The sequence below is a fragment of the Shinella zoogloeoides genome (assembly GCF_020883495.1).
Taxonomy (GTDB): domain Bacteria; phylum Pseudomonadota; class Alphaproteobacteria; order Rhizobiales; family Rhizobiaceae; genus Shinella; species Shinella zoogloeoides.
Map to the genome: position 1 here is coordinate 3,449,035 of NZ_CP086610.1, position 113,510 is coordinate 3,562,544.

A 113,510-nucleotide genomic window follows, 5' to 3' on the forward strand; every position below is an offset into this window, starting at 1 on the left:
TGCCAGCCCTCGCGCTTGACCTGTTCGGGATCCCGGCGTCGGCCGCCGTAGCCATGGGGATGCCATCTCATGCGACACCTCCCTTCGTCTCGATCGCCCAGAGCAGGATGGCGATGGCGTCGGCCTCGTTGTCGTCGGCCGGGCTGAAGCCGCGGGCGCGGACGGCGGCGACCATGGCGGCCTTGTCGGCATTGCCCTTGCCAGCGGCATGGCGCTTTATCGTGCCGACCGGGACGCCCTCGTAGGGCACGCCGCGCAGCTCGGCCCATGCGGTCAGCGTGGCCATGAGCCCGCCGTAGATGTGGCTGGCGTCGGTGCCTGCGTGGCGGCGGACTTCCTCGAACCAGATCGCGGCGACTGGACCGGACAGCCGGTCGATCTCGGTCAGCCAGTTGGTGAAGCGCAGGTAGCGCATGCCGCCGCCGTCGAAGCGGCCCGGCCGCAGCGAGACGGTCCCGCTGGTGATCAGACCGTCGTGGCCGCGGATCGCCCAGCCGGTCGAGGTGCCGAGGTCGAGCGCGAGGATGCAGCGGTTGCGGGGTGTGTCGAGCGGCAGCGATTCAAACCTTGCGCCGTCGCAATTCGGGATCAGAGTCGGCTGAGCCATGATGGGTCTCCTTTGCCGGTGGCCTGTGGTGGTGGAAGACGACGGCGGTCTGGTGCTTGGCGGTACGGGGCCGCCGTCGTCGGATCGGGAAGCACAACAGACCGTCACGGCGGCGCGCGCGGCTGGCCCGGACGTATGGGAGGAGTGGCCAACCCTGTTGGGTGGCCCTCCCATACGTAGTATGGGGGTTTGACACCTAACTGTTCCGGGGAGGACAAGTGGCTGAAATCATTGCGGAATAAGACTTCACGAAGTCTTCGGGCATGAGTCAGGGACCTAACTCTTATTTGCCCGTAACCCGTTGATTTCATTGAGTGCACAGTTGGCGCTGTCATATGAGTCAGGCCTCACTCATATGAGTGAGGTCGTCTTCGAGCCCCTCCGGGTAGACCCAGACGGCGGGGTTTTCGACCTGCAAGCAGAGCCCGGATTGGGGGCATTTGAAGTGGCTGGGCAGGACCGGACGGGCGGTTGTGGTGACCTCGCCGGTGTCCGGATCGACCTCCTCGACGGGCGCGCCGAACTGCATACCCTCGACGCAGAGGTAGCCGAACCGCGACCGGGTGACGGGGAAGCCGAACCCCGAGGGGTCGCGCAGGAACTTCACGAAGCCCTTGGTCGACAGCACGCTGAGGCGCTCGCGGATGGTATGCTTGCTGCCCAGACCGCCCCGGTTCTCGAAGGTCTCGGCGAACTGCATGGCGGTGTAGAGGCGCTCGCTTGCCGCCTCATCAAGCAACATGCCGAGGATGACATCATGCTTGCGCAGCCGCTCGGCATCGAGTTTGGCGCCGACCTCCTTGCGCACCAGGCGCTCGTTCAACGGGTTCAGTTCGACCCACTCGCCCTTCACCTTGTCGATGAGCTTGCCTGGCAGCGCGGGGCCGTTGCGCAGCTCGATCTCCAGCTTGCGGACGCTGCTGTCCTCGTCTGGCCGGTGCATGAGCAGCCCCGAGGTATAGAAGCCGCGCAGCGCGCTGGCGCCGGAGAGCGCGAGGAAGGGATCGTCCTTGACCTGGTGCTTGGTGGCCTTGCGCGTGTGGTGAGCGAGGATGACGCCCGCATCCGGATTGACCGCCTCGCGCAGGAGCTCCACCCGGTCCTTCAGGAAGAACATCATGGCGGTGTTGTCGTTCTCGCCGCCCCCCTCGGGGCCGCCGTCGAAGAGATTGCGGATCGGGTCGATGACGATGATGTCGGGCGGCGCGTCGGGGAATGCGGCCCTGATCGCCGCGGCCACGCGGGCGATGCCCTCCGCGTCGAGCAGCAGCTTCAGTTTCGGGGTGGCGATGAAGGTGTCGCGCGCGGCGGCGATCACGGCGGCGGGCAGCGCGATCTGCTGCATGCGTTCGCGCAGGTAGTGATACTGGATCTCGGCCTGCAGGTAGAAAACGCGCAGCGGCCGGGGTGGCGTGAAGCCGAGGAACGGCACGCCAGCCGCCATGTGCACGAGCCATGAGATCAGGAAGTCGCTCTTGCCGACCTTCGGCGCGCCCCCCATCACCAGGAGCCCGCCCGGGGTCAGCACCCGGGGGCCGATGATGTCCTCGGGCATCGGGCTCGTGTCGTCGAGGAGCGCGCCAAGGCTGAAGGTCGGCAGCGGGCTGGCCGGGGCACCGACATGGGCCGCGCGCAGGAGCGGCGGGCCGTTGCGCTTCACATGCAGCTCCCAGAGGCGTTCGGACTCGACCATCAGCCGATCGAGCGGCCAGGACGGGCGCAGCATGGCGGCGTTGTAGCCGCAGATCGCCTCCCAGCCCGCGAACGGGTCGAGGCGGCCCTCGTGCACCAGGCGCACGTAGTGGCCGATGGCGGCGCTGGCTCCCTGGAACCGGGACCAGTCGTCGACCGCGCCTTCGCGCACCGGCGTGGTGAGCACCGCGTCGATGCCGGGCTTGGCCGGCGCGGCAACGTCGCTGGCGAAGCCTACGCCCGGCAGCGGCGGCATCTCGGCGACCTTTTCGGCGAAATCGGCAAGATCCACCTCGACGTCACGACTTTCGCGGATCTGCACGAGGCGTTGATGGCCGTGCTTGTGATAGACGGTGCCTGGCACCCGGATCGGCTGGTGCGCCGAGCGGAAATGCGTGTCGCCGCCGACCTTCACCGCGATTTCGCCGCGCAGGCGGCAGAGGGTGGCCAGGTCGTCGCCCTCGGCGGGCTCGGTCAGTTTCCACCAGACATGGAGCTTCGCCGCACCCTCGGGCGTCCGCCCACCGCTCTCGATGATCAGCGTGGGCGTGCCGAGGTGGCGGGTGACATGGTCCAGCTTGGCCGGGATGTCGCCTGCGTCGAGATCGACGACGATGGCCTGCATCTGCAGCACATCGGCGGCGCGGGCCTGACCCTGTTCGGCCACCGTGCCGGGGATGACATAGACGGCGGCGCCCTCGCGGTTCGCCCATGCAGCGAAGGTCGCGAGCTTCTCGGTCGCGGTCTCGTCAGCCGGGATCCAGATGTTGTGGGGCTTGCCGTCCCGGCCCTGACCCTTGTCGACGAAGCCGCGGAGCGGGATCAGCCCCTCGCACCAGCTGAACACGGTATCGAGGAAGACGGCGATCTGCTCGGGGTCGGGGTCGCAGCCGAAGGGGTTCTCGGACGGTGGCCCGTCGTTGAAGTCCATCCACGGGTTGAAGTGCAGGATGCCGTCGTCGCTCATGCGGGAAGCCTCCAGCAGCGCTCGGACCACGGGCAGAAGCGGCATTCGAAGTAGTCGGGCGTGGTGGCGACGCGCGGAAGCAACTCGCCCGCATCGGTCGCCTGCAGGATCCGCACGCCCCGGTCGGACATGCGCTGCGCGAGATCGGCGTCGAAAGGCACCAGCTCATGGTGCATCTCGGCCGTGTCCTTGTTGATCGCGGTAAACACGGCAGGCGCGGCGCTGATGCCGGGCACGCTGGTTTCCATGTAGGCCTGATAGACCGCGATCTGGGCGGCGTAGACCGGCTTCGACTTCGTGACGCCGTCCTTCACGCAGGCGCGCCAGTTCTTGGCGTTCATCGTCTTGCATTCCCAGAGCGCGGGAACGGCGAGCCCGAAGCCCTCAGGGCCCGCGGCGACGATGCCATCGACATGGCCCCGGATGCGCCCGCCCGCGACCGAAAAGCCGAACTGGCCGCCATCGGGCCGGTTGCCCTTCCGGGTGTAGAGATCAAACCCCGCGCCGCGCAGCCAGGCGACGGCCAGATCCTCGAGCGCATGGCCGATGGCGAAGATGCGCAGCGACTGGCCGCTGAAGTCCTGGCCCTCGTCCTTCGGCGTCGCCGTGAACTCGAACTGCAAGGCGCGCTCGCAGGCATGGCCGAGGCGCGAGCCGCCGAGGTAGTCGCGGGGCGGCCGCATGGCCTGATCGGCGGTGAGCGCCTGATCGATGGCGGCGTTGACCCGGTCAGCGAAGCTGGGGCGGCGGTTATAGTCCAGCATGCTGTCCTCCCTCGTAGCTGCGGTGGGCGAGCCCGTGGCAGGTCGAGCAGAGCCATTCGACCGAGAGCGGCGCGTCATAGTCGTGGTGATGCGCTTCGAGGTCGGTCACGCAGCCACATCGCTGACACCAGACCGGCACGACGATCCGACAAGCCTTGACGGCACGCCTGACGATGCTGTGGGCCCGATATTTCTCGGCGTGGCGCAGGCGATAGCGACGCTGCGCCTCCCGATGCTTCTCGGGATTGCGGAAGTTCTGCGCATAGGCACGCTGGTATTCCCGGCGGCAATCCCGGCACCAGGTCTGCCGACCATCGGGACTGAGCCGGCGGCGTCCGAACTCGCAGACGTCCTTCTTGACGCCGCATTTCGTGCAGAGCTTGGTCAAAACGGCACCTCCGGTGTCTGCGCCCGGGCGATGTCGGACATGGCCTCGCGGAAGCCCTCGACGGCCTCCTCGATCAGTGCGCGCACCTGCGCCTCGGTCAGATCCGCAAGCGGAGTGGCCCAGCCGATCTCGTCCATCAGCAGCGCCACGCGCTTCATGGTGGCGGTGATCGCGGCGCGCTCTTCCTCGGTCAGGTCAACCATGGCGAAACGCTCCCTGGCCAAGTGCGTCCAGAAGGACTGGCAGGGCATCGAGCAGAACCAGACCGATGGCCGGGGCCGCCTCATTCGGTGCGGATCGAACCAGCCAAAGCCACGGGTGGGTTGCCGGCAGACAGCACAGAGCGTTCCACGCGGATGCCACAGCCGCCGCCGGTCCTCGGCCGTGATGGGGGTGATGGAGGACATGGGTCATGCCGCCCTCCGTTCGGGCGAGGCCGCCGTGTCGATCAGCTGGCGGATGGCGCGCTTGTTGAAGCCGAAGGTCATCAGCGCGGAGGCGCGGTAGCGCGTCAGGCCGAAGTCATGGCGGCACTCGGGCGGCAGGTATTGCAGCTGCTTCTCGGTCGGCGGCTGGCGCAGCCAGGACCGGGTCTTGAAGGCGCTCTCGTCGGTCTCATGAGTGTTCAGCCAGTCGTCGGCCTGCGCGAGGCAGACGGTGCGCTCACCGACACCCAACAGGTGGGGGCGCTCGCCCTTCGCCCCGCCGATGGCGTACCAGACCCCGCCCAGCCAGAAGATGCCGCCCCAGGCTGCGAAGCCCGTGGCCATCAGCGCGTCGTCCGTGCCGTAAAGGTCGACCCACGCGAAGCTGGACCGCTTCAGCAGGTCGATCTCCGTCATCATGAAGCCCGAGAGCGGCGCGGCGTCCCCGCCTTCGCCCGCATCCAGATCCTCGCGGGGGAACGCCTCACCGCAGAGCGGGCATTCTGTGGCAGCCAGCGGGATCTCCGCCTCGCAGGCAGGACAGGTCTTTGTCGGCGCCTCGCCGGTTTCGGTCTTGCCGTCGAGATCGACATCCTGTTCCAGCGTGCCGTGGATCAGGCTCGAGGTGCCGAAATCCAGCACGACGCAGTCGGTCTTGACGACGCCGGGGTGTTCCTCGGGATCGACGGTGCGCAGCCCGCGCCCGACCATCTGGATCATGGTGGACTTGTAGGAACTGGGCCGCAGCAGCACGACGCAGGAGGTGGGCGGATGGTCCCAGCCCTCGGTCAGCACCGCCACGTTGACCACGACGCGGATGTCCCCCGTGGCGTAGTCGGCGAGGATCGCCTTGCGGGTCTCGGCCGCCAGGTCGCCATGGATCAGCGCGGCGGAAACGCCAGCTGCCCTGAACGCCTCAGTGACGTGTTCGGCGTGCGCGACGGTGGAGCAGAACACCACGGTCTGCCGGTCGCCTGCCTTCTCCTTCCAGTGGCGGATCACCTCGTCGGTGACGGGGGCGCGGTCCATGATGCCCGCCACCTCCGCCATGTCGAAATCCGACATCGTCTTGCGGACCGAGCGGAGCTCGTCCTGCACACCCACGTCGATGACGAAGGTGCGCGGCGGCACCAGGTGGCCCGAGGCGATCAGTTCGCCCAGCCGGACCTGGTCGGCGACATTGTCGAAGACCTCGCGCAGGCCCTTCCTGTCGCCACGGTTCGGCGTCGCCGTGACCCCGAAGATCCGGGCGTCGGGATTGGCCTCGCGCACCCGGTCGATGATGCGGCGATAGCTGTCGGCGACCGCATGGTGCGCCTCATCCACGACCAGCAGGTCGAGGCGCGGCATGTCCGCGAGGTTCGAGGCCCGCGCCAGCGTCGGCACCATGGCGAAGGCGACCTGGCCACCCCAGGACTTCTCCGTGGCGTCGATGACCGATGTGGCGACGCCTGGCACCACGCGCTGGAACTTGGCGCGGTTCTGCGCGGTCAGTTCGTCGCGATGGGCCAGCACGCAGGCCTTGGCGCCGTCGCCGATCATCTCGCCGGTGACCGCCGAGAGCATGATGGTCTTGCCAGCACCCGTGGGCGCCACGCCCAGCGTGTTGCCGCGGGAGGCGAGCGCAGCCACGCTGCGCTCGACGAAGGTCTTCTGGCGGGGGCGCAGGCGCATGGCCGGTCTCCCCCTTACTGCGCCCAGCTCGGCCGACCGGCGGCGCTGGGGGCGGACGCGGGCTGGCTGGGCTGGGTGACCGTGGTGGGCTGCTGCGGGGCGTGGCCCTGCGCCGGGGCGGCGGCGAACTGCGGCGCGACCGTGCCCATCAGCGCGGCGTAGTCGCGATGGTCGGGCGTGACGGCAGCGCGGATCTCGTTCTTGTCCTCGCCGTTGGTGTCAGTGCCGATGTCGATGCGGGCGACGAACTCGACGCCGTCGAGATCGCCGAACCCGTTGATGCGACGGCGCGACTGCGCCTCCGGCGAGTTGTCCTTGTCGGACACGCCGCGCGCCGAGTTGAGGATGCCGCGGATCAGGCCGCGCCCCATGTTCGCCCAGTCAGGGCCCTTCGGGCTGTAGAGGCCGATCAGCGACCAGACCTTGCGCCGGGCATAGGGCCCCTCGAGCACCGTGTATTCGGCGTCGAGATAGACGGCCCCGGTGGCGGCGCGGCGCGCCCAGCCGCCGGTCCAGCCCTGCGAGGGGTCGTCGAAGCCGCCCGGGCGGAGCGTCAGGCGCACCTTGGCGAGCGTGCCCTTCGGGATGACGTTGGTGTTGGATTGGGCGGAGTTGAAGTCGTTCCAGGGTCCGGACATTGCGCGGCTCCTTTCAGTTGGAGGATGGGACGCGCAGCGGCGTCAGAGGAGAAAAGCCACCCCGGCGACCGGATCGGGACACGGGGCATGGCGAGATGCGCTCAGCCATGGTCAGGTGCCTGCGCGGGCGCGGGATCGGTGGGCGTCACCGGCGGCCAGGTCAGGCGTTCGGAGGCTGGCGCCGCGGGACGCTGGATCTTCTCCATCAGCCGGCCGAGATGCGGCGGCTCGACCCTGTCGAGGCGACCGGAGCGGTCCTTGGCCGGATAGCCCCAGGGGTTCAGCGTCTGGCAGACGAAGGCGCGCTGCGGCTGGCCGCCCGGGTCCGGGATGTCGGCCATGGTGATGACCTGGTCGACGATCCCGGGCAGTTCGAGCCCGGTCTTCGAGCCGTCGATCTGCGGCTGGAAGACCTTGCGATTGAAGTCGTCGAGCCGCTCGTCGAGGATGCCCACGAACCAGACATGCTTGCCGCGCGTGTGCTGCAGGTGGGTCAGCCAGCCGATCATCTCGCGGCCATGCAGACCGTAGGCGCCACGGATGTCGGGCTTGCCGGTCTTCTCGGAGAACGCCTCGGGCTGGCCGCGGCACCATTGGAAGCAGAGCCGCCCGGCCACGGTGATCGAGTCGATGAAGACGGTCTCGTACTTCCCGATCACCGCCGGATCGCCGTATCGGCCGCAGACCTCGTCGAAATGCGCCTGGCTGTAGGGCTGGTCCTCGCGCAGCGCCGGGTTCGGCCCGCCGATGAACACCGCGAAGTCGCGGCATTCCTTCCAGGTGCGGGGGCGGAGCGTGTCGATTTCCAGCCCCTCGACCGCCAGATCCCCGGCCTCGAGGTCGAGGAAGAGCGCGGTCGAGGCGTTCAGCGTCCAGAGCAGGCTGGTCTTGCCGATGCCGGACCGGCCGAAGATGACGCCCTTGATGCCCTTGCGTTGCGCGAGCCGTTCGTCGGCGCCGATGATGGGAAGGGCCATCACTGGCCCTCCTTCTTCATCACCGCCGTGGCGGCGCGGTCGGCGCCGATGCACCCCGCCTCGCGGGCGAGCTTGTAGAGGCGCTTCAGCGCGTCGGCGCGGCGGTAGGCGGCCGTGCTCTCACGCTCCGCTTCCACGATCGCGAAGGCGATCTCGTCCACGGTCGCCTCGACGACCGGCAGCGGCTCGCGCGGCTCGTCGCCGGCGCGCTGCGGGAGAGCGATGGTTTCGGGGAGGTCTTCGAGCGCGTAGCTCGCCGCGCGAAGACGGGTGATGTCGTCCGGCTGGTCCGGCATGGCGGTTCTCCGTGAGATGAGGTGATCGAGGAGGCGCATCACGCGGCCTCGCGGACGTCGGGCGCGGGCTCGGCGACGTAGATCGCCAGCAGCGGCGTCCCGTCGGCATGGGCGCCGGCGTCCTCGATCTGATAGTTGCGGTTGGGCTCGCAGACCTCGGTCAGTTCCCAGCGGCGATAGAGCCCCGGAAGACGCCTGAAATCCTCGAGCGACAGATCGGCAGTGCGGTTCATGCGTGTCTGCTTTCGGTTGGAGGGAAGGCGCTCGGGGCGCTCGAATGGGAAAAGCCACCGGCGGGACCGGATCGGGACATCGGTTCAGGGGATTTCCTGGAGGGCGCCGTGCAGCCGGCGCATGGCGCGCTGGTACCGCTTGCGGGCGGCCGCCTCGGTCAGCCCCAGTTCGACGGCGACCTCGGCCTGCGAGAAGCCCTCGATCGACACGCGGATCACCAGGAGGGCGTCGTCGCCGAGCAGCTTCCGCATGGCGCCGTTCAGCTTTGCGTACCCGGCCGCGCCGATCCCGCTTTCGCCGCTGTCCGCCACCTCGTCGGGGTCGGCGCCGCTGGCGAGATATTCGCGCGTCTGGTCGCGCTGGCGCATGCGGATCATGTCGCGCTCGACGTTGCGCAGCACCGTGGCCGCGATCCAGTTGACGCGACCGAGATCGAGGCCGCGGACAGCCTCGGTGGTGCGCGCCAGAACATCGGACGCGATCTCGTCGGCGGTGCCGAGCCTGCGCCAGAGCGACCGGCGGCGGATGGCGTCGAGGCCGGGCCAGAGCGCCAGCAACAGCAGCGTCAGGGCGCAGTTGAACGCGGGACCGTCGCCCTGCGCCGCCCTGACGAGCGCGGAGAGGATCCGGTTCTTCCGGTCCGGATCGCCGGGGGTGCGATGCAGACCGTCCAGCAGGGCCGCCGGATCACGGAACGCCGAAAGGGCGGCCTGTTCACGCCGGACGGCGTCGAAACTGCGCTGGAAGTGAAGGTTGGAGGATGAATGCATGAGGTGATCACGGATCTCGTGCCACGCGAAGGACATTGGACGCCTGCCTTGCGGCCAGGCGTCCGGCGCCTTCTCGTGGCCAGGTCAGGACGTCGCGCGTCTCTGCGATTTCAGGGGATTGGGTGAATGCGCGCGTCAGCGCGCGGGCGCGGTCGCGTTGTTCAGCGTGCCGCAGCCGCGGCAGGTGGCCTGAACCGGGAAGCCCACGAGATACTCGTGCCCCCGCGCGAAGCGCAGGTGCATGCGGCCGTCCCGGCAGACGCCGAGCAGCTTGTCACAGCGCGTGCAGCGCCATTCCGAGTTGTGGTTGGTGGGCTTGGTCTTCGCGGTGCCGGACCAGCTCGTCGGGGCTGCCTGGCGCGAGGGGAAGGGAGTCGGCATGGAAGTGCTCCTCTGATCGATGGAGCACTCCCATTGGCCTGAGGAATCGGAGCCCGTCAGACCCCCCAATCGGAGCCGGATCGGAGCCAGCTGTCAGATTGCGATCTCCCACGGCCCCTTGGCGCCAAGACTTCTCAGAAAGTTCGCCTTCAGCTTGTCCCACAGCGGCTGCTTGAAGATGTTCGACAGGGACTGGTCTTCAGCGATTCCCTTGACAAGATCCTTGGTCGACATCGGCGTCGGGCCGTTGTTGTGGGCATCGACCAGCCGCTGGATGATCTGGATGCGGTTTTCGCCCTTGATGTCGATGGTGCCTTTCCCTGGCACGAAGAGGGTCGCGATATCATCGCCGCTACGGGTGAGTCCGACCGTCATGCCTCCACGGGCCAATATCCGATGTCGCCGGAACACGGACCGGAGCTTGTCTGCGACCAACGCGATTTCGGCTTGCTTGGTGTCGATCTGATCAACAAGTGGCGTCAGAACATTGGCCGCCAGGCACGGTCCAGGAGCGGTGCCGGCCTGCAGAACCAGTCCAATACCGAGGTTGTGGCGCGCCCGAAGTTCCGTATCGACGGCAGACCGGACCCTCTCCCGGTCGAGACCACGCGCAAGGTAGATCGGAACATCGCCGCCATCGATACTGAGCGTTCCAAGGTAGAGGAGATGATCGGTCAGCTTCTCGATGGCGGGCGCATCGAGCGCCTTTTCGAGACTTTCCTTCAGGTGTTGCGCGACCCAGCCGTCACGCACCCGATAGATCCTGTAGCGATCCGGGTTGCCCGCAGACGTCGCCTGTCCCTCAGTGACCTTGAGGTCGGCCACCTTACGGTCTTCTTCCTCCGCATCTCCCTTCTCGATACGAACGACCACTTCGGCTGCCACCGGGCCGACCTCGTCTTCATCGTCGATCAGGTCGTCGCCTTCCCAGCCGGCCGGCACGAGGAAGCCCAGATCGTTCAGCAGGCCAGGATCGACACCGCGAGATTGGAGCCATGCGCCGGTGACCCTGTCAGCTCCGATATCCCATATGGCCAGCAAGGCGGGCATGACAGCCATGCTCTCCTCATCGCCCGGTGCACGGCCATCACGGAGGATGTTCCAGTGTCTGAGCAAGCGATGCCCCAGAACGCGCTCGAAAGGGTCGTCGATGCTGAGAAGGCTGCTCGTGTTGCGGTCGGTGAGCGTGAAGTTGAGGGTTTGCGCCTCATCTCGTCCCGCGCGGAAATACCGGACCGCAATCTCGACGAAGCGGATTGCGAGCGCCCGCTCGAAGATCCTCGGAAGGCCCGGATGGCTGTCGATGATCTCTGAGATGTCCTGGTCGATCGTGGTGGAAAGCGAGAGGCGGTTGGCGAGATTGCCGATGCTGATGTCAGCGCGGATCACCTGCGCGCGGTCGATCACCACGTCGTCAAGTTCCGGCGGTTCAAGATCGAGCCCCTGCAGGAACTGCGAAATGTCGTAGGCCTGAAAGTCGACGGGCTGGTTGGAGTAAGTCTGCTCGAGGGCAGTCTCGATGAAGCGTTCGGCAACTGTGTGCCTGAGCTTTCGGTTGCCTGCGCGGACATGGACCCGCCCAGTCGATGGCGTATAGACGATCATCGCCTCTCCAGGCGGGCGGAAATAGATGCTCGACCGATTGCCATCGTCATCGATCTCCCGAACGCTCGTGGGGGGATCGGGATGGAACAGCAGGTACATCTCCGCCGCCGGTTCATCGCCGTCCTCGGGGATGTCGAACTTGTCGATGCTGTAGCCGTCGCCGCGATCGAGACGCTTGTTGAGGTCGACCAGAAGCTCGTCGAGCAATGCACTGCCGGCGTCGGGGCCCCCATCGACCGAAGGCTCGGCCATGAAGGTCTGGTAGTGCTTGTCGTAGCGCCGGTAGAGACGCAGGTGCAGGCTGTTCTCCGCCGCTTCAAACAAGCCGTGTTCGTTGGCGTAAGCCCACAGGCTTCGCGCGAGCTTGTCCCGCCGGTTCAGAAGTTCCTTGGCGCGCTCGGGTTCGAGCGTGGTCTTGGCGAGACCTTCGAGGACATACTCGCCACGGTCGCTTGCGATTGTGACGATCCGGGCAGCTTCAGCTTCGAGAGGCCCCAGCCGGTCCTTCTTTTCCTGGGGCAGCATATTTCTGGCAACCGACGGACCGTCCGGATTCTCGGGGTCGAACCTGTAGGGCCCAAGCCAGCTCAGCCTCTCGAAAGCCTTGCTCTTGAGGAATCCGGACAGCAGTTCCGGCTCTGCATCGTCGAATAGCCGAGAAAGATTGGGGCAAGTTCTGGCCGGGGCGCGTACCATATAAATCTCCGAAAATACTGAGCTGAACTATAGATCGCGACCGTAGTGCCTAGCTCGGGGCTCGACACCGCGACGTCGCCTCAGGGGGCCGAGTTGACTAACACCACCCTCCCGGGCCGAGAGAATCGTTAGGGCAAGATTCACGCGCGCGTCCTCGATCAGCGCCGAAATACGGGGACCGATCGGGCTTGCTTTGCACGGCATGAACTCACCTCATCGAACAACTGCTCTCGCTTGATTCAACTCCCGATGATCATGGACAAATCCGTGATCGGCAAGCCCTGATGTTCCCTTCCTGTTCGCATTCACTCATCTCGTTCAGCTGAGATGTCCCGTCGGGGGCGGCTGGGTGGCTTTTGATCGGTAACGACACCACCGAACACGGCTGCCGAGACATGAAACGCCCGAACCCGCTCCCTCCCGACCAGATGACCGCCTCCGAGCGCCGCGCCGAACTCTGCGGCCTGCTGGCGCTCGGGCTGGTTCGGCTGCTCGGGCAGGATGGACGCGAAGTATCTGACAATACTGGAGAACGTTGCCTACACTATCCCGACGACCAATGCCGTCATGCAACTCCAACTCACCGGAGAAACGCATGACGAAGCCCGATCCCATCCCCGCGCGCCTGGCCGCGCTGAAGTCCATGTCCGTCACCCAGTTGAAGGCGGAGTGGCAGACGATCTTTGCCACGGCGGCGCCAAACAATAGTCGGGCGTTCCTCGAGAGCCGGTTGGCCTACCGCATCCAGGAACTGACTTATGGCGGTCCTGATCGCGAAACCCGGCGCATGCTGGACCTGCTAGCCGACGAGGTCGGCGGCACCCTGACACGCAAGAGCCAGATCGCCGATCCTCGCAATCCCGTGGTCGGCACGAGGCTGATCCGAGAATGGAACGGGGTAGAGCACACGATCACGGTCTTGCGGGACGGATTCGAGTGGCAAGGGCGACCGTACAAATCCTTGTCCGCGATTGCGCGGGCGATCACCGGGACGCGCTGGAATGGCTACCGCTTCTTCGGGTTGCGCGAACGAAAGCGGGGGAATGATTGATGGATCAGCGTCCAAATCCCGTCCGCCGCCAGCGCTGCGCTATCTACACGCGCAAGTCGTCCGAGGAAGGGCTGGAGCAGGAGTTCAACAGCCTGCACGCCCAACGAGAGGCCTGCGAGGCCTACATCGCCAGCCAACGCTCCGAGGGCTGGGTGCTGGTCCGCGATCAGTATGACGACGGCGGCATCTCGGGCGGGACGCTGGAACGGCCCGGCCTCAAGCAGCTTCTGGCCGACATTGAGGACGGCCTGATCGATGTGGTGGTCGTCTACAAGATCGACCGCCTGTCGAGGTCGCTGATGGACTTCTCGAAGCTGGTCGAGGTCTTCGACCGCAACGGCGTGACTTTCGTGTCGGTCACGCAGTCCTTCAACACCACCACGTCCATGGGGCGCCTGACGCTGAATATCCTGCTCAGCTTCGCGCAGTTCGAGCGCGAGGTCACGGCCGAGCGCATCCGGGACAAGGTCCGCGCCTCCCGCATGAAGGGCATGTGGATGGGCGGCTATGTCCCGCTCGGGTACGATGTGAAGGACCGCAAGCTCGTGGTGAATGAAGACGAGGCTGCCACCGTGCGGGGCATCTTCGAGAGGTTCGTCGAGGTCGGATCAGCGACCGTGCTGGCCCGCGAACTGCGCCGCAAAGGGCTCCGCAACAAGCAGGGCACCTTGGTCGACAAGGGATACCTCTACAGGGTGCTGATGAACCGCGTCTATCGCGGCGAGGCGGTCCACAAGGGCAAGGCCTATCCCGGCGAGCATCAGGCCATCATCGACGAGCAGCTGTGGGATCAGGTCCATGCAATCTTGCGGCAGAATCCGCGAAAGCGCGCCAACAACACCCGCGCGCAGGCGCCAGCGCTGCTCAAGGGGCTGATCTTCACGGCCACGGGCTCCGCCATGACCCCGAGCAGCACGAAGAAGGGCGCGCGGCGATACCGGTACTACGTCTCGATGGACGTCATCAAAAACCGCGAACCCAGCGATGAAGGCATCCCGCGCCGTCTTCCTGCCGACCTCGTGGAAGCGGCCGTGGTGACCGAGTTGCGGCGGGTGATGCGCGCGCCCTCGATCACGGCGCAGGTCATCGCCCACTTGGCGCGCGAGGGTCACGTCTTCGCCGAGGCCGACGTGATCTCCGCGCTGCAGACGTTCGATGACGTCTGGGCCCAGCTGTTCCCTGCGGAGCAGACCCGGATCGTACAGTTGCTGGTGCGCCGGGTCACCGTCACGTCCGAGGGGCTGGTGATCGATGTCCGGACCGACGGCGTCTCGGGCGTCATGCGCGACATGATGGCGCCACGAAAGAAGGTGGCGGCGGAATGATGAAACCCGACGAGTCCATCCAGATCTTCGTGCCGCTCAAGGTTCGCAAGCAGAACGGGCGGCCGAAGATCATGCCGCCCGCCACCTATCTGCCCAGCGAAGACCGAACGCAGGATCCGCATATCCTGCGCGCCATTGGTCGGGCGTGGGGCTGGCGGCGGCGGATGGAGGCTGGCGAATTCAACACGGTCACCGATCTGGCGAAAGCCGTGGGGCTTGCCGAACGCCATGTCAGCCGACAGCTGCGGCTCGCCTATCTCGCGCCAGGTGTCCTCAAGCGACTGGTCTACAAGCGCGAGGTGCCCGCCGTGACCCTGTTGAAACTGACCGACGTCGCGGCCCTGCCATGGCACGAACAGCCGGGGCAGGTGTTCGACTGAGCCTCAGTGAAAGCTCGCCTGAAACGTCGTCGCGGACAGCGAGACATGCGCGTCCAGCGGCGGGTGCAGTTCGAATGCCTTCGGCTCGCGTGAGAAATTCCACAGCCGGAACAGGCGCCATTCCGACCGGCGCTCCTCGGCCACGGCCAGCTCGTTGCGGGTGATGTGGAAGGGCGTGCGCTCCCATCCGTTCGTCGTCTTGACCTCGATCAGCCGCGGGAACCCGTCCGGAGCGAAACTCGCAATGTCGTAGCCCGCGCCGTCGCCATCCTCCTCCGACACCCAGCGCACCTTGCGCGCCAGATCGTCACGTCCTGCCGTCCGCAATGCCGCGCGCTCATGCGCCAACAAATGCTCCTCGCCCGCGCGCCCGAGGGCCCGGTTGCGCTCGTCCCGGCCCGCCACGTCGAACTTGCGGGCGATGTGCAGCATCTGCTCAAGTTCTTGCGGCGGCGGCTGGTTCGACAGCGTCGGCGGCGGACCCACCCAGATCTGCGCCGCCTCGCGCAAACCGCCTGCGGGTTGCAGGCCAGGTTGGCGCCCGAGCCAGGCCGGGTTCAGCGCCAGCCACCGCGCCACGGCATCCACCAAGGTCATCTGGAAGTTGAACGCGGGCTTGTAACCGGGGATCCAGTCCTCGCCGAGCCCCTTCAGCACCGCGCTGATATTCTGGTGCTTGAACTCGACGGACCCCTCGGACCGGTCGTTCAGGAGCGGGAGGAGTGCGCGGCGGTGTTCAGCCTTGCTGTAGCGGCGCCCGGAGATGTCATCGGCCAGCATCGCGAAGTAATCCGCGACGATGAGGTCATTCTCTTCATCCGTCCAGGGCCCGTTCGACATTGCGCCAGGCTATGGGCGCGAAGTCTGTTTGTCATCAGAGACTTCCGGCAGGGATCTTGCTGCTGTCGCCGGCCCATGCACCAGCGCACCGGCCCGGTTGATCGGCCGCCACGGGGCCGTCCTTCTGACCGCCCTGCGCCTTCGTGTCGGTCTCCGTCACCGGATTATCTCGCGAACGGGGCGACCCCATGAACCCGGCAACCCATTGGAAATGCGAGGATGTTTTGCGCCGTCCTGTGGCCGTCGAGGGGCGCTCGAAGAGAGACGCAGGCCATTCGGAGACCCATTCTACGTCAAGCGCCCGGTCTCCGAAGGGCGGACGGCCCTGCCAACGCCCTTTGAAACAAAAAGAAAAAAGGCCCCAATCGGGGCCCTTGGACGGATTCAGCATTTGAGTGTGGCGGAGAGGGTGGGATTCGAACCCACGATACCCTTGCAGGTATGCCGCATTTCGAGTGCGGTGCATTCGACCACTCTGCCACCTCTCCGGATGTCGGTCGGCGCTTGAAGCGCGGGCGGTACATAGCGGGTGTCGGGTGGGGTTGCAAGGGGGTAGAATGCATCTAATTGCAACGGTGACGGAAATCTCCTTGACAGTTTTCATCGCCTCACCTATTGCGCAAGGTGCAGTGGCATAGGTCCTACCTGTGCCGCGACGAAGGTTCTTTGTGTCGTGCCGCCTCGTATTTGCGGGATGTGCCGGCCGGAACCGAACAAACCGGCGGTGCGCCAATGCCTCGCCATTCGTAGCGACTGACAAAAAGACGGCCTTGCCCCAAGGGTAAAGAGCCGGCACGAACATGAAAGGATATAAAATGTTCGCAGTCATCAAGACCGGCGGTAAGCAGTACCGCGTGGCCGCCAACGACGTCCTGACGGTTGAAAAGCTGTCCGGCGAAGCTGGTGCGAAGATCGAATTCACCGAAGTGCTGATGGTCGGCGTCGGCGCCGATGCCACGATCGGTGCGCCCTTCGTCGAAGGCGCCGTCGTGACCGCCGAAGTCGTCGAGCATGGCCGTGGCAAGAAGGTTATCGCCTTCAAGAAGCGCCGCCGCCAGAACTCGAAGCGCTCGCGCGGCCATCGCCAGCACAACACGACTGTCCGTATCGTCGAGATCGCGGCAGCCGGCGGCAAGGCAAAGAAGGCTTCCAAGAAGTCTGAAGCCGAAGCCGTTGCAGCAGCCGAATAATCCGGACAGGTAAAGGAGAACTCCCATGGCACACAAAAAAGCTGGCGGCTCCTCGCGCAACGGTCGCGATTCCCAGTCCAAGCGCCTCGGCGTGAAGAAGTTTGGCGGCGAAGCTGTCCTCGCAGGCAACATTATCGTTCGCCAGCGCGGCACGCAGTGGCATCCCGGCGCCAATGTCGGCCTCGGCAAGGATCACACGATCTTCGCCCTTACGGCTGGCAATGTGAATTTCCGTACGAAGGCCAACGGTCGCGTCTACGTGTCTGTAATGCCGAAAGCGGAAGCAGCGGAATAAGCCGGTAGCGCTCTAAAACAGCCGGCGTCTCATCGACCCGGCTGACGCTACAGGTTTCGGACCTGCAGGAAAAAAGGGAGATGAGGCAAGTCCTTGTCTCCCTTTTTCCGTTCTGGAGGAACGAACCATGCAGACCGAATTGTTGCGGGAAGACCAATCGCGGTCTCCCAAGGAAAGGCTGAGGCCTGAACGGTCGAGGACCGATTGCCCGATCTTGCTGTCGCCGCGGCTCGTCATGAGAGCCCCGCACGAAGACGACATCGACGCCCTTGCCCATCTTGCCAACAACGCCAACATCGCCAACATGGTCGCCCGCATGCCGCACCCGTACACGGTCGCGGATGCCGCCGATTTCGTGCGACGCACACGCGCCGGCACGATTGGCAAGTGCGTCTATGCCATTACGAAAGCCGACAACGGTGCCTTCCTCGGCTGCTGCGGGATCGAACCGCACGAGGACGGACGCACGGTCGAGCTCGGCTACTGGCTGGGCGAACCCTACTGGAACGAGGGCTATGCCACCGAGGCGGCCCATGCGCTGATCGACATGGTCTTCCGCACCCGCGACGTCGAGCAGATCGACGCGCGCTGCCGGGTCATGAACATTCCCTCGCGCCGGGTCATCCAGAAGTGCGGCTTCCAGTTCCAGGCGACCGGCATGGTGCAGAGCCTTGCCGTCGGCGGCATGGTTCCCGTCGAATGGTACCGGCTCGACCGCAAGACCTGGGTTTCGCTGAAGAGCTGGGGAGGCATGCGATGAACGTCATGCAGACCCAGAGGGAACGCGCGCGCGTCACCGGTCCCGGCCCCTGCCCGACCATCAGGACGGCGCGCCTCACCCTGCGCCCGCACCGCATGTCCGATGCGGACGCCATTGCCCAGTCGCTCGGCGATTTCGAGGTCTCGCGCATGCTGGCGCGGGCGCCCGCCCCCTATGACCGGCAGGATGCGGCCGAATGGCTCACGATTGCCACCACCGACCTCAACGAGGACTGGGCCTTCGCCATCACCACCGGCGACGACGTGCATATCGGCTGCGTCGCCTTCGAGTGGCTCGGCGGGGAATGGCGTCTCGGCTACTGGCTGAACCGCTTCTACTGGCGGCGCGGTTACATGACCGAGGCGGTGCATGCGGCAACGGCCCGGTTCCTGACGCGCATGCCCGGCACGGACATCCATTCCGGCGTCTTCGCCGACAACCCGGCTTCGCTCAGGGTTCAGGAGAAGGCGGGTTTTCGCATCACCGGATGCAGCGATCTCTATTGTGTCGCCCGCGGCACGATGGTTCCGCATATCGAGACGCGGCTGGAGCCGGGCGATTTCCGTCCGGCCATGCCGCAGCAGTAACAGGGACGGGGCGGAGCGATCCGCCCCGCTTCCCGTCAGCTCAGTTCGAACCAGACCGGCATATGGTCGGAGCCGAAGGCGGTTTCGTCGACCCAGGCATCCTTCAGCCGCTCCACAAGGCCGTGGCTGAGGAAACAGTAGTCGAGGAACATGCGGTCGGTGTGGTCCGTGGGGTTGATCCAGCTAAAGCTGCCGGCATGGCGCTTGCCGAGGCCGGCGATCGCATCCACCGGGTTGGTGGCGCGGATCTGCCGTCCGTAGAGCGGATCGACACCACCGGCCATCTCGCAATATTCCGGCGATTCCGGCACCATGTTGAAGTCGCCCATCAGCACGTAGTCATCAGGCGCCGGAGGCTCGGCAAGACCGAATTCATGCGCGCCGGAAATCGCGCCGCCCTCGTCGCCGTAAAGCCGGGCGCGGTCCTTGAGATAGCGGATCTGCGCGATGCGCTCGTCGCGGTGAACGTGGTCGAGATGCACGGAATAAACGCGGATCGGCCCGCCGGGCGTTGCGATCACCGCCTCGGTCGCGCCGCGCTGCAGGTTCAGCTTGTCGAGCGTGCGGGTGCGCGGCAGGAGGATCGTGCGGGTCGAGAGGATCGGCCAGCGGGAGAAGATCATGTTGCCGAACTGGAAGCGGCGATTGACCACCCGGCCCTTCTCGATCGCCGAGCCGGCATCGAGGTCGCAGGCCGGGCCGAAGACGGAGTAGTGATTGGCGAGCAGCGTGCGCAGCTCGTCGACCATGTCGACATGGCCATTGCGATGGAAGTTCCGCGTCACTTCCTGCAGGGCGATGATATCGGCGCCGTGGATGCTGGAGGCGATGCGCGGCAGGTCGAAACGATCATCGAGACCGATGCCGTACTGGACGTTGTAGCTGACGAATTTCACGATAGTCTTTGACCTCTGCGGGAAGCGGCTATATCGAAGACGGCAAAATGACCATGACGATCAAAGTAAAGCAAACGGCGAGCCAATGAAGTTCCTGGACGAAGCAAAAGTCTATATCCGCTCCGGCGACGGCGGGGCAGGGGCTGTCTCGTTCCGCCGCGAAAAATTCGTGGAATTCGGCGGCCCGGACGGCGGCGACGGCGGTCGCGGCGGCGACGTGTGGGTCGAGGCCGTCAACGGCCTCAACACGCTGATCGATTTCCGCTACCAACAGCATTTCAAGGCGTCCATCGGCACGCATGGCATGGGCCGCAACCGCACCGGCGCGAATGGCGCGAGCGTGACGCTGAAGGTGCCGGTCGGCACGCAGATCTTCGAGGAAGACAACGAGACGCTGATCATCGACCTGACGGTCGAGGGGCAGCGCTTCAAGCTGGCGGCCGGCGGCAATGGCGGCTTCGGCAACGCGCATTTCAAGTCGGCCACCAACCAGGCGCCGACCTGGGCCAATCCCGGCCTTGCGGGCGATGAGAAGACCATCTGGCTTCGCCTCAAGCTGATCGCCGATGCCGGCCTCGTCGGCCTGCCGAATGCCGGCAAGTCGACCTTCCTTGCGACCTGCACCCGCGCCCGGCCGAAAATCGCTAACTATCCGTTCACGACGCTGCATCCGAACCTCGGCGTCGCGACCATCGACGGCGCGGAATTCATCCTTGCGGACATTCCGGGCCTCATCGAGGGGGCGCATGACGGGATCGGCCTTGGCGACCGCTTCCTCGGCCATGTCGAGCGCACGCGCGTTCTGCTGCATCTCGTCTCCGCGCAGGAGGAGGATGTCGCGAAAGCCTACAAGACGGTGAAGCGCGAGCTGGAAGCCTATGGCGGCGGCATCACCGACAAGCCGGAGATCGTCGCCCTCTCGCAGATCGACGTGCTCGACGAGGAAGAGCTGAAGAAGAAGTCCAAGGCGCTGGCGAAAGCCTGCGGGCAGACGCCGCTGCAGCTTTCCGCGGTCGCCAATGTCGGCATGACGGGCACGCTGCGGGCGCTGCGCGACATCATCGTTCAAGCCAAGAATACCGGATCCGACGACTGAGATGACGAAGAACCGCAAACCGCTCGGAAAATACCGCCGGATTGTGATCAAGATCGGCTCGGCCCTGCTCGTCGACCGGGCGAGCGGCCTGAAGAAGGCATGGCTCGACGCCATGTGCCGGGACATCGCGGCGCTCCGGGCCGGTGGCACGGACGTTCTCGTCGTCTCCTCAGGCGCCATCGCGCTCGGCCGCTCGGTGCTGAAGGTGCCGGCGGGCGCGCTGAAGCTGGAGGAAAGCCAGGCCGCCGCCGCCGTCGGTCAGATCGCGCTTGCCCGCGCCTGGTCGGAAAGCCTTTCGGCGGACGGCATCGTCGCCGGCCAGATTCTGCTCACGCTGGGCGACACGGAAGAGCGCCGCCGCTACCTCAATGCTCGTGCGACGATCAGCCAGCTCCTGAAACTCGGCGCGGTGCCGATCATCAACGAAAACGACACGGTCGCGACAACGGAAATCCGCTACGGCGACAACGACCGCCTCGCCGCCCGCGTCGCCACGATGACGGGCGCGGACCTGCTGGTCCTGCTTTCCGATATCGACGGCCTCTATACGGCCCCGCCGCATCTCGACCCTGAGGCACGCTTCCTCGATACCATTGACGCTATCACACCCGAGATCGAGGCGATGGCGGGCGGTGCGGCTTCGGAACTGTCGCGCGGCGGCATGCGCACCAAGATCGACGCCGGCAAGATCGCGACGGGTGCGGGCTGCGCCATGATCATCGCCTCGGGCAAGGTCGACCATCCGCTGCGCGCCATCGAAGAGGGCGCGCGCTCCTCCTGGTTCGCCCCTTCCGGGTCGCCCGTCACCGCGCGGAAAACCTGGATTGCCGGGCAGTTGCAGCCGGCCGGAAGGCTGGAGATCGATGCCGGTGCGGAAACGGCGCTTTCTGCCGGCAAGAGCCTGCTGCCTGCCGGTGTGCGCGGCGTCTGGGGCTCGTTCTCGCGCGGCGATACGGTTTCGATCTACGGCACGAGCGGCCGCGAGATCGCCCGCGGCCTTGCCGGCTACGATGCCGACGAGGCGCGGCTGATCGTCGGCAAGAAATCGGCGGATATCGCCGCCATTCTCGGTTATGCCGGGCGCGCCGCGATGGTGCACAGGGACGATCTCGTGGTGACCGGGCTGCCCGTCACCACCGAGGCGGGGAGGGACATGAGTCATGCTTGACCAGGTGAAAACCGACATCGACAGCCTGATGGCCGAAATCGGCCGCAACGCCCGCGCCGCCGCCCGCCCACTCGCCATCGCCACGACTGATCAGAAGAACCGCGCGCTCGAAGCCATGGCGGCGGAAATCCTCGCCAACCGCGAGGCGATCCTTGCCGCCAATACCATCGACCTTGCCAATGCGAAGGAAAGCGGCGTCGCCGCCTCCTTCATCGACCGGCTGACGCTGACGGCCGAGCGCATCGAGGGCATTGCCGGCGCGATCCGCGATATCGCCGCGCTCAAGGACCCTGTCGGCGACGTCATCGCCGAATGGGACCGCCCGAACGGCCTGCATATCGAGCGCGTGCGCACGCCGCTCGGCGTCATCGGCGTCATCTACGAGAGCCGGCCGAACGTGACGGCGGATGCCGGCGCGCTGTGCCTGAAGGCCGGCAATGCCGTGATCCTGCGCGGCGGTTCGGACAGCGTGAATTCATCGCAGGCGATCCATTCCTGCCTCGTCGCCGGCCTCAAGGCCGCCGGCCTTCCAGAGCATGCGATCCAATATGTGCCGGTGACGGACCGCGCCGCCGTCGGCGCCATGCTGTCCGGCCTCGGCGGGGCCATCGACGTCATCGTGCCGCGCGGCGGCAAGAGCCTCGTCGCCCGCGTGCAGAGCGAGGCGCGCGTGCCGGTCTTCGCCCATCTCGAAGGCCTCTGCCACATCTATGTCGACAAGTCGGCCGACCTCGACATGGCGAAGCGGGTCGTCGTCAACGCCAAGATGCGCCGTACGGGCGTCTGCGGCTCGATGGAAACGCTGCTGATCGACCGCGCTGTTGCCGATACCCATCTCGCCCCGCTGGTCGAGGGCCTCGTGGCCGCCGGCTGCGAAGTGCGCGCGACGGAGGAAATCCGCGCCCGCATCCTGAACCTCGTTCCCGCAACGGACGCGGACTGGGCAACGGAATATCTCGACGCCATCCTCTCCGTCTCGCTGGTCGACGGCATTTCCGGGGCCATCGAGCATATCAACCGCTGGTCCTCCGCCCATACGGAGGCGGTGATCGCGGAAGATCCCGCCGTCGTCGAGCGCTTCTTCACGGAAATCGATTCGGCGATCCTCCTGCACAACGCCTCCACCCAGTTCGCCGATGGCGGCGAATTCGGCATGGGCGGCGAGATCGGCATCGCCACCGGCAAGATGCATGCGCGCGGCCCTGTCGGCGTCGAGCAGCTCACCTCCTTCAAATACCGGGTGCGCGGCACCGGACAGGTGCGGCCCTGACGTGACGGCGGAGGCGGTGGCAGAGCGCTATCTGAGGATGCCGCATGTCGAAAAGGGCATGAAGGTCGGCCTGTTCGGCGGCTCCTTCAACCCGCCGCATCAGGGCCATGCGCTCGTCGCGGAAATCGCGCTGCGCCGCCTCGGTCTCGACCAGCTCTGGTGGATGGTCACCCCCGGCAATCCCCTGAAGGATCACCGGCAGCTCGCCCCGCTCGCCGAGCGCATCCGTCTCAGCGAAGCAATGGCGCCCGGTCCACGTGTCAAGGTAACGGCCTTCGAGAAGCGGCTCGGCCAGAGCTATACGGCAAGGACGCTGGAGCGGGTGCAGGCGCTGAATAGCGGCGTCCACTTCATCTGGATCATGGGCGCGGACAATCTCGGCACCTTCCATCGCTGGCAGAACTGGCAGAAGATCGCCTGCACCTTCCCCATCGCTGTCATCGACCGGCCCGGCTCGACGCTTGCCTACCTCTCCTCGCGCATGGCGAAAACCTTCGACTATGCGCGCGTCGACGAGGAGGACGCGATGTCGCTGGCGGGCCGCCGCGCGCCCGCCTGGACCTTCATTCACGGGCCGCGCTCGCCGCTTTCCTCCACGGCGCTGCGCGACCAAATGGCCCTGGAAAAAACCATCCATCAGAAGTGACGTCTTGAAACTCATACCCATCGGTGCCTACATTTAGTAGGTGTCGGCGCGGTTTGCCGGTACGGACGTGCTGTTTTGTTATTCGGAAAGGAACGAACCTGACAACAGTGCACGCAAAGGGAAACGTCGTCGGCGTTTTCTCCAGGAGCGCGGGACGGGGCGATGATGCCGCCGACCGGGCCCTTCAACTGGTCCTCGCCAGCCTCGAGGACTCCAAGGCGGAAGATATCGTCACCATCAACATTGCCGGCAAATCGGCGCTGGGCGACTACATGGTGGTCGTGTCCGGACGCTCGAACCGTCATGTCACGGCGATCGCCGATCACCTCATCACCGATCTCAAGGACGAAGGCCTGGGCAATGCCCGCGTCGAGGGCCTTGAGGCGGGCGACTGGGTGCTGATCGACACCGGCGATATCATCATCCATGTGTTCCGGCCGGAAATCCGGGAGTTCTACAACATCGAACGGATGTGGGCGGCTCCCGAGATCGAAGACGGTACGGTACACTAATTCAGAACGCCGGGCGCCTGTCCGGCGAGGAACAACGGTGGCGCGGCTGAGCGCCGCCCGAACGGACAGGGCTTTGGGCGATGCGGGTGGGACTTTTTTCGGTGGGACGGCTGAAGGCCGGCCCTGAGAAGGAACTTGCGGCCCGCTATATCGACCGTTTCGCGAAGGCCGGTCCCGCCATCGGCCTCGAACTCGGCAAGCTTGCCGAAGTCGGCGAAAGCCGGGCCGGCAATGCCGAGACGCGCAAGCGCGAGGAAGCGGCGATGCTGGAAAAGGCGCTGCCCGACGGCGCCGTGCTGATCCTGCTCGACGAGCGCGGCAAATCGCTCGATTCCCCCGCCTTTGCCGATCTTCTCGGCGGCTTCCGCGATTCGGGAAAGCGCGACCTGATGATCGCCATCGGCGGCGCCGACGGACTGGACCCCGCCCTCTACGAGCGGGCAAACGCCACGCTCTGCCTCGGCAAGATGACCTGGCCGCACCAGCTCGTGCGCATCCTGCTCGCCGAACAGCTCTATCGCGCCGTCACCATCCTCTCCGGCCATCCCTACCATCGTAGTTGACGCCACCGCCGCGCAAGCCCTGACGGGCATCATGGCAAAGCCGTATTTTCGGCGCTGTTTCTTGGCGAAATCGGCAAATCAGCATAGAGCGGGCATAACGGACATTCGGGAAGCGATGAGGAAGACGGGCACAGCCAATTCCGGCAAGGGTGTCAGCCGCCTGCTGCGGCCGGCATTGCTGTCTGCCGTCCTGCTGCCGGCGCTCATCTGTCAGCCTCTCCGTGCCGAACCGCAGGGCGCCGCCGCCGCGCTGGAAAAGACCGGGGCATTGCCCAAGGCCGAGCCGGACCCGGCCGCCGCCCTTGCGCTGCGCCGCGACAGCACGCGGCGCGAACTGGAAACGCTCTCCCAGTCCATCACCGTTTCCGACGAGAAGACGAAGCAGCTCGAAGCCGAGATCGCCACGCTGGAAAAGTCGCGGCAGACTCTGCGCGAGGAGATCGTCAAGTCGGCCGCGCTGCGCAAGGAGATGGAAGGCAAAATCCTCGACGGCGAGAAGCGGCTGGAGGGCATGCGCGAGGAGGAGGCGGGCGTGCGCGCCTCGCTGCACGAGCGCCGCGGGCTGCTTGCCGAGGTGCTGGCCGCGCTCCAGCGCATGGGCCGCAACCCGCCGCCGGCCCTGCTGGTGACGCCGGACGATGCGCTCGCCTCCGTGCGCAGCGCCATCCTGCTCGGCGCGGTCGTGCCCGGCATCCGCAAGGAGACGGACGCGCTCATCGACGACCTCTCCGCCCTCATGGACATCAAGAGCGACATCGACCGGGAAAAGACCGAACTGACCGACGCCATGCAGGTGCGCATCGAGGCGGAAAAGCGCGTCGAGCTGCTGGTCGCCGAGAACGAGGCGCTGACACAGACGAACAGCCGCACGCTTGCCGCCGAGCGCCGCCGGGCCGAGGAACTCGCCGCCCGCGCGACAAGCCTCGAAGGCCTGATCGGCAGCCTGGAGCAGGAAATCGGCTCGGTGCGCGACGCCGCCGCGCTGGCCCGCTCCAAGGAAGAGGAGCGGCGCAACCAGAGCGACGCGGAGCGGGAAAAGGCGAGGGCGCTTGCCCGCGAGACGATGCCCGACAAAAACCGCATTGCTCCGGCATATGAATTCCCGGAGCTGCAGGCAAAACTCGATTTTCCCGTGGCGGGCGACGTCCTGCGCCAGTTTGGCGAGGCGGACGGCACCGGCCATGATTCGCAGGGGCTGACGCTGGCCGCCAATCCGGGCGCGCTGGTGACGGCGCCCGCGGACGGTTGGATCGTCTTCGCCGGAACGTTCCGCAGCTATGGACGCATGATCATCCTGAACGCCGGCGAGGGCTACCATCTGGTGCTGGCCGGCATGGACAAGGTGAATGTGCGCGAAGGGCAGTTCGTCGTGGCGGGAGAACCGCTTGCCACGATGGGCGAGAAAAGGGTCGCGAGTGTCAACGCTTTGACGCTGGAAACAGACAAGCCGACACTCTACATTGAATTCCGAAAAAACGGAAAACCGGTTGATTCCCGACCGTGGTGGTCCGCAAAAAATCCTGGAAAGGCACGCAATGATTCGTAGGGCTTCACTTGTTATTGTCGGTGCACTCATGGGTGCCACGGCCATGAGCGTCATCAACACGGTCACGCTGCCCGCCGAAGCCGCCGGCTCGTCGACCTATCGCGAGCTTTCCATCTTCGGCGACGTCTTCGAGCGCGTGCGCGCCCAGTACGTGACGCCGCCCAAGGAAGACCAGCTCATCGAGAACGCCATCAACGGCATGCTCACCTCGCTCGACCCGCATTCGTCCTACATGAATGCGAAGGACGCCGAGGACATGCGCACCCAGACGCGCGGCGAATTCGGCGGCCTCGGCATCGAGGTCACGATGGAAGACGAGCTCGTCAAGGTCATCACCCCGATCGACGACACGCCGGCGGCCCGCGCGGGCGTTCTGGCCGGCGACTTCATCGCGAAGATCGACGGCGTGGACGTGCGCGGCCTGAAGCTGGAAGAAGCGGTCGAAAAGATGCGCGGCGCCGTCAACACGCCGATCAAGCTGACGCTGATCCGCAAGGGCGCCGACAAGCCGATCGAACTGACCGTCGTGCGCGACATCATCGCCGTGAAGGCGGTCAAGTCGCGCGTCGAGGGCGATGTCGGTTATCTGCGCGTCATCTCCTTCACGGACAAGACCTATGACGACCTGGAAGCCGCGATCAACAAGATCAAGGAAGAGGTTCCGGCCGACAAGCTGAAGGGCTACGTGCTGGACCTGCGCCTCAATCCGGGCGGCCTGCTCGACCAGGCGATCAACGTCTCCGACGCCTTCCTGGAGCGCGGCGAGGTCGTCTCGACCCGCGGCCGCGACGAGGAGGACACCCGCCGCTTCAACGCGACGCCGGGCGACATCGTCGACGGCAAGCCGGTTATCGTCATGATCAATGGCGGCTCGGCTTCGGCATCGGAAATCGTCGCCGGCGCGCTGCAGGACCTGCGCCGCGCCACCGTGCTCGGCACGCGTTCCTTCGGCAAGGGTTCCGTGCAGACCATCATTCCGATGGGCGACGCCGGCGCGCTGCGCCTGACGACGGCGCTCTACTACACGCCGTCGGGCAAATCGATCCAGGGCACCGGCATCACGCCGGACATCACGGTCGAGCAGCCGCTGCCGCCCGAGCTTCAGGGCAAGGTCGAAAACGCCAGCGAATCCAGCCTGCGCGGCCATATCCAGGGCCAGAGCGAGACGGACGCCGGCTCGGGCTCCTCGGCCTATGTGCCGCCGGAAGCCAAGGACGACAAGCAGCTCCAGTATGCGCTGGAACTGCTGCGCGGCCAGAAGACCGATCCGGCCTTCCCGGCCAATCCGGAAAAGGCCGAGCTGAAGCAGTAACCCGCCTTCACGAGGCCCGTGACCGCACGGGCCTCGTTTTCCCGCACCTTCCGGCCAGCGCGGACTGACCTTGGGCACAGATATTCACGCACCTCTCGGCCAGAACCGCAAGGCAAGGCCAGGACCCGCGGGACCGTCCCGGTTCTCGCGCGGAACGATCGCGTTCACGCTCGCGGCCATCGGCCTCCTTGGCTTTTCCGGCTGGACGGCGCTGACACCGAGCGGATTGCGCACCGCCTCCCTTCCCATCCCCGCCGAACAAACCGTCGCCGAGGCCAAAGCCGATCAGAAGACGGCCGAGGCCGGCGACGGCGTGCGCCGGGCCAACGGACTTTCCGGCGCCCGCGTCGAGGAAACGCTGACCGAGAACGGCAACGTGGTCCGCAAATATTCGCCCGGCGCCCGCGACGGCGCCGGCCCGCTCATCATCGAGGCGAACCGGATCGGCCAGGACGCCCGCAGCGCCGCCTTCCCGAACGAGGACCTGCTGGAAGAGACGTCGGACGGCAAGATCCCGGTCATCGGTCTCGATGGCACGCGGCCGATGGATCAATATGCCCGGCCCTGGTCCGGCACGCGCGGCACACGCGTCGCCATCGTCCTCGGCGGCCTCGGCCTCAGCCAGACAGGCACGCAGCGGGCGATCCGCGAGCTGCCCGGCGAAGTGACGCTCGCCTTCGCCGCCAGCGGCAACAGCCTGCCGCGCTGGATGCAGGAGGCGCGCCGCGGCGGCCACGAAATCCTGCTGCAGATGCCGCTCGAACCCTTCGACTTTCCGCAGAACGATCCCGGCGCCTTCACGCTGCGCACGGATATGAGCGAGGCGCAGAACCTTGCCGAGCTGCACAGCGCCATGGCGCGGCTCACCAATTATACCGGCATCGTCAACTTCATGGGCGGCCGCTTCCTGTCGAATGCCGATGCGCTGGAGCCGGTCATGCGCGACATTGCCAGCCGCGGCCTTCTCTTCCTCGACGACGGCAGCACGGCGCAGTCGCTCTCCGGCACCCTTGCAGGCGCAATCGAAGCGCCGCACGCCTTCGCCGACCTCCAGCTCGACGCCGATCTTTCCGAGGCGGCGGTGCTGAAGAAACTCGACGAACTGGAACGCATCGCGCGGCGCAACGGCACGGCCATCGGCATCGCCTCGGCCTTCGACGAAAGTGTGGACGCCATCCGCAAATGGTGCGAGGAAGCGGAAACACGCGGCATCGAGATCGTCGGCGTCGCCTCGCTCGCGGCCGTTCCCGCCAGAAAATAGGACACTTCGATGGGCAAGGATAAGGACAAGGTGGTGCGGGCCGAGGATCTGCCCTACCGCCCCTGCGTCGGCATCATGGTGCTGAACGCCGACAACAAGGTCTGGGCCGGCCGGCGCATTCCCGTCGGCAATTCGGAATATGACGGCTCGCCGCAGCTCTGGCAGATGCCGCAGGGCGGCATCGACAAGGGCGAGGACCCGCTGGAAGCCGCCTATCGCGAGCTTTACGAAGAGACCGGCATGAAGAGCGTATCCCTCATCGCGGATGCCGGCCGCTGGATCGACTACGACCTGCCGGCCCATCTCCTCGGCATCGGCCTCAAGGGCAAGTATCGCGGCCAGACCCAGCGCTGGTTCGCCTTCCGCTTCGAAGGCGCGGAAAACGAGATCGCCATCAACCCGCCGCCGGGCGGCCACGAGGCGGAATTCGACGCCTGGGAATGGAAGGCGATGCGCGACCTGCCGGGCCTGATCGTGCCCTTCAAGCGCAAGGTCTACGAGGAGGTCGTCGCGGCCTTCGCGCATCTGGCGCCCTGAAACAAAAAACCCCGGCAAAGCCGGGGTTTTTCGTATCTGCAAAGGCCGAAACTTATTCCGCTTCGTTGGCCGGGGCCGCGTTGAGCTGGCCGTATTTCGCTTCGCCGATCGTGCCGAGCAGTTCGAGCTGGGTTTCGAGGAAGTCGATATGGCCTTCCTCGTCGATCAGCAGCTCCTCGAAGAGCTTCATGCTGACATAGTCACCGGCTTCATAACAGATGTCGCGCGACTTCTTGTAGGCCGCACGGGCGTCGTATTCGCCGGCAAGGTCGGCTTCCAGCACTTCCTTGACGTTCTGGCCGATGCGCATGGGCGCGACGGTCTGAAGGTTCGGGTGGCCTTCGAGGAAGATGATGCGGGCGACCAGCTTGTCGGCGTGCTGCATCTCTTCGATGGACTCGGCGCGCTCCTTCTTGGCGAGAAGCGTGTAACCCCAGTCTTCGAGAAGGCGGTAGTGGAGCCAGTACTGGTTGACAGCACCCAGCTCGAGATAGAGCGCTTCGTTAAGCTGCTCGATGACTTTTTTGTCGCCTTTCAAGGTCCGCTCTCCTGTTTTCTTCATGGAATTGTTTGAGGCGGGTCATGAAATCAAATATCTCGGCATCCGTCGAGTCACGACGGGCGTGATACTGCTCGGTGGTGCGGATGATGATGTCGACGACGTTGGGGAAACAGCCGCAGCAACGGCCGCGCTTCTGCATCGCATGATAGACTTTCGCGGGCACGATGAGCTGCCAACAGTCCTCGTCGAGGAGGCTGTTGACCACGTCAACGATTTCCTTATCGGTGATGAAATTGCAGCTACACACCAGCATTTCGTCTTGCCCGTCATACGCAAAGCACTGAGTTTCCGGGATTAAGCAAAAGGCGACCTTTGTTGTCAAGAATGAACAGGTCAGCCTTCCTGACTCATTCATTTAGACTCGTTCTAATCTTGAATGAATCTGTCGGCTTTTCATAGGGTTACAGTTCGATGACAGGTGCGCCCGGCGCATCGGGTGCGGCAAACTGACCGATCACGATTTGTTGCAAAATACCGGCCCAGACCGGATTGCGCCGCCGCCCCGTTCTTCGCCTGGGCGGGCCGGACGGCTCGAATCGTGCGGCGTCCGCGTCCCGCGCAGGCGCGGCATGCAAATTCGACCCTCGAAAAACGCTGGAAATCGTCTATATGACGGGCAAAGGAGACTCTATGGCCCGTATCGACCAGACCGAGGATTGGCAGACACGCCACGCCCCGACCATCAGCACCTTCGAATCCCTGGCGCTGGAGGCCTATGGCCACCTGCCGGAGGAATTCCGCGCGCTGACGGGCAACCTCATCATCGAGATCGCAGAATTCCCGACCGACGACGTCTTCGAGGACATGGCGCTGGAAACGCCCTTCGACCTGCTCGGTCTCTTCGAGGGCCGCGGTATCAGCGAGCGCTTCACCGTCGAGACCGGCGAGATGCCGAACCGCATCACCCTCTATCGCCGCCCGATCCTCGACTACTGGGCCGAGAACGAGGAAACCCTCGGCGACATCATCACCCACGTCCTCATCCACGAGATCGGCCACCATTTCGGCCTGTCGGACGACGACATGGAGCGCATCGAGGCGAGCGCGGAGATCGCGGCGGGCTGACCCGCCGCGTCCTGTCGGCCTTACTGCTCCGACAGCTTGATATCCGGCGTGTATTCCTTGCCCGGAACGTCCTTCACCACCGCCTGGCCGCACTGCATGATCTTCGCCTCGGCATTGTAGGCATAGGTCGGCGAGCCGTGCAGTTCCCAGCCCTTGTTCAGCGCCAGCGTCACCTTATGGCAGAAGGAGGCGTCGTCGGGGGCGGTGAGGAAGCGATAGACTTTCATGCGTTCTTCTTTCTCTCGTTGATCAGGTCGGCCCGGGCGATGGTGCGGCGGGCCTGGTCGGCATGGAGCTTTTCGACCATGCGGCCGGCGATGCTGACGACCGCCTTGCCGGCATTTTCGGGCGCCTCGAAGGCGGCGACGACGGCGAGCGCTTCGGCAGCCTCGGCTTCCGCCACGCCGTAAGCCTCGTTGGCCGGGGCGATCTGCGCGGGGTGGATCAGCATCTTGCCGTCGAAACCCATCTGGCGGCCCTGCCGGCACTCGGCCGCAAGCCCGTCCGCATCGCCAAAATCGTTGAAGACGGCGTCGATGACGTCCAGCCCCGAGGCCCGCGCCGCGACGACCACCTGCAGCAGCAGCGGCACGAGGAAGGGGCGGCCCGCAATATCGGCGATGCCGGTTTCCGCGCGCAGGTCGTTGAGGCCGACGACGAGGCAATCGAGCCGACCGCCCCGGGTGCGGCCCACCTCGGCGATGGCCGAAAGGTTGAGCAGGCCCGCCGCCGTCTCGATCATCGCCCAGAGGCGCGGCCCGTCGTCGGCGCCGGCCTCGGAGAACCAGTCGGCGACGGTGAGTACGTCCTGCGGCTCGGACACCTTCGGCAGCAGCACCGCATCCGGCATGCAGGCCAGCGCCGTTTCGAGGTCGAGCACGCCGTCCGGCCCGTCGAGCGGGTTGATGCGGATGATATGCTCGCGGCCCGCCGCGCGGTCCAGCGCCCCGAAATGCGCAAGCAGCGCCTCGCGCGCCTCGGCCTTCTTCTCCGGCAGAACGGAGTCCTCCAGGTCGAAGATGATGGCGTCGCAATCGAGCGTCGCCGACTTGGCAAGCGCCCGGGCGTTGACGGCGGGAACGGTCAGCACCGAGCGGCGCAGACGGAGCGGATGGTGGCGGGGCGTTCTGTTCATTCAGCCTTTGTGCCGCGCTTTGCCGCAGGTCGCAAGCGCTACCAAATTCGGCCTTGCAATGAACAAGATCGCCCCCCACATTGCTTGTCAGAGAAAGGGCAAATCAAAATGCAGCGCATCCGCTCCATCGTCTTCACCGTCCTCAGCCTGATGATCGCCGGCGCGACCTTCGTGTTCGCCGCCTCCGTGGGCCTCGCCATCGCCGGCATCGTCGCCGTGCTGATGCTCGGGTCCATGCTTGCCGCCAAGCTCCAGCCGGCCCCGGTGCGTGCGCGCGCCCGCGCCGACCGCAGGGCTCCGGGCCAGCGCGAGCCGCGCATCTGGAACGACGGCCGCGGCACGATCATCGACCTTTGAGGTCGATCCTTCCCGAAGAAGGGACATCCGGGCGCATCGGCGCGCCCGGCATTTGCGTTTGCGGCCCGGCTTTTTAAGAAGATTCTCCTTCAAATCCCGGGAAAACTGCTCTAAACGCTTGCCTTAACCGACATCACCGCATTCGAGGGTTTTCGCATGGACAAGTTCGTCAAGCTGACCGGCGTCGCCGCGCCGCTTCCCGTCGTCAATATCGACACGGACATGATCATTCCGAAGGATTACCTCAAGACGATCAAGCGCACCGGCCTCGGCAAGGGCCTCTTCGCCGAAGCGCGCTACAACGAGGACGGCAGCGTCAACGAGAGCTTCGTGCTGAACAAGCCGGCCTACCAGAACGCCACGATCCTCGTCGCCGGCGACAATTTCGGCTGCGGCTCCTCCCGCGAGCATGCCCCGTGGGCGCTGCTCGACTTCGGCATCCGCTGCGTCATCTCCACCAGCTTCGCCGACATCTTCTACAACAACTGTTTCAAGAACGGCATCCTGCCGATCGTCGTCAGCCAGGAAGACCTGGACAAGCTGATGGACGACGCCAGCCGCGGTTCCAACGCGATCCTGACAGTGGACCTGGAAGCCCAGGAAATCACCGGCCCCGATGGCGGCCGCATCGGCTTCGAGATCGACGCCTTCCGCCGCCACTGCCTGCTGAACGGTCTCGACGATATCGGCCTGACGCTGGAAAAGGCGACCTCCATCGACACGTTCGAGAAGCAGGCCGCGTCCTCGCGTCCCTGGGCGTAAGGCCATGCGCCGGCTGATTTCATCCGGCTCCCCATTCGAAGCGACGGCGGGCTATTCGCGCGCCGTCGTGCAGGGCGACTGGTGCTTCGTTTCCGGCACGACCGGCTACGACTACGCCACCATGACCATGCCCGAAGGCGTCGAGGCGCAGACGCGCAACTGCCTTGCCACCATCGGCAAGGCGCTCGAGGACGCCGGCTTCTCCTTCGCCGACGTGGTGCGCTGCCACTATTATGTGACCGAAGCCGCCTTCGCCGACCGTGTCTTCCCGATCCTCGGCGAGACCTTCGGCGCGATCCGCCCCGCCGCCACCATGGTGGTCTGCGATCTGATCCGGCCGGAAATGCTGATCGAGATCGAAGTCACGGCCTTGCGCCGAAACTGAATCCCGCGCGCAAAATTCTTTCCTTTCGGCGATTTTCCTTGAACGGAAGTTGCGCTAAGAAGCGCGCGACCATTCCGTGACATCAAGGAAAATCCCATGACAGCGCGTAACCTCCTCCTCCTGCCCGGCGACGGCATCGGCCCGGAAGCCATGGCGGAAGTCCGCAAGATCATCGCCTACATGAACGCCGAACTCGGCGCGGGCTTCACGACCGACGAAGGCCTCGTCGGCGGCTCGGCCTATGACGCCCATGGCGTGGCGATCTCGGAAGGCGACATGGAGAAGGCGCTGGCGGCCGACGCCGTGCTCTTCGGCGCCGTCGGCGGCCCGAAGTGGGATGCCGTTCCCTACGAAGTACGCCCGGAAGCCGGCCTGCTGCGCCTGCGCAAGGACTTGAAGCTCTTCGCCAACCTGCGTCCGGCCATCTGCTACCCCGCGCTCGCCAATGCCTCCTCGCTGAAGCCCGAGCTGGTCGAGGGCCTCGACATCCTCATCGTGCGCGAGCTGACGGGCGGCGTCTATTTCGGCGAGCCGAAGGAAATCATCGACCTTGGCAACGGCCAGAAGCGCGGCATCGACACGCAGGTCTACGATACCTACGAGATCGAGCGCATCGCCGGCGTCGCCTTCGAGCTGGCCCGCACGCGCGGTAACCGCGTCTGCTCCATGGAGAAGCGCAACGTCATGAAGTCCGGCGTCCTGTGGAACCAGGTCGTGACGGAAACCCACAAGCGCAGCTATTCCGACGTCCAGCTTGAACACATGCTGGCCGATGCCGGCGGCATGCAGCTCGTGCGCGCCCCCAAGCAGTTCGACGTCATCGTGACGGACAACCTCTTCGGCGACATGCTCTCCGACGTCGCCGCCATGCTGACCGGCTCGCTCGGCATGCTGCCGTCCGCCTCGCTCGGCGCGCCGGATGCCAAGGGCCAGCGCAAGGCGCTCTACGAGCCGGTCCACGGCTCGGCACCGGACATTGCCGGCAAGGGCATCGCCAACCCGATCGCCATGATCGCCTCCTTCGCCATGTGCCTGCGCTACTCGTTCAACATGGTCAAGGAAGCCGACAACCTGGAAAAGGCGATCGCCGACGTGCTCGACAGCGGCATCCGCACCGGCGACATCATGTCGGAAGGCAGCCGCAAGGTCGGCACCACGGAAATGGGCGACGCCATCCTCGCCGCCTTCAAGACGCTCTCGGCCTGAGCCGATCCCACCCTCGAAAGGCTCCCGGCGCGACCGCTCCGGGAGCCTTTTTCGTTTCCCGCCCTTGAAAAGCCGCCCGCCGCCAGCACATGGAGGCAACGCCGCCGTCAAGGGAAGACCATGAACCGATCGCTCGCGACCTCCTCGCTCTGGATCCTCGTCGCCACCGCCGTGCTCGTCGCGGCCCTCATCCCTTTCGATCCCATGCTCTCCGAGCGCGCCCAGGGCCTTCCCGGTGCCGTCGTGGCGTTCAGCGGGCGCATTACCGATTTCGGCACGTTTCGCTGGATGCTCTACGGCTCCGGTCTTGCCGCCATCCTCGCCTATGGGATCGCCCGGGTGAGCCGCCGCGAGACGGTGGCGGGAAAGGCGGGAGCCAGCGGACGGCTGATGCTCTATTTCTTCCTGACCATCGGTACGACGAGCGTCCTCGTCCATGTCCTCAAGCTGCTCGTCGGCCGCGCCCGCCCGGAGCTGTTTGCCGAACTCGGCGCCTACAGCCTGACGCCGTTCGCCTATGACGATCTCTATTCCAGCTTTCCCTCGGGCCATTCGGCGGCGGTCGGTGCGTTCTTCGGCGCGTTTGCCATGCTCGTGCCGCGCCTGCGACCTCTCTTCCTGCTGGGCGCGCTGACCATCGGCGTCTCGCGCGTCATTCTTGGCGCGCATTATCCGAGCGATGTCGCCGCCGGGCTGCTGCTCGGCCTGTGGACGGCCATCGCCGTCGCCTACGCCTTCGCGCGCAAGGACTGGCTTTTCCGTCTCGACGAACGTGGCTGGCCGCTGCCGAAATCGCTTCTGGCAAAACCCCAATGAAAAGCCGGCCCGTGTCGCCACGGGCCGGCTCGCCATGAAAGATCGGAAGGGGGGTGATCAATCCATGGTGTGGATGTCGCGGTCCTTCGTTTCCGGCAGGAAGAGAATGCCGATGACGAGGGTGAGGCCCGCGAAGGCGATCGGATACCAGAGGCCGAAGTAGATATCGCCCCAGGCCGTGTTCATCGCGAGAGCCGCTGCCGGCAGCAGGCCGCCGAACCAGCCGTTGCCGATATGGTAGGGCAGCGACATGCCGGTGTAGCGGATGCGGGTCGGGAACAGCTCCACCAGAAGGGCGGCGATCGGGCCGTAGACCATCGTGACATAGATCACGAGTACGGTCAGGACGGCGATGATCTTGACCCAGTTCACGTTGGCGGGGTCGGCGACCATGGTGAAGGCACCGGCGGCCGGGATCGTGTAGACGGCCATGTCGGCGGCGCTGCCGACTTCCTCGGCCGTCAGCAGCTTGCCGGAGACGAGGTCGGCTGCCGTCACGGTCGTTTTCTCGCCGGCGCGGATGGCGGCGGCATCGAGCTTCAGTTCCGGGTTGGCGGCAACGAAGGCGTCGAGCTTGCTGTCCGGAACCTTGGCGGCACCGCGGACCAGCGGATAGCCGCTGTCGTGAAGCGCAATGTTGATGCCCTTCTTCAAAGCCGCATCGAGTGCCTTCGCCTGATCCGCCGAGGCAATGGCGTCGTAGCTCGTAATGGTCTCGTCGCCGATCTTGACCGTCGCCGCCGTGCCGGGAGCCGCCGTGGTGACGACATCGTAGGGCACGGAGCTGCGGGTCAGGAAGTCGGTCGCGATATCGCACGAGGTGGTGAACTTCGCCGTGCCCGTCGGATTGAACTGGAACTTGCAGTCGCCCGGAGCGACCGTCACGGTCGCGCGGGATGTCTGCTGTGCCAGTGCCAGCGCCGGATTGCCGGCCCAGGTCAGCGCCTTGAACAGCGGGAAGTAGGTGAGTATGGCGAGCAGCAGGCCGGCCATGATGATCGGCTTGCGGCCGATCTTGTCCGACAGCCAGCCGAAGAAGACGAAGAAGCCGGTGCCCAGGATCAGCGAGGCGGCGACCATCAGGTTCGCAGACTGGCTGTCGACCTTCAGCACGCCCGTCAGGAAGAACAGCGCGTAGAACTGGCCGGAATACCAGACGACGGCCTGGCCGACGACGGCGCCGAACAGCGCGAGCAGCGCGATCTTGGCGTTGCGCCACTGGCCGAAGGCTTCCGTCAGCGGGGCCTTGGAACCCTTGCCCTCTTCCTTCATTTTCGCGAAGGCGGGGGATTCATGCATCTTCATGCGGATCCAGACGGAGACGCCGAGAAGCACGACCGAGACGAGGAAGGGAATGCGCCAGCCCCATTCCGCGAAAGCTTCCTTGCCGACGATGAACTGCACCACGAGAATGACCACGAGCGACAGGAACAGGCCAAGCGTCGCCGTCGTCTGGATCCAGGAGGTGAAGTAGCCGCGCTTTCCATCCGGCGCGTGCTCGGCGACATAGGTTGCCGCACCGCCATATTCACCGCCCAGCGCAAGGCCCTGCAGCATGCGCAGCGCGATCAGGATGATGGGAGCTGCGATACCGATGGTGGCCGCACCCGGCAGCAGGCCGACGACGAAGGTCGAGAAGCCCATGATCAGGATGGTGACGAGGAAGGTGTATTTGCGGCCGACGAGGTCGCCGAGGCGGCCGAAGACCAGCGCACCGAACGGGCGCACCAGGAAGCCGGCGGCAAACGCGAGCAGCGCGAAGATATTGCGCGTCGTTTCCGGATACTGGCTGAAGAAGGTGGCGCCGATATAGATCGCCAGCGAACCGTAAAGATAGAAATCGTACCACTCGAAGACGGTGCCGAGCGATGAGGCGAAAATCACCTTCTTCTGCTCGCCCGTCATGGGCGCCGACTTGGCTTTGCCCACGGTCGAAACATTTGCCATTCCATTGTCCTCCACGAAAACGGCGTCAGGGGGGCAACCCGTATGCGGCCCGGTGTTTCTCCCAAAAACGCCGAGCAGGGTGCGCCTTGATGGAAGGATGGCAGAAAACGCCGGGCCGCATCAGCGCTGCTTTGGGCTTATGACTTTGGATGTACGACTTAAGTCGCGGGCGGCCCCAGACGGCCGATCCGTCACGCAAGGCTTGACTCTTCGGCAGATGAGCGTATTCACGTCGCACGCAAAGGAACCGCCATGTACCGCTTTGGACAGTCCATCGCCCGCATGATCGCTCCGGCCTTCAACGCCGGACGGGTCCGCTATTGCGTATCGATTTCCAAAACAACGGCCAAAACGACGACGAAAACCGTCTGACGTCTCTGGCCCACCGCTCTCTCCCCGGTATGGCCGGGGACCGAAACCCGCGTCATGGCCGGCGGGTTTCCCCTCCTGACCCGCGGAGAGACAGAGAAAGAGAGCTTTAGTCATGGGTTTCAAGATCGCAGTCGCCGGCGCGACCGGCAATGTCGGCCGCGAAATGCTGAACATCCTCGTTGAACGCGGCTTCCCGGCCGACGAAGTCGTCGCGCTGGCATCCAGCCGGTCGCAGGGCGTCGAAGTCTCCTTCGGCGACCGGACGCTGAAGGTGCAGAACCTCGAGAACTACGATTTCTCCGACACGGACATCTGCCTGATGTCGGCCGGCGGCACCGTCTCGCAGAAGTATTCGCCGAAGATCGGCGCGCAGGGCTGCGTCGTCATCGACAATTCCTCGGCCTGGCGCTACGACGCCGACGTTCCGCTGATCGTTCCGGAAGTGAACCCGGATGCTATTGCCCAGTTCACCCGCAAGAACATCATCGCCAACCCGAATTGCTCGACCGCCCAGCTCGTCGTCGCGCTGAAGCCGCTGCATGACCGCGCCACCATCAAGCGCGTGGTCGTGTCGACCTACCAGTCCGTTTCCGGCGCCGGCAAGGACGGCATGGACGAACTCTTCAACCAGACCCGCGCCGTCTTCGTCGCCGATCCGGTCGAATCGAAAAAGTTCACCAAGCGCATCGCCTTCAACGTCATCCCGCACATCGACAGCTTCATGGAAGACGGCTACACGAAGGAAGAGTGGAAGGTTCTCGCCGAGACCAAGAAGATGCTCGACCCGAAGATCAAGGTGACCTGCACGGCCGTGCGCGTCCCGGTCTTCATCGGCCATTCCGAATCGGTCAACATCGAGTTCGAGAAGGAAATCACCGCCGACGAGGCGCGCGATATCCTGCGCGAGGCTCCGGGTTGCCAGGTCATCGACAAGCACGAGAACGGCGGCTACATCACCCCCTACGAATCGGCCGGTGAGGACGCCACCTACATCTCGCGCATCCGCGAGGACGCAACGGTCGAGAACGGCCTCAACATGTGGGTCGTTTCCGACAACCTCCGCAAGGGCGCGGCCCTCAACGCCATCCAGATCGCGGAACTGCTCGTCGCCCGCGGCCTGATCAAGGCGAAGAAGCAGGCAGCCTGAGCGGAAATCACGGCCTTGCCGCATTTCGGTGAAAAGTGGCAACGGTCCGTTAACCGACTTTAAATAAAAGTCCCGGTTGTTCCGTTCAAGAACAATCGGGACTTCGCTTTGAGCCGGCACGGCTCACGGCTGTCGCGGTGACAGGAACAGGGGAGCATGCCATGCTCCCGCAGCGGAATTTACGAGAGATCACGGGGTTTTTCATGGGCATGACAAAGAGCGTGGCCAAGGTGCTGGCCGCAATGATCGCCACGGCAGCGGTGCCGGCGGCGGCAGAAGCCGCCAAGTGCGGCAATGACGGAGCCGGTTTCCCGGCCTGGGTGCAAGCATTCAAGGAAGAAGCGGCCGGCCGCGGCATCAGCCGCGCGACGCTCGACAAGGCTTTCGCCAATGTCAGCTATGCCAAGGCCACGATCCGCGCCGACCGCGGCCAGAAGAGCTTCAAGCTCTCGCTCGACCAGTTCATGAAAAAGCGCGGCGGCCAGGCGATCATCAATCGCGGCAAGAGCCTGCGCAAGCAGAACGCGGCCCTCTTCGACCGCATCGAGGCCCGTTACGGCGTGCCGGCCGGCCCGCTGCTCGCCATCTGGGGCATGGAGACCGGCTTCGGCGGCTTCCTCGGCAAGGAGCACACGCTTTCGGCCGTCGCAACGCTCGCCTATGACTGCCGCCGCTCGGACTATTTCACCAACCAGCTCTATGCCGCCCTGCAGCTCGTGCAGAACGGCACGCTCAGCACCACGGCGCGCGGCGCGGCGCATGGCGAGATCGGCCAGACGCAGTTCCTGCCGGTCAACGTGCTGAAATACGGCGTCGACGGTGACGGCAACGGCCGCATCGACCTCGTCGGCTCGAAGGCCGACGCGCTCGCCTCGACGGCGAACTTCCTGCGCGGCCACGGCTGGAGCGCGGGTGCTGGCTATCAGCCGGGCGAGCCGAACTTCGGCGCGCTGCAGGGCTGGAACGCCGCCAGCGTCTACCAGCGCGCCATCGCCATCATCGGCGCGGAAATCGACGGCCGCTGATCCAGCCGCCGCGGATTCGACCTTGCTGACGCCCGGCCCTGCGCCGGGCGTTTTGCATGATGGACGGCAACAAAAAACCCGGCTGCATGAGCCGGGTTTTGATGATCTGCGGTGAAGCGACGGCTCAGAAGCCGTCGTCTTCGTCCTCGTCCGGCGTTGCCGACTTCAGCGACTTGAGCTTGGCGAAGACGGCATCGGCGTCGATTTCCTTCTCTTCCTCGCGGTCGGTGCTGTAGGGCAGCTTTTCCGTTTCCTGCGCCGATTCCAGCGTCGCGCCGAGTTCGGCGGCGGTCGGCAGCGGGCGGCCCTTCGAGGCGCGTTCGACTTCGAGGTCGAGATCGATCTGCGAGCACAGGCCGAGCGTCACCGGATCCATCGGCGTCAGGTTGGCCGAGTTCCAGTGGGTGCGTTCGCGGATCTGCTCGATCGTCGACTTGGTGGTGCCGACGAGACGCGAGATCTGCGCATCCTTGAGTTCGGGATGGTTGCGCACGAGCCAGAGGATGGCGTTCGGGCGATCCTGGCGCTTGGAGACCGGCGTGTAGCGCGGGCCCTTGCGCTTGGATTCCGGCACGCGGACCTTCGGCTCGGAAAGCTTCAGCTTGTGGCCCGGGTTGGATTCGGCGCGGGCGATTTCCTCGCGCGAAAGCTGGCCGGTCGAGATCGGGTCGAGGCCCTTGATGCCCTGCGCCGATTCGCCGTCGGCGATGGCCTTTACCTCGAGCGGGTGCAGTTTGCAGAACGTCGCGATCTGGTCGAACGACAGCGCCGTGTTGTCGACCAGCCAGACCGCGGTCGCCTTGGGCATGAGGAGCTGCTGAGCCATGGATATAATCCTTCTGTCCGTCCGCGCCGGTGTCGCGGGCCGTGGGGTGTAACCACTATTTTCCGGGAATTGCGCCCTCTATAACGCCACCGCCGCAGAAATGCAATTCTTCAAGAGCAAATGACCTTTTGTCTAATTGCCCGACTGCCTTGACCTGTTATGTATGGGCTAGGAGCCGCGGGGGCCGGAGGAGCTCGGCCGCCGTGAATTGCAGTTTAGGGAGGAATCCATGTCCGCAAAGACCTATCCGGTCCTGAAGTCCGCGAAGAACCGCACGCTGATGGACAACGACACCTATCAGAAATGGTATCGCGAAAGCGTCGAGAACCCGGAGCGCTTCTGGGACAAGCACGGCATGCGGATCGACTGGTTCAAGCCCTATACCAAGGTGAAGAACACCTCGTTCACCGGCAAGGTACCGATCAAGTGGTACGAGGACGGCATCACCAACGTCTCCTACAACTGTATCGACCGCCACCTGAAGGCGCATGGTGACGATGTCGCCATCATCTGGGAAGGCGACAACCCCTATATCGACAAGAAGATCACCTATAACGAGCTTTACGAACACGTCTGCCGCATGGCGAACGTGATGAAGAAGCATGGCGTGAAGAAGGGCGACCGCGTCACCATCTACATGCCGATGATCCCGGAAGCGGCCTATGCGATGCTCGCCTGCTCGCGCATCGGCGCCGTGCATTCCGTCGTCTTCGGCGGCTTCTCGCCGGATGCGCTGGCCGGCCGCATCGTCGACTGCGAATCCACCTTCGTCATCACCTGCGACGAGGGCGTGCGCGGCGGCAAGCCGATCCCGCTGAAGGAAAACACCGACACGGCCATCGACATCGCCGCCAAGAACCACGTCATCGTCAACAAGGTGCTGGTCGTGCGCCGCACCGGCGGCAAGATCGGCTGGGCGCCGGGCCGCGACATCTGGCACCACCAGGAAGTGCTGACCGTGCCGCGCGATTGTCCGCCGGCGAAGATGAAGGCCGAAGACCCGCTCTTCATCCTCTACACCTCCGGCTCGACCGGCAAGCCGAAGGGCGTGCTGCACACGACGGGCGGCTATCTCGTCTATGCCTCGATGACGCACAAATACGTCTTCGACTACCAGGACGGCGACGTCTACTGGTGCACGGCGGATGTGGGCTGGGTCACCGGCCATTCCTACATCGTCTACGGCCCGCTGGCGAACCGCGCGACCACGCTGATGTTCGAAGGCATTCCGAACTTCCCCGATGCCGGCCGCTTCTGGGAAGTGGTCGACAAGCACAAGGTCAACATCTTCTACACCGCGCCGACGGCGATCCGCGCGCTGATGGGCGCCGGCGACGAGTTCGTGAAGCGCTCCAGCCGCTCCTCGGTCCGCCTGCTCGGCTCGGTCGGCGAACCGATCAACCCGGAGGCCTGGGAATGGTATTACAACGTGGTCGGCGAAGGCCGCTCGCCGATCGTCGATACCTGGTGGCAGACGGAGACCGGCGCGGCGCTCATCACGCCGCTGCCGGGCGCGACGGACCTGAAGCCCGGCTCCGCCACGCGGCCGTTCTTCGGCGTCCAGCCCCAGCTCGTCGACAACGAGGGCAAGGTGCTGGAGGGCGTCGCCGACGGCAATCTCTGCATCATCGATAGCTGGCCGGGCCAGGCGCGCACGGTCTATGGCGACCACAAGCGCTTCGTCGAAACCTACTTCTCCACCTACAAGGGCAAGTATTTCACCGGCGACGGCTGCCGCCGCGACGAGGACGGCTATTACTGGATCACCGGCCGCGTCGACGACGTGCTCAACATTTCCGGCCACCGCCTCGGCACGGCGGAAATCGAATCGGCGCTCGTCTCGCACCACCTCGTCTCGGAAGCCGCCGTCGTCGGCTATCCGCACAGCCTCAAGGGCCAGGGCATCTACTGCTATGTCTCGCTGATGGCCGGCGAAGAGGGCACGGAGGCGCTGCGCCAGGATCTCGTCAAGCATGTGCGCCGGGAAATCGGCCCCATCGCGACGCCGGACAAGATCCAGTTCGCACCCGGCCTGCCGAAGACCCGCTCGGGCAAGATCATGCGCCGCATCCTGCGCAAGATCGCCGAGGACGATTTCGGCTCGCTCGGCGACACCTCGACGCTGGCCGATCCGGGCGTCGTGGACGATCTCATCGCCAACCGCCAGAACAAGGCCGCCGGCTGACCGGCCCTTCCGGAAAACGCGAAACGGCGGCCAATGGCCGCCGTTTTCATTTCAGGCTGCATGAAACCGGGTGGTCTCAGAAGTCGATCGCCCGGCCCTTGATCTCCCAGTCGCCGAAGCGCGCCGGATCCTCGCCGCCGCGTCCGCCGATCTCCGGCGCACGCTCGACGGGCTGCGCCGCCTTGCGCCGCTCCTCGGCCTCCTGCAGCGCGCGCTGGGCGGCCGGCGAAAGCACCTTGCGGCCATCGGAATGATTGTCGTTGTCGCTTTGCATGAAATTCGGCATCCTTCCCGGATATTGAAGAATTCCTCTCGGCTTACCATCATATAGGGACGTCGGCGCAGCCTGGAAAGCGCTGATTCACGTGAAACGCGCCCTTGAAAACAAGGGCGGAGCAAGCCGGCGGGAAGGCCGGACAGGAGTCGAAGACCCATGAACATCGTTCGCACAGCCATGCTGCTCGCCGTCATGACGGCGCTTTTCATGGGGGTGGGCCTGCTCATCGGCGGCAAGGGCGGCATGATGATCGCGCTGCTCGTCGCGGTCGCCATGAACTTCTTCTCCTACTGGAACTCCGACCGCATGGTGCTGTCCATGTACGGCGCCAAGGAGGTCGACGAGCGCTCGGCGCCGGAATATTACGGCATCGTGCGCGACCTTGCGGCGCGCGCCGGCCTGCCCATGCCGCGCGTCTTCGTCATCAACAGCGACCAGCCGAATGCCTTTGCCACCGGCCGCAACCCGCAGAACGCCGCCGTCGCCGCCTCCACCGGCCTTCTCCAGGCGCTGAGCTACGAGGAAGTGGCGGGCGTGATGGCGCATGAACTCGCCCATATCCAGAACCGCGACACACTGACCATGACGCTGACGGCGACGATTGCCGGCGCGATCTCCATGCTCGCCAACTTCGCCATGTTCTTCGGCGGCGGCCACAACCGCGAGAACAACAACCCGCTCGGCTTCATCGGCGTGCTGATCGCCATGATCGTCGCACCCTTCGCCGCCATGCTGGTGCAGATGGCCATCAGCCGCACGCGCGAATATTCCGCCGACAGGCGCGGCGCGGAAATCTGCGGCAACCCGCTCTGGCTCGCCTCGGCGCTGAAGAAGATCGCCATTGCCGCCGGCCGCATCCCCAACGACGCCGCCGAGCACAACCCGGCGACGGCCCATATGTTCATCATCAATCCGCTCTCGGGCGAGCGCATGGACAACCTGTTCTCCACCCATCCGAACACGGAAAACCGCATCGCCGCGCTGCAGGAAATGGCGCAGGGCATGCAGGCGCGCTCGACGGAACCCGTCCGGGCTGATAATCCGGTGCGCAAATCGCGCTCCGTACCGACGACGGGCTGGGGACGCGGTGGTTCCGAACCACCTAAAGGTCCCTGGTCTTGAACGACGACAGAAGAAGAGCACATCCCAAACGGCACCGCGGCGGCAAAGGCCCGAAACCCGAAGCCGCCGATACCGCGAACCAGCCGGAAAAGCCCGGCCTTCGCGCCCGGCAAGCCGCCGCGAAAATCCTTGCGGCCGTGGTGGACCGCCGCACGCCGCTCGACGGCATGCTGGACCTTGAGAACGGCAACCCCGCCTATCGCCAGCTCAATGACGCCGACCGCGCGCTGGTGCGCGCCATCCTCAACACGGCGCTGCGCCATCTGCCCCGCATCGAGGCGATCCTCGATACGCTGGTCGGCACGCCGCTGCCGGAGGGCGCGCGGGCGCTGCATCATGTGCTGACGGTCGCCGCCGCGCAGATCCTCTATCTCGACGTACCGGACCACTCCGCCGTCGACCTTGCCGTGGAACAGGCCCAGCTCGACCCCCGCAACCGCCGTTTCGCCAGCCTCACCAATGCCGTGCTGCGCCGCCTGTCGCGCGAAAAGGCCTCGCACCTGACGGCGACCCGCACCGTCTCCGTCATTCCGCCGTGGTTCCACGAGCGGCTCATCGCCGTCTACGGCACGGACCATGCGGCCCGTATCGCCGCATCGCTGCTGGAACCCTCCTCTATCGACCTCACCGTCAAATCCGATGCGGAAGGCTGGGCCGCCCGGCTCGGCGGCCTCGTCCTGCCGACCGGCTCCGTGCGCCTTCCCACCGCCTCCGGCGCCATTCCGGCTCTCGAAGGGTTCGAAGCCGGCGAATGGTGGGTGCAGGATGCCGCCGCGAGCCTGCCGGCGAAGCTCTTCGACGACCTTGCCGGCAAGCGGGTCGTCGATCTGTGCGCCGCGCCCGGCGGCAAGACGGCGCAGCTTGCGCTGGCCGGCGGCGACGTGACCGCCCTCGACCAGTCCGCCAACCGCCTGAAGCGGCTTGTCGGCAATCTCGGCCGCCTCAACCTTCCGGTCGCGGTCGTCGAAGCCAACATGGCGGATTACAGGCCGGACGAACTCTTCGACGCCGCCCTTCTCGATGCGCCATGCTCGTCCACCGGCACGATCCGCAAGCACCCGGACGTGCTCTGGACCAAGGGCCCGGAAGACATCGAAAAGCTCGCCCGCCTCCAGGAACGGCTGCTGCGCCATGCGATGACGCTGGTCAAACCGGGTGGGGAACTCGTCTTTTCCAACTGCTCGCTCGATCCGAGTGAGGGCGAGGAGATGGTGTCCCGCGTGCTCGCCGACAATCCCTCCTGGCGGATCGAGCCTGTCGATCCCGCCAACTGGCCGGGGCTGGAGGCCGCGATCACGCCCCGCGGCGAATTCCGCACCACACCCGCCATGCTGCCCGCAACCGCCACGCATGCCGGCGGCGTGGACGGTTTCTATGCGGTGCGGTTGCGCAATGGCGCATGAGGAAAAGACGGCGCGCCACCGTCATCAACAGTCCATAAGCGTCGATGAATTGACGCCGCTTGCCTCCTCGGCCTACCAATAGGCTTGGAGGCATTCTTTAACCATGCAGCTTTCCGACCGGCAGCGGCTTTCCTATCTCTATCTGCGTGAGGGTTGGCGCCGGTTCTCGCGAAGGCTTGCCTTGGGCCGAATCAGCGCCATGCGCTTTTCCGGCGGCACGCCGGAGCGCCTTGTCGTCGCCCCGACGGACCTGCACCCCGCCGATCCCTTCGCCGGCGAAGAAATCGCCGCCGGGCGCTTTCCGCTTGCCGGCCGTGTGCTGGAATGCGACGGCGAATCGCCCTTCGCGCTGGAGCTTCCTTCCGAGGAATTCGCCGTTCGCCTGCATTCCTTCGGCTGGCTGCGCCACATGCGGCTGGTCGATCCCGAAAAGGCGTCGCATACGGCGCGTTTCATCGTCGACGACTGGCTGCAGAGCCATGGCCGCGTCATCGGCGGCCTCGCCTGGCGGCCGGATATCACGGCCAAGCGCATCATCGCATGGCTTTCCCATTCGCCGGTCGTGCTGAAGGACGCCGACTATCCCTTCTACCGGCGCTTCCTGAAGAGCCTCGCCTTCCAGGTGCGTTACCTGCGCCATGTGGCGGACACGACGCGCGACGGCGAGCAGCGGCTGCGCGTGCGCATCGCGCTTTCCATGGCCTCCATCGCCATTCCGTCCTCGCCCTCCAAGATGCGCAAGGCCGCGCGCAATCTGGACGAGGAGCTGGACCGCCAGATCCTGCCCGACGGCGGCCATTGCTCGCGCAACCCCCGCGCGGCGCTGGACCTGCTGCTCGACCTGCTGCCGCTGCGCCAGACCTATGTCAATCTCGGCCACGACATGCCCTCGCAGCTCATTCCCTGCATCGACCGCATCTTCCCGGCGCTGCGCTTCTTCCGCCACCAGGGCGGGGAACTCGCCCTCTTCAACGGCGCGACCTATACGCTGGCCAACGAGCTGATGTCGGTGCTGCGCTACGACGAGACGGGCGGCGCGCCCTTCAAGGCGCTGCCCTCGATCAACTACGACCGGCTCGCCGTGAAGGAGACGGTCGTGCTGATGGATACGGGCGTGCCGAAATCCGTCGACCTGTCCTCGACGGCGGCAGCCGGCACGCTCTCCATCGAGATGTCCTCCGGCAAGAACCGCTTCATCGTCAATTCCGGCCGTCCGCGCTTTGCCGGCGAGGCCATGCGGCAGATGTCGCGCATGACGGCGGCCCATTCGGTCGCGACGCTGAACGACACCTCGTCCTCGCGCATCTCGACCGCCCGTTTCCTCGGCCCCATCGTCATCGGCGGCGTCGGCAAGGTGACCGTCTCGCGCACCGAACGCGATTCCGGCGCCGATGGCATCACGGCCAGCCACGACGGCTACCTGAAACGCTTCGGCCTCCTTTACGAGCGCGATATTCTCGTCGCACCCTCCGGCAGCGAGATCCGCGGCCGCGAACGCTTCCTCAAGCCCGGCAATCCGCATGCGCCGGTCGAGGGCATGGCGGTGGTGCGGTTCCATATCCATCCGGCCATCCAGATCTACCCCGCGACCGAGAACGAGGCCCGGCTCGTCGCGCCCGACGGCGAGGCCTGGGCGCTGACCTGCCTCGATGTGCCGGTGGAGGAGGAAGACGACGTGTTCTTCGCCGACCCTTCCGGCGTGCGCGCTTCCCGGCAACTGACCCTCACAATGCCGCTCGGCACGACGCCGGAAGTGCAGTGGTCGCTGGTGCGGCGGCGCTAGAACATTTCCGGCGCAAGCGCTTCCCTTCCGTGGCCATTGCGCCCTTTCGCGGTTTTCTCCGCGCCATGCCTGTGATAACGGGGCGCATGACCATCCGGCCCTCCTCCCGGGCCTGCCAGAACGGAGCGTCCCCATGGCCGTCATTTCCAAGAAAATTCCCGCCCCCGATCGCGTCGCCGTGCGCACTGCGCTTCTGTCGGTCTCCGACAAGGCCGGCGTCGTCGAGCTTGCCAGGGCGCTTGCCGAAAAGGGCGTGCGCCTGCTTTCGACCGGCGGCACGCACAAGGCGCTGCGCGATGCAGGCCTCGAGGTGACGGACGTTTCGGAAGTAACCGGCTTCCCGGAAATCATGGACGGCCGCGTCAAGACGCTGCACCCTTCCGTTCACGGCGGCCTGCTGGCGATCCGCGACGACGCCGAGCATGTCGAGGCGATGAAGGCGCATGGCATCGGCGCGATCGACCTTGCGGTCATCAACCTCTATCCCTTCGAGGAAGTGCGCGCCAAGGGCGGCGACTATCCGACGACCGTCGAGAATATCGATATCGGCGGCCCGGCGATGATCCGCGCCTCGGCCAAGAACCATGCCTATGTGACCATCGTCACCGACCCAGCCGACTATTCCGCCCTGCTGGAGGAACTGGCCGACGGTTCGACCTCCTACGCCTTCCGCCAGCGCATGGCCGCCAAGGCCTATGCCCGCACCGCGGCCTATGACGCGGCGATCTCCAACTGGTTCGCCGAGGCGCTGGATATCGCGATGCCGCGCCACCGCGTTCTCGGCGGCGTTCTGAAGGAAGAGATGCGCTACGGCGAGAACCCGCACCAGAAGGCGGGCTTCTACGTCACCGGCGAAAACCGCCCCGGCGTCGCCACCGCGACGCTGCTGCAGGGCAAGCAGCTCTCCTATAACAACATCAACGACACGGACGCCGCCTTCGAGCTGGTCGCCGAGTTCCTGCCGGAGAACGGCCCGGCCTGCGCGATCATCAAGCACGCCAATCCCTGCGGCGTCGCCACCGGCAAGACGCTGAAGGACGCCTATGCGCGGGCGCTCGCCTGCGACCCGGTCTCCGCCTTCGGCGGCATCATCGCGCTCAACTCGACGCTGGACGGCGAGACGGCGGAGGAAATCGTAAAACTCTTCACCGAAGTCATCATCGCGCCGGACGCGGACGAGAAGGCCCGCGCCATCATCGCTTCCAAGCCGAACCTGCGCCTGCTGGTGACGGGCGCGCTGCCCGATCCGCGCGTGCCCGGCCTTTCCGCCAAGACCGTTTCCGGCGGCCTGCTGGTGCAGAGCCGCGACAACGGCATGGTCGAGGACCTGGAGCTGAAGGTCGTAACCAAGCGCGCGCCGACGGCGCAGGAGCTTGTGGACATGAAGTTCGCCTTCAAGGTGGCCAAGCACGTCAAGTCGAATGCCGTGGTCTATGCCAAGGACGGCCAGACGGCGGGTATCGGCGCCGGCCAGATGAGCCGCGTCGATTCCGCCCGCATCGCCGGCCTGAAGGCCGAGGAAGCCGCAAGGGCCATGGGCCTTGCCGAACCGCTGACGCGCGGCTCCGCCGTCGCCTCCGAAGCCTTCCTGCCCTTCGCGGACGGCCTCCTCTCGGCGATCGCCGCCGGCGCGACGGCCGTCATCCAGCCGGGCGGCTCGATGCGCGACGCGGAAGTCATCGCCGCGGCAGACGAGGCGGGTGTCGCCATGGTCTTTACCGGCATGCGCCACTTCCGCCACTAAGCCTCGGCTTTACCTAACTGAAACGCCCCGAAAGGGGCGTTTTGCGTTTCAGGCTTCGACTTTGGCGGCCGGGTAGGGCGTGCGCAGCAGAAGCAGGAAGCCGACGACGAGGAAGGCGATCAGCGCCATCATGCCGAGACGGGCGGAACCCGTGGCCGTGGTGATGAGCGCCACCGAGAGCGGGGCGAGGAACGACGTCGCCCGGCCCGAAAGGGCATAGAGGCCGAAATAGCGGCCGGCCTCGTTCGGATGGATGCTTCTTGCGAGATAGGAGCGCGCCGAGGCCTGCACCGGGCCGAAGGCGACGCCGATCAGCAGGCCATAGACGATATAGGCCTTCTCCGCCGCCGTGCCGAAGAGGCCGCCGCTATCGGCGGTGGGCAGGGGGATGAGGCCGAACAACGTGAAGCCGGGGCCGGTCGAAACGATGCCGACGGTGGCGAACGTCAGGCAGACGAGGCTCATGACGACGACGGTCTTCGAACCGAGGCGCTTGTCCAGCCGGCTGGCATAGAGGCAGCCGCCGATGGCGACGACATTGAGGATGATGCCGTAGATGCCGAGTTCGAAGGTCTGCCAGGCGAACATGCCGGCCGCAAACGTGCCGCCGAGCGCGAGCAGGCCGTTGACGCCGTCCTGATAGATCATGCGAGCGACGAGGAAGCGCAGGATGCCCGGCTTGTTCCTCAGGTCGCGCAGCGTCGCGGAAAGATCGGAAAAGCCGGCGCGCACGGCGGCCGCGATGGGCAGGCCCTTGCTCTGGTCCGGCGTGAACAGGAACATCGGCAGGATGAAGACGAAATACCACGCCGCCGAAATCGGCCCGGTGATGCGCGCATCCTCGCCGGTCGCAGGATCGAGGCCGAAGAGCGGCGATATGCCGATGGCGGTCCTGCCCGTTTCGGGATTGGCGGCAAGCAGGGCGACGACGGCGATCAGCACGATCATGCCGCCGAGATAACCGAGGCCCCAGGCGATATTGGAGATACGTCCCGTATCCTCCGGCTTCACCAGCCGGGGCATCATCGAATCGTTGAAGACGATGGAGAATTCCGCCGCGACGGTCGCAAGCACGATCATCGCCATGGCGAAGGGCAGGCTGCTGCCAGGCGCCGCCTGCCAGAGGGCGACGAGCGACAGGATCTTCACCACTGCAAAGCCGGCGATCCAGGGTTTTCGCGCGCCCGAGGCGTCGGCGATGGAGCCCATGATCGGGGCAAGCAGGGCGATGGCGATGCCGGCAATGGTGAGCGTGTAGCTCCAGGCCGCCTGACCCGCTGCGTGATCCTCCGTGAGACGCGAGACGAGATAGGGGCCGAAAATGAAGGTGGTGATAACCGTGAAAAAGGGCTGGGCCGCCCAGTCGAACAGCATCCAGCCCGTTATGCCGAGACGGCTTGTATGTGGCTCCCGGCTTTCCGTGGCGACCGTCATTGCCCCTCCTTGGCTGTGGGGCAACGACCATGCGCCCGTCCGTCCGGCTGATGGAAACATGGCCCCATCAGCCGGCAGCGGACTGTCTCACTTCGCCCTTTCCTGTGCAAGGTCGCTCAGGATGCCGGCGGCGACGCTGACCTTGGCGAGCGTGGCCTCGCCCGTTTCCGTCAACGCCGAGAGGTTCGCCGTCACGCGGGCAAGCCGTTCCTTCTCCGCCTGCTGCCAGGCGGCGAGGGGAGCCTTGTCGCCCTTGTGGCGGATCAGCACGGCGCTGGAAAGGTCGCGGCGGGCATTGGCGATATCGGTGAGGCTGCGCTGGAGGGCGAGGGCCTCGTAGAGATCGCCGGTCGGGATGCGGCCCGCCGCCGAGAGCAGACGGCCGATATTCAGCGCGGAACTGATGCCGGCGAAGGTCTGCGCCGTCTTGCCGAGCGTATCGCCGGTGGCGGCCGCGATCAGCATCACCTCGGGCACGAAGGTGAGCGTGGAGAGCGTGGCGATCTCTTCCGCCAGCTCCGCCGGTACGCCTTCGTCCTCATAGGCATGGGCCTTGCGGCGCGCCTCGTCGGCCGCAGCCTCCGAAACCAGCGTGGCAAGGTTCGGACGAAGCTGCTTCAGCGCCTGCTTCAGCTTGTGAACCGCCTGCTCCAGCGGGCCGGCAACCGCGCCCGTCGTCAAGAGCAGGCCGGTGACGGAAGCGTAGATGCGGCCGATCTCCTCGTAGAGGTCGTTCTGCACCGAGCCGGCAACGACATTGTCCAGCGCATCGACGCCGGCATAGAGCGCGGCAAGGCCGTAGCCGTCACGGGCGATGATCGCCGCCTTCACCGCATCGGCCGGGCCGAAGCCCGTGCCGTCGGTCAGGGTATTGACGAAGGCCGGGCCGCCGCGGTTGATCACCTCGTTGCAAAGGATCGTCGCGATGATCTCGCGGCGCAGGCGATGCGAGCGGATATCGTCCGCATAGGCCTTCTGCATCTTGGCCGGGAAGTAACCCGAAAGCGTCGGCTCGAAATAGGGCTCGTCCGGCAGGTCCGTGTGGATCAGCTCGTCGAACAGCACCAGCTTGGCATAGGAGAGCAGCACGCCGATCTCCGGCCGCGTCAGCGGCTTGCCGGCCTGATAGCGCTCGGCGACCGTGCGGTCGTCGGGCAGGGTCTCGACCTTGCGGTTGAGCTGGCCGGCGGCCTCCAGGCGATCCATCAGGCGCGTCAGCGGCGCGCGGTTGGCCGCGCCCTGCTTTTCCGTCAGCGAGATCGCCAGCGACTGCAGGTAGTTGTTGCGCAGCACGAGATGGGCCACCTCGTCCGTCATCGAGGCGAGCAGCACGTTGCGCTTGGCGCGCGTCAGCCGCTCGTCGCGCATGGCCGAGGCGAGCGCGATCTTGATGTTGACCTCGACGTCCGACGAATTCACGCCGGCCGAGTTGTCGATGGCGTCGGAGTTGCTGCGGCCGCCCTTGAGGCCGAAGGCGATGCGACCGCGCTGGGTGACGCCGAGGTTAGCACCCTCGCCGATGACCTTGGCGCGGACGTCCTCGCCGACGATGCGGATCGGATCGTTGGCACGGTCGCCGACTTCCGCATCCGTCTCGTTCTGGCCGCGGATATAGGTGCCGATGCCGCCGAACCAGAGCAGATCCACAGGGGCCTTGAGGATCGCCGTCATGATCTCGAAGGGCGTCGCCTTGGCCTTGTCGAGGCCGATCACGGCCTGGGCTTCCGGCGTCAGCGTCACAGATTTTTCCGTGCGCGGGATGATCATCGCACCCTTGGAGAGCACAGAGCGGTCATAGTCCTGCCAGCTTGAGCGCGGCAGGTTGAACATGCGGCGGCGCTCGGCGAAGGATGTGTCCGTATCCGGCGAAGGATCGATGAAGATATCGCGGTGGTCGAAGGCCGCGACGAGCTTGATCTTGCGCGACAAGAGCATGCCGTTGCCGAAGACGTCGCCCGACATGTCGCCGACGCCGGCAACGGTGAAGGGCGTCTTCTGGATATCGATATTCATCTCGCGGAAGTGGCGCTTGACGGTTTCCCAGGCGCCGCGGGCGGTGATGCCCATCTTCTTGTGGTCGTAGCCGGCGGAACCGCCCGAGGCGAAGGCGTCGTCCAGCCAGAATCCGGCTTCCTGCGCAAGCCCGTTCGCCGTATCGGAGAAGGTCGCCGTGCCCTTGTCGGCAGCGACGACGAAATAGGGGTCGTCACCGTCGATGCGGACCGTATCGGCCGGCGGCACGACGTCCTGCCCGACGATGTTGTCGGTGACGGAGAGCAGCGTGCGGATATAGGTCTTGTAGGCTTCCGTACCGGCCTTGAAGACGGCATCGCGGCTGCCGCCGGCGGGAAGCTGCTTGGGATAGAAGCCGCCCTTGGCGCCGACCGGCACGATGACCGAGTTCTTCACCTGCTGCGCTTTGACGAGGCCGAGCACTTCCGTGCGGTAATCCTGCGCGCGATCCGACCAGCGAAGGCCGCCGCGGGCGACCTTGCCGAAGCGCAGATGCACGCCTTCCACTTCCGCGCCATAGACGAAGATTTCACGGAAGGGGCGGGGTTCCGGCAGGCCGTCGAGGGCCTTCGGGTCGAGCTTGATCGCCAGCGTGCGGCGCGGCCTGCCGTCCGGGTCGTGCTGGAAATAATTGGTGCGCAGCGTCGCCTCGATGGCGTTGACATAGCGGCGCAGCATCCGGTCCTCGTCGAGGCTCGGCACATTGGCCAGCGCCTCCTCGATGGCGGCGGCGGCCTCCGCGGACTTCTTCTCGCGCTGGCGGTCCGAAAGCTTCGGGTCGAGGCGGGTGTCGAACAGACGGAAGAGGTTCGCCGCAATAGAAGGGTACTTGTTCAGCGTATCGGCGATATAGCCCTGCGAATAGGCGATGCCCGTCTGGCGCAGGTAGCGCGAATAGGTGCGCAGCGCCATGATTTCGCGGGCCGAAAGACCGCCGGTGAGGATCAGGCGGTTCAGCGCGTCGTCGTCCACCTCGCCATGCCAGGCGGCAAGGAAGGCCTCCTCCAGCATCGGGCTGAGCTTGGCGAGGTTGACCTCCTGCCCGTCACGCTGCTTCAGCTCCATGTCATGCAGGATGACGCGGCGCTCGCTGCCGTCGAGGCCAACGAGCGTGAGGTCGTGCGTCTGCTCGCTGACGACATTGAAGCCGAGGTTTTCGAGCAGCGGCACGCGCTGCGACAGCGACACCGGCTCGCCGGCGTGGAAGATCTTCAGCTCGACCGATGTCAGGTCCGTGTTCCACGCCTTGCGATAGAAGGCGATGCGGATCGGGTTTTCCGCCGTTGCGGTGGTGATCAGCGCCAGATCCGCATGGGCCTCGGCCGGAGTGAAGTCCTCCTGATAACCGCGGTCGGTATCGAGGCGCACGCCCTCAGCGTTGCTGAGGGCCTCGAAACGGTCGGTCCAGCGCGTCGCGATCTCGCGCACGGCCTGTTCGAGCTTGGGCTGCGGGATGCGCGGCGTCTTGCCGCCGGAGCGGCCGATGATGAAGTGGACGCGGGCAAGGCCACCCTCCGGGAAAGCCGGATAATAGGCCGACACGCGGCCGTCATAAGCCGACTTCAGATAGTTGCCGATCTTTTCGCGCACATCGGAATCGTACTGTTCGCGCGGAACATAGACGATGACCGAGACGAAACGGTCGAAGCGGTCGATGCGCGGCAGGACGCGGATGCGCGGCCGGTCGGACAACTCGTTGATCTGCTCGCAGAAGGTGGCGAGCAGGTTGGTGTCGATCTGGAAGAGGTCGTCACGCGGATAGGATTCCAGCGTGTTGATCAGCATCTTGCCGGAGTGGCTCTTGGGGTCGTAGCCGAAATGCTCGACCACATGCTCCACCTTGGAGCGCAGCAGCGGAATCTGGCCGGCCGCATGCGTATAGGCGGTGGAGGTGAAGAGACCGACGATGCGCAGCTCGCCGATCACCTTGCCCTTCTCGTCGAAGCGCTTCAGGCCGACATAATCCATATAGGCCCGGCGATGCACGACGGATTTCACATTGGCCTTGGTGACGATGAGGAAATCCGGGCCTTCGAGGAATTCGAGGATTTCCGGCGTCGTCGTCACGGCGTCCTTGCCGAGGCGCAGCACCCGCACATCGGGATCGGAGAGAATGCCGAGGCCTTCGCCGCCCCGTTCCACGCTCGCCGCCTCGCCCTTGCCGGAATAGCTGTATTCCCGCATGCCGAGGAAGGTGAAGTTGTTGCCGCGCAGCCAGTCGAGGAAGGCCAGCGCCTCATCCTTGCCGGGCTTGTCCTTGGCATACCGAGCCATGTCGGCCGTGACGCTGTCCAGCTTTTCCAGCATGGACGGCCAGTCGTCGACGGCAAGATGCACCTGGTTCAGCACATTGCCGATACGCTCGGCAAGCGACGCGGCTTCGGCCGGGCCAAGCTCGGAAAGGTGGATCTCGATATGGCTGACCCGCTGTGCCGGATCGCTTTCCTCTTCCGGCGAGAAAAGCTTCGGCGCCTCGCCCGGCGTCACGACGAGGATTGGGTGGATGGCGAGATGGATATCGCGGTGGGTGCTCGTCACTTCGCCCATCACCGAATCGTAGAGGAACGGCTGGTTGCGGTCGGTGACGGAGAGAACGGAAACCGGCTGGCCCTGCGGCTTCACATCGGCGAGTGTGGTGACGGTGACGCGCGGCGCGCTTCCGTCCCAGGCCTCGATTTCGGCCATGGCATGGGCAGCGGCGGCGGCCAGCATTTCACCGCTATAATGCTCGATATCGTCCTTGCTGGCACGCCCGAAGAGGATATCGGGGTTGAGCGTCCTTGCGCCGAGGGCTGCTGCTGCGGCCTTTGCGGCCTCGATGTGTTTTTCTCGTTTCATATTGGTCCTGGCACCCATGGAATTCTCCCTCGAATCCGATGCCCGGGACGTTAGCAGAAGAAAAAATACAAGCGACGGAATTTGTGCTTTTGCGAGAAAATTCAATCGATTTTGTCCGAAATAGGTCAGTTTTACTGTCGTTTTGATGCGAAAATTGCGTTTTTTCGTCGAAAAGCAGCCAAAAACTTGCTGCATGCGCTCAATCCGCCTTTCCGGCCACAAGGCGAAATGTTGACAGGAATGGACCCCCTTGCCATCACTTCGGCCGAACGAAGGGAGCCGGCTATGAACGAGAGCGGCAAGGGCACGGTCATCGTCATTTCGAGCCATGTGGTGCGCGGCACGGTCGGCAACCGCGCCGCCGTCTTCGCGCTCGAAACGCTCGGCCACCCGGTCTGGGCGCTGCCGACCGTCATCCTTCCCTGGCATCCCGGTCACGGCCGCGCCACGCGCGTCGCCATTTCCAGCGACGATTTCGACGCGATCATCGCCGATCTCATCCGCGCGCCCTGGCGCGGCGAGGTGAAGGCTGTCCTGTCCGGCTATCTCGGCAGCGCCGCGCAAGCTCGCTCCGTCGCAAGGCTCGTCGAGAGCCTGCGCGCGGACAATCCCGACCTTCTCTATATGTGCGACCCGGTCTGCGGAGACGACCGCGGCCTCTACGTGCCGGAAGAGACGGCCGTGGCGATCCGCGACAGCCTGATCCCGCTCGCCTCGATCGCCACACCCAATCGCTTCGAGCTTGCCTGGCTCACGGGGACGGCGCCGGAAACGAACGCGGCGATCATCGATGCGGCGCTCTCGCTCGGCCCGCAGCGCATGCTCGTCACGTCCGCGCTGCCGATGATGGCCGGCAGCACGGGCAATCTCTACCTGTCCGGCCGCAGCGCGCTGCTCGCCGAACACCGGATGGTGCCGAACCCGCCGAACGGAACCGGCGACCTGCTGGCCGCCATCTTCCTCTCCCGGCTGATGGAAAACCTTGACGAGGAGCGGGCATTGTCGACGGCGACCGCCAGCGTCTTCGAGATCGTCGCCCGCACCGCCAAACGCGGCGCCGACGAGCTGACGCTGGAGCAGGACGCTTCCAGCATCTCGACCCCGATGGCCATGGTGAACATGCGGCGCCTCCTGCATCCGGCCCAGACCCGCCGGCCCTGAGGCGGGGATACTGCCCAGATCCGGCCTTGCGCCCCGTGTCCCGGAATGGTTTATGCGGGAAGTCGGGTGGAGCCTCATCCGGCGGATCGCTAGCACAGGGGTATTCCGACACCATGAACCGCTTTCCCGATCGTCTTCTGAATGGCTACCGCAACTTCATGTCCGGCCGCTATGTCGAACAGTCGGCGCGCTACAGGGCATTGGCCGAGACAGGCCAGAAGCCGAAAACGCTCGTGATCGCCTGTTGCGATTCCCGCGCCGCGCCGGAAACCATCTTCGACAGCGGACCGGGCGAACTCTTCGTGGTGCGCAACGTCGCCAATCTGGTGCCGCCCTACGAGCCGGACGGCCAGTTCCACGCCACGTCCGCCGCGCTCGAATTCGCCGTGCAGTCGCTGAAGGTCACCGATATCCTGGTGATGGGCCACGGCCGCTGCGGCGGCATTTCGGCCGCACTCGACCCGGATGCCGAACCGCTTTCGCCCGGTGACTTCATCGGCAAGTGGATGGGCATGTTGAAGCCCGTCGCCGAGCAGATCCAGGGTGCGGAAATCCTCACCCAGGCCGAGCGCCAGCGCGCCCTCGAGCGCGTCTCCATCCGCAATTCCATCACCAATCTCAGGACGTTCCCCTGCGTGCGCATCCTGGAGGAGAAGGGCCGTATCCAGCTACACGGCGCCTGGTTCGACATATCGAGAGGCGAACTCTGGATCATGGACGCCGCGACCGGCGATTTCAAACGCCCGAGCGAATGACGCAAATCCCGGCGTGGAAAACCGCGCCGGGGTTCTCACGATGCGAGGGAAAGATCAGCGCGTGCCGAAAATCGCCGAGCCGACACGCACGCTGGTCGCACCGAAGCCGATGGCGACATCGTAGTCGCCCGACATGCCCATGGAGAGCTTGTCGAGATTGCAGCGCCCGGCAAGCTTGGCGAGCAGCGCGAAATGCGGGCCGGGATTTTCGTCCGCCGGTGGAATGCACATCAGTCCCTCGATGGTAAGGCCCAGCTCTTCCCGGCAGAAGGCGACGAAGGCGACCGTATCGTCCGGCGCGATGCCGGCCTTCTGCGGCTCGAGGCCGGTATTGACCTGGACATAGAGCCGCAGCGCGCGGCCCTGCTTCTTCATCTCGTCGGCAAGCGCCCGGGCGATCTTCTCGCGGTCCACCGTCTCGATGACGTCGAAGAGCGCCACCGCCTCGGCGGCCTTGTTGGACTGCAACGGACCGATCAGATGCAGCTCGATACCGGCCGTCCCCTCGCGCAGCTCCGGCCATTTGCCCTGCGCCTCCTGCACGCGGTTCTCGCCGAAGACGCGCTGTCCCCCCGCAATCGCGGGGCGTATCGCCTCGGCGTCGAAGGTCTTCGACACCGCCACAAGCGTGACCGCTTCCGGCTTGCGGCCGGCCTCGCTCGCGGCCTTGCGCATCCGGCTGCGCACATCTTCGAGACGATCCTGAAGGTCCATGGTCATACTCCATCGGCTGTCGAATGCCGGACCTAGCGAAATCGGCGGCGCTTGCCAAGCGCGCGCGGCGCGGCAAGCCCGCGGCGGGCCGGAAAACTTGACGCTTCGGCGGTTTCATGATGAAGGTCTCGGCACCATATTCGCATGGGCGGACCGCCCGCCAAAACCTCCAAAAGACTTCCGGAACATCAAAGACATGGCCACCGAACGTTACAATCCGCGCGATGCCGAACCCCGCTGGCAGGCAAAATGGAATGAAGACGACGTCTTCCTGACGAAGAACGACGATCCGCGCGAAAAGTACTACGTCCTCGAGATGTTCCCCTATCCGTCGGGCCGCATTCACATGGGCCACGTGCGCAACTACGCCATGGGCGACGTCGTCGCCCGCTACAAGCGCGCGCGCGGCTATAACGTCCTGCATCCGATGGGCTGGGACGCCTTCGGCATGCCCGCCGAAAACGCCGCCATGCAGAACAAGGTACACCCGAAGGGCTGGACCTATGAAAACATCGCAACGATGCGCAAGCAGTTGAAATCCATGGGCCTGTCGCTCGACTGGTCGCGCGAGTTCGCCACCTGTGACGTCGAGTATTACCACCGCCAGCAGCACCTCTTCCTCGACTTCCTGGAAAAGGGCCTCGTCTACCGCAAGCAGTCCAAGGTGAACTGGGACCCGGTCGACCACACGGTTCTCGCCAACGAACAGGTCATCGACGGTCGCGGCTGGCGCTCGGGCGCGCTCGTCGAGCAGCGCGAGCTGACCCAGTGGTTCTTCCGCATCACCGATTTCAGCCAGGATCTGCTCGATTCGCTGGAAACGCTCGACCAGTGGCCGGAAAAGGTCCGGCTGATGCAGAAGAACTGGATCGGCCGCTCGGAAGGCATGCTGGTGCGCTGGGAAGTGGCCGAGGGCGCGGGCCTGACGACCGAAAAGGACGTCACCGTCTATACGACCCGCCCCGACACGCTGTTCGGCGCCTCGTTCCTCGCCATCTCCGCCGATCACCCGCTGGCCCGGGAAGTCTCTGCGAAGAACGCCGAGATCATGGCCTTCTGCGAAGAATGCCGCCGCGCCGGCACCTCGCTCGCCGCGCTCGAAACCGCCGAGAAGAAGGGCATGGACACGGGCATCCGCGTGCGCCATCCCTTCGACCCGAACTGGGAACTGCCGGTCTATGTCGCCAACTTCGTGCTGATGGACTACGGCACGGGCGCCATCTTCGGCTGCCCCTCCGGCGACCAGCGCGACCTGGACTTCGCCCGCAAATACGATCTGCCGGTCGTGCCCGTCGTGATGCCGAAGGACGGCGACGCCGCCACCTTCGCTATCGCGGATGAGGCCTATATCGGCGACGGCGTGATGATCAATTCGCGCTTCCTGGATGGCCTCAGCACCGAAGCCGCCTTCGAGGAAGTCGCAAAGCGCCTCACCACCGCCACGCTGGGCAATGCGCCGGTGGGCGAACGCAAGGTCAACTTCCGCCTGCGCGACTGGGGCATCTCGCGTCAGCGCTACTGGGGCTGCCCGATCCCGGTCATCCATTGCGACGACTGCGGCGTGGTTCCGGTTCCCAAGGCCGATCTGCCGGTCAAGCTGCCCGACGACGTCACCTTCGACAAGCCGGGCAACCCGCTCGACCGTCACCCGACCTGGCGTCACGTCGCCTGCCCGCATTGCGGCAAGGACGCCCGCCGCGAGACGGACACGATGGATACCTTCGTCGACTCGTCCTGGTATTTCGCCCGCTTCACCGCCCCGTGGGAAAACGACCCGACGGACCCGGCCGCAGCCAATGCCTGGCTGCCGGTCGATCAGTATATCGGCGGCATCGAGCATGCGATCCTGCACCTGCTCTATTCGCGCTTCTTCACGCGCGCCATGCAGGTTGCCGGCCATCTCGACCTGAAGGAGCCCTTCAAGGGTCTCTTCACGCAGGGCATGGTGGTGCATGAAACCTATAGCCGCGCCATCGACGGCAAGCGCGAATGGGTGACGCCGGCTGAAATCCGTATCGAGGAGATCGACGGCAAGCGCCGCGCAACCCATCTCGAATCCGGCGAAGAAATCGCCATCGGCTCCATCGAGAAGATGTCGAAGTCGAAGAAGAACGTTGTCGATCCGGACGATATCATCGCCTCCTACGGCGCCGATACCGCCCGCTTCTTCGTGCTCTCCGACTCCCCGCCGGACCGCGACGTCATCTGGTCGGAAGCCGGCGTAGAAGGCGCTCACCGCTTCGTCCAGCGCGTCTGGCGCCTGATCGGCGACGCAGCGCCCGTCCTCAAGGCCGCAGAAGGCCGCCCGGGCACGGACGGCGAGGCGCTCGCCGTCGCGCAGGCCGCGCACAAGACGCTGAAGGCGGTCCAGGGCGATTACGACAAGCTCGCCTTCAACAAGGCCGTCGCGCGCATATACGAATTCGTCAACGCGCTTGCCGCACCGCTGGCCAGCGCCGCAGCCGGCAAGGCCTCGGCCGATCTCGTCTCGGCATTGCGCGAGGCCGTGGCCATCCTGATCCGCATCGTCGCCCCCATGACACCGCATCTTGCGGAAGAATGCTGGCGCGAGATCGGCGGGCAGGGGCTTGTCGCCACCTCCGCCTGGCCGGCCTATGTGGACAGCCTCGTCGCCGAAAACGAGGTCACGCTTCCCGTCCAGATCAACGGCAAGAAGCGGGCGGATTTGACAATCGCCCGCGACGCGGACCAGAGTGCCGTCGAAGCGGCCGTTCTGGCGCTGGAAGCCGTACAGGCGGCGCTCGGCGGCCAGAAGCCCAAGAAGATCATCGTCGTACCGCAGAGGATCGTGAATGTTGTTGTCTGACGGAACCGGCCTCTTTCGGCTCGCCAAGGCGCTTGCCGGCGTTGCACTCATCGGCATGCTGGCCGGATGCCAGGTACGGCCGCTCTATTCCACGCCGAACGGGACGGAAGGCAAGCTCGCCTCCGTCTCCATCTCGGAGGCTGGCGACCGCGTCGAGCAGCAGGTCAGGAACGACCTGATCTTCCTCCTTTCCGGTGGCGCAGGCGAACCGCAGAACGCCGTCTATCATCTGGAAATGGATGTCACGGTCCGAACCGTCGGCGTGCTCAACGACGTGAGAGACGATATCGCCCGTTCCGGCCGTGTCACCGTCACGGCGGACTACAATCTCGCAAGGGCCGATACCGGCGAAACCGTAACCTCCGGCAAGCGTTCGGCCATCGCCATGGTCGATTTCCCGGCTCAGGAATTCGCCAAGCTGCGCGCCATCCGCGATGCGGAAAACCGGGGCGCACGCGAGCTTGCCGAGTTGATCCGCGCCGACATCGCTTCGGCGCTGGCCCGTCGCTGAGCCGGCTATGGCGGAAGTCAAGTCGCACGAGTTCGATGCTTTCGCGAAGCGGAAGCCCTTGCCCGTGCGGCTTTTTCTTATCTACGGCCCGGACCGGGGCCTGGTTTCCGAGCGGGCGGCCACGCTCGCCGCCGCAAGCGGCGTCAATCTCGATGACGCCTTCTCCGTCGTGAAGCTGGACGCCGGCGACATCGGCAGCCAGCCCGGCCGCCTGATCGACGAAATGAATGCCATCGGCCTTTTCGGCGGCGAGCGCCTCGTCTGGATTCGCAATGCCGGCAGCGAGAAGGGGCTTGCCGATGGCCTCGATATCCTCGCCGGTCAGCCCCCTGGTCCTTCCACACTCATCATCGAGGCCGGAGACCTGAAGAAGGGGGCCGCCTTACGCAAGGCGGCCGAATCCGCATCGCAAGCCGTCGCCATCGCCTGCTATGCGGATGACGGGCGCGCCCTTCAGGCGCTGATCGACCAGGAACTCGCCGCGGAAGGACTACGCATTTCGCCGGCCGCTCGTGAACGCCTGATGGAAACCATCGGCGGCGACCGGCTCGCCTCACGCAACGAAGTGCGAAAACTCGCTCTCTATTGCCGCGGCAGGGAGCTGATCGAGGAAGGGGATGTGGAGGAAATCGTCGGCGACGCCAGCGCGATCTCCACGGACGACGCCATCGATGCCATCCTCAAGGGCGACCGCGAGGGCTTTCTCCATGCGATCCAGAAGATCGTGTCCTCCAAGACGCCGGTCTTTCTCGTCCTGCAGGGTTGCCTGCGCCAATTCCAGCTCCTGGAGCTGATGCGGGCGGAAATGGATGAGAAGCGCGCGCCCGCCGCGCAGGCAATGGCGACACTCGGCCGCCATCTGCACTTCCGCCGCAAGCCTATCGTCGAGAATGCCCTGAAAACATGGACGGGTCCCGCACTTCGCCGGGAAGCCCAGCGCCTTCAGGCCGCCATCCTGCAAAGCCGTCAGCGCCCCGCTCTGGAAGATACGATCGCCATGCAGACGATGCTGGCGGCCGTGCTTCAATCCGCAAGGCGCTGAATCCGGCTAAAGAAACTACCGTCGCTCAAGAAGCCGGCAGATTTCTTCCAACTGTTCCAATGTCTTGTAAGCGATGCGGAGATGGCCGCCATTGCCCTTGTGGTTCACGCTGACCTCAAGGCCGAGCACATCCGACAGCGTGCGTTCAAGCGCCAGCGTGTCCGTATCCTTCTCTTCCCTGCGGCCCTGCACGGGCGCCGGTTCACCCTGCGCCTTGATATCGTTCTGCGCGATCCGCTCTGCATCACGAACGGACATGCCCTTGGCAACGATCGTCTTTGCGAGCGCCGTGGGATCGGAGGTCGGGATCAGCGCACGGGCATGGCCGGCGGAGAGCGTGCCGGAGGCCAGCATGTCGCGCACGGGCTCCGGCAGTTTCAGCAGCCGCAGGCTGTTGGCCACATGGCTGCGACTCTTGCCGATGATCTCCCCGAGATCGTTCTGCGTATAGCCGTGGTCGGCGATCAGCAGTTCATAGCCCATCGCCTCTTCCAGCGGGTTGAGGTCGGAGCGCTGCACATTTTCCACGATGGCGATTTCCAGCGCTGTCCGGTCGTCGACATCGCGGATGATCACCGGAATATCAGTCAGGCCGGCAAGCTGCGCCGCCCGCCAGCGGCGCTCGCCGGCAATGATCTCGAAGCGGTTGTCAGCAATGGTCCGCACCACGACCGGCTGGACGATGCCGTGCTGGCGGATCGACGAGGCAAGGTCCTGCAATTCCGATTCGTCGAAATAGCGGCGCGGATTGCGCGGGTTGCGGCCGACGAACTCGATCGGCACCAGCCGATCCGGATTGACCGACGGCTGGCTGCCGACATCGGCGGCCGGGAGCTGGTCCATTTCACCGATCAGCGCGGCAAGGCCGCGGCCGAGGCGCCGTTTGGAATTGTCATCGTTCATCGGCTCTACTCACAGATACTGAATTCAGGCAGCCTTGCGCTGCCTTTCCCGCTGGATCACTTCGGAGGCAAGCTGAAGATAGGCCTGGCTTCCGGCGCATTTGAGATCGTAGAGGATGGCCGGCTTCCCGTAGGAGGGCGCCTCCGAGACGCGCACATTGCGCGGAATGAGCGTGTGATAGACTTTTTCACCCAGATGGGTGCGCACATCGTTCACCACCTGCTGCGCAAGATTATTGCGCGAGTCGAACATGGTCAGAACGATGCCCTGGATATCGAGCCGCGGATTGACCGTGCGGCGCACCTGATCGACCGTCTCCAGCAACTGGCTAAGCCCTTCCAGCGCGAAGAATTCGCACTGTAAGGGCACCAGAACGGAATGGGCGGCGGCAAGCGCGTTCATCGTCAGAAGATTGAACGACGGCGGGCAATCAACCAGCACGTAAGAGTAAGACAGTGCATCCGCAGCAGCGAGGGCGCGCTTCAGGCGGAAGACGCGATCGCTCTGCTGGGCGATTTCCATCTCGATACCGAGCAGGTCCATGGTGGACGGAATGATCGAGAGGTTCGGCACAGCGGTTTCAAGCGCCGTATCGGCAACGCTGTGGCTGCCGATCAGAAGATCGTAGGAGGACAGCTCACGGCTCCGGCGATCGATGCCGAGACCCGTGCTGGCATTGCCCTGCGGATCGAGGTCGACGATGAGTACGCGTTCGCCGATTGCGGCAAGCGCCGTCGCCAGGTTGATGGCCGTCGTCGTCTTGCCGACGCCGCCCTTCTGGTTGGCAATGGTGATGATCCGGTTCTTCTCGCCTATCATGGACGCCGCCAATCACTAAGGTTTTCGCGAAAGATTCGACAATTCGAGCACAACGGAATCCGGCTCGACGATACTGGCATGTTTTACCAGATCGAATCTCCACCGACCAAGCGCTTTATCGATCTCCCGCTGGTAATCCCGGCCTTTGTGCAGGAAAAACCGAAGGTCGGCATTGCGTTCTGCCCAGGGCAGGCCGAACTCCATCAGAAGATCGAGATCCGCCAGGGCACGCGCCGAGATCGCATCGCATCGCTCGATGACCGCCGGAGCTTCTTCGATTCGGATCGCGTGAACCGAAGCACGTGCCCCCGTTTCCAGAATGGCCCGGCGCAGGAAGGCCGCTTTTTTGTTGTTGCTTTCGACCAGATGAACCCAGCCACCTCCGACGCCGGCCAGCAAGACCCCGGTAACGATGCCCGGAAACCCGCCGCCGCTGCCCAGATCGACCCAGTTGCGAGCCTTGGGCTGAAGCGCAAAAATCTGCGCACTGTCGACGATATGTCTGTTCCACGTTTCCGCGAGTGTGGAAGGGGCGACGAGATTGATCGTTTTCGCCCATTTCTGAAAGAGGGCGACGAAGGTGTCGAGCCGATCCAAGGTTTCACGTGAAACATCGAGATGGCTCAACGCACGGGGGAGGGCGTTCATGCGTTTGCGGTCCGCTGTGTCTGGCCGTTGGAAAGGCGCTTGAGATGCGCGAGAAGGAGCGTAAGTGCCGCCGGCGTCATGCCGTCAACACGCGCGGCTTGCGCAAGATTGGATGGGCGGGCGGCCGTCAGCTTCTGACGCAACTCTATGGAGAGGCCCGGTAGCAAACCGAAATCGAAATCGTCGGGAATAAGGCGCTCTTCCTCTCGCCGCGCTTCCGAAATATCCGCCTCCTGCCGGTTCATATAAACCGCATAGCCCGCCTCGATCTCGACTGCCTCCCGGACACGGGGCGAGAAGACGCCAAGCTCTTCGGGCCAGACCTGCACCAGACGAGCATAGTCGATATCGGGATAGGCGAGAAGATCGTAGGCGCTGCGGCGAACGCCGTCCTGGTTGATCCGGATACCGTGCGCTCCCGCCTCGTTCGGAGACAGCTTCAAAGCCTGAAGCCGGTCGCGCGCTGCCTGCATCTCTTCCGACCACACCCTGAATCGATCTCGTCGCCCCGCGGCAACCAAACCGAGCTCAATGCCGAGCGGCGTCAAGCGCACATCCGCATTATCCGCCCGCAGGGACAGCCGATACTCAGCTCTCGACGTGAACATACGATAGGGCTCCGTTACGCCCCGCGAGGTGAGGTCATCGATCATCACGCCGATATAGCTGTCGGTGCGGCTGAAGATGTGCCCCTCACCGTTCCCGGCACGGCGTGCCGCATTCAACCCTGCGACAAGCCCTTGTGCCGCGGCCTCCTCATATCCCGTCGTCCCGTTGATCTGGCCGGCAAGGAAGAGACCGGGCTGTCGCTTTACCTCCAGCGCGGCGGAAAGCTCGCGAGGATCGACATGGTCATACTCGATTGCGTAGCCCGGCTGCAGGATGGAAACCTGTTCCAGCCCGGGTATCGTGCGAATGAACGCGTCCTGTACGTCCGCTGGGAGAGATGTGGAAATACCGTTCGGATAGACCGTATCGTCATCCAGTCCCTCCGGCTCCAGGAAAATCTGGTGCCCGTCCCGCTCACCGAACTTGACGATCTTGTCCTCGATCGATGGGCAGTAACGCGGGCCAACGCCCTCGATCTGCCCCGAATACATGGCGGACTTACCGATATTTTCCTCGATGATACGATGAGTCGCCGGTGTCGTCCGCGTTACCCCGCATTCAATCTGCGGCGTGGTGATCCGATCCGTCATGAAGGAGAAGGGAACAGGTTCGTCATCCGCCGCCTGACGTCCGACAGCCGACCAATCGATCGTGCGGCCGTCGAGTCGGGCAGGGGTGCCCGTCTTCAAACGTCCAAGCCTCAATCCCAGCCGCTCGAAAGTTGCCGACAGCCCCATCGACGGTTCCTCGCCAACGCGGCCCGCCGGAATCTTTTCGTTACCGATATGAATAAGGCCACGCAGGAACGTGCCGGTCGTGATAACAATCGCCCGGCACGCGAGGCGGCGGCCATCCTTCAGAACAATCCCGGCAATCGCATCGTTCTGGAAGGTGATATCGAAGGCATCTCCCTCGACAACATCCAGGTTCGCAATGGCCGCAATCTCGGCTTGCATGGCTTCCCGATAGAGCCGCCTATCAGCCTGGGTGCGCGGTCCACGAACCGCGGGGCCCTTTCGGCGATTGAGCAAACGGAACTGAATGCCGGCGCGGTCGGCAACGCGGCCCATCAAACCATCAAGGGCGTCGACCTCTCGGACGAGGTGCCCCTTACCGAGGCCGCCGATAGCCGGATTGCAAGACATCACGCCAATGGTTGCCGCCTTGTGCGTCACGAGCGCCGTTCGTGCGCCAGTTCGCGCAGCAGCCGCGGCGGCTTCGACGCCTGCATGCCCGCCGCCAACCACAACGACATCGTAATCCATGATATCCGCCATACTCACCTACCTGTTTCACGTGAAACGTTCAAAGCGACTCGCACACGTTGCAATGTTTCACGTGAATCATTTGCCTATGCAAAACTCGGAGAAAATAACGTCAAGAAGATGCTCGACATCAACCCGACCTGTTACCCGGCCCAACGCTTGTCCCGCCAGCCGCAGGTGCTCCGCCTGTATATCCAGTCCCGCCGACTGCGCTTCCAGCGCCGACACGATATGTACGCGCGCAGTTTCAAGATGTAGCGCATGGCGTTGGCGCGTCGGCAGAGCCAGAGCGCTGCCTGACTCCATATCCGGAAGATAACTCGCCACCAGATCGAGGAGCGCAGGGATACCCTCTCCGGTTCTTACGGAAATCATAGCATCCGCCCGCACTTCACGCAAAGCAGGGAGTGCGATATCGGTTTTCGTCTGTACCCGGATAACCGGGCCGGCATAGTCGCCCAGCATCTCCTCCCAATGCGCTGCCGCATCCTCCGACAGCAGCAGAACGAGATGGGCCGTCGCCATGGAGAGCTGGGCCCGACGAATGCCCTCCCGCTCGACAATATCATCGGTCTCGCGCAAACCCGCCGTGTCATAGAGGCGAACAGCGAAGCCGGAAAGGTCCAGATCGACATGAAGGACATCCCGGGTCGTTCCCGGAATATCCGTCACAATCGCAACGTCGCGTCGGGCGAGATGGTTGAGAAGGCTCGATTTACCGGCGTTTGGTGGGCCGGCAATCACGACATGCAGACCGTCGCGCAGGATTTCACCCGCCCGTGCGCCGGAAAGATGGTTAGTAATTTCCTCTTCCAAGGCGCGCATATCGTTCCATATGGAGCCGGCAACGGAACCGGGGACGTCATCCTCATCGGCGAAATCAAGCTCCGCCTCGATCATTGCTCGACCATGCGTCAAACGTTTCGCCCACGAATCGTAAAGTCTGGACAAGCCACCCGATGCCTGTTCCACCGCAAGGCGGCGCTGCATCTCGGTCTCAGCCGCGATAAGATCGGCAAGGCCCTCTACCTCGACGAGGTCCATCCGGCCATTCGTAAAGGCGCGACGTGAAAACTCGCCGGCTTCAGCGACCCGCAAGCCCTCAAACGACGCCAGCGCGGCCAGAACCGCTTTCACCGTCGCGCGGCCGCCATGAATCTGCAGTTCAGCGCAATCTTCACCCGTAAAAGAATGGGGGCCCGGAAAGAACAGGACCAGCCCTTCATCCAGCTTGTCGCCATTGCGCTTCCGAATCGAAAGCAGTGAGGCGCGGCGCGGCGCAGGAACGGAACCGCAGAGTTGTTCAACGGCATTTCGGCTCTCCGGCCCGCTCAGGCGTATCACCGCCACACCGGAGGGCAGGCCACCGCTGGAAAGAGCAAAGATGGTGTCCGTCGCGTTCATTGGATTACCGTTTCGAGGTCGAATCGATAGGGTTTGTTTCGGATTGGAATCAAATCCATTCGCTCAAAAGAAAATGGCCCCGCTGGAAGGCGGGACCATATGTTCGAGCCTATATCAGCAAAACCGATCAGGTGTTCATCGAGTCGAAGAAATCGCCGTTGTTCTTCGTCTGCTTCAGCTTGTCGATCAGGAACTCGATCGCGTCGGTCGTGCCCATCGGGGCAAGGATACGGCGGAGAACGAAGATCTTCTGCAGGTCCTGGCGCGGCACGAGGAGGTCTTCCTTGCGCGTACCAGACTTGAGGATATCCATGGCCGGGAAGATGCGCTTGTCGGCAACCTTGCGGTCCAGCACGATTTCCGAGTTGCCGGTGCCCTTGAATTCTTCGAAGATGACTTCGTCCATGCGGCTGCCGGTATCGATGAGCGCCGTGGCGATGATCGTCAGCGAACCGCCTTCCTCGATATTACGCGCCGCACCGAAGAAGCGCTTCGGGCGCTGCAGGGCGTTGGCGTCGACACCACCGGTGAGGACCTTGCCCGAGGACGGAACGACCGTGTTGTAGGCGCGGCCAAGGCGGGTGATCGAATCGAGCAGGATGACGACGTCCCGGCCGTGCTCGACGAGACGCTTGGCCTTTTCGATGACCATCTCGGCGACCTGCACGTGGCGCGTCGCCGGCTCGTCGAAGGTGGAGGATACCACTTCGCCCTTCACCGAACGCTGCATGTCCGTCACTTCTTCCGGACGCTCGTCGATCAGGAGAACGATGAGATAACATTCCGGGTGGTTCGCCGTGATCGAATGGGCGATGTTCTGCAACAGAACCGTCTTACCCGTGCGCGGCGGTGCGACGATCAGCGCGCGCTGGCCCTTGCCGAGCGGCGCCACCAGATCGAGAACACGCGGCGAAAGATCCTTGGAGGTCGGGATATCCAGTTCCAGCTTGAAGCGCTCGTTCGGGTAGAGCGGCGTCAGGTTGTCGAAATGGACCTTGTGGCGGATTTTTTCCGGGTCGTCGAAATTGATCGTATTGACCTTGAGAAGAGCGAAGTAGCGCTCGCCTTCCTTCGGGCCGCGGATCGGGCCTTCGACCGTATCGCCGGTCTTCAGCGAGAAACGGCGAATCTGCGAAGGCGAGATGTATATATCGTCCGGGCCGGGCAGGTAGTTCGCATTGGCCGAGCGCAGGAAGCCGAAACCGTCCTGCAGCACTTCCACGACGCCCTCGCCGATGATCTCGACATCCTGCGAGGCCAGCATCTTGAGGATGGCAAACATCAGTTCCTGTTTGCGCATCGTGCTCGCGTTCTCGACCTCGAGCGATTCGGCGAAGGCAAGAAGGTCGGTCGGAGTCTTGTTCTTGAGGTCTTGTAGCTTCATTTCGGCCATGAATGGTCCATGCTGGTAATCGTCGGGATGGAAAAAGGCGTGCGGGTCAGGGACGAACTGCGCGGGGATGGGTGCAGCTCACTGAACGAAGACACATGCCACGAAAGATGAGATGGGCGGAAAATAGCGGTTCCCGTGCCGCCTCGCAAGGGGGCCTGCGAATTTCGTCCGTTTTGTCGCGCCGGTCAGAACGGTTTGACGACGACCATGACGACGATAAGGATCATCAAAGCCGCCGGCGCCTCGTTCCAGATGCGCCACTGGCGGCCGGTCCGCAGGTTGCGATCCTCCGCAAAGGCCTGCACGGCGCGGCCGTAAAACTCGTGCACGCCGGACAGCATCAGGACGAAAAGAAGCTTGGCGTGCAGCCATCCGCCCTGAAAACCATAGACGGACCAGGCGAGATAGAGGCCGAGCAGCCAGGAAAGCCCCATGGCCGGCTGCATGATGGTGCGGTAGAGCCGCTGTTCCATCACCTTGAAAGTTTCCGACTGGGCCGAACCGGGCGGCGCGTCCGTGTGGTAGACGAACAGCCGCGGCAGGTAGAGCAGCCCCGCCATCCAGGAGATGACGGCGACGATGTGCAGCGCCTTCACCCAGAGATAGAGATCGTCCGGCGGATAGAGGATCAGCAGGAGGACGACAAACGCGAAGACGGCAAGCGCAATGCCGGCGCGCCGGCGCGCCCTGCGTCCTGCCGTTTCATCCGTCTGCTTTTCGCTCACCGGCTTTCTCCGCGCACGCGCGCCACCAGCCGCGTGACATGCTCGGGATCGGCCTGCGGGGTGATGCCGTGGCCGAGATTGAAGATCAGCGGTCCGTTGCCGAGTGCCTGGAGGATGGCGTCGATCCCCTCATCGAGGGCCGTGCCGCCGGCAACGACCCGCATCGGATCGAGATTGCCCTGCACCGGCCCATCCTTCTGCAGCTCGGCCGCGAAGGACAGCGGAACCGACCAGTCGAGGCCGATGGCATCGGCCCGCGTGTCCTGACGATAGGATTTGAGCTGCAGGCCCGCCCCCTTGGCGAAGGCGATGATCTTCGCCTGCGGGCGGCGTGCCCTCACCGAATCGACGATCCGTCGCACGGGGCGCACGGCATAATCGGCAAATTCCCTCTCACCGAGCACACCCGCCCAGGAATCGAAGATCTGCACCGCATCGGCGCCGGCATCGATCTGCGCCACCAGGTAATCGGCGGAAAGATCGGCAAGCACGTCGAGCAGATGCGTGAAGGCCCGAGGTTCGCGGTAAGCGAACAGCCGGGCGGGGGCCTGGTCCGGCGTTCCATGGCCGGCGATCATATAGGTCGCAACCGTCCACGGCGCCCCGCAGAAGCCGAGCAGCGCCGTTTCCTCGGGAAGGGACTGCCGGATACGGCCGACCGTTTCCATGACCGGCCTGAGATGATCCTGAACGCCATCGCCTTTCAGGGCGAAGATGCCGTCGACATCGATCGGGTCGAGCCGAGGTCCATGCCCCTCCTCGAAGCGGACATTGCGGTGAAGCGCATCGGGAATGACAAGAATATCGGAAAAGAGGATCGCCGCATCGAAGCCATAGCGGCGGATCGGCTGCAAGGTGACCTCGGTCGCCAGTTCCGGCGAATAACACAGGTCGAGAAAACTTCCCGCCGCAGCGCGCGTCGCGCGGTACTCCGGCAGATATCGTCCTGCCTGTCTCATCAGCCAGAGGGGAGGGGGAGAAACCGTCTTGCCATTCAGGACATCGACGATCTTCCGGTTTTTCGCAGCCACCGAGGGGTTCTCCCAATCATGAAATAATCTCTTTTAAAGAGGTTTCTATTTCTTAGAGTCGGTGACTATCAAGGATTAAATCCTCTCCACAGATTGCAGGTCTGCGACAGCCGCGTGTGGACAAGGCACGGACCTGAGGGCAATTTCGGGCCGGAAATGGGGAGAGCGGGATTCTCCGTTTTGAATCAAGCAGATTCCAGCGCCTGAAGGAAGTTGCTGCCTGTGGAAAGGCTGTGGAGCGGCGCGACACTATGCCATCGGCATGAGTCTTATCCACATGCGCGCCGAATCCCTTTCCCGCTGTTTGCCGATTGTGGAAAAACCGGCACTTATCCTCTTGCCTCCGGAGCCCTCCCGCTTTTAGCTCACCGTTGTCCCGGGCGATCAACAGGGGGCGGAGGATATTGTGGAAAGCACCAAAAACTACTTCCATCTGCACCTCATTTCGGACTCGACGGGCGAGACGCTGATCGCGGCGGGTCGCGCGGCGGCGGCGCAGTTCCAGTCCTCCCAGGCGCTGGAACATGTCTATCCGCTCATCCGCAATCGCAAGCAGCTCATGCCCGTGCTCGACGCCATCGACGGCGCGCCGGGTATCGTGCTCTATACGGTGGTCGACCGGGAGCTTTCCGAAATCATCGACCAGCGCTGCCGGGAGATGGGCGTGCCCTGCGTTTCCGTGCTGGAGCCGGTGATCGACCTCTTCCAGTCCTATCTCGGCGCGCCGTCACGCCGCCGGGTGGGCGCGCAGCATGTGATGAATGCGGAATATTTCGCGCGCATCGAGGCGCTCAATTTCACGATGGATCATGACGACGGGCAATTGCCGGCCGATCTCGAGGAGGCCGATGTCATCCTCATCGGCATCAGCCGTACCTCGAAGACACCGACCAGCATCTATCTCGCCAACCGCGGCATCAAGACGGCCAATGTGCCGATCGTGCTTGGCGTGCCGCTGCCGGAGCGTCTGTCGACGGCGATCAGGCCGCTGGTTGTCGGCCTGATCGCGACAACCGACCGGATCGCCCAGGTTCGGCAGAACCGGGTGCTGGGCCAGACGCAGGATTTTCGCGGCGACGACTATATCGACCGCGCGCAGATTTCCGAGGAGCTGAAATATGCCCGCGCCATCTGCGCGCGCCACAACTGGCCGATCATCGATGTCACGCGCCGCTCCATCGAGGAAACGGCTGCCGCCATCGTTGCCCTTCGCCCCAAGCTCCGCTAACCCGGAAGGGTAACGGGAGAATTCCATGACGCCGCTGATCCTTGCCTCGCAAAGCCCCTTCCGCCGCATGCTGATGGAAAATGCCGGTCTGGCGTTCCGGGCGCAGGCCGCGGAAATCGACGAGCGCGCCGCCGAGGCGGCGCTTGCCGAACGCAACCCGACGCCGCAGGACGTGGCGGTAGCGCTCGCCATCGAGAAGGCGCGCGATGTGGCGGGGCGCAATCCCGGCGCGCTCGTCATCGGTTCGGACCAGACGCTTTCCCTCGAAGGTCGCGTGTTCCACAAGCCCGCCGACATGGCGGAAGCGAAGGGGCACCTCACGGCAATGTCGGGGCGGACCCATTCGCTCAATTGCGGCATCGCGCTGCTGCGCGACGGCGAGATTCTATGGAGCCATGTTTCCGTCGCCCATATGACGATGCGTCCCCTGTCGGAAGCCTTTATCGACCGCCATCTCGCGCGGGTCGGCACGCGGGTCCTGGCGAGCGTCGGAGCCTATCAGCTCGAAGGAGAGGGTGTGCAGCTCTTCGAGCGGATCGACGGCGACTACTTCACCATTCTCGGCCTGCCGCTGCTTCCCTTGCTGGCTAAACTTCGCGATCTCGGTGCTATCGATGCGTGATTCACGTGAAACATTCGTCCCCCACGCCTTCGTCACCGGCTATCCGGTCAAGCATTCCCGCTCGCCGCTGATCCACAGCTATTGGCTGGAAACGCTTGGGCTTGAAGGATCTTACACGCGACAGGAGGTCGTGCCGGAAAACTTCGCCGGCTTCATTGCGGGCCTCAAAAGCGGGGAATCCGGCTTCGTAGGGGGCAACATCACGATCCCCCACAAGGAGACGGCGTTCAAGCTGGCCGACCGCCCGGATGCGCTTAGCCAGGAGCTTGGCGCATCGAACACGCTCTGGATGGAAGACGGCCGGCTTCACGCGACGAATACCGACGGCTACGGTTTTCTTGCCAATCTGGATGCGACCGCGCCGGGCTGGGACAAAACGGATCGCGCCGTCATCCTCGGGGCGGGGGGCGCGAGCCGAGCGATCATCCAGGCGGTGCGTGATCGCGGCATCGCGGAAATCCATGTGGTCAACCGCACCGCCGCCCGCGCGCAGGAACTGGCCGACCGTTTCGGGCCGAAGGTGCATGCCCACGCCATGGAGGCGCTGGCGGAGGTTTCGAAAGGGGCGGGGCTTTTCGTCAACACCACCTCGCTCGGCATGGATGGCGAAGCCGCGCCGGACTTCGACTTCTCACCGCTGGCATCCGGCGCGCTGGTGACGGATATCGTCTATGTGCCGCTCGTCACGCCGATCCTGCGTCAGGCGCAGGATCAGGGGTTCGCCATCGCCGATGGACTTGGCATGCTGTTGCATCAGGCCGCGCCCGGTTTCGAGAAATGGTTCGGCAAGCGGCCGGTCGTCGATGCCGAACTTCGCCGGCGGATCCTTGCGGACATGGAGGCGCATTGATGATCGTGCTCGGCCTCACCGGATCGATCGGAACCGGAAAATCTACCACGGCGGCGATGTTCCGAAATCTCGGCGTGCCGGTACACGATGCCGATGCAACGGTGCATGACCTTTATCGCGGCGAAGCCGTCGCGCCCGTCGCGGCGCGCTTTCCCGAAGCGCTTGCGGATGGCGCCATCGACCGCAAGGCGCTTTCGGCAGCGCTCGCCCGCGCGCCGGAGCGGTTCGGCGAGCTGGAGGCGATCATCCATCCGCTCGTGCGGGCGCGGGAAATCGCTTTCGTCAAGGCCGAACGGCAGAAGGGGTCCCCGCTCGTGCTGCTCGACATTCCGCTGCTTTATGAAGCGGGCGGCGAAAGCCGGGTGGACAAGGTGGCGGTGGTCACCTGCGATCCGCAAACCCAGCGCCGGCGCGTGCTGGAGCGGCCCGGCATGACGGAGGAGAAATTCGCCCTCATCCTGTCGCGCCAGATGCCGGATGCGGAAAAGCGGCAACGGGCGGATTTCGTCATCGATACGGGGCGGGGGCTTGAAGCGGCGCGTAAACAGGTGGAAGAGATAATCGCGAAACTGACGGAACGGCGGAACTGATGCGCGAGATCATCTTCGATACGGAAACGACCGGCCTCGACAACAAGCTCGACCGCGTCATCGAAATCGGCGGCGTGGAACTGGAGAACCATTTCCCGACCGGCCGCACGCTCCATATCTTCATCAATCCCGGCGACCGGAAGGTCCATCCGGACGCGCTTGCCGTCCACGGCATCACGGACGAATTCCTGCAGGACAAGAAGCCATTTGCCGACGTCGCGCAGGACATCATCGATTTCTTCGATGGCGCCCGCTGGGTGGCGCATAACGCCAACTTCGACATGGGCTTCATCAATGCCGAATTCGGCCGGCTCGGCCTGCCGCCGGTCGCGCCGGAAAAGGTGACGGATACGCTGGCGCTCGCCCGTCGCAAGCATCCGATGGGACCGAACTCGCTCGATGCGCTCTGCCGTCGCTACGGCATCGACAATTCGCATCGCACCAAGCACGGCGCGCTTCTCGACTCCGAACTGCTGGCCGAGGTCTATATCGAAATGATCGGCGGCCGGCAGGCCGCTTTGGGCCTGGGCACCGCCGAAAGCGGCCGCAAGACGCTGGTCGAGGTGGAGGACGAGGTGATCGAGCCGCTCGGCGCACGGCCGTCGCCGCTTGCCTCCCGCCTTTCCGAAGCGGACCGCGCGGCCCATGCCGCCATGGTGGAGAAGATGGGCGCCAAGGCGATCTGGGCGAAATATAGCGGCTGAATCCGGCTCACTATCCCCTAAGCGCAAAAGAAAACGCCCGGCTACGGATGTAACCGGGCGTTTTTCATTGGGAAGCGGATCGGACCTTAGTTGGCCTGAACCTTCGCCTTGACCTGTTCTTCGGCCATGCGCTGGGCGAACATCTGGGCGAAGTCGATCGGGTCGATCATCAGCGGCGGGAAGCCGCCGTTGCGGGTGGCGTCGGCGATGATCTGGCGGGCGAAGGGGAAGAGCAGGCGCGGGCACTCGATGAAGAGAACCGGCAGCATGTGCTCCTGCGGGAAGCCCGTGATGCGGAAGACGCCGCCATAGGCGAGCTCGGCATTGAAGAGGACCTTGTCGCCATCCTTGGCTTCCGCATTCAGCGAGAGCAGGACGTCGAAGTCCGATTCGGCGAGCGGGTTCGCATTGACATTGACGCTGATATTGATGGCCGGGGCCTTGTCACGGGCCTGCAGCGACCGCGGCGCACCCGGATTTTCGAAGGAGAAGTCCTTCACATACTGCGCCAGGATCGTGAGCGAGGGGCTCGCGGCGTTGGTGTCGGTGACTGCGTCGGTCATGGAAATATCCTCGGGGACTCTGGAAAGTCAGGCCATCTAGCATTTCGGCCGGGGCCTTACAACCCTGGGGCCTTCAGCGCGGACCGTCGCGATGGAAGTCGTTTTCATCGAGATCGATGGTGCGCTGCGCGTCGGTTTGCGGTGCGCCGCCGGGCCGTATGGTGCCCATATCCACCACAACGACGTTGCGGATCAGCCGGTTCCACAGGAAGGCGCGCACGGGCGGAAGAAACAGGGCGAGACCGACGATATCGGTCAGGAAGCCGGGGATGAGAAGCAGGATGCCGGCAACGACGATCATCGCCGCATCGAGCATCTCCTTGCCGGGCGCGCGTCCGTCCTGCCCCGCCTGCCTCAGCCGCATGAGAACGCCGAAGCCCTGCACCCGCATCAGCACGATGCCCACGATGGCGGAGAACACGACGAGGGACAGCGTCGGGAAAAGGCCGATCCGTCGTCCGACAAGGATGAAACAGGCGATTTCCGCCAGCGGCAGAAGAAGAATGAAAAGCGGGATGAGGCGTCTCAGCATGGTTTCCAATGTCGCATAGATTTGGCTGGGTCGATACTGCGGCGCAAGGTTGCATGCGTCTTCGTCGCATTCACGTCATCGCCATTTGAATGATCCGTCTTTGCGGACTATATGGAAAAGGAACAAAAAACAGAAACCGCAGCGGATCGATAATGGGCTCATTCGACTTTGTAACGATTTTCTTCCTCGTGGCTGCGGTGGTCATCTTCCTGCAATTGCGCAGCGTGCTTGGCCGGCGCACCGGCAGCGAGCGTCCGCCCTTCGATCCCTATTCCAAGCGCGAGGGCGCGAGCGAGACTGATTCGGCCGATCGCGGCAAGGTCGTCACGCTGCCGCGCCGAGACGGCACGGACGAGGAGGAGAACCCCTTCGCCTCCATCGACGCTGTCGCCGCTCCGGGCACGCCGCTGAACGAACAGCTTCGCACTGTGGCCAAGGCCGACCCCTCCTTCAACCCGAAGGAATTCGCCAACGGCGCCCGCATGGCTTACGAGATGATCGTCGTCGCCTTTGCCGATGGCGACCGCAAGACGCTGAAGAACCTCCTGTCGCGCGAAGTCTATGAAGGCTTCGACGCCGCCATTTCCGAACGCGAGAGCAAGGGCGAGGTGGTGCGCTCCAGCTTCGTCGGCATCGAGAAGGCCGATATCGTCGGCGCCGAGGTCAAGGACAGCGAAGTCAACATCACGCTGCGCATCGTCAGCCAGTTGATTTCCGCCACCTATGACAAGGCCGGCGCGCTGGTCGACGGCGATGCCGAGACGGTGGCCGAGGTGAACGATCTGTGGACCTTCGCCCGCGACATCCGCTCGCGCGATCCGAACTGGAAGCTGATCGCCACCGAGTCGGAAGGCTGAGCGAGGCCCCCATGGATTACCGTCTGGTTCCGGCCCGGTTTTCGGCGCTTCCCGGCTGGGACGAGGACGATCCCACTCCCCTGATGGCGGCCATGGGCCGCTGTCGCGCGCATATTCGTGATGTCAAACCCTACAAGACAGGCTCGCTCGGCATCACCGCCGGCGAGCTTTTGACGCTTCTGGACGCCGCCGAAGCGGAACGGCCGGAAGGCCCCGCTGCCGTGCGCGCCTTCTTCGAGGCCCATTGCGTGCCCTTCCGTATCGAGAAGGCGGATGGCTCAGCGGGTTTCGTCACCGCCTTCTACGAGCCCGAAGTCGCCGTGAAGGCTGAACCGGACGAGGACTATCGCTACCCCTTCTATCGCCGGCCGGACGATCTGGTCGATATCGACGATGCCAATCGCCCCGCCGGCTTCCCGGAAGGCTATGCCTTCGGCCTCATGAAGGACGGGGCCATCATCGAGCACCCGGACCGCGGCGCGGTTGAACGGGGTTATCTTGCCGGCCGGGGCCTCGAAATCGCCTATGCGCGCTCGAAGGTCGATGTCTTCTTCGCCCATGTCCAGGGCGCGGCGCGGCTCGTCTATCCGGGCGGCGCGCTGAAGCGGATCACCTATGCCGCAAAAACCGGCCATCCCTTCTCGGCCATCGGCAAGCTCCTGATCGACCGCGGCGAGATCGACGCCGCCACCGTCTCCATGGCCTCGATCCGCGACTGGCTCGCCCGCCACGAGGATCAGGTGGACGCGGTGCTCTGGCACAACCGCTCCTTCATCTTCTTCAGGCAAGCGGCCGTGGACGACACCTCGCTCGGCCCCATCGCCGCCGCCAAGGTGCCACTGGTCGCCGGCCGCTCGCTGGCGGTCGACCGGATGATCCACACCTTCGGCCTGCCCTTCTTCATCTCCAGCGATAGCCTCACCCATATGGACGGTGGAAAGCCCTTCGGCCGGCTGATGCTGGCGCTCGATACCGGGACCGCCATCGTCGGCCCGGCGCGCGGCGATATCTTCACCGGCTCGGGCGATGCGGCGGGTGCGCTGGCCGGCCATGTGCGTAATGCCGCGACCTTCCATATCCTCATCCCCCGGGCGGCGGCGGAGCGCTACCTCCATGCCGAAGGATAAGGCGCTCACCAGTGAGGACCGCATTCTCTGGGGCAAGGTGGCGCGCAGCACGCGGGCCATGCCCGGCAAGCTTGATGCCCTGACGGAATTCGAGGCGGTCTTCGCGGAAAAGGTCGAGGAACAGAAGGCGCCGGAACCGGAAGCGAAGAAGGCCAGGGCCGACAAGGCGGCGGAGGGCATTGCGCTCACCATCGGCCGCGGCAAGGAAACCCGCCACCATCCGCTGGAGCGTCCGGTCAAGCGCAAGATCGCCAAGGGCCGGCTTGCCCTCGAGGCGCGCATCGACCTGCACGGCATGATCCAGAGCGAGGCGCACGGCTTCCTGCTCGGCTTCCTCATCAAGGCGCATGAGCGGGGCCTGCGCCATGTGCTCGTCATCACCGGCAAGGGCACCTCGCTCGGCAGCGACGGCGCGCTGAAACGCGCGGTGCCGCTCTGGTTCTCGCTGCCGGAATTCCGGCCGCTGATCTCCTCCTACGAGCCTGCCGCGCGCAACCATGGCGGCGAAGGCGCGCTCTATGTCCGCTTGGCTCGCGCACCGGGGGAGAAACGATGACGACGCCCTTCGGCAAGGCCGTGCGGCACCTGCGCGACCGCAAGGGCGTTTCCCAGAAGGAGATGGCGGTGGCGCTCGGCGTCAGCCCCGCCTATCTCTCGGCGCTGGAACACGGCAAGCGCGGCATGCCGAGCTTCGATTTCCTCCAGCGCGTCGCCGGTTACTTCAACGTCATCTGGGACGAGGCCGAGGAACTCTTCCGCATCGCCCAGATTTCCGACCCCCGCGTGGTGGTGGATACCGCCGGCCTGCCGCCGGAATATACGGCCTTCGCCAACCGGCTTTCGGCGGAAATCGCAAGCCTTCCGCCCGAGACGGTGCGCCGTCTTGCCGGCATCCTCGAAAAAGCGTGCAATAACCGGGTAAAACCCGGTTGATCCCCTGAATTCTGCCGTGTTTGCAGGCTCTCTGATTTGGAACTTGAGGGCAAAATCCCTATATTCGGAGAATCCGGAAAGCCGTGATTCGCCCCGCTTTCCCCGCCTGTCGCGAAAACTCTGGAAAGACTTTTGAATGACTGACACACCCGAGACCGAAAACGGCCCGGCCGAGTATGGCGCAGATTCGATCAAGGTCCTCAAGGGGCTGGACGCGGTGCGCAAGCGCCCCGGCATGTATATCGGCGATACCGACGACGGCTCGGGCCTGCATCACATGGTCTACGAGGTGGTCGACAACGCGATCGACGAGGCGCTGGCCGGCCATGCCGATATCGTGACGGTCACGCTCAATGCGGACGGCTCGGTGACGGTGACGGACAACGGCCGCGGTATCCCGACCGACATTCACAAGGAAGAGGGCGTCTCGGCGGCCGAGGTCATCATGACCCAGCTCCATGCCGGCGGTAAGTTCGACCAGAATTCCTACAAGGTCTCGGGCGGCCTGCATGGCGTGGGCGTCTCGGTGGTGAACGCGCTCTCCGTTTCGCTGAAGCTGAAAATCCGCCGCGCCGGCAGCATCCACGAAATGAGCTTCACCCATGGCGTGGCCGACGGCCCGCTGAAGGTGACGGGCGAGGCCGGCAGCGAGACCGGCACGGAAGTCACCTTCCTGCCTTCGTCGGAAACTTTCTCCAATATCGAGTTCGTCTATTCGACGCTGGAACACCGCCTGCGCGAACTCGCCTTCCTCAATTCGGGCGTGCGCATCCTGCTCACCGACCGTCGCCATTCCGACGTCAAGCAGGACGAGCTGATGTATGAAGGCGGCCTCGAAGCCTTCGTCACCTATCTCGACCGTGCCAAGAAGCCGCTGGTCGACAAGCCGATCGCCATTCGCGGCGAGAAGGACGGTATCACCGTCGAAGTCGCCATGTGGTGGAACGACAGCTACCACGAGAACGTGCTCTGCTTCACCAACAACATCCCGCAGCGCGACGGCGGCACGCATATGGCCGGCTTCCGCGGCGCGCTGACCCGACAGGTCGTCTCCTATGCCGAAAGCTCCGGCATCATGAAGAAGGAGAAGGTGACGCTGACCGGCGACGACTGCCGCGAAGGCCTGACCGCCGTTCTCTCCGTGAAAGTGCCGGACCCGAAATTCTCCTCGCAGACCAAGGACAAGCTGGTTTCTTCCGAAGTCCGCCCGGTCGTCGAAAGCCTCGTCAACGAGGCGCTGAGCACCTGGATGGAAGAACATCCGACCGATGCGAAGACGCTGATCGGCAAGGTGGTCGAAGCCGCCGCCGCCCGCGAGGCCGCCCGCAAGGCGCGCGAGCTGACGCGGCGCAAGGGCGCGCTCGACATTTCCTCGCTGCCCGGCAAGCTCGCCGACTGCTCCGAGCGTGACCCGGCCAAGTCCGAAGTCTTCCTCGTCGAGGGCGATTCGGCCGGCGGCTCGGCCAAGCAGGGCCGTTCGCGCGAGAATCAGGCGATCCTTCCGCTCCGCGGCAAGATCCTCAATGTCGAGCGCGCGCGCTTCGACAAGATGCTCTCCAGCCAGGAAATCGGCACGCTGATCACCGCGCTCGGCACCTCCATCGGCAAGGACGAGTTCAACGCCGACAAGCTGCGTTACCACAAGATCATCATCATGACGGACGCCGACGTCGACGGCGCCCATATCCGCACGCTGCTGCTCACCTTCTTCTTCCGCCAGATGCCGGAACTGATCGAGCGCGGCCATCTCTATATCGCCCAGCCGCCGCTCTATAAGGTGGCGCGCGGCAAATCGAGCCAGTACCTGAAGAACGAAAAGGCGCTGGAAGACTACCTGATCGGCTCGGGCCTCGACGATGCGGCGCTGGAGCTTTCCTCCGGCGAAGTGCGCGTCGGCCAGGACATCCTCGAACTCATTCAGGATGCGCTGCGCCTGCGCACGCTGCTCGACGGCCTGCATTCGCGTTACAACCGCGCCATCGTCGAACAGGCCGCCATTGCCGGCGCGCTCAACCTCGAACTCAGCCACGACCGCGAGGCCTATGCCGCCAAGGCCGTGGAAGTCGCCCACCGTCTCGACCTCATCGCCGAGGAAACGGAACGCGGCTGGGAAGGCTCCGTCGCCTCCGACGGGGGCCTGCGTTTCGAGCGCATGGTGCGCGGCGTCAAGGAATTCGCCCATATCGACATGGCGCTGATCGGCTCGTCCGACGCCCGCCATATCGACCAGCTCTCGGCCCGCCTCAAGGAAACCTACACGGTGCCGCCGGCGCTGCGCCGCAAGGACGGCCAGGTCGAGATTTCCGGCCCGCGCGCCCTGCTGGACGCGATCTTCGCCGCCGGCCGCAAGGGCCTTTCGATGCAGCGCTACAAGGGTCTTGGCGAAATGAACGCCGAGCAGCTCTGGGAAACGACGCTCGACCCGAACGTCCGCTCGCTGCTGCAGGTGAAAGTCACGGATGCGACCGATGCCGATGGCCTCTTCGCCCGCCTGATGGGCGACGAGGTGGAGCCGCGGCGCGACTTCATCCAGGAAAACGCGCTCAGCGTCGCCAACCTCGACATCTGACAGGAAAAGAGCCGCCGAAAGGCGGCTCTTTCATATGCGGGTTCAGGCGATGAAACGCCCTTCGGAAGCGAACTCCGCCACCGGCTTGCGCGTGCTCGGCACTTCGCGCTTCATCAGGTCTTCCGGCAGCGTCTCCTTCGGCGCGATCTTGCCGATGGCGGCCGCCGCCTCCACACGAAAACCGTCCGGAATGCCGAGCACGTCCGTGAGTCTGGCGCGGTCGATGCCGCCCATGCCGTGGGCGTGGTAGCCGGCATGGATCGCCTGAAGGGCGAAATAGGCCCAGGCCGCGCCCGTGTCGAAGGCATGGGTATAGGCGGGGCGCATCTCGCCGTCGGCATTCTTGCGATGGGTCTGCGAGACGATCACCACGAGCACGGAGGCCTTGTCCGCCCAGCGCCGGTTGCCGTCGTCCAGCGCATCATAGATCGCATCGAAGGCGGGGGTGCCGCGATGGCCGTAGATGAAGCGCCAGGGCTGGCCGTTGGCCGCCGAGGGCGCCCAGCGCGCAGCCTCGAACAGCGAGAGCAGCGTCGCCTGCGGCATGGCCTCGCCGGTGAAGGCGCGGGGCGACCACCGGTCGAGGAAGACGGGGGAGATGGCGTGGTCCGCGATGCGGCCGGTGGGATGGGTCATTGCATAGCCTCGAATGTAGATTTAGCGGGCGGAACCTAACCCCATCGGCGCCGTCCGCGAAGTGCTAAAATCGCTTGGCAGTCGATTGTCGAAAGGGTGGCTGAGGCCATATAACGCTTGCAACACGGCGTCATGGCGCCCGGTGGCATCGCGAAAATGGGAGATATCCGATGAGCCTCAAAGACCCGAGCCTGCTGCGTCAGGCAGCCCTTGTTGGCACCCGCTGGATCGAAGCGGACGGCAGCGGCATTGCCGTGAAGAACCCGGCGACGGGCGAGCTGGTCGGCTACGTGCCGAAGCTCGGCGCGAAGGAGACGAAGGAAGCCATCGACGCCGCAGCCGAGGCCCAGAAGGGCTGGGCCGCCCGCACCGCCAAGGAGCGCTCCGGCATTCTGCGCAAGTGGTTCGAGCTGATGATCGAGAACAAGGACGATCTCGGCCGTATCCTCACTATGGAACAGGGCAAACCGCTGGCCGAGGCCACCGGCGAAATCGTCTATGGCGCAAGCTTCGTCGAATGGTTCGCCGAAGAGGCCCGCCGCCTCTACGGCGATATCGTTCCGGGTCACCAGAAGGACAAGCGCATCCTCGTGATGAAGCAGCCGATCGGCGTCGTTGCAGCGATCACGCCCTGGAACTTCCCCAATGCCATGATCACCCGCAAGGCCGGCCCGGCCTTCGCCGCCGGTTGCGCCATGGTGCTGAAGCCCGCCTCGCAGACGCCGTTCTCGGCCATCGCGATTGCAATCCTTGCCGAACGCGCCGGCCTGCCCGCCGGCCTGTTCAGCGTCATCACCGGCTCGGCGCGCGAGATCGGCGCGGAAATGACGGCCAACCCCATCATCCGCAAGCTCACCTTCACCGGCTCGACGGAAATCGGCGCGGAGCTTTACAAGCAGTGCGCCCCGACCATCAAGAAGCTCGGCCTCGAGCTTGGCGGCAATGCGCCCTTCATCGTCTTCGACGATGCGGACCTCGATGCCGCCGTCGAGGGTGCGCTGATCGCCAAGTTCCGCAACAACGGCCAGACCTGCGTCTGCGCCAACCGGCTCTATGTGCAGGATGCCGTCTATGACGCCTTCTCCGCAAAGCTCGCCGCCGCTGTCGGCAAGCTGAAGACCGGCAACGGCTTCGAGGAAGGCGTCGTGCTCGGCCCGCTGATCGACAATGCGGCGCTGGAGAAGGTCGAGGAGCATGTCTCCGACGCTGTGAAGAAGGGCGGCCGGGTCGTGCAGGGCGGCAAGCGCCATGCGCTCGGCGGCACCTTCTACGAGGCGACCGTCATCGCCGATGTCACGCCCGACATGGCGGTGGCGAAGGAGGAGACCTTCGGCCCCGTCGCCCCGCTCTTCCGCTTCACGGATGAGAACGACGTGATCGCTCAGGCGAACGACACCGAGTTCGGCCTTGCCTCCTATTTCTACGCCAAGGACCTGTCGCGCGTCTTCCGCGTGGCCGAGGCGCTGGAATACGGCATGGTCGGCGTCAATACCGGCCTCATCTCGACGGCGGAAGCACCCTTCGGCGGCGTCAAGCTCTCGGGCCTTGGCCGCGAAGGCTCGCGCTACGGCATCGAGGAATTCACCGAGATCAAATATGTCTGCCTCGGCGGCATCGGCTGATCGGCTGTTCTGAAAAGCATCCCGGCCGGGCTTGCCCGGCCGGTTTCCGTTTCTGAGAGGGAAAGATCGTGGCAGCACCGAAAAATGCCTTCAAGGCCGCGCTTCGCGAAGGCCGGTTCCAGCTTGGCCTCTGGGCCGCGCTCGGCAGCGCCTATGCGGCGGAGATTCTCTCGACCAGCGGCTATGACTGGCTGCTGATCGACGGCGAGCACGGTCCGAACGACATGCCGCTGATCAGCGCGCAGGTCGGTGCGCTGCGCCACTCGCCGGCGCATGCCATGGTGCGCCCGCCGATGGGCGAGGCGTGGATATTGAAGCAGCTCCTCGACCAGGGCGCGCAGACTTTCCTCATCCCGATGGTCGAATCGGCTGCGCAGGCCGAGGCGTTGGTGCGCGCCGTCCGCTATCCGCCGCACGGCATTCGCGGTGTCGGCGCGGGCCTCGGCCGGGCGAGCGATTTCAACCGCACGCCCGACTACATCACGACCGCCAACGAGGAGATCTGCCTGATCGTGCAGGTGGAGAACCGCGCGGGCCATGCGGCCATCGACGAGATCGCCGCCGTGGAGGGTGTCGACGGCATCTTCATCGGCCCGTCCGACCTTGCCGCCGATATGGGGCATCTCGGCAATCCCGGCGCGGCGGAGGTGCTGGCCGCGATCACCCATATCTTCGAGCGGACGAAGGCCCATGGCAAGGCGCGGGGCATCATGACCGTCTCGCTGCCGGAAGCCGGCGTCTACCGCGATCTCGGCGCGGATTTCATGGCCATCGGCACCGACGTCAATTGCCTCGTCTCCGCGGTCGGCGATCTGCGCCGGCGCTTCCTCGGGGAAGAAATAGCGGAGAAGCGCGGCGGCGGTTACTGAACCGCGTCGGGACCGTTGATCGACTGCAGCAGCGTTTCGCGCGCCGACTTCAGGTGTTGCCGGCAAGCGGCCTCGATACCGGCCGGATCGCGTGAGCGCAGCGCCGCGATATAGGCGAGATGTTCCTCCAGCGCGCGCGCATTGCGCTGGCGGGCGTTCGTCTTGTTCCACTGGTAGTGATAGTGGAAGACGATGGCGATCACGTCGTAGAAATCGACGACGAAACGGTTCTTCGAGGCACGATGCACCAGGAGGTGGAAGCGCTCGTCGAGTTCGGAGAAATCCACATAGCGGTTCTCGATATCGGCAAGGATATCGTGATGCACGGCCTCGATGGCGTCCAGTTCCCGCCATGCCGGGTGATCCTCGGGCAGATGCGCGAAGGCGGCGGCCGAGCGCAGCTCGAACATCTCGCGCACCTCCGTCAGCTCCAGCGCGAAATCGCGGGTGAAGCCCTTCAGCACCCAATGGCTGTTCGGCCGCTTCTCGATGAGGCCGAACCGGCTGAAGCGGATGAGGAATTCGCGCACGCTCGTCGTGCCGATGCCGATCTCGCGGGCAAGCTCCAGCTCGTTGATCTGCATGCCCGGCTGCGCGCCGCCGTCGAGAATCCGGCGCATGAAGCTGCGCTCGATGATCTCCGAGAGCGAATCCGTCTCCTCCGTCGGAAAGTAATCCGAGGGCACGGGCTTGCGCAGCACGATCTTGCGGCGCTTTTCCCAGGTCAGAAGGCCGATTTCCTCCAGCCGGGTCAGGATCGCGCGCACCGTGGTGCGGCTGACGCCGAGCGTCGCGCCGAGTTCGGGTTCGGACGGCAGGCTCGCCGTCTGTTCCAGCAGCTTCACGCAGCGATTGAAGGCGTCCTTGAAGACGGTATTCTGTTTGGCCATGGGTGCCGCCGGTTCCGGAGTTTCGCGTCCCTTAATGGCTGACCGGGAGAAAGGCCAGATGCCGGTGCTTCCACCGTCCCCTCGTCATATCCCCGTTTCCTCCTCATCGCATATTACCCATTGACGGCGATCTGTCTATTGTCGATAAAAGACAAAAGTGCCGGTGAGAGGACGCCGGCCGGGAGGATATATGCGGACGCGGACCATCGGAAGGACGGGCCTTGCCGTGACCGAATTCAGTTTCGGCACCGCGGCGCTCGGCGGGCTTTACCGGGCCTGCCCGCGCGATGTCGCGATGGCGACGCTGGAGGCGGCCTGGCAGGAAGGGCTGCGCTACTACGATACCGCTCCCTGGTACGGTTTCGGCCTTGCGGAGCGTTATGTCGGCGATTTCCTGCGCGGCAAGACGGAGGAAAACCACGTCCTGTCGACGAAGGTCGGCCGCATCATGATGCCGGTGCCGGACGACCGGGTGCCGGACTACGGCTTCGTCGATCCGCTGCCCTTCGATGCGCGCTACGACTACAGCTATGACGGCATCATGCGCTGCGTCGAGCTGAGCTATGCTCGCCTCGGCCTCAACCGGATCGATATCCTCTATGTCCACGATATCGGCGTCTATACCCACGGCGCGGAACGCAACGCCGTCTATCTGCGCCAGCTCTTCGATTCCGGGCTGAAGGCGCTTTCGGAGCTGAAGTCGTCGGGCGTCGTCAAGGCTTTCGGCCTCGGCGTGAACGAGGTGCCCGTCTGCCTCGAGGTGATGCGCGAGGCCGATCTCGACTGCATCCTGCTGGCGGGGCGCTATTCCCTGCTGGACCGCTCCGCGGTCGCCGAACTCCTGCCGCTCTGCGAGCGGAAAGGCACGTCGCTGGTGGTCGGCGGCGTGTTCAATTCCGGCATCCTGGCGACCGGCCCCGTGGAGGGCGCGCATTTCGACTACATGCCGGCGACGCCGGAGATTGCCGGCAAGGTCGGGGCGATGATGGCGATCGCCGACAAGGCGGACGTGCCGCTCGCCGCACCCGCCCTGCAGTTTCCGCTGCGCAATCCCTCCGTGGCCTCGGTGCTTGTCGGCACGGCCAAGCCGGAGAGCCTGCGGCGCAATATGGCGCTCGCACGCCAGACGCTGCCCGAGGACATATACCCGGCCTTCGAGCCCCATACGCTCGTCGCACCGGCGCTGGGAACCGAGGCGGTCAGACAATAGGATGAGGATCGAAAGACCATGCTGAAGGGAATTCATCCGCTGCTCGGCCCCGACCTCCTGCACACGATCAGGAGCATGGGCCATGGCGACGATATCGTCGTCGCCGACGCCAATTTTCCCGCGAGCTTCCTCGGTCCTATGGTCATCCGGGCGGACGGCGTCGATGCGATCGCCATGACCGAGGCCCTGCTGACGCATATGCCGCTCGATACATTCGTACCCGAGGCGGCCTGGCGCATGGAGGTGGTCGGGGACCCGCAGGCGGTGCCGGACGTCTGCGCGGCGTTTCAGGATGTCGTGCATCGGCTGGCCGGCGATTTCACCGTGCATGCGGTCGAGCGCTTCGCCTTCTACGACATGGCCCGCAAGGCTGCCTGCATCATTGCGACGACCGAATTTCGCCTCTACGGCAATATCATTTTGAAGAAAGGGGTCCTGCGCCCCCACGAGATTTTCCGAGGCTAGCCTTCGGGCCAGCCGCTGCCTTCGGACCGAGATCGCCCGCTTGCCAAGCCATGGCGTCGGGTGTAGCCTGCCCTGAATATGTTTTTTATCTATAAAAGGTCGAGTTGTTCGCTTCCTGCAACGCGATCCCCCAAGGAGGACAGGAAGCACCAGAGAGGAGAAACTTGATGAGCATTGCAAGATCGCTTCTGACCCGCCGCGCCTTTACGGCCCTTGCGGGTGCCGCATTCCTCGCCGTCGCCAGCCCCGTCGCCGCCTTTGCGGAGGGCGTCACCATTCCGATCATCGTCAAGGACACCACGTCCTTCTACTGGCAGATCGTGCTTGCCGGCGCCCGCGCCGCAGGCAAGGATCTCGGCGTGAACGTCCCGGAACTCGGCGCGCAGTCCGAATCCGACATCAACGGCCAGATCAGCATCCTTGAAAACGCCGTTGCGGGCGGCCCTGCCGCCGTCGTCATCTCGCCGACGGAGTTCAAGGCGCTCGGCAAGCCGGTGGACGAGGCGGCCAAGTCCGTTCCGATCATCGGCATCGACTCGGCAGCCGATTCCAAGGCCTTCACCTCGTTCCTGACGACGGACAACGTCCAGGGCGGCCGCATCGCCGCCGATGGCCTTGCCGCCGCCATCAAGGCCGCGACCGGCAAGGAAGAGGGCGAAGTCGCCATCATCACCAGCCTGCCGGGCGTCGGCTCGCTCGACCAGCGCCGTGAAGGCTTCCTCGACCAGGTCAAGACCAAATATCCGGGCCTGAAGGTCGTGGCGGACAAATATGCGGACGGTCAGGCCACCACCGGCCTCAACATGATGACCGACCTCATCACCGCCAATCCGAACCTCGTCGGCGTCTTCGCCTCCAACCTCATCATGGCGCAGGGCGTCGGCCAGGCGATCGCGGAAAACAAGCTCGGCGACAAGATCAAGGTCATCGGCTTCGATAGCGACGAAAAGACCGTCGGCTTCCTCAAGGAAGGCGTGCTGGCCGGCCTCGTCGTGCAGGACCCGTACCGCATGGGCTATGACGGCGTGAAGACGGCGCTCGCCGTCTCCAAGGGCGAGAAGGTCGAGGCCTTCGTCGATACCGGGGCAAACCTCGTGACCAAGGACAACATGGCCGATCCGAAGATCGACGCCCTCCTGAACCCGAAGGTCAACTGACCGGCCGTTTGACCATCTCCCGCCCGGGCCGCATGATCCGGGCGGGAGGCTTTGCGTGCAGTCACGGGAGGGACGAAGGATGAGCAGCCTCGAAGAGCTGAGCCATCGGCATGAAGACAAGGCGAAGCTCGCCGAATCCGATGCGGTGCCGCGCGGCGCGCCGATCCTCGAACTGCGCGGCCTGCAGAAGAAATACGGCCTCGTCGAAGCCCTGAAGCCGGCGACGGTCACGTTTCTGGCCGGGGAAATCCACGCCATCGTCGGCGAGAACGGCGCCGGCAAATCCACCCTGATCAAGCTCCTGACCGGCGTCATTCGTCGCACGGCCGGCGAGGTCTTCTGGTGCGGCAGGCCCGTCCAGCTCGCAACCCCCACCGAAGCCATCTCCCGCGGCATCAATGCCGTGCATCAGGAGGTCGTGCTGTGCCCGCATCTTTCGGTCGCGGCCAACATGTTCCTCGGCGACGAGCTGAACCGCTTCGGCCTGATGCGAAAGAGCGCCATGGAGCGCGCCGCGCAGGCCGTGCTGGACGATCTCGGTTTCCAGCTTCCTGCCGGCGCGCTGCTCGGCAGCCTCACCATCGGCCAGCAGCAGCTCGTCGCCACTGCCAAGGCGGCGATGCGCGGCATCCGCTTCCTCATCTTCGACGAGCCGACCGCCTATCTGACGCGGCAGGAATCCGCCCAGCTCTTCCGGCTCATCCGCCGGCTGCGCGATCAGGGTGTCACCATCGTCTATATCAGCCACCGCATGGAAGAGGTCTTCGAGCTTGCCGACCGGGTCTCGGTGCTGCGCGACGGCACCCATGTCGGCACGCGCCTGATCGGCGAGACCAATGAGAACGAGCTGATCGCCCTGATGATCAACCGCTCGATCGAGCAGATCTACCACAAGGAGGCGGTGCCGCCCGGCGATGTCATCGTCGAGACGCACGGCCTGTCCGGCCCGGGCTTCGAGGATGTGTCGCTGTCGGTGCGCGCCGGCGAGATCGTCGGCCTCTACGGTCTCATCGGTGCCGGCCGCAGCGAATTCGCGCTCGGCCTTTATGGCCGCCAGCCCATTTCCGCCGGTGAAATCCGCTGGGACGGCAAGAAGGTCGTCATTCCCAACGAGCGCGCCGCGATGGATCTCGGCATCGCGCTCGCGCCGGAAAGCCGCCGCGATCAGGGCCTCTGCCTCAACCTGCCCATCGGCCTCAACATCAACCTGCCGGTCTATCGCCGGCTGAGTTCGGGCCTCGTCATCCGCAAGGGCGACGAGGCGGAGAATGCCGACCGGCAGATCCGCGACCTGCGCATCAAGACGCCCTCGCGCCGGGTGCTCGCCTCCGCCATGTCCGGCGGCAACCAGCAGAAGATCGTCATCGGCAAGTGGCTGAGCCACGGCGCGCGCCTCTTCATCTTCGACGAGCCGACGGTCGGCGTCGATGTCGGCACCAAGGCGGAAATCTACCGTCTCTTCGGCGAGCTTCTCAAACAGGGGGCCGGCATCATCCTGATCTCGTCCTACCTGCCGGAAGTCTACGAGCTTTCCGACCGGCTGCACGTCTTCCGCGGCGGCCGTCTGGTCGCCAGCCACAACCATCGGGCAGCCTCGCACGAGGACGTCCTGACCCAGGCCATCGGCATCTGAACCGCCGCTCGAAAAAGGGAGAAGAAACATGAGCGTGGAGACGACGACGGAGAGCGCACCGGCGCCGCGCAAGGGCACGAATATCCTGCTCGGCCTGACGCTGCTGGGCCTCCTTCTGGCGCTGTGGCTGGCTCTCGGCCTGTCGACGGCCGCCTTCTGGACGCCGAACAACATTTCCAACCTGCTGCGTCAGGGGGCGATGACGGCGATCCTCGCGGTCGGCCAGACCTTCGTGATCATCACGGCGGGCATCGACCTTTCCGTCGGGGCCATCGTCGGCTTCACCAGCGTCATCATCGCCTGGCTGCTTCAGGCGGGCGTGCCGCTCTGGGCCTCGATCCTGCTGACGCTGCTGATCGGCGTCGCCATCGGCGCGTTCCATGGCTTCGGCATCGTGCGCATGGGCCTGCCGCCCTTCATCATCACGCTGGCGACGCTCACCTCGCTGCGCGGCATCGGCCTCTTGATCACCAACGGCTCGACCATCTCGATCAGCCACGAAGGCTTCACCAATTTCTCCCGGGCCGACTTCCTCGGCGTGCCGAGCCTCTTCTGGATGGTCATTCTGGTGGCGATCCCCGCTTTCGTCTTCCTGCATCTCTCCCGCTTCGGCCGCTATCTCTTCGCCGTCGGCTCGAATGGCGAGGCGGCGCGCCTTTCCGGCGTCAATGTCAACCGCACCATCTACCTCGCCTATATCCTGTCGGCCACCTGCGCCGCGCTCGTCGGCGTGCTGCTGGCGTCCCGCATCGGCATCGGCAACGCCACGCAGGCGGAAGGCTGGGAGCTTCAGGCCATCGCCTCCTCGGTCATCGGCGGCACCAGCCTTTTCGGCGCGGTCGGTTCGGTGCATGGCCCGCTGCTCGGCGCTTTCATTCTCGCGACCATCAACAACGGTGCGAACCTGCTCAACGTCAATTCGTTCTGGCAGCGCATCATCACCGGCCTGCTGATCATCGTTATCGTCTATTTCGACCAGCTCCGCCGTCGCGGAACCCGCTGAGATGAGGGCCGTCGTCTGCATCGAACCCGGCCGCCTCGAGGCGGTCGAGCGTCCGGCACCGGAAGCGCCGCCGGAGGGCTGGGTGCGCCTTGCCGTCAGCCATGTCGGCATCTGCGGCACGGACTATCATATCTTCGAGGGCAAGCACCCGTTCCTCGAATATCCCCGCATCATGGGCCATGAGGTTTCCGCCACGGTGCTCGATCCGGGCACGAGCGGCTTTCCCGCCGGCGCACCTGTCGTGGTGAACCCCTATATTTCCTGCGGCGCCTGCATCGCTTGCCGCAAGGGCAAGCCGAACTGCTGCACGGCCATCCGCGTGCTCGGCGTCCACACGGACGGGGCCTTCTGCGAGGAAATCCTGCTTCCGGCCGAAAACCTCTACCCCGCCGACGGCCTTTCGCTGGAAGCGGCCGCGACGGTGGAGTTCCTTGCCATCGGTGCCCATGCCGTGCGCCGCTCGCTCGCCCCGGCCGGTTCGCGCGCCCTCGTCATCGGCGCCGGCCCCATCGGTCTCGGCACGGCGCTCTTCTCCCGCATTGCCGGTCATGACGTCACGCTGATGGACACATCCGGCGAACGGCTCGCCATGGCGGCGGAACGTTTCGGCTTCGAAAGCGGCCTTCTCGCCGGCCCGTCCTCGGTGGAGGAGGTTGCCAGGGCCACCAACGGCGATGGCTTCGATGTCGTCTTCGATGCGACGGGCTACGGCAAGTCCATGGAAGCGGCCTTTTCCTATGTCGCCCATGGCGGCGCGCTGGTGCTGGTGAGCGTGGTGAAGGACGAGATCCGCTTCTCCGACCCGGAATTTCACAAGCGCGAAATGATGCTGATCGGCAGCCGTAACGCCACCCGCGTCGACTTCGAACATGTGATGGCAAGCATCCGCGCCGGCCATGTGCCGGTGGAGGCGCTGGTGACCCATCGCACGACGCTCGACCGGGTGCCCATTGACCTTGCCCGCTGGGCGACGGAAAAATCCGGTCTTATCAAGGCCATCGTGCGCGTTGGCGCATAAGGGAAGGACATCTCCATGAGCAATCTTCAGGGCAAGACCGTGCTGGTGACGGCAGCGGGGCAGGGCATCGGACGCGCCTCGGCGCTGGCCTTCCAGAAAGCCGGCGCGACGGTGATCGCCACCGACGTCAATCCCGCGACGCTGGCGAGCCTTGCGGATGAGAGCGGCATCGCTACGCGCATCCTCAACGTGCTCGACGATGCGGCCGTTTCCGCCGTCGTCGCCGATATCGGCCGCATCGACGTGCTCTTCAACTGCGCCGGCGTCGTCCATGGCGGCACCATCCTGGAAATGAAGGAGGACGACCTCGCCTTCGCCTGGAACCTCAACGTGCTCGCTATGGTGCGCACCATCCGCGCCGTGCTGCCGGGCATGCTGGAGCGCGGCGACGGGTCCATCGTCAACATGGCCTCGGTCGCCTCCAGCGTGAAGGGCGTGCCGAACCGCTTCGCCTATACCGTCACCAAGGCCGCCGTCATCGGCCTCACCAAATCGGTCGCCGCCGACTATGTGGCCAAGGGCATCCGCTGCAACGCCATCTGCCCCGGCACCGTGGAAAGCCCCTCGCTGCAGGACCGCATGCGCGCTGGCGGCGATTACGATGCGGCCCGCGCCGCCTTCATCGCCCGCCAACCGATGGGCCGCATCGGTACGCCGGAAGAGGTGGCCGATCTTGCGGTGCACCTTGCCGGCGCCACCTATACGACGGGTCAGGCCTATGTCATCGACGGCGGCTGGACGGGCTGAATCCCGTTCATGCTCGCGAAAGGTTCGCGGGCGTAGGATGCTTTCCGTGGAATGTTGCCACGCAGCGAAAACATGTTAGTGTTTTCGCAACTGCGCAAACCGGGTGACGATGGTGCGGGGTTCCGACCCGCATCCAGAATGGGGTAACGCGTCCGATGTATTATCAGCTCTACGAACTCAACCATGCGATGATGGCGCCCTGGCGGGCTGCCGCGGACCAGATGCGCCTTGCCTTCCGCAATCCGCTCAACCCGCTTTCGCACACCTATTTCGGCCGCTCCATGGCGGCGGGCTTCGAGGTTCTGGAGCGAACCACCCGGCGTTACGGCAAGCCGGAATTCGGCCTGCCCACCACCGTCATCGACGGTCAGGACGTCTCGGTTCACGAGAAGATCGTCTGGCAGCGTCCCTTCTGCAATCTCATTCATTTCGAGCGCTGTCTGCCGGCCGGCCACCGCAAGGATCCGAAGATCCTGATCGTCGCGCCCATGTCCGGCCACTATGCGACGCTGCTGCGCGGCACGGTCGAGGCCCTGCTGCCCCATGCCGAGGTGCACATCACCGACTGGGTGGATGCGCGCATGGTGCCGCTGTCCGAGGGACGCTTCGATCTCGACGACTATATCGATTACGTCATCCAGATGCTTCATGCGCTGGGGCCGGATACCCATGTCATCGCCGTCTGCCAGCCGGCCGTGCCGGTTCTGGCCGCCGTTTCGGTCATGGAAGCCGAGAACGACCCGCTGTCGCCCTCCTCCATGACGCTGATGGGCGGGCCGATCGATACACGCATCAATCCGACGGCGGTCAACAAGCTCGCCAAGGAAAAGCCGATCGAGTGGTTCCGCGACAATGTCATCATGCCGGTGCCGTGGCCGCAGCCGGGCGTGATGCGCGAGGTCTATCCGGGCTTCCTGCAGCTTTCCGGCTTCATGTCGATGAACCTCGACCGCCATGTCATCGCCCACAAGGAGTTCTTCGCCCATCTGGTGAAGAACGACGGGGACGCGGCGGAAAAGCACCGCGACTTCTACGACGAATATCTCGCCGTCATGGACCTGACCGCCGAATTCTACCTCCAGACGGTCGAGACGGTCTTCATGAAGCACGCCCTTCCGAAGGGCGAGATGATGCACCGCACGCGCCCCGTCGACACGACGGCGATCCGCAAGGTGGCGCTGCTGACCGTCGAGGGCGAGAACGACGATATCTCCGGCGTCGGCCAGACCGAGGCGGCGCAGACCATCTGCACCAACATCCCGGACGACATGCGCATGCACTATGTCCAGCCGGATGTCGGCCATTACGGCGTCTTCAACGGCTCGCGCTTCCGCAAGGAGATCGCGCCGCGCATTCTTTCCTTCATGGCCGCCCATGGCAAAGCCGACAAGGCGAAGCCGATGCCGCGTGTCATCAAGGGCGGCAAGGCCGGCGGCGTCTGATTTTTGAGGCTCGTTTCAGGCACTTGTCCGATTCCATCAGGCATCGCCTTGAACGCCATGGGCACGCTGCCCACATCGGATTCACCGGAAACCGGGGTGGTTTCCGCCGATCGTGAGGAAGATTGCACATGAACCAGTCAGCACTGATCCGTCCGGACTGGACGCCTGCGACCATCGCCCTGATGGTGCTCGGCTTCGTGGTGTTCTGGCCGCTCGGCCTTGCCATGCTAGCCTACATCATCTTCGGCGACCGCCTGAGAACCTTCAAGAAAGACGCCAACGACAGCGTGGACGGCATGTTCGCCTCCTGCCGCGGCAAGTTCCGCGGCGGCCGTGGCCATGGCTTCCGCAGCGCCACCGGCAATGTCGCCTTCGACGACTGGCGTGACGCCGAGCTTGCCCGCCTCGACGAGGAGCGCCGAAAGCTCGACGAAATGCGCGAGGAATTCGACGCCTACAGCCGGGAACTGCGCCGCGCCAAGGACCAGGAGGAGTTCGACCGCTTCATGCGCGAACGCCGCGCCAAGGGCCAGAGCGACGTCCCGGGTTTCCCCGCGAACTGAACGGCCTGAACGGATGAACGAAGCGACCGGCGCCCTCAGCGCCGGTTTTTCGTCGAGGCGTTTCAGCAAGCGCCGAATCGGCTATGAAAGGCAGCATGTTTTCCCTGGCTCGCAAGCCCCGCAAGGCCCTGAAGACCCCGCCTCCGCCGGAACGGCGCGAGATCGACGTCAATGGCAAGGCCGTGCCGCTGACCATAAAGCGCGATCTGCGCGCCACGCGCCTGACGTTACGTATCGAGCCCGGCGGCCGGGCGCTACGCATGACGGTGCCGAACGGCATCGCCGAGCGCGACATCCGCGATTTCCTCACCCGTCATCAGGGCTGGCTGATGACGAAGCTCGCCAAATTCCGCTCGACCAACGAACTGGAGGATGGCGGCTATGTCATGATCCGCGGTGTCGCGCATCGCATCGAGGCGACGGGCAGGCTGCGCGGCCTGACCGAGGCCGTCATCGTCGATGACGAAGCCGTGCTGCGTGTCGGCGGCATGGAGGAGAGCATTCCCCGCCGCATCAGCGATTTCCTGAAGAAGGAGGCGCGGCTGGAACTGGACCGCCTCGTTGCCGTCCATGCGGGCCGCATCGGCAAGCGTGTGAAGTCCCTGACCCTGCGCGATACGCGTAGCCGCTGGGGCTCCTGTTCGGCGGATGGCGCTCTGAGTTTCTCCTGGCGCATCGCCATGGCCCCGCCCCATGTCATCGATTATCTCGCCGCCCATGAGGTGGCGCATCTCGCCGAAATGAACCACAGCCCCGCCTTCTGGTCGCTCTGCGCGCAGCTCTGCCCGACGACGGAGGAGGCCAAGCGCTGGCTCAAGCGCAACGGCAGCCTGCTGCACGCCGTCGATTTCGGCTAGATTTCACCGCCGATCGGCCAGCGCCTCGCGGATTTTCCTGTCCGTATTGTACTGTCCCAGCGCATAGACCGCCCAGATGGCGGCCGGCAGCCAGCCGATCAGCGTGACCTGCAGGATGAGGCAGATGATGCCGGCAATCGGGCGTCCGATGGTGAAGAACACCAGAAAGGGCAGGAGGATGGCGATGATGAGCCGCATGGTCGTCTCCGGTCTTGATCTGCCCTCCATATGGGCGCTGTGCCGGCCCATGCAAGGGTGTCGGTTCCGGCCCTCTTGCCGCCGTCTTTCGGCTCGACTCTTCCGGTGATTCGTGCGACTCCCATGCCCCATGACACTCGACATCAAAATCTGCGGACTGAGGACCGAAGAGGCCGTCGACAGGGCGGTTGCGCTCGGCGCGAGCCATATCGGCTTCATCTTCTTTCCCAAAAGCCCGCGCAATATCGAGCCTTCCGATGCCGGCCGTCTGGCGGAGCGGGCGCGCGGCCGCGCGAAGATCGTCGCGGTGACGGTGAATGCCGACAGCGACACGCTCGACGAGATCGTCGACCAGCTTTCGCCCGATATGCTCCAGCTTCACGGCAGCGAAAGCCCGGAGCGGGTCCTGACCGTCAAGGCCGTCTATGGCCTGCCGGTCATCAAGGCCTTTTCCGTGCGCGAGGCGGACGACCTGAAGAAGATAGACCCCTATATCGGCATTGCCGACCGGTTCCTCTTCGATGCCAAGCCACCGGCCGGCTCCGAGCTTCCGGGCGGCAACGGTGTCTCCTTCGACTGGAACCTCATGCATCTGCTTGACGACGGCGTCGATTACATGCTTTCGGGTGGGCTGAACAAGGATAACCTCGCCGAGGCCATCCGGATGACCGGCGCGCCGGGCATCGACGCAAGTTCGGGCGTCGAGAGCGCACCGGGCGTCAAGGACCTCGGCTTGATGGAAGCGTTTTTTGAGGCGGCACGAAAGGCGGAACGCGAGACCGCCGCCGCAGGGAGAGGCAAGTGAACCAGTCACCCAACCTGAATTCGTACCGCGCCGGTCCCGACGAGGACGGCCGTTTCGGCATTTTCGGCGGCCGTTTCGTCGCCGAAACCCTGATGCCGCTGATCCTCGATCTTCAGGAAGAGTGGAACAAGGCCAAGACCGATCCCGCTTTCCAGGCGGAACTGAAGGACCTCGGCGCCCATTATATCGGCCGCCCGAGCCCGCTCTATTATGCCGAGCGCCTGACGCAGCATCTCGGCGGCGCGAAGATCTACTTCAAGCGCGAGGAGCTGAACCACACCGGCTCGCACAAGATCAACAATTGCATCGGCCAGATCCTGCTTGCCAAGCGCATGGGCAAGACGCGCATCATCGCGGAAACCGGCGCCGGCCAGCATGGCGTGGCCTCGGCGACGGTCGCCGCCCGCTTCGGCTTCCCATGCGTCGTCTATATGGGCGCGACGGACGTGGAGCGTCAGGCCCCGAACGTCTTCCGCATGAAGCTGCTCGGCGCGGAAGTCCGCCCCGTCACGGCCGGCAGCGGCACGCTGAAGGACGCGATGAACGAGGCGCTGCGTGACTGGGTCACCAATGTCGACGATACCTATTACCTGATTGGCACCGCCGCCGGCCCGCATCCCTATCCGGAGCTGGTGCGCGATTTCCAGGCCGTCATCGGCGCGGAAGCGCGCGAGCAGATGCTGGCCGCCGAAGGCCGCCTGCCGGACATGGTCGTTGCCGCCGTCGGCGGTGGCTCCAACGCCATCGGCATCTTCCATCCCTTCCTCGACGACAAGAACGTCCAGATCGTTGGCGTCGAAGCCGGCGGCAAGGGCCTCGAGGGCGATGAGCACTGTGCCTCGCTGACGGCCGGCTCGCCGGGCGTGCTGCACGGCAACCGTACCTATCTGCTTCAGGACGCGGACGGCCAGATCAAGGAAGGTCACTCGATCTCCGCCGGCCTCGACTATCCCGGCATCGGCCCGGAACATGCCTGGCTGCACCAGATCGGCCGCGCCGAATATGTTCCGATCATGGATGACGAGGCGCTGGAAGCCTTCCAGCTCCTGACGAAGCTCGAGGGCATCATTCCGGCGCTGGAGCCGAGCCATGCCGTCGCCGAGGTGATCAAGCGCGCGCCGAAGATGGGCAAGGACCAGATCATCCTGATGAACCTCTCCGGCCGCGGCGACAAGGATATCTTCACCGTCGGCAAGATCCTCGGCATGGAGCTCTAAGATGACCGCACGCATGGACAAACGCTTCGCGGATCTCGTCGCCGAAGGCCGCCCGGCCCTCGTGACCTATTTCATGGGCGGCGACCCGGACTATGCCAGTTCGATGGAGATCATGAAGGCGCTGCCGAAGGCCGGCTCCGATGTCATCGAACTCGGCATGCCCTTCTCCGACCCGATGGCCGATGGCCCGGCGATCCAGGTTGCCGGCCAGCGCGCGCTGAAGGGCGGCCAGACGCTCGCCAAGACGCTGCAGATGGCGCGCGACTTCCGCAAGGAAGACGACGCGACGCCGATCGTGCTGATGGGCTACTACAATCCGATCTATATCTACGGCGTCGAACGCTTCCTCGACGAGGCGCTTGCGGCCGGCATCGACGGCCTCATCGTCGTCGACCTGCCGCCGGAAATGGATGACGAGCTGTGCATCCCGGCGCTCGCCCGGAACATCAACTTCATCCGCCTCGCGACCCCGACCACGGACGAGAAGCGTCTTCCGACCGTCCTGAGAAACACGTCGGGCTTCGTCTACTACGTCTCGATGAACGGCATCACCGGTTCGGCCCTGCCCGATCCCTCGCTCATCGGCGGCGCGGTCGGCCGCATAAAGGCCCATACGAAACTGCCCGTCTGCGTCGGCTTCGGCGTCAAGACGGCCGAGCATGCCCGCGCCATCGGCGCATCCGCGGACGGTGTCGTCGTCGGCACCGCCATCGTCAACCAGATCGCCTCCAGCCTCACGGCGGACGGCAAGGCGAGCGCCGCCACCGTCGCCGGTGTCGAGACGCTGGTCAGGAGCCTCGCATCGGGCGTGCGTGCATCGCGCCTTGCGGCGGCAGAGTAAAGTTCCCACATGGGAACCGTTGTAACGGGAGTCTAGACCGTGAACTGGATCACGAATTACGTTCGGCCGAAGATCAACTCGATGCTTGGCCGCCCTGACCGGGATGTACCGGAAAACCTCTGGATCAAGTGCCCGGAAACCGGCGAGATGGTGTTCCATCGCGATCTCGAGGAAAACAAGTGGGTCATCCCGGCTTCGGGCTACCACATGAAGATGCCGGCCAAGGCCCGCCTCAAGGACCTCTTCGACGAGGGCGTCTACGAGTCCCTGCAGCAGCCGAAGGTGGCGCAGGACCCGCTGAAGTTCCGCGATTCTAAGAAGTATACGGACCGCCTGAAGGACAGCCGCGCCAAGACCGAGCTGGAAGACACGATCCTTGCCGGCGTCGGCAAGGTGCGCGGCGTCAAGCTCGTCGCCGTCGTGCATGAATTCGCCTTCATGGCCGGCTCGCTCGGCATTGCCGCCGGCGAGGCGATCATCAAGGCCTTCGAACGCGCCATTGCGGAAAAGTGCCCGCTCGTCATGTTCCCCGCCTCCGGCGGCGCGCGCATGCAGGAAGGCATCCTCTCGCTCATGCAGCTTCCGCGCACCACGGTCGCCGTGGAAATGCTGAAGGAAGCGGGCCTGCCCTATATCGTCGTGCTCACCAACCCGACGACGGGCGGCGTGACGGCTTCCTACGCCATGCTGGGCGATATCCACCTTGCCGAGCCGGGTGCGGAAATCTGCTTCGCCGGCAAGCGCGTCATCGAACAGACCATCCGCGAGAGGCTGCCCGAGGGCTTCCAGACCTCGGAATACCTGCTCGATCACGGCATGGTCGACATGGTCGTCAAGCGCCATGACATTCCCGAAACGCTGGCCCGCCTTCTGAAGATCCTGATGAAGAAGCCGGCGGCTTCCGCGAACGGCGCCCTTGCCATCGCGGCCCAGTGACATGACCGGTGTGGTGGCCAGCGAGGCGACAACGGAGATCGAGAAGCTTCTCGGTCTTCATCCCAAGGGGTTCGATCTTTCGCTGGACCGCATCACGCGGCTCCTCGCCGCCCTCGGCGATCCGCATCTGAAACTGCCGCCGGTCATCCATGTGGCCGGCACCAATGGCAAGGGGTCGGTCACCGCCTTCTGCCGCTCGATCCTGGAGGCGGCGGGCCTTTCCGTCCACGTCCACACCTCGCCCCATCTCGTCAACTGGCATGAGCGCTACCGCCTCGGCGTTGCGGGCGGGCGAGGCCGGTTCGTCGAGGATGCGGTGCTGGCCGATGCCGTGCGCCGGGTGGCCGAGGCCAATGGCGGCGAGAAGATCACCGTCTTCGAAATCCTGACGGCCGTCACCTTCCTGCTCTTTTCCGAACATCCCGCGGATGTGGCGATCATCGAGGTCGGCCTTGGCGGCCGCTTCGATGCGACCAATGTCATCCAGCACCCTGCCGTTTCAATCGTCATGCCGATCTCGCTCGACCATCAGGCCTATCTCGGCGACCGGGTCGAGCTGATCGCGGCGGAAAAGGCCGGCATCATGAAGCGCGGCGCGCCCGTCATCATCGGCTTCCAGAGCGAAGAGGCCGCCCGCGACGTGCTGATCGCCACCGCCGAACGGCTCGGCTGCCCCTATGCCGTCTACGGTCAGGATTTCCTGGCGCATGAGGAGTTCGGCCGCCTCGTCTATCAGGACGAGTTCGGCCTTGCCGACCTGCCGCTGCCCCGCCTTCCCGGCCGCCACCAATATGCCAATGCCGCCGCCGCCATCCGCGCCGTCAAGGCGGCCGGCTTCGCAATTACAGAGCATGCTATGGAAATCGGCCTGTCCCGCGTCGAGTGGCCGGGCCGCCTGCAACGGCTGACGGACGGCGCGCTGGCGCAGCTTGCCCCGCGCGGCAGCGAGATCTGGGTCGATGGCGGGCACAATCCCGGTGCCGGTCAGGTCATTTCCGAGACCATGGCGAATTTCGAGGAGCGCGATCCGCGCCCGCTCTTCCTCGTCACCGGCATGATCAACACGAAGGATCCGGTCGGTTATTTCGAGCCCTTCGGCGCCCTTGCCGAGCGCGTCTTCACGGTGCCGATCCGCGGCTCCGACGCCGGTCTCGACCCGGTGGCGCTCGCCGGCGATGCCGCCCGTGCGGGCCTCGAAGCCGAACCCATTCCGACGGTCGCCGAGGCGCTCATCGAGATCGGCCGCATCACTTCGGAGGATTCCGTCCCTCCGCGTATCCTGATCGGCGGCTCGCTCTATCTCGTCGGCGATGTCCTTGCCGACAACGGCACCCCGCCGACCTGATAACGGAGAGAAAACGTCTCCGCGTCACCCTCGGCCTTGTGCCGAGGGTCTGCCAACGCATCGAAAACCGCGACGTTCGCAGATGCTCGGGGCAGGCCCGAGCATGACGGAGGAGACGATGTCGTCAAACGTTGCCAACAAAAAGCCCGGCGCAAAGGCCGGGCTTTGAGTTTGATCTTGTCGATGGCCGATCAGGCGGCGCTGGAAATCCACGAGGAGAGAGCCGTCTTCGGCGCGGCGCCGACCTTGATGTCGGCGACTTCACCGCCCTTGAACATGGCGAGCGTCGGAATGGAGCGCACGCCATAGGCGGCGGCCAGTTCCGGGTTTTCGTCGATGTTCAGCTTGGCGACCTTCACCTTGCCGGTGAGTTCAGCGGAGATTTCTTCCAGAGCGGGCGCGATCATCTTGCACGGGCCGCACCATTCGGCCCAGAAATCGACGACGACCGGCTCGGCGGAATTGAGCACTTCGGCCTGGAAATTGGACTTGTCGACTTTAACGGTAGCCATGAGGCTCTCCTTGAATGGTGATCGTTGCACAAGATGTGATGCCGCCGGCCTCCGGTTTCAAGGCCGGACGGGAGAGGCAAGGCCGCGGATGTCCCCCTCGGTATCTCATTTCGAGGCAAGTTCGGCAAGGCTCGCCTCCAGACGGTCAGCTCCGAGCCAATAGGTTCTGGCAGCCTCGGTATAGATCAGCCCGCAGCGGATTTCCCGGCCGGGATAAAGCGGCGCGAGGATCGTCCGGTAGATCGCAAGCTGCGCCCGGTGCTCGAAGGGAATGTCGTCCACGGAGCCGGGCGGCGCGCGGTTGGTCTTGAAATCGACGATCTCCACCGCGTCTTCGGTCACCGCCATGCGGTCGATGCGGCCCGAGACGGCATAGTCCCGGCTGCCGAGCGACAGCGTGCCCATGATCGAGACCTCCGCCCGCGCTTCGGGGGAGAAGATCGCCGCAAGGCTCTCGTCGCCAATGACCGCAAGTGCGGCTGCAACGAGGGCGTTCTTCGCATGCTCCGGCCAGCCCGCCGCCGCCCGCTCGAGATAGCGCCGCGCCGCCGCCGGCCGCTCCTCTGCAACGAAGGCGGGCAGGACCTGCAGGAAACGGTGCAGGATGCGCCCGCGCTCCAGCGCAAGCCCCGCGCCCGAAGCCCCGCCTCGCTTGCCGAAGAGCGCCGAAGGCACCAGAAGGTCGGCCTTGTCCGTCTCGATCACCGCCGCCGCGCCCGAGGGGCTGAGTGGTCGCGGCAGGGATTTTTGCGGCGGCAGCGGACGTCCCAGCGCTTCCGGCAGCACCGTTTCCGTTTTCTCGTTGGCGGGCGTCGCGAGGACGTCGCCGACCGTCGCCGCACCTGCCTCGCGCCAGGAGAAGCCCTGCCAGCTTTCCCCCGGGGTCGAGAAACCCGTCTCCACGCAGCGTTCGCCATCGGCCGAGAGCGCAGCGGCGATCATCGGATGCCAGGTATCCTTGTTCTCCTGTCGGCCGCGATAGCCGCAGACGACGAGCCGGTCGGCCGCGCGCGTCATCGCCACATAGAGCAGCCGGCGATATTCCTCTTCCGCCCCCGCCTTGATGCGCTCGGCATCGGCCTCGGTCAGCTCGTTGCCGAGATCCTTCAGTGGCAGCCAGGCCGGCAGGCCGCCGGGCGGGCCCAGCCCTGAAAGGAAGCGAAGCTGCGGCATATGGCTATGGCTGAAAGCCTTCGCCCCGCCATCGACGAGGAAGACGACCGGCGCCTCCAGCCCCTTGGCCGCATGCACGGTCATGATGCGGATCTCGCCGCGCGCCTTGTCCTGCTCGCGCTTGACGGTCGGTGCCTCCAGCTCCAGCGTCGAGACGAAGGCCTGCAGGCCGGGCAGGCCGTTTTCCTCCTGCTCCAGCGCGAAGGTCAGGAATTCGTCGATGATCTCGCCCGCCTCTGCCCCTAGCCGGGCAAGGAAGGCGCGTCGCCCGCCGCCCGCACCCAGGATGCGCGCATAGAAGTCATACACGGACTGGCCGCGCGCATTGGAAAGCGTGCCCTCAAGCCGGCGAACGATTGCTGCGAGCTTTTCATCCGTCTGCGCCATGGCGCAAAGCCGCGCCCAAAGCGGCTGCTTCTCACCGCGCCGGGCGGCAAGCTCGAACAGGTTATCTTCATCGAGGCCGAAGAGCGGGCTTTTCAAAAGCGCAGCCAGCGAAAGATCGTCCTCCGGCAATACGGCGAAGCGGCCGAGCGCCATCAGGTCCTGCACGGCGATGTGCTTGGTCAGCACCAGCCGGTCGGCCCCCGCGACGGGCAGGTTGTGCCGCTGCTTTAGCGTGCGGGTCAGCGCGTTGACGAAGGCGTCGCGCTTGCGCACCAGCACGATCACGTCGCCCGCCTCCATCGGCCGGGCCTTGCCCTTTTCCGTCACCGTCTCGCGGCCGATCCAGTCGGCAAGCGTATCGGCGATGCGCCGGGCGAGCACATTGATCGGTGCTTCCTCGGCAACGGCGTCGAAGGGTGCGGTCCAGTCTTCCTCGTCGAGACCTGGCGGCGCGGCGATCACCTCCCAGATATCGACCGCTCCCGGCTCGCGGCCGCGATTGGAGGCATGCACGATCTCGCCGCCGTCCGGCGTCAATCCGCGTGCATTGCCGGGATCGAGAAATACCCGGTCGACCGCCGAAAGCACGTCGCGCGTCGAGCGGAAGGAGAGCAGCAGCCGGATCGGGCTGAATGCCGCCTCCGCCATCTGCGTGCGGCGGGAAACCTCCCGGCCTTCCTCGGCAAACCGCTCCGGCCGAGCGCCCTGGAAGGAATAGATCGACTGCTTCTCGTCCCCGACGGCAAAAATCGTGCGGCCGGCAATGCGCGCCGTTTCGCCGGCGAAGAAATCGTCCGTCAGCGCCTTGACGATCTGCCATTGCCGGGGGCTGGTGTCCTGCGCCTCATCGACGAGGATATGGTCGATGCCCTGGTCGAGCTTGTAATGCACCCAGGCGCTCACCTGCTCGCGCGTGAGCAGCGCCGCGGTGCGGTCGATCAGGTCGTCGAAATCGAGCAGGCTGCGCGCCCGCTTCAGGTCCTCGTAGTCGCCGATCAGCCGCTCGGCGATGACGAGCGCGGCAAGCGTCGCCTCGTACATGCGAAAACGCCGAAGCCGGTCGTCGCAGGCGATTACATGGGCCTGCGCGGCCTGTAGCACCGTTTCGAAATGAGGAGCATCCTTCTTCAGTTTGGCGGAGAAGAAGGCATTGTCCAGTTTTCTCGGGCTACCGCCTTCCGTGAAGAACAGTTTGTAGAGGGCGGCATAGCGCGCTTGTCCATCGGTAAGGCCGCGCACGGTTCTCAAACCGGCAGCCGACTTTTTTACCGTCTCGCTGCCAAGGCTTTCGGCGGCGGCGAGGTAGCTTTCCAGCATCGCTCCTTGCAAGCCGTCCAGCGGCCAGAAGGCGGCGAGCATGTCCTCCGCCGTCTCGCCCGGCGCCAGCCCGATTTCCCGGCGAAGCACCGTCTCCGCGCCGCCGGCTTTCTCCGCGGCTTCGAAGAGTTCGCGGATCGGCCCGCGGCTGGCGACGATGTCGGAAATCAGCTTTTCCAGCCCCGTATCGTCGGCAATGTCGAGCACGGTGGCGAAGGCGGCGGCGAGCATCCGGTCGTCCTCGCTCGCCGTCGCGGTCAGCAGCGTGCGCCGCGCATCGGCCAGCAGCACGGCCGCCGCCCGGTCGTCGAGCACGGAGAAATGGCCGGCGACATTGGCTTCCAGCGGGAACTGGTGCAGCAGCGCCTCGCAGAAGGCGTGGATGGTCTGGATCTTCAGCCCGCCCGGCGTTTCGAGCGCCCGGGCGAAGAGCCGCCGCGCCTCGGCCAGCTTGAAGAGGTCCGGCCGCTCGCCCTCGATGGCCGCCACCCGGTCGGAGAGCGCCTCGTCGGAAAGCGTCGCCCATTCGGCCAGCCGCTCGAAGACGCGGTTCGACATTTCCGAGGCCGCGGCCTTGGTATAGGTGAGGCACAGGATCGCCGAGGGCCGGCAGCCGGCGAGCAGCAGGCGGATGACACGCTGCGTCAGCACATGCGTCTTGCCCGAGCCGGCATTGGCCGAAACCCAGGCCGAACGGCGCGGATCGGAGGCCGTCGCCTGCTTCCGCGAGGTCCAGTCCAGCCAGGCGGCGGGTTCCGAAGAGGCGGGCCTGTCTTCCTCAAGCATCCTCGGCCTCCCCGCTGTTTTCGGCGGACGACCATTCGGCGACGCGCGCCAGATGGTCGTATTCCCCGCCATAGTCCCGTTCCTGCTCCGGGATCAGCCGCGAGGCGAAGCCGTAGCGCCCTTCGATCAGCCCCGTCAGCAGCTTCTCCAGTTCGGTTAGCGCTTCCTCCGCAAGGTCGGACGCGGATTTCGGCGTCGCGCTGGCGGATTTGGAGTGTTCGTTGTTGACCTGCTCGTCCTTGAACCGTTCGCCGGGTTTGAGGCGCACATAAAGAAGGTTCGCCGGCTCGCGGATGCCGGGGCCGCGGAAGGCACCCCGCTTGATTGCCGCGGCCTCCAGCGCAAGCTGCGGGTCGAGCAGCGCCCGCGCCACTCTCAAGGAAGGCGTGCTGCCGGTCTTGTAGTCGAGAAGATCGGCGCTGCCATCAGGCAGGATGTCGATGCGGTCGGCAATGCCGGTGAGCCGCACGCCGCTCAGGGAAAGATCGAGCGAGGCCGGCACCTCCGTCAGGCTTTCCCGCACGCCGGCGGCCCGCTTCAGGTGCCATGCCACGAAGGCGCGGGCGACGGCGGCAAAGCGTGGCCGCCAGACGGCGTCGATATGCGGCGGCAGGCTTATCGCGTCGAATTCCTCGGTGAGAATCCGGCTTATCAACGACTGGGGCTCGCCGGTCGTCTCCTCCCGCACGAAGCGGTCGACGATGCGGTGATAGAGCGAGCCACGCTCGGCCGGGCCGGGGTCGAGATTGAAGGGCGCGACCGGATCGAGCCGGAGGATATGCTGGGCATAGATCGCATAGGGATCGCGCCGCAGCCGCCCGATCTGGCTGAAGGAATACTTTTTCGGCTGCAGGTCCGCCGGCGGGCGGGGAGCCGGGCGCGGCGCATTGGGTACCGGCGCACTCCTGTCCACCGCATTCGCCCAGAGGATGAAATCCTTGCCGCGTGCCCGCAGGTCGCCCGCCAGAGCCGGGCCGCCGACGGCGAGCAGCCGTTGCAGCCAGCGCGAGGCGACGGTCGGCGCGGTGCCGTTGCGTAGCGCCCGCGTCAGGATGAATTTTGGCGCTCCGGCGGCCATTTGCAGGTCGTGGCCGAGCTGGCCGATGCGGCGCTCAGGCGGCTCCAGCCCGATCTCTACCTTCATGATGCGGGACAGGAACGCGTCATTCGCCGCCTGACCCGGCCATGTGCCCTCGTTCAGCCCGCCGATCACCACCGTATCGACGCTTTGCAGGCGCGATTCCAGCGCCCCGAAGATGAAGACGCGCGGATGACGCATGGAGCGCGGCTTGACGCTCTCGCTCGTCGCCAGCGCCTCGATGATATCGCACCATTGCGGCCCGTCGGCCTCGATCTGCCCGTCCGTCTCGATGACGCTTTTGAAGAGGTTGGCAAGGCTGTCGCCCGCCTCGCCGGACCAGAGCGCCGCAAGGTCGCCGTGCTCGTCCACCGCCACTGCTTCCAGCGCCCGCCCGGTCCGCTCCGCCCAGTCGGAGAGCGGCAGCTTCGTGGAGAAGCGCCGTCCCGTCCGGCTTTGCTGTACGAGGAGGCCGGCCAGCGGTTCGACCGCTTCGGCGATCCGCCTTGCGAGGTCCTGCGCCAGCGGAACGGCGCTTTCCGGCAGCGCCGTGCGCCAGAAAGGTGGATGGCGGTCGCCGGCCTGCTGCGCGATGGCGGCTTCCAGCAGTGGTTCCAGCGTGGAAATGTCGATCTCCGCTGTGCCGCCGCGCAGCGCCGTCAGTTCCAGCGCGGTCACGGCCGCGCGAATATCGGCCTCGGCAAGGCCGAAGCGGGCGAGGGGATGCTTTAGGAGGGCGACCAGCGGCACCGGGTCGCCGGGGCGCAATGCCGCTTCGGTGAGAAGGCGTAGCAGCGTGCCCTGCGGCGTGAAGAGCAGCGGCGTGCCGGCCGAATCGTCCGCCTCGATGCCGAAGCGGGCGAGTTCCGCCGCAACGCGCCGGCCGAGCTTGCGGTCCGGCGTGATCAGCGCCGCCTGCGCGTCTTCGCTCTCTTCCAGCGCAAGCCGCAGCGCAATGGCGATGGCCAGCGCTTCCTCGCGTTCGTTGGCGGCTTCGATGAGGGAGACGTCGCGGAAAGCCGCTGCCATCGCATCCGCATCGAGCGTGCCGCGCACCTCACCCCAGCCTGCCGTCGCCTGCGTCGGCAGGAAGGCGCTGGAGAGGATTCTTGTGCGGTATTCCAGGGCCTCGGGCGGCGTGCCCAGCGTTTCCACATCGTCCCGCGTGCGGCCCATACGGGCGAGCAGTCGGTGGAGGCCGTATTGCGCATGGCTGCGCGAGGCGGCGTCCGGCTTCTGCGCGCCGTCCTGCCGGCCGACCAGCAGCCATTCGGCGTCCGACATGAAGCGGTCCAGCCCCGGCAGGATGACGACGCCGTTCGGCAGGTCCGCCACGGCGGCGACCAGCCCGGCCGTCGCCGGAATGGAACCCGTCGAGCCGGCGATGATGACGGGGCCGCCGGGCGGGGAATGGCGGTAGCGTTCCGTCTCGGCGTGGAGCGTCGCATTGCGCCGGAGGGAGGGGGAGGAGCGGTTCAGTTCCGTCAGCCGCGCCGGCCAGAAGTCGCTGGCGATCTTCAGGAATTCGGCGGTGAGCTGCCACCAGAGCGCATGGTTGGAGGTATCGAGATTGTCCAGCGCCGACCAGTCCAGCTCCTCCGTCTCCATCGCGTCGATGATCTCGGCGAGGTTGCGGGCAAGCCACACGGCATCCGCCGGGCTGGCGGGGGCGACGAGCGGGCTGTCGGCATGGATGGAGGTCACGGCGGCCGGCAGCCGGTTGCGCCAGGCGAGGACGAGGCGGGCCAGCTCCAGAAGCCGCGTCGGGCCGGAAAGCGGCTCGGCCATGTCGAGGAGGGTGGGGGCCACCTCGTCGAAGAAACCGCTGTCGTCGTCCGTCTCGCCGAGCGCGCGGATGGTGGGAAGGATCGCCGAGCGGCCGCCGAAGAGATCGACGAATTCGGAGCGTATGACGCGGGCCGAACGTCGGGTCGGCACATAGATGGTGACGTCGGCCAGTGCCAGCGGATCGGCGGGATCGTAGGTGAAGCCGGGCACGAGCCGCCCGTCGACGAGGCTTTCCGCGACCGTCTTCAGGAAGGGCAGGCTCGCGGGGATCGAATAGATGCGGCCGCCCCGGCCGCCCTTCACGCTGCCGCCTCGCGGAAGGCGCCGATCACGGCCTCGGCCGCGCCGATCGCCTCGGGCGTGCCGACGGTGATCCAGTGGCCTTCCAGCATGATGCCGTGCAGCCGGCCCTTCTCGATGGCGCGGTCGAAATAGATATTGAGGTTGAAGGCGTCATCGGGCGCATCGTCGAGCAGAACAGGCATCAGGGCGAGCGCTCCGGCATAGACGACCGGCGTGCCGCTGCCTTCCCGGTAGCGGGTAAGGCGGCCTTCCGCATCGAGCGAAAAGTCCTTCTTGCCGTTGTGCCCCGTCGTATCCTCGAGCTTCACGCAGAGCATGAGCATGTCCATGGTATCGGGATCGAAGGTTTCCGCGAGCCGCTGGAGATTGGTCTTCCGGCCGGGTTTCTCGCCGATCCAGAAGAGGTCGGCGTTCATGACGAGGACGGGGTCGCGCGCAAGCAGCTTCAGGCCCCTTGCAAGCCCCCCGCCGGAATTCATCAACTGGTCCGTCTCGTCGGAAAGCACGATCTCCGGCACGGTGCGGTTTGCAAGATGCGCCGTCATCTGGTCGGCGAAATGGTGGACGTTGACGACGGCGCGTTTGACGCCCGCTTCCGCCAGCGCATCCAGCCCGTAGTCGATCATCGGCTTGCCGGCGACGGGCACGAGGGGCTTGGGCATGGTGTTGGTGATGGGGCGCAGGCGCGTTCCAAGGCCGGCGGCCAGCACCATGGCGTCTTCGATCTTCATCGGGGCACTCGCGCTATGATTCGGTTGCGAGGATTCCAGCCTTTTCGCACCAGTCGCGCAAGGGGGCGAGGTCGGGATGGGAAAGCGCCCGCGTGAGATTGCGGAAGGTGCGCGGCATGTGGCGCATATAGGCCGGCTTGCCGTCGCGCTGCATCAGCCGCACCCAGATGCCGACGAGCTTGCAATTGCGCTGCGCCGCCATGACATGCCAGTCGCGCAGGAAGCGATCCCCGTCGAAGCCGCCCTGCTTCTCCCGCAGGGAAAGGTAATGGGCGAGCATGCTATCCGCCAGTTCGCCCGGAATGTCGACGCGGGCGTCCTGCACCAGCGAGGCGACGTCATAGGCGGAAGGGCCGATCATCGCATCCTGGAAATCGATGATGCCGACCCGGTCGGTGCCGTGGGCTTCCGGTCGCCAGATGATGTTCGGCGAATGGAAGTCGCGCAGGAGAAGATTGTGCTCGGCGGCCGCAAGGCTTTCGATCAGCCCGTCCCAGATGGCGATGTATTCGCGGCGCTCGTCCTCGCTCGCCGGTGTGCCGCGTTTCCAGGGCAGATACCAGTCGGTGAGCAGGCTCACCTCGATCTGCATGGCGTCGCGGTCGAAATCCGGCACGGTATGGACGATACCGTCCGCCACCGGAAGATCGCGCGCGAAAGGCTGGCCGTGCATCTTTGCGAGGCAGGCCGCGCTCTCCAGGTAGCGCTCCGCGATCGGCGCGCCCTCCGCATCGAGAACGCCTTCGCTGCCGAGGTCTTCGATCAGCAGGATGCCCTGCTCGATATCCGTCTCGTAGATGGCGGGTGCGCGCAGGTCGCGGGACACGAGATGTCGGCCGACCGCGATGAACGGTTTCACATCCTCGGCGATATGGGCGATCTGCTGGTAATATTTGCCATGGGCGAGGATCGGGCCGGGCGTGTGGCGCGGCGCGTCCATCAGCACGTAGCGCGTGCCGCCGGAGATGACGTGCTCATAGGCGCGCACGGAGGCGTCGCCCGTCAGGTGCCGGCGGATGGCATCGCGGTAGCCGGCTTCGTCGAGGAAGGCGCGGATGGCGAGGGACCGCTGGATGCGGGCAAGCGCCGGCGCCGGGCCGTCGATGTCAACACGCCGCCCATCGCCCTCATGCGTGAAGGTCAATGCGATGCCATCGGCGGGCAGGGCGCCTTCGCCCTTTTCCGGCCATTCGACGAGGCAGATGCCGTCCGCAAGCGCCTCGTCGAATCCGAGTTCATCGATCTCGGCGGCATCCGCGATGCGGTAGAGATCGAAATGGGCGACGGGAACGCTGAGGTCGTAGCTCTGCACGAGCGTGAAGGTGGGGCTCGGCACTTCCAGATAGGCATCGTCCGCGATAGCGCGGATCACCGCGCGCGAAAAGGTCGACTTTCCCGCGCCGAGATCACCCGACAGCGCGACATAGTCGCCGCGCTTGAGCCCAATCGCCATGTCCTCCCCGAAGCGGATGGTCGCGGCTTCGTCGGCAAGGAAGATGTCGAGCGCCATGCGCCTATTCCGCGGCCGCGAACGACGTCATCGTCGCCGAGGGAATGCGTACCGTGACATCGGTGCCGCGGCCCTCGTGGCTGTCGATCTTGACGGTGCCGTGGTGGAGGCTGACGAAGCTCTCCACGATGGAAAGGCCAAGACCCGCGCCGCCATGGCGGCCGTGGCTTTCGAAGCGGTTGAACACCGTCGTCAGCACATCCTGCGGAATGCCCGGTCCCCGGTCGGAGACCGTGAAGACGAGGTCGCTGCCCTCGCGCCAGCATTTGAAGCCGATGGCGCTGCCGGGCGGTGCGAAATTCGCGGCGTTGCTCAGGAGCTTGATGAGAATCTGCTTGAGACGCTGCTGGTCCGCGACGATGGTGCCGAGATTGTCGGGCGCGGTGATTTCCAGCGTCACCTGCGCATCGTGCAGCCGGTCGGCGAACTGCATCGACACGTCGTCGATGAGGTCCGTCAGGTTGATCTCGGTATAGTCGAGTTCCATGATGCCGGCATCGACGGTGGCAAGGTCGAGGATGTCGTTGACGATGGTCAGCAGCACCGCCGAGGACGTCGCGATATGGTCGACATATTCGGACTGCCGATCGTTGAGGTCGCCCATGGTCGGCGTCTTCAGGAGATCGGCGAAACCGATGATGTTGGTCAGCGGCGAGCGCAGCTCGTAGGAAACGTGCTGCACGAAATCGTTCTTTAGCGCGTCGGCCTTGCGTAGCGCCTCGTTCTTCTCGGTGAGAGCCCGGCTGACGCGCACGCTGTCGGTGACGTTGACGAAGGTCAGCATCGTCTGCGCGTTGGAAAGCGGAATGACCGCGAAATCGAGGATGAGGCCGGTGCGCAGCTCCAGCACGCCCTGGCAGGAAGGCCGCTCGTCGTCGAAGCTGGTGATCATGTGCGCGAAGCGCTTCCAGCCGTCCGGCTTGTCGTAGGACGGCGCGCAGGCCTGCTCGATGGCGCGGATATGCGTACCCGACTTCGCCTCGGCCTCGCTGATGCCCCAGAGCGCCCGGAAGGCCGGGTTGGACAGGCGGATGCGCCCGTCCGGGCTGAACACCGCGACGCCTTCGGCCAGATGATCGATCGTCTCGTCCTGCACCTGAACCAGCGTGTTGTAGCGCGTTTCGAGATCGACCTTTTCCGTCAGGTTCTCGAAGACCCAGGTCGCGCCGCCCTGCGGGCGGGCGGTGGCGAAGACGCGCAGCGTCTGGCCGTTCGGCAGGTGCCAGAGGTCGGTCTGGGTGTCGATGGCGCGGTAGACGGAAAGCGCGGTTTCCTTCCACTGTTTCCAGTTGAGCTGTTCCGGCAGTTTTGCCGCCGCGCGCAGGCGGTCCAGCAGCTCGCCGTTGCCGGGCTTGCTTTCCAGGAACGCGGTGTCGATCTCCCACATGGTCTGGAAGGCCTGGTTGTAGAACTGCAGGCGCTGGTCGCCGTCGAAGATTGCGACGGGCGTCGCCAGATGGTCGAGCGTCTCGGCATGGCTTTTCAGCGTGCGCACCAGTTCCTCGCGCACCGCCTCGACATCGGAGACGTTGACGGCGATGCCGGCGGAGCCGCTTGCGCTGCGCGCATCGACCACGTCGAAGAAGCTGCGGTTGCCGTGCACGACGGTCGAGACCTTGTCGCGGAACGGCGTGTCATAGGTGCTGGTGGCGCGGATTTTTTCGCGCGCGATGGTCGGCAGCAGCTCGCGGCCCTCGGTGACGGCGCCGGCCGCATCCTTGGCCTCGACGGCTTCCGCATAGGCTTCGTTCACCCAGGCCAGCGAACCGTCCGCGGCGCGCTGCCAGACGGGCAGGTCGATCTGGTCGAGCAGGCCCTGAAGGGTCGTCAGCGCCGCGACCAGCCGGTCGCGCTCGAGCTTCAGCCCGGCGGCTTCCGCGCGCAGGTTGTTGAGCGCCACGAAGCGCACGAAGGCCTGCCCGCCGGAAACGCGGCCCTGCGCTTCCAGCACTTCCTCGCGGGTGGTTTCCACGACGAGGTCGAAGCTCTGGGCCTGCGAGCGCAGTTTCTCGACGGCGCGCTCGATCTCGCTGGCCGAGGCCGGCTTCAGCCAGCGGCCAAAGGCGAGGAAATCGCGGTCGGCCTGCGGCGCGCCGGTTTCCGGCGGAAGCTGGCCCAGAAATTCCGGCTTGCCGGAAAGCCCGTCCCACATGACGATGCGGCGGTTCTTGTCGCCGATCAGCGCCTGCAGGCGGGAAACGGTGTGGCGGGCGTCGGAAAGATGCGCGCGCAGCTCGCGGTGCTCGGCCTCCACGCGGCCGCGCAGGCGGATCATCCAGACGGCAGAGATCATCGCCGCCGACAGGACGCCGAGCAGCAGGGAGCCGGTCACGACT

General features: G+C 65.1%; 106 protein-coding genes, 1 tRNA gene and 1 pseudogene (2 of these 108 only partly in view). 62 read left to right on the plus strand and 46 right to left on the minus strand.

The window, feature by feature from the left end:
- The 14 genes from K8M09_RS16955 to K8M09_RS17020 form a co-directional block, all read right to left on the minus strand.
- Positions 1–71 carry the 5' portion of a hypothetical protein gene (locus K8M09_RS16955; protein WP_028720215.1) on the minus strand. The gene continues 130 nt to the left of window position 1, outside the view, so the window shows 71 of its 201 coding nt (coding positions 1–71); its start codon is at positions 69–71; its stop codon lies off the left edge, out of view.
- Positions 68–607: a hypothetical protein gene (locus tag K8M09_RS16960; RefSeq protein ID WP_229341962.1), complete on the minus strand. Its 540-nt coding sequence runs from the start codon at positions 605–607 to the stop codon at positions 68–70. Before K8M09_RS16960 ends, K8M09_RS16955 begins: the two co-directional genes overlap by 4 nt.
- Positions 608–947: 340 nt before the next feature.
- Positions 948–3,266: an AAA family ATPase gene (locus K8M09_RS16965; RefSeq protein WP_206366672.1), complete on the minus strand. Its 2,319-nt coding sequence runs from the start codon at positions 3,264–3,266 to the stop codon at positions 948–950.
- Positions 3,263–4,030, minus strand: a complete 768-nt coding sequence (locus K8M09_RS16970; protein WP_160786224.1) for a PD-(D/E)XK nuclease family protein — start codon at positions 4,028–4,030, stop codon at positions 3,263–3,265. The genes K8M09_RS16965 and K8M09_RS16970 overlap by 4 nt, the downstream gene beginning before the upstream one ends.
- Complete coding sequence (locus K8M09_RS16975; protein WP_139206505.1) at positions 4,017–4,418, minus strand: hypothetical protein; 402 nt, start codon at positions 4,416–4,418, stop codon at positions 4,017–4,019. The genes K8M09_RS16970 and K8M09_RS16975 overlap by 14 nt, the downstream gene beginning before the upstream one ends.
- Positions 4,415–4,621 (minus strand): DUF6511 domain-containing protein, encoded by a 207-nt coding sequence (locus K8M09_RS16980; RefSeq protein ID WP_045683641.1) that lies wholly within the window; start codon positions 4,619–4,621, stop codon positions 4,415–4,417. Before K8M09_RS16980 ends, K8M09_RS16975 begins: the two co-directional genes overlap by 4 nt.
- Positions 4,622–4,828: 207 nt before the next feature.
- On the minus strand, positions 4,829–6,517 hold the full coding sequence (locus tag K8M09_RS16985; protein WP_160786223.1) for a DEAD/DEAH box helicase: 1,689 nt from the start codon (positions 6,515–6,517) through the stop codon (positions 4,829–4,831).
- Positions 6,518–6,531: 14 nt separating this feature from the next.
- The gene (locus K8M09_RS16990; RefSeq protein ID WP_160786222.1) at positions 6,532–7,155 is read right to left on the minus strand and encodes a hypothetical protein; all 624 of its coding nucleotides are present in this window, start codon (positions 7,153–7,155) and stop codon (positions 6,532–6,534) included.
- 101 nt (positions 7,156–7,256) lie between these two features.
- Entirely contained in the window at positions 7,257–8,132 is an 876-nt protein-coding gene (locus K8M09_RS16995) for an ATP-binding protein (protein ID WP_160786221.1), read from the minus strand.
- Positions 8,132–8,428: a hypothetical protein gene (locus K8M09_RS17000; RefSeq protein ID WP_160786220.1), complete on the minus strand. Its 297-nt coding sequence runs from the start codon at positions 8,426–8,428 to the stop codon at positions 8,132–8,134. Before K8M09_RS17000 ends, K8M09_RS16995 begins: the two co-directional genes overlap by 1 nt.
- Positions 8,429–8,466: 38 nt before the next feature.
- Complete coding sequence (locus K8M09_RS17005) at positions 8,467–8,661, minus strand: hypothetical protein (protein ID WP_018303655.1); 195 nt, start codon at positions 8,659–8,661, stop codon at positions 8,467–8,469.
- An 84-nt stretch (positions 8,662–8,745) separates the two neighbouring features.
- Entirely contained in the window at positions 8,746–9,468 is a 723-nt protein-coding gene (locus tag K8M09_RS17010) for an RNA polymerase sigma factor (protein ID WP_160786219.1), read from the minus strand.
- A gap of 99 nt (positions 9,469–9,567) precedes the next feature.
- A complete protein-coding gene (locus K8M09_RS17015) occupies positions 9,568–9,813 on the minus strand; it encodes a hypothetical protein (protein WP_036732858.1) in 246 nt (81 codons plus the stop codon).
- Between the two features lie 93 nt (positions 9,814–9,906).
- Positions 9,907–12,114: a hypothetical protein gene (locus K8M09_RS17020; RefSeq protein WP_160786218.1), complete on the minus strand. Its 2,208-nt coding sequence runs from the start codon at positions 12,112–12,114 to the stop codon at positions 9,907–9,909.
- 595 nt (positions 12,115–12,709) lie between these two features.
- On the opposite strand from K8M09_RS17020, the gene K8M09_RS17025 reads away from it, so the two are divergent.
- Genes K8M09_RS17025 through K8M09_RS17035 form a run of 3 tightly spaced genes read left to right on the plus strand, consistent with a single transcriptional unit; the run spans position 12,710 to position 14,870 of the window.
- Complete coding sequence (locus K8M09_RS17025; RefSeq protein WP_036732847.1) at positions 12,710–13,165, plus strand: DUF2924 domain-containing protein; 456 nt, start codon at positions 12,710–12,712, stop codon at positions 13,163–13,165.
- Positions 13,165–14,490, plus strand: a complete 1,326-nt coding sequence (locus K8M09_RS17030) for a recombinase family protein (protein ID WP_160786217.1) — start codon at positions 13,165–13,167, stop codon at positions 14,488–14,490. The genes K8M09_RS17025 and K8M09_RS17030 overlap by 1 nt, the downstream gene beginning before the upstream one ends.
- Positions 14,487–14,870, plus strand: coding sequence for a hypothetical protein (locus K8M09_RS17035; RefSeq protein WP_160786216.1), 384 nt, complete (start codon positions 14,487–14,489; stop codon positions 14,868–14,870). Before K8M09_RS17030 ends, K8M09_RS17035 begins: the two co-directional genes overlap by 4 nt.
- Positions 14,871–14,873: 3 nt before the next feature.
- Here the strand turns inward: K8M09_RS17035 and K8M09_RS17040 are convergent, their stop codons facing one another.
- Positions 14,874–15,710, minus strand: coding sequence for a DUF3883 domain-containing protein (locus K8M09_RS17040; RefSeq protein ID WP_160786215.1), 837 nt, complete (start codon positions 15,708–15,710; stop codon positions 14,874–14,876).
- A gap of 398 nt (positions 15,711–16,108) precedes the next feature.
- Positions 16,109–16,198: transfer RNA gene (locus tag K8M09_RS17045), tRNA-Ser, on the minus strand.
- A 327-nt stretch (positions 16,199–16,525) separates the two neighbouring features.
- Between K8M09_RS17045 and rplU the strand changes: the two are divergent.
- The 4 genes and pseudogenes from rplU to K8M09_RS17065 all read left to right on the plus strand — a co-directional run.
- Positions 16,526–16,837 (plus strand): annotated as a pseudogene (gene rplU / locus K8M09_RS17050) (50S ribosomal protein L21); the annotation flags it as partial.
- A gap of 88 nt (positions 16,838–16,925) precedes the next feature.
- On the plus strand, positions 16,926–17,195 hold the full coding sequence (rpmA, locus tag K8M09_RS17055) for a 50S ribosomal protein L27 (RefSeq protein WP_119257900.1): 270 nt from the start codon (positions 16,926–16,928) through the stop codon (positions 17,193–17,195).
- Between the two features lie 127 nt (positions 17,196–17,322).
- Entirely contained in the window at positions 17,323–17,955 is a 633-nt protein-coding gene (locus tag K8M09_RS17060) for a GNAT family N-acetyltransferase (protein WP_160786214.1), read from the plus strand.
- A complete protein-coding gene (locus K8M09_RS17065; protein WP_160786213.1) occupies positions 17,952–18,542 on the plus strand; it encodes a GNAT family N-acetyltransferase in 591 nt (196 codons plus the stop codon). The genes K8M09_RS17060 and K8M09_RS17065 overlap by 4 nt, the downstream gene beginning before the upstream one ends.
- A gap of 35 nt (positions 18,543–18,577) precedes the next feature.
- Here K8M09_RS17065 and K8M09_RS17070 read toward each other — a convergent pair whose 3' ends face one another.
- A complete protein-coding gene (locus K8M09_RS17070; protein WP_160786212.1) occupies positions 18,578–19,438 on the minus strand; it encodes an endonuclease/exonuclease/phosphatase family protein in 861 nt (286 codons plus the stop codon).
- An 85-nt stretch (positions 19,439–19,523) separates the two neighbouring features.
- Here K8M09_RS17070 and obgE point away from each other — a divergent pair, with 85 nt between their 5' ends.
- The 10 genes from obgE (at position 19,524) to K8M09_RS17120 (ending at position 29,349) form a co-directional block, all read left to right on the plus strand.
- The gene (gene obgE, locus K8M09_RS17075; protein WP_160786211.1) at positions 19,524–20,534 is read left to right on the plus strand and encodes a GTPase ObgE; all 1,011 of its coding nucleotides are present in this window, start codon (positions 19,524–19,526) and stop codon (positions 20,532–20,534) included.
- Position 20,535: 1 nt separating this feature from the next.
- The gene (gene proB, locus K8M09_RS17080) at positions 20,536–21,702 is read left to right on the plus strand and encodes a glutamate 5-kinase (protein ID WP_160786210.1); all 1,167 of its coding nucleotides are present in this window, start codon (positions 20,536–20,538) and stop codon (positions 21,700–21,702) included.
- Complete coding sequence (locus K8M09_RS17085; protein WP_160786209.1) at positions 21,695–22,972, plus strand: glutamate-5-semialdehyde dehydrogenase; 1,278 nt, start codon at positions 21,695–21,697, stop codon at positions 22,970–22,972. The genes proB and K8M09_RS17085 overlap by 8 nt, the downstream gene beginning before the upstream one ends.
- Before the next feature lie 37 nt (positions 22,973–23,009).
- Complete coding sequence (locus K8M09_RS17090; protein ID WP_229342401.1) at positions 23,010–23,618, plus strand: nicotinate-nucleotide adenylyltransferase; 609 nt, start codon at positions 23,010–23,012, stop codon at positions 23,616–23,618.
- A gap of 53 nt (positions 23,619–23,671) precedes the next feature.
- Positions 23,672–24,130 carry a ribosome silencing factor gene (gene rsfS, locus K8M09_RS17095; protein ID WP_160786207.1) on the plus strand — a complete coding sequence of 153 codons (459 nt, stop codon included), beginning with the start codon at positions 23,672–23,674 and terminating at the stop codon, positions 24,128–24,130.
- A gap of 80 nt (positions 24,131–24,210) precedes the next feature.
- Positions 24,211–24,693 carry a 23S rRNA (pseudouridine(1915)-N(3))-methyltransferase RlmH gene (gene rlmH, locus K8M09_RS17100; RefSeq protein ID WP_160786206.1) on the plus strand — a complete coding sequence of 161 codons (483 nt, stop codon included), beginning with the start codon at positions 24,211–24,213 and terminating at the stop codon, positions 24,691–24,693.
- A gap of 115 nt (positions 24,694–24,808) precedes the next feature.
- Positions 24,809–26,239 carry a murein hydrolase activator EnvC family protein gene (locus tag K8M09_RS17105; protein WP_160786205.1) on the plus strand — a complete coding sequence of 477 codons (1,431 nt, stop codon included), beginning with the start codon at positions 24,809–24,811 and terminating at the stop codon, positions 26,237–26,239.
- Positions 26,229–27,551, plus strand: coding sequence for a S41 family peptidase (locus K8M09_RS17110; protein ID WP_160786204.1), 1,323 nt, complete (start codon positions 26,229–26,231; stop codon positions 27,549–27,551). Before K8M09_RS17105 ends, K8M09_RS17110 begins: the two co-directional genes overlap by 11 nt.
- A 70-nt stretch (positions 27,552–27,621) precedes the next feature.
- Positions 27,622–28,812, plus strand: a complete 1,191-nt coding sequence (locus K8M09_RS17115; RefSeq protein WP_160786203.1) for a divergent polysaccharide deacetylase family protein — start codon at positions 27,622–27,624, stop codon at positions 28,810–28,812.
- Between the two features lie 9 nt (positions 28,813–28,821).
- On the plus strand, positions 28,822–29,349 hold the full coding sequence (locus K8M09_RS17120) for an RNA pyrophosphohydrolase (RefSeq protein ID WP_160786202.1): 528 nt from the start codon (positions 28,822–28,824) through the stop codon (positions 29,347–29,349).
- A gap of 52 nt (positions 29,350–29,401) precedes the next feature.
- Here the strand turns inward: K8M09_RS17120 and bfr are convergent, their stop codons facing one another.
- Both bfr and K8M09_RS17130 read right to left on the minus strand, forming a co-directional pair.
- Positions 29,402–29,887, minus strand: coding sequence for a bacterioferritin (bfr, locus tag K8M09_RS17125; RefSeq protein ID WP_160786201.1), 486 nt, complete (start codon positions 29,885–29,887; stop codon positions 29,402–29,404).
- Positions 29,853–30,164 carry a (2Fe-2S)-binding protein gene (locus K8M09_RS17130; protein ID WP_160786283.1) on the minus strand — a complete coding sequence of 104 codons (312 nt, stop codon included), beginning with the start codon at positions 30,162–30,164 and terminating at the stop codon, positions 29,853–29,855. The genes bfr and K8M09_RS17130 overlap by 35 nt, the downstream gene beginning before the upstream one ends.
- A 377-nt stretch (positions 30,165–30,541) precedes the next feature.
- Between K8M09_RS17130 and K8M09_RS17135 the strand changes: the two genes are divergently transcribed.
- Entirely contained in the window at positions 30,542–30,976 is a 435-nt protein-coding gene (locus tag K8M09_RS17135) for a metallopeptidase family protein (protein ID WP_160786200.1), read from the plus strand.
- Between the two features lie 20 nt (positions 30,977–30,996).
- Here the strand turns inward: K8M09_RS17135 and K8M09_RS17140 are convergent, their stop codons facing one another.
- Together K8M09_RS17140 and K8M09_RS17145 are read right to left on the minus strand one after the other, a co-directional pair.
- On the minus strand, positions 30,997–31,203 hold the full coding sequence (locus K8M09_RS17140) for a DUF1737 domain-containing protein (protein WP_160786199.1): 207 nt from the start codon (positions 31,201–31,203) through the stop codon (positions 30,997–30,999).
- The gene (locus tag K8M09_RS17145) at positions 31,200–32,111 is read right to left on the minus strand and encodes an HpcH/HpaI aldolase/citrate lyase family protein (protein WP_160786198.1); all 912 of its coding nucleotides are present in this window, start codon (positions 32,109–32,111) and stop codon (positions 31,200–31,202) included. Before K8M09_RS17145 ends, K8M09_RS17140 begins: the two co-directional genes overlap by 4 nt.
- A 108-nt stretch (positions 32,112–32,219) precedes the next feature.
- Here K8M09_RS17145 and K8M09_RS17150 point away from each other — a divergent pair, with 108 nt between their 5' ends.
- From K8M09_RS17150 to K8M09_RS17170, 5 genes are all read left to right on the plus strand, one after another.
- Complete coding sequence (locus tag K8M09_RS17150) at positions 32,220–32,468, plus strand: hypothetical protein (protein WP_160786197.1); 249 nt, start codon at positions 32,220–32,222, stop codon at positions 32,466–32,468.
- A 156-nt stretch (positions 32,469–32,624) separates the two neighbouring features.
- Complete coding sequence (gene leuD / locus K8M09_RS17155) at positions 32,625–33,230, plus strand: 3-isopropylmalate dehydratase small subunit (protein WP_160786196.1); 606 nt, start codon at positions 32,625–32,627, stop codon at positions 33,228–33,230.
- A gap of 4 nt (positions 33,231–33,234) precedes the next feature.
- Entirely contained in the window at positions 33,235–33,615 is a 381-nt protein-coding gene (locus K8M09_RS17160; RefSeq protein WP_160786195.1) for a RidA family protein, read from the plus strand.
- Between the two features lie 96 nt (positions 33,616–33,711).
- On the plus strand, positions 33,712–34,821 hold the full coding sequence (leuB, locus tag K8M09_RS17165; protein WP_160786194.1) for a 3-isopropylmalate dehydrogenase: 1,110 nt from the start codon (positions 33,712–33,714) through the stop codon (positions 34,819–34,821).
- 120 nt (positions 34,822–34,941) lie between these two features.
- Positions 34,942–35,637: a phosphatase PAP2 family protein gene (locus tag K8M09_RS17170; RefSeq protein WP_160786193.1), complete on the plus strand. Its 696-nt coding sequence runs from the start codon at positions 34,942–34,944 to the stop codon at positions 35,635–35,637.
- A 57-nt stretch (positions 35,638–35,694) separates the two neighbouring features.
- Here K8M09_RS17170 and K8M09_RS17175 read toward each other — a convergent pair whose 3' ends face one another.
- Positions 35,695–37,584, minus strand: coding sequence for an MFS transporter (locus K8M09_RS17175; RefSeq protein WP_160786192.1), 1,890 nt, complete (start codon positions 37,582–37,584; stop codon positions 35,695–35,697).
- A gap of 484 nt (positions 37,585–38,068) precedes the next feature.
- Here K8M09_RS17175 and K8M09_RS17180 point away from each other — a divergent pair, with 484 nt between their 5' ends.
- Both K8M09_RS17180 and K8M09_RS17185 read left to right on the plus strand, forming a co-directional pair.
- Positions 38,069–39,103, plus strand: a complete 1,035-nt coding sequence (locus tag K8M09_RS17180; protein ID WP_160786191.1) for an aspartate-semialdehyde dehydrogenase — start codon at positions 38,069–38,071, stop codon at positions 39,101–39,103.
- Positions 39,104–39,306: 203 nt separating this feature from the next.
- Positions 39,307–40,128 (plus strand): lytic murein transglycosylase, encoded by an 822-nt coding sequence (locus tag K8M09_RS17185; RefSeq protein WP_160786190.1) that lies wholly within the window; start codon positions 39,307–39,309, stop codon positions 40,126–40,128.
- Between the two features lie 124 nt (positions 40,129–40,252).
- Here K8M09_RS17185 and K8M09_RS17190 read toward each other — a convergent pair whose 3' ends face one another.
- Positions 40,253–40,954 (minus strand): DUF1013 domain-containing protein, encoded by a 702-nt coding sequence (locus tag K8M09_RS17190; RefSeq protein ID WP_160786189.1) that lies wholly within the window; start codon positions 40,952–40,954, stop codon positions 40,253–40,255.
- Positions 40,955–41,183: 229 nt separating this feature from the next.
- Between K8M09_RS17190 and acs the strand changes: the two genes are divergently transcribed.
- Positions 41,184–43,139, plus strand: coding sequence for an acetate--CoA ligase (acs, locus tag K8M09_RS17195; RefSeq protein WP_160786188.1), 1,956 nt, complete (start codon positions 41,184–41,186; stop codon positions 43,137–43,139).
- Positions 43,140–43,215: 76 nt separating this feature from the next.
- On the opposite strand, the gene K8M09_RS17200 is transcribed toward acs, so the two are convergent.
- Positions 43,216–43,413 carry a DUF1674 domain-containing protein gene (locus K8M09_RS17200; RefSeq protein ID WP_160786187.1) on the minus strand — a complete coding sequence of 66 codons (198 nt, stop codon included), beginning with the start codon at positions 43,411–43,413 and terminating at the stop codon, positions 43,216–43,218.
- 159 nt (positions 43,414–43,572) lie between these two features.
- Here K8M09_RS17200 and htpX point away from each other — a divergent pair, with 159 nt between their 5' ends.
- The 4 genes from htpX to purH all read left to right on the plus strand — a co-directional run bounded on the left by htpX (position 43,573) and on the right by purH (position 49,468).
- The gene (htpX, locus tag K8M09_RS17205; RefSeq protein ID WP_160786186.1) at positions 43,573–44,538 is read left to right on the plus strand and encodes a zinc metalloprotease HtpX; all 966 of its coding nucleotides are present in this window, start codon (positions 43,573–43,575) and stop codon (positions 44,536–44,538) included.
- Positions 44,529–45,941, plus strand: a complete 1,413-nt coding sequence (locus K8M09_RS17210; protein WP_160786282.1) for an RsmB/NOP family class I SAM-dependent RNA methyltransferase — start codon at positions 44,529–44,531, stop codon at positions 45,939–45,941. The genes htpX and K8M09_RS17210 overlap by 10 nt, the downstream gene beginning before the upstream one ends.
- A gap of 103 nt (positions 45,942–46,044) precedes the next feature.
- Positions 46,045–47,724 (plus strand): heparinase II/III family protein, encoded by a 1,680-nt coding sequence (locus tag K8M09_RS17215; RefSeq protein WP_160786185.1) that lies wholly within the window; start codon positions 46,045–46,047, stop codon positions 47,722–47,724.
- 133 nt (positions 47,725–47,857) lie between these two features.
- On the plus strand, positions 47,858–49,468 hold the full coding sequence (gene purH, locus K8M09_RS17220; protein WP_160786184.1) for a bifunctional phosphoribosylaminoimidazolecarboxamide formyltransferase/IMP cyclohydrolase: 1,611 nt from the start codon (positions 47,858–47,860) through the stop codon (positions 49,466–49,468).
- Positions 49,469–49,516: 48 nt separating this feature from the next.
- Here purH and K8M09_RS17225 read toward each other — a convergent pair whose 3' ends face one another.
- Together K8M09_RS17225 and K8M09_RS17230 are read right to left on the minus strand one after the other, a co-directional pair.
- Positions 49,517–50,902, minus strand: a complete 1,386-nt coding sequence (locus K8M09_RS17225; protein ID WP_229341968.1) for an MFS transporter — start codon at positions 50,900–50,902, stop codon at positions 49,517–49,519.
- A gap of 87 nt (positions 50,903–50,989) precedes the next feature.
- Complete coding sequence (locus K8M09_RS17230; protein WP_160786183.1) at positions 50,990–55,771, minus strand: NAD-glutamate dehydrogenase; 4,782 nt, start codon at positions 55,769–55,771, stop codon at positions 50,990–50,992.
- A gap of 267 nt (positions 55,772–56,038) precedes the next feature.
- On the opposite strand from K8M09_RS17230, the gene pdxY reads away from it, so the two are divergent.
- Positions 56,039–56,914, plus strand: coding sequence for a pyridoxal kinase PdxY (pdxY, locus tag K8M09_RS17235; RefSeq protein WP_160786182.1), 876 nt, complete (start codon positions 56,039–56,041; stop codon positions 56,912–56,914).
- A 113-nt stretch (positions 56,915–57,027) separates the two neighbouring features.
- Entirely contained in the window at positions 57,028–57,669 is a 642-nt protein-coding gene (locus K8M09_RS17240; protein ID WP_160786181.1) for a carbonic anhydrase, read from the plus strand.
- Positions 57,670–57,723: 54 nt separating this feature from the next.
- On the opposite strand, the gene K8M09_RS17245 is transcribed toward K8M09_RS17240, so the two are convergent.
- The gene (locus tag K8M09_RS17245) at positions 57,724–58,383 is read right to left on the minus strand and encodes a YggS family pyridoxal phosphate-dependent enzyme (protein ID WP_160786180.1); all 660 of its coding nucleotides are present in this window, start codon (positions 58,381–58,383) and stop codon (positions 57,724–57,726) included.
- Positions 58,384–58,579: 196 nt separating this feature from the next.
- Between K8M09_RS17245 and leuS the strand changes: the two genes are divergently transcribed.
- The 3 genes from leuS to holA are packed head-to-tail and all read left to right on the plus strand — an operon-like array spanning position 58,580 to position 62,763.
- Positions 58,580–61,210 (plus strand): leucine--tRNA ligase, encoded by a 2,631-nt coding sequence (gene leuS / locus K8M09_RS17250; protein WP_160786179.1) that lies wholly within the window; start codon positions 58,580–58,582, stop codon positions 61,208–61,210.
- Entirely contained in the window at positions 61,197–61,721 is a 525-nt protein-coding gene (lptE, locus tag K8M09_RS17255) for an LPS assembly lipoprotein LptE (RefSeq protein ID WP_160786178.1), read from the plus strand. Before leuS ends, lptE begins: the two co-directional genes overlap by 14 nt.
- A gap of 7 nt (positions 61,722–61,728) precedes the next feature.
- Positions 61,729–62,763: a DNA polymerase III subunit delta gene (gene holA, locus K8M09_RS17260; protein ID WP_160786177.1), complete on the plus strand. Its 1,035-nt coding sequence runs from the start codon at positions 61,729–61,731 to the stop codon at positions 62,761–62,763.
- Between the two features lie 15 nt (positions 62,764–62,778).
- On the opposite strand, the gene K8M09_RS17265 is transcribed toward holA, so the two are convergent.
- The 8 genes from K8M09_RS17265 to hemE all read right to left on the minus strand — a co-directional run bounded on the left by K8M09_RS17265 (position 62,779) and on the right by hemE (position 71,560).
- Positions 62,779–63,666 carry a ParB/RepB/Spo0J family partition protein gene (locus tag K8M09_RS17265; RefSeq protein ID WP_160786176.1) on the minus strand — a complete coding sequence of 296 codons (888 nt, stop codon included), beginning with the start codon at positions 63,664–63,666 and terminating at the stop codon, positions 62,779–62,781.
- Between the two features lie 24 nt (positions 63,667–63,690).
- Positions 63,691–64,485, minus strand: coding sequence for a ParA family protein (locus tag K8M09_RS17270; protein ID WP_160786175.1), 795 nt, complete (start codon positions 64,483–64,485; stop codon positions 63,691–63,693).
- A gap of 15 nt (positions 64,486–64,500) precedes the next feature.
- Positions 64,501–65,133: a 16S rRNA (guanine(527)-N(7))-methyltransferase RsmG gene (rsmG, locus tag K8M09_RS17275; protein WP_160786174.1), complete on the minus strand. Its 633-nt coding sequence runs from the start codon at positions 65,131–65,133 to the stop codon at positions 64,501–64,503.
- Positions 65,130–67,019, minus strand: coding sequence for a tRNA uridine-5-carboxymethylaminomethyl(34) synthesis enzyme MnmG (gene mnmG / locus K8M09_RS17280; protein ID WP_160786173.1), 1,890 nt, complete (start codon positions 67,017–67,019; stop codon positions 65,130–65,132). Before mnmG ends, rsmG begins: the two co-directional genes overlap by 4 nt.
- 66 nt (positions 67,020–67,085) lie before the next feature.
- Complete coding sequence (gene mnmE / locus K8M09_RS17285) at positions 67,086–68,411, minus strand: tRNA uridine-5-carboxymethylaminomethyl(34) synthesis GTPase MnmE (RefSeq protein WP_160786172.1); 1,326 nt, start codon at positions 68,409–68,411, stop codon at positions 67,086–67,088.
- Between the two features lie 127 nt (positions 68,412–68,538).
- Positions 68,539–69,804: a transcription termination factor Rho gene (gene rho / locus K8M09_RS17290; RefSeq protein ID WP_206366670.1), complete on the minus strand. Its 1,266-nt coding sequence runs from the start codon at positions 69,802–69,804 to the stop codon at positions 68,539–68,541.
- Between the two features lie 185 nt (positions 69,805–69,989).
- Positions 69,990–70,529 carry a protoporphyrinogen oxidase HemJ gene (hemJ, locus tag K8M09_RS17295; protein ID WP_160786171.1) on the minus strand — a complete coding sequence of 180 codons (540 nt, stop codon included), beginning with the start codon at positions 70,527–70,529 and terminating at the stop codon, positions 69,990–69,992.
- Positions 70,526–71,560: a uroporphyrinogen decarboxylase gene (gene hemE / locus K8M09_RS17300; protein ID WP_160786170.1), complete on the minus strand. Its 1,035-nt coding sequence runs from the start codon at positions 71,558–71,560 to the stop codon at positions 70,526–70,528. Before hemE ends, hemJ begins: the two co-directional genes overlap by 4 nt.
- A 406-nt stretch (positions 71,561–71,966) precedes the next feature.
- On the opposite strand from hemE, the gene K8M09_RS17305 reads away from it, so the two are divergent.
- Genes K8M09_RS17305 through dnaQ form a run of 5 tightly spaced genes read left to right on the plus strand, consistent with a single transcriptional unit; the run spans position 71,967 to position 75,554 of the window.
- The gene (locus tag K8M09_RS17305; protein WP_160786169.1) at positions 71,967–72,788 is read left to right on the plus strand and encodes a pyruvate, water dikinase regulatory protein; all 822 of its coding nucleotides are present in this window, start codon (positions 71,967–71,969) and stop codon (positions 72,786–72,788) included.
- Positions 72,789–72,813: 25 nt separating this feature from the next.
- Complete coding sequence (locus K8M09_RS17310; RefSeq protein ID WP_160786168.1) at positions 72,814–73,410, plus strand: Maf-like protein; 597 nt, start codon at positions 72,814–72,816, stop codon at positions 73,408–73,410.
- Positions 73,403–74,260 (plus strand): shikimate dehydrogenase, encoded by an 858-nt coding sequence (locus K8M09_RS17315; RefSeq protein ID WP_160786167.1) that lies wholly within the window; start codon positions 73,403–73,405, stop codon positions 74,258–74,260. Before K8M09_RS17310 ends, K8M09_RS17315 begins: the two co-directional genes overlap by 8 nt.
- Entirely contained in the window at positions 74,260–74,850 is a 591-nt protein-coding gene (gene coaE, locus K8M09_RS17320; RefSeq protein WP_160786166.1) for a dephospho-CoA kinase, read from the plus strand. Before K8M09_RS17315 ends, coaE begins: the two co-directional genes overlap by 1 nt.
- A complete protein-coding gene (gene dnaQ, locus K8M09_RS17325; protein ID WP_160786165.1) occupies positions 74,850–75,554 on the plus strand; it encodes a DNA polymerase III subunit epsilon in 705 nt (234 codons plus the stop codon). Before coaE ends, dnaQ begins: the two co-directional genes overlap by 1 nt.
- Positions 75,555–75,640: 86 nt before the next feature.
- On the opposite strand, the gene secB is transcribed toward dnaQ, so the two are convergent.
- A complete protein-coding gene (gene secB / locus K8M09_RS17330) occupies positions 75,641–76,117 on the minus strand; it encodes a protein-export chaperone SecB (protein ID WP_160786164.1) in 477 nt (158 codons plus the stop codon).
- Between the two features lie 73 nt (positions 76,118–76,190).
- A complete protein-coding gene (locus K8M09_RS17335) occupies positions 76,191–76,649 on the minus strand; it encodes an FxsA family protein (RefSeq protein WP_160786163.1) in 459 nt (152 codons plus the stop codon).
- Between the two features lie 152 nt (positions 76,650–76,801).
- Between K8M09_RS17335 and K8M09_RS17340 the strand changes: the two genes are divergently transcribed.
- From K8M09_RS17340 to gyrB, 5 genes are all read left to right on the plus strand, one after another.
- The gene (locus K8M09_RS17340) at positions 76,802–77,506 is read left to right on the plus strand and encodes a Tim44/TimA family putative adaptor protein (protein WP_160786162.1); all 705 of its coding nucleotides are present in this window, start codon (positions 76,802–76,804) and stop codon (positions 77,504–77,506) included.
- A gap of 11 nt (positions 77,507–77,517) precedes the next feature.
- Positions 77,518–78,633, plus strand: coding sequence for a murein transglycosylase A (gene mltA, locus K8M09_RS17345; RefSeq protein ID WP_160786161.1), 1,116 nt, complete (start codon positions 77,518–77,520; stop codon positions 78,631–78,633).
- A complete protein-coding gene (locus K8M09_RS17350) occupies positions 78,620–79,189 on the plus strand; it encodes a Smr/MutS family protein (RefSeq protein ID WP_160786160.1) in 570 nt (189 codons plus the stop codon). Before mltA ends, K8M09_RS17350 begins: the two co-directional genes overlap by 14 nt.
- Positions 79,186–79,566 carry a helix-turn-helix domain-containing protein gene (locus K8M09_RS17355; RefSeq protein ID WP_160786159.1) on the plus strand — a complete coding sequence of 127 codons (381 nt, stop codon included), beginning with the start codon at positions 79,186–79,188 and terminating at the stop codon, positions 79,564–79,566. Before K8M09_RS17350 ends, K8M09_RS17355 begins: the two co-directional genes overlap by 4 nt.
- 136 nt (positions 79,567–79,702) lie before the next feature.
- Positions 79,703–82,135 carry a DNA topoisomerase (ATP-hydrolyzing) subunit B gene (gene gyrB, locus K8M09_RS17360; RefSeq protein WP_160786158.1) on the plus strand — a complete coding sequence of 811 codons (2,433 nt, stop codon included), beginning with the start codon at positions 79,703–79,705 and terminating at the stop codon, positions 82,133–82,135.
- A gap of 42 nt (positions 82,136–82,177) precedes the next feature.
- On the opposite strand, the gene K8M09_RS17365 is transcribed toward gyrB, so the two are convergent.
- Positions 82,178–82,771 carry a nitroreductase family protein gene (locus K8M09_RS17365; protein ID WP_160786157.1) on the minus strand — a complete coding sequence of 198 codons (594 nt, stop codon included), beginning with the start codon at positions 82,769–82,771 and terminating at the stop codon, positions 82,178–82,180.
- 170 nt (positions 82,772–82,941) lie between these two features.
- Between K8M09_RS17365 and gabD the strand changes: the two genes are divergently transcribed.
- Positions 82,942–84,393 (plus strand): NADP-dependent succinate-semialdehyde dehydrogenase, encoded by a 1,452-nt coding sequence (gene gabD / locus K8M09_RS17370; RefSeq protein ID WP_160786156.1) that lies wholly within the window; start codon positions 82,942–82,944, stop codon positions 84,391–84,393.
- A gap of 68 nt (positions 84,394–84,461) precedes the next feature.
- Positions 84,462–85,262: an aldolase/citrate lyase family protein gene (locus K8M09_RS17375; protein ID WP_160786155.1), complete on the plus strand. Its 801-nt coding sequence runs from the start codon at positions 84,462–84,464 to the stop codon at positions 85,260–85,262.
- Here the strand turns inward: K8M09_RS17375 and K8M09_RS17380 are convergent.
- Entirely contained in the window at positions 85,256–86,152 is an 897-nt protein-coding gene (locus K8M09_RS17380; RefSeq protein WP_160786154.1) for a GntR family transcriptional regulator, read from the minus strand. The genes K8M09_RS17375 and K8M09_RS17380 overlap by 7 nt on opposite strands.
- A 190-nt stretch (positions 86,153–86,342) precedes the next feature.
- On the opposite strand from K8M09_RS17380, the gene K8M09_RS17385 reads away from it, so the two are divergent.
- The 10 genes from K8M09_RS17385 to K8M09_RS17430 all read left to right on the plus strand — a co-directional run bounded on the left by K8M09_RS17385 (position 86,343) and on the right by K8M09_RS17430 (position 96,247).
- On the plus strand, positions 86,343–87,362 hold the full coding sequence (locus K8M09_RS17385) for an aldo/keto reductase (protein ID WP_160786153.1): 1,020 nt from the start codon (positions 86,343–86,345) through the stop codon (positions 87,360–87,362).
- An 18-nt stretch (positions 87,363–87,380) separates the two neighbouring features.
- A complete protein-coding gene (locus K8M09_RS17390; RefSeq protein ID WP_160786152.1) occupies positions 87,381–87,827 on the plus strand; it encodes an RbsD/FucU family protein in 447 nt (148 codons plus the stop codon).
- 167 nt (positions 87,828–87,994) lie between these two features.
- Positions 87,995–88,984 (plus strand): ABC transporter substrate-binding protein, encoded by a 990-nt coding sequence (locus K8M09_RS17395; RefSeq protein WP_160786151.1) that lies wholly within the window; start codon positions 87,995–87,997, stop codon positions 88,982–88,984.
- Positions 88,985–89,063: 79 nt separating this feature from the next.
- Complete coding sequence (locus K8M09_RS17400; protein WP_160786150.1) at positions 89,064–90,617, plus strand: sugar ABC transporter ATP-binding protein; 1,554 nt, start codon at positions 89,064–89,066, stop codon at positions 90,615–90,617.
- Between the two features lie 28 nt (positions 90,618–90,645).
- Positions 90,646–91,620, plus strand: coding sequence for an ABC transporter permease (locus K8M09_RS17405; RefSeq protein ID WP_160786149.1), 975 nt, complete (start codon positions 90,646–90,648; stop codon positions 91,618–91,620).
- A 1-nt stretch (position 91,621) separates the two neighbouring features.
- Positions 91,622–92,638, plus strand: a complete 1,017-nt coding sequence (locus tag K8M09_RS17410; RefSeq protein ID WP_160786148.1) for a zinc-binding alcohol dehydrogenase family protein — start codon at positions 91,622–91,624, stop codon at positions 92,636–92,638.
- A gap of 15 nt (positions 92,639–92,653) precedes the next feature.
- Positions 92,654–93,385: an SDR family oxidoreductase gene (locus K8M09_RS17415; RefSeq protein ID WP_160786147.1), complete on the plus strand. Its 732-nt coding sequence runs from the start codon at positions 92,654–92,656 to the stop codon at positions 93,383–93,385.
- 155 nt (positions 93,386–93,540) lie between these two features.
- Positions 93,541–94,827, plus strand: a complete 1,287-nt coding sequence (phaZ, locus tag K8M09_RS17420) for a polyhydroxyalkanoate depolymerase (protein WP_160786146.1) — start codon at positions 93,541–93,543, stop codon at positions 94,825–94,827.
- A 128-nt stretch (positions 94,828–94,955) separates the two neighbouring features.
- Positions 94,956–95,390 carry a DUF2852 domain-containing protein gene (locus K8M09_RS17425; protein WP_160786145.1) on the plus strand — a complete coding sequence of 145 codons (435 nt, stop codon included), beginning with the start codon at positions 94,956–94,958 and terminating at the stop codon, positions 95,388–95,390.
- 95 nt (positions 95,391–95,485) lie between these two features.
- On the plus strand, positions 95,486–96,247 hold the full coding sequence (locus K8M09_RS17430; protein ID WP_160786144.1) for a M48 family metallopeptidase: 762 nt from the start codon (positions 95,486–95,488) through the stop codon (positions 96,245–96,247).
- A gap of 3 nt (positions 96,248–96,250) precedes the next feature.
- Here K8M09_RS17430 and K8M09_RS17435 read toward each other — a convergent pair whose 3' ends face one another.
- Complete coding sequence (locus tag K8M09_RS17435; RefSeq protein ID WP_119257967.1) at positions 96,251–96,445, minus strand: YqaE/Pmp3 family membrane protein; 195 nt, start codon at positions 96,443–96,445, stop codon at positions 96,251–96,253.
- 130 nt (positions 96,446–96,575) lie between these two features.
- Here K8M09_RS17435 and K8M09_RS17440 point away from each other — a divergent pair, with 130 nt between their 5' ends.
- From K8M09_RS17440 to K8M09_RS17460, 5 genes are read left to right on the plus strand one after another with little or no spacing between them, the layout of a single operon-like run.
- Positions 96,576–97,250 carry a phosphoribosylanthranilate isomerase gene (locus K8M09_RS17440; RefSeq protein ID WP_160786143.1) on the plus strand — a complete coding sequence of 225 codons (675 nt, stop codon included), beginning with the start codon at positions 96,576–96,578 and terminating at the stop codon, positions 97,248–97,250.
- Positions 97,247–98,467 (plus strand): tryptophan synthase subunit beta, encoded by a 1,221-nt coding sequence (trpB, locus tag K8M09_RS17445; protein ID WP_160786142.1) that lies wholly within the window; start codon positions 97,247–97,249, stop codon positions 98,465–98,467. The genes K8M09_RS17440 and trpB overlap by 4 nt, the downstream gene beginning before the upstream one ends.
- Position 98,468: 1 nt before the next feature.
- Positions 98,469–99,308, plus strand: coding sequence for a tryptophan synthase subunit alpha (gene trpA, locus K8M09_RS17450; protein ID WP_160786141.1), 840 nt, complete (start codon positions 98,469–98,471; stop codon positions 99,306–99,308).
- Positions 99,309–99,347: 39 nt separating this feature from the next.
- The gene (gene accD / locus K8M09_RS17455) at positions 99,348–100,244 is read left to right on the plus strand and encodes an acetyl-CoA carboxylase, carboxyltransferase subunit beta (RefSeq protein WP_160786140.1); all 897 of its coding nucleotides are present in this window, start codon (positions 99,348–99,350) and stop codon (positions 100,242–100,244) included.
- A 1-nt stretch (position 100,245) separates the two neighbouring features.
- Positions 100,246–101,589 (plus strand): bifunctional folylpolyglutamate synthase/dihydrofolate synthase, encoded by a 1,344-nt coding sequence (locus K8M09_RS17460; protein ID WP_160786139.1) that lies wholly within the window; start codon positions 100,246–100,248, stop codon positions 101,587–101,589.
- A 191-nt stretch (positions 101,590–101,780) separates the two neighbouring features.
- Here K8M09_RS17460 and trxA read toward each other — a convergent pair whose 3' ends face one another.
- From trxA to K8M09_RS17490, 6 genes are all read right to left on the minus strand, one after another.
- Positions 101,781–102,101 carry a thioredoxin gene (gene trxA / locus K8M09_RS17465; protein WP_160786138.1) on the minus strand — a complete coding sequence of 107 codons (321 nt, stop codon included), beginning with the start codon at positions 102,099–102,101 and terminating at the stop codon, positions 101,781–101,783.
- Between the two features lie 105 nt (positions 102,102–102,206).
- On the minus strand, positions 102,207–105,764 hold the full coding sequence (gene addA, locus K8M09_RS17470; RefSeq protein WP_160786137.1) for a double-strand break repair helicase AddA: 3,558 nt from the start codon (positions 105,762–105,764) through the stop codon (positions 102,207–102,209).
- Positions 105,757–108,933: a double-strand break repair protein AddB gene (addB, locus tag K8M09_RS17475; RefSeq protein ID WP_160786136.1), complete on the minus strand. Its 3,177-nt coding sequence runs from the start codon at positions 108,931–108,933 to the stop codon at positions 105,757–105,759. Before addB ends, addA begins: the two co-directional genes overlap by 8 nt.
- Positions 108,930–109,664, minus strand: a complete 735-nt coding sequence (locus K8M09_RS17480; RefSeq protein WP_160786135.1) for a nucleotidyltransferase family protein — start codon at positions 109,662–109,664, stop codon at positions 108,930–108,932. The genes addB and K8M09_RS17480 overlap by 4 nt, the downstream gene beginning before the upstream one ends.
- Positions 109,665–109,677: 13 nt before the next feature.
- On the minus strand, positions 109,678–111,174 hold the full coding sequence (gene tsaE, locus K8M09_RS17485) for a tRNA (adenosine(37)-N6)-threonylcarbamoyltransferase complex ATPase subunit type 1 TsaE (RefSeq protein WP_160786134.1): 1,497 nt from the start codon (positions 111,172–111,174) through the stop codon (positions 109,678–109,680).
- Positions 111,175–111,178: 4 nt separating this feature from the next.
- A protein-coding gene (locus K8M09_RS17490; RefSeq protein ID WP_229341971.1) for a sensor histidine kinase crosses the window boundary here: on the minus strand, positions 111,179–113,510 show its 3' portion. 116 nt of this gene lie beyond the right edge of the window; 2,332 of the gene's 2,448 nt are visible here — the last part of the coding sequence; its start codon lies off the right edge, out of view; it ends in the stop codon at positions 111,179–111,181.

Coding starts and splice junctions, on each gene's coding strand:
- K8M09_RS16960 (WP_229341962.1), bottom strand. CDS start 607: ATGGCTCAGCCGACTCTGATCCCGAATTGCGACGGCGCAAGGTTTGAA.
- K8M09_RS16965 (WP_206366672.1), bottom strand. CDS start 3,266: ATGAGCGACGACGGCATCCTGCACTTCAACCCGTGGATGGACTTCAAC.
- K8M09_RS16970 (WP_160786224.1), bottom strand. CDS start 4,030: ATGCTGGACTATAACCGCCGCCCCAGCTTCGCTGACCGGGTCAACGCC.
- K8M09_RS16980 (WP_045683641.1), bottom strand. CDS start 4,621: ATGGTTGACCTGACCGAGGAAGAGCGCGCCGCGATCACCGCCACCATG.
- K8M09_RS16985 (WP_160786223.1), bottom strand. CDS start 6,517: ATGCGCCTGCGCCCCCGCCAGAAGACCTTCGTCGAGCGCAGCGTGGCT.
- K8M09_RS16990 (WP_160786222.1), bottom strand. CDS start 7,155: ATGTCCGGACCCTGGAACGACTTCAACTCCGCCCAATCCAACACCAAC.
- K8M09_RS16995 (WP_160786221.1), bottom strand. CDS start 8,132: ATGGCCCTTCCCATCATCGGCGCCGACGAACGGCTCGCGCAACGCAAG.
- K8M09_RS17000 (WP_160786220.1), bottom strand. CDS start 8,428: ATGCCGGACCAGCCGGACGACATCACCCGTCTTCGCGCGGCGAGCTAC.
- K8M09_RS17005 (WP_018303655.1), bottom strand. CDS start 8,661: ATGAACCGCACTGCCGATCTGTCGCTCGAGGATTTCAGGCGTCTTCCG.
- K8M09_RS17010 (WP_160786219.1), bottom strand. CDS start 9,468: ATGTCCTTCGCGTGGCACGAGATCCGTGATCACCTCATGCATTCATCC.
- K8M09_RS17015 (WP_036732858.1), bottom strand. CDS start 9,813: ATGCCGACTCCCTTCCCCTCGCGCCAGGCAGCCCCGACGAGCTGGTCC.
- K8M09_RS17020 (WP_160786218.1), bottom strand. CDS start 12,114: ATGGTACGCGCCCCGGCCAGAACTTGCCCCAATCTTTCTCGGCTATTC.
- K8M09_RS17025 (WP_036732847.1), top strand. CDS start 12,710: ATGACGAAGCCCGATCCCATCCCCGCGCGCCTGGCCGCGCTGAAGTCC.
- K8M09_RS17030 (WP_160786217.1), top strand. CDS start 13,165: ATGGATCAGCGTCCAAATCCCGTCCGCCGCCAGCGCTGCGCTATCTAC.
- K8M09_RS17035 (WP_160786216.1), top strand. CDS start 14,487: ATGATGAAACCCGACGAGTCCATCCAGATCTTCGTGCCGCTCAAGGTT.
- K8M09_RS17040 (WP_160786215.1), bottom strand. CDS start 15,710: ATGTCGAACGGGCCCTGGACGGATGAAGAGAATGACCTCATCGTCGCG.
- rpmA (WP_119257900.1), top strand. CDS start 16,926: ATGGCACACAAAAAAGCTGGCGGCTCCTCGCGCAACGGTCGCGATTCC.
- K8M09_RS17060 (WP_160786214.1), top strand. CDS start 17,323: ATGCAGACCGAATTGTTGCGGGAAGACCAATCGCGGTCTCCCAAGGAA.
- K8M09_RS17065 (WP_160786213.1), top strand. CDS start 17,952: ATGAACGTCATGCAGACCCAGAGGGAACGCGCGCGCGTCACCGGTCCC.
- obgE (WP_160786211.1), top strand. CDS start 19,524: ATGAAGTTCCTGGACGAAGCAAAAGTCTATATCCGCTCCGGCGACGGC.
- proB (WP_160786210.1), top strand. CDS start 20,536: ATGACGAAGAACCGCAAACCGCTCGGAAAATACCGCCGGATTGTGATC.
- K8M09_RS17085 (WP_160786209.1), top strand. CDS start 21,695: ATGCTTGACCAGGTGAAAACCGACATCGACAGCCTGATGGCCGAAATC.
- K8M09_RS17090 (WP_229342401.1), top strand. CDS start 23,010: ATGCCGCATGTCGAAAAGGGCATGAAGGTCGGCCTGTTCGGCGGCTCC.
- rlmH (WP_160786206.1), top strand. CDS start 24,211: ATGCGGGTGGGACTTTTTTCGGTGGGACGGCTGAAGGCCGGCCCTGAG.
- K8M09_RS17105 (WP_160786205.1), top strand. CDS start 24,809: ATGAGGAAGACGGGCACAGCCAATTCCGGCAAGGGTGTCAGCCGCCTG.
- K8M09_RS17110 (WP_160786204.1), top strand. CDS start 26,229: ATGATTCGTAGGGCTTCACTTGTTATTGTCGGTGCACTCATGGGTGCC.
- K8M09_RS17120 (WP_160786202.1), top strand. CDS start 28,822: ATGGGCAAGGATAAGGACAAGGTGGTGCGGGCCGAGGATCTGCCCTAC.
- K8M09_RS17130 (WP_160786283.1), bottom strand. CDS start 30,164: ATGCTGGTGTGTAGCTGCAATTTCATCACCGATAAGGAAATCGTTGAC.
- K8M09_RS17135 (WP_160786200.1), top strand. CDS start 30,542: ATGGCCCGTATCGACCAGACCGAGGATTGGCAGACACGCCACGCCCCG.
- K8M09_RS17140 (WP_160786199.1), bottom strand. CDS start 31,203: ATGAAAGTCTATCGCTTCCTCACCGCCCCCGACGACGCCTCCTTCTGC.
- K8M09_RS17145 (WP_160786198.1), bottom strand. CDS start 32,111: ATGAACAGAACGCCCCGCCACCATCCGCTCCGTCTGCGCCGCTCGGTG.
- K8M09_RS17150 (WP_160786197.1), top strand. CDS start 32,220: ATGCAGCGCATCCGCTCCATCGTCTTCACCGTCCTCAGCCTGATGATC.
- leuD (WP_160786196.1), top strand. CDS start 32,625: ATGGACAAGTTCGTCAAGCTGACCGGCGTCGCCGCGCCGCTTCCCGTC.
- K8M09_RS17160 (WP_160786195.1), top strand. CDS start 33,235: ATGCGCCGGCTGATTTCATCCGGCTCCCCATTCGAAGCGACGGCGGGC.
- leuB (WP_160786194.1), top strand. CDS start 33,712: ATGACAGCGCGTAACCTCCTCCTCCTGCCCGGCGACGGCATCGGCCCG.
- K8M09_RS17170 (WP_160786193.1), top strand. CDS start 34,942: ATGAACCGATCGCTCGCGACCTCCTCGCTCTGGATCCTCGTCGCCACC.
- K8M09_RS17175 (WP_160786192.1), bottom strand. CDS start 37,584: ATGGCAAATGTTTCGACCGTGGGCAAAGCCAAGTCGGCGCCCATGACG.
- K8M09_RS17180 (WP_160786191.1), top strand. CDS start 38,069: ATGGGTTTCAAGATCGCAGTCGCCGGCGCGACCGGCAATGTCGGCCGC.
- K8M09_RS17185 (WP_160786190.1), top strand. CDS start 39,307: ATGGGCATGACAAAGAGCGTGGCCAAGGTGCTGGCCGCAATGATCGCC.
- K8M09_RS17190 (WP_160786189.1), bottom strand. CDS start 40,954: ATGGCTCAGCAGCTCCTCATGCCCAAGGCGACCGCGGTCTGGCTGGTC.
- acs (WP_160786188.1), top strand. CDS start 41,184: ATGTCCGCAAAGACCTATCCGGTCCTGAAGTCCGCGAAGAACCGCACG.
- K8M09_RS17200 (WP_160786187.1), bottom strand. CDS start 43,413: ATGCAAAGCGACAACGACAATCATTCCGATGGCCGCAAGGTGCTTTCG.
- htpX (WP_160786186.1), top strand. CDS start 43,573: ATGAACATCGTTCGCACAGCCATGCTGCTCGCCGTCATGACGGCGCTT.
- K8M09_RS17215 (WP_160786185.1), top strand. CDS start 46,045: ATGCAGCTTTCCGACCGGCAGCGGCTTTCCTATCTCTATCTGCGTGAG.
- purH (WP_160786184.1), top strand. CDS start 47,858: ATGGCCGTCATTTCCAAGAAAATTCCCGCCCCCGATCGCGTCGCCGTG.
- K8M09_RS17225 (WP_229341968.1), bottom strand. CDS start 50,902: ATGACGGTCGCCACGGAAAGCCGGGAGCCACATACAAGCCGTCTCGGC.
- K8M09_RS17230 (WP_160786183.1), bottom strand. CDS start 55,771: ATGGGTGCCAGGACCAATATGAAACGAGAAAAACACATCGAGGCCGCA.
- pdxY (WP_160786182.1), top strand. CDS start 56,039: ATGAACGAGAGCGGCAAGGGCACGGTCATCGTCATTTCGAGCCATGTG.
- K8M09_RS17240 (WP_160786181.1), top strand. CDS start 57,028: ATGAACCGCTTTCCCGATCGTCTTCTGAATGGCTACCGCAACTTCATG.
- K8M09_RS17245 (WP_160786180.1), bottom strand. CDS start 58,383: ATGGACCTTCAGGATCGTCTCGAAGATGTGCGCAGCCGGATGCGCAAG.
- leuS (WP_160786179.1), top strand. CDS start 58,580: ATGGCCACCGAACGTTACAATCCGCGCGATGCCGAACCCCGCTGGCAG.
- lptE (WP_160786178.1), top strand. CDS start 61,197: ATGTTGTTGTCTGACGGAACCGGCCTCTTTCGGCTCGCCAAGGCGCTT.
- holA (WP_160786177.1), top strand. CDS start 61,729: ATGGCGGAAGTCAAGTCGCACGAGTTCGATGCTTTCGCGAAGCGGAAG.
- K8M09_RS17265 (WP_160786176.1), bottom strand. CDS start 63,666: ATGAACGATGACAATTCCAAACGGCGCCTCGGCCGCGGCCTTGCCGCG.
- K8M09_RS17270 (WP_160786175.1), bottom strand. CDS start 64,485: ATGATAGGCGAGAAGAACCGGATCATCACCATTGCCAACCAGAAGGGC.
- rsmG (WP_160786174.1), bottom strand. CDS start 65,133: ATGAACGCCCTCCCCCGTGCGTTGAGCCATCTCGATGTTTCACGTGAA.
- mnmG (WP_160786173.1), bottom strand. CDS start 67,019: ATGGCGGATATCATGGATTACGATGTCGTTGTGGTTGGCGGCGGGCAT.
- mnmE (WP_160786172.1), bottom strand. CDS start 68,411: ATGAACGCGACGGACACCATCTTTGCTCTTTCCAGCGGTGGCCTGCCC.
- rho (WP_206366670.1), bottom strand. CDS start 69,804: ATGGCCGAAATGAAGCTACAAGACCTCAAGAACAAGACTCCGACCGAC.
- K8M09_RS17310 (WP_160786168.1), top strand. CDS start 72,814: ATGACGCCGCTGATCCTTGCCTCGCAAAGCCCCTTCCGCCGCATGCTG.
- K8M09_RS17315 (WP_160786167.1), top strand. CDS start 73,403: ATGCGTGATTCACGTGAAACATTCGTCCCCCACGCCTTCGTCACCGGC.
- coaE (WP_160786166.1), top strand. CDS start 74,260: ATGATCGTGCTCGGCCTCACCGGATCGATCGGAACCGGAAAATCTACC.
- dnaQ (WP_160786165.1), top strand. CDS start 74,850: ATGCGCGAGATCATCTTCGATACGGAAACGACCGGCCTCGACAACAAG.
- secB (WP_160786164.1), bottom strand. CDS start 76,117: ATGACCGACGCAGTCACCGACACCAACGCCGCGAGCCCCTCGCTCACG.
- K8M09_RS17335 (WP_160786163.1), bottom strand. CDS start 76,649: ATGCTGAGACGCCTCATCCCGCTTTTCATTCTTCTTCTGCCGCTGGCG.
- K8M09_RS17340 (WP_160786162.1), top strand. CDS start 76,802: ATGGGCTCATTCGACTTTGTAACGATTTTCTTCCTCGTGGCTGCGGTG.
- mltA (WP_160786161.1), top strand. CDS start 77,518: ATGGATTACCGTCTGGTTCCGGCCCGGTTTTCGGCGCTTCCCGGCTGG.
- K8M09_RS17350 (WP_160786160.1), top strand. CDS start 78,620: ATGCCGAAGGATAAGGCGCTCACCAGTGAGGACCGCATTCTCTGGGGC.
- K8M09_RS17355 (WP_160786159.1), top strand. CDS start 79,186: ATGACGACGCCCTTCGGCAAGGCCGTGCGGCACCTGCGCGACCGCAAG.
- gyrB (WP_160786158.1), top strand. CDS start 79,703: ATGACTGACACACCCGAGACCGAAAACGGCCCGGCCGAGTATGGCGCA.
- K8M09_RS17365 (WP_160786157.1), bottom strand. CDS start 82,771: ATGACCCATCCCACCGGCCGCATCGCGGACCACGCCATCTCCCCCGTC.
- gabD (WP_160786156.1), top strand. CDS start 82,942: ATGAGCCTCAAAGACCCGAGCCTGCTGCGTCAGGCAGCCCTTGTTGGC.
- K8M09_RS17380 (WP_160786154.1), bottom strand. CDS start 86,152: ATGGCCAAACAGAATACCGTCTTCAAGGACGCCTTCAATCGCTGCGTG.
- K8M09_RS17385 (WP_160786153.1), top strand. CDS start 86,343: ATGCGGACGCGGACCATCGGAAGGACGGGCCTTGCCGTGACCGAATTC.
- K8M09_RS17390 (WP_160786152.1), top strand. CDS start 87,381: ATGCTGAAGGGAATTCATCCGCTGCTCGGCCCCGACCTCCTGCACACG.
- K8M09_RS17395 (WP_160786151.1), top strand. CDS start 87,995: ATGAGCATTGCAAGATCGCTTCTGACCCGCCGCGCCTTTACGGCCCTT.
- K8M09_RS17400 (WP_160786150.1), top strand. CDS start 89,064: ATGAGCAGCCTCGAAGAGCTGAGCCATCGGCATGAAGACAAGGCGAAG.
- K8M09_RS17405 (WP_160786149.1), top strand. CDS start 90,646: ATGAGCGTGGAGACGACGACGGAGAGCGCACCGGCGCCGCGCAAGGGC.
- K8M09_RS17410 (WP_160786148.1), top strand. CDS start 91,622: ATGAGGGCCGTCGTCTGCATCGAACCCGGCCGCCTCGAGGCGGTCGAG.
- K8M09_RS17415 (WP_160786147.1), top strand. CDS start 92,654: ATGAGCAATCTTCAGGGCAAGACCGTGCTGGTGACGGCAGCGGGGCAG.
- phaZ (WP_160786146.1), top strand. CDS start 93,541: ATGTATTATCAGCTCTACGAACTCAACCATGCGATGATGGCGCCCTGG.
- K8M09_RS17425 (WP_160786145.1), top strand. CDS start 94,956: ATGAACCAGTCAGCACTGATCCGTCCGGACTGGACGCCTGCGACCATC.
- K8M09_RS17430 (WP_160786144.1), top strand. CDS start 95,486: ATGTTTTCCCTGGCTCGCAAGCCCCGCAAGGCCCTGAAGACCCCGCCT.
- K8M09_RS17435 (WP_119257967.1), bottom strand. CDS start 96,445: ATGCGGCTCATCATCGCCATCCTCCTGCCCTTTCTGGTGTTCTTCACC.
- K8M09_RS17440 (WP_160786143.1), top strand. CDS start 96,576: ATGACACTCGACATCAAAATCTGCGGACTGAGGACCGAAGAGGCCGTC.
- trpA (WP_160786141.1), top strand. CDS start 98,469: ATGACCGCACGCATGGACAAACGCTTCGCGGATCTCGTCGCCGAAGGC.
- K8M09_RS17460 (WP_160786139.1), top strand. CDS start 100,246: ATGACCGGTGTGGTGGCCAGCGAGGCGACAACGGAGATCGAGAAGCTT.
- trxA (WP_160786138.1), bottom strand. CDS start 102,101: ATGGCTACCGTTAAAGTCGACAAGTCCAATTTCCAGGCCGAAGTGCTC.
- addA (WP_160786137.1), bottom strand. CDS start 105,764: ATGCTTGAGGAAGACAGGCCCGCCTCTTCGGAACCCGCCGCCTGGCTG.
- K8M09_RS17480 (WP_160786135.1), bottom strand. CDS start 109,664: ATGAAGATCGAAGACGCCATGGTGCTGGCCGCCGGCCTTGGAACGCGC.
- tsaE (WP_160786134.1), bottom strand. CDS start 111,174: ATGGCGCTCGACATCTTCCTTGCCGACGAAGCCGCGACCATCCGCTTC.